The following is a 108416-nucleotide window of genomic DNA, read 5'->3' as shown; positions in this document are numbered from 1 at the left end:
TAATTCGGGATAAGTCCTCTTCTAATCCTTTTGGTTGGTCATGGATACCTGAGTAACTCCTTACCCCGGAATTTTGAGGGGATACGACAAAACTGCCCAGCCTTACCCAAAGTTACCCTGTATTTCCACTAATTTTGGCTTGCTGCGCGGGGGATTTTATACAAATAACCCATTTTTGCAACGCGTTAAACCCCCGCGCAGCATTAGCGTAGCGTCTCCGTAAGGAGATAGGCTGGGCAGTTTTGTCCAAGTTTTCGTTAGGGGTAGCACCGAGGCTGCAGGCTCTGCAACGTCTCTACAGGAGTCACCCGTTTATAAATCAAATACGATTACTATATACGCTTTTAACTATTATCAGTTTTGGTATCAATTATTTTTATTAGTATTTTATTTTCTTGAGATTATATTCTCGTAATCTTAATATTGATAATAATTTTTGTATTGACAAATATGCCATTAGTTTCTTTTGATTTACTTGTTTCTGGTATTCGCTCTGGTCAGTTAGCTAGTTTCCCTACGGACACCGTGCCGGCATTGGCAACAATCCCAAGCTCTTCATCACTAATATTTAATGCTAAACAGCGCAGTCTAAAGAAACCTTTGATTCTGATGGCTGCAAATATTTCTCAGCTTTGGGATTACGTAAGCGCCGATTTCGAGCGAGACAATTGGCATCAGATCGCACAAAATTACTGGCCTGGAGCATTAACTTTAGTTGTTCCGGCATCACAAAAAATACCTGCATCTCTCAACCCTACCGATCCCACTACAATTGGCGTTCGAGTTCCAGATAGTGAAATTGCTCGCAAAATTCTTGTACAAACCGGACCCTTAGCAACCACTAGTGCAAATTTATCGGGGCAACCGCCTTTGCGAAGGATGGCTGAAATAGCAGCAACATTTCCTAATGTACTTACTTTATCTCCCCAGGAAGTGCCACTTGAATTAGAAATGGGTACGGGTCAACCCTCTACAGTCGCAAAATGGGACGGGAATAATTGGAAAATATTACGCGAAGGCTCGGTAATTTTAGATACGTAAGTATTTTGTATTTTGAATATTATTTATTCGACTTTATTCTTTCACCTGATTAGAATTAACCTATTAATCTGAAATTAAAATTTTGGTCGCAACTGATTATAATTAGATAGCCCTGACGGGAAAAGATAGACTAAAGGCTGCCAGCATTTTTAAAATTTACAGTTTTTAAAATTTACAGTTTTTAAAATTTACAGTTTTTAATATTTATGCTTCCTACTTCAAGATTTAAAAGAATAATCATTTAATGGATTAATAGTTATTGAATTATGTGTTGGGATAACTGGATATATTTACTTATAGGATTAATTTTTGGTTTGGGTATTAGTAAACTCATTCAAAATCTAAGTAAGCAAAAAAAAACTTGGGATAACAATTCATCTGTTCCAAAAGATTTATTGGCTAAATCAACAATAAATAATACGGACGAATATAATGAACTTGCTTATCAAATGGCTCAAGAAATGAGCGACTTTAAGGGTGGATTTTTAGCTCGAGTTACCCACGAGTTGCGATCGCCCCTTAATGGATTAATAGGCTTACATCAACTTATTTTAGAAGACTTGTGTGAAAGCCCATCGGAAGAGCGGGAGTTTATTTCTCAGGCTCACGAACGGGCTCTAATATTATTGAAATTACTTGATGAGATTTTGAAGGTAGCCAGAGCTGATTATGGTGCAAATAAACTAGATACGCAACCAGTTCCCATTAGTAAACTATTCCAAGAAGTTTATGAATTAAATTACATGCTGGCGGCAAATCGCAATTTTCCCTTCACAGTTAAGTCACCACAACCAGAAATTTATGCTTTTGCTGATAAGGGCTGGTTACGTCAAGTTTTGAATAACTTAGTTTCAACTACGATCGCCCATATGGAGGAAGGTAAGATTTGTCTTTCTGCTATAAACTCCATCAACAATGACATGATACACATATGGTTAGATGTGCCAAATCATGCATTACTCGATCAAGAGCCAGTAGGATTAATTTCATCTGTTAAACAACAGCCTCAAGTGAGTAATATTTCAGAGCGCAAGGCAATAACCATAAATGAAAATGATGGGAGAACTTCTTCAGGAATGAAATTGCTTCTGAATCAAACTTTATTGGACACTATGAAGGGCAAATTGGAAGTTATATCTTTGCCTGAAAATCATCACGAAGTAGATACTTTAACAAGAATTCAGGTATCTATCCCCCGAGCGAATTCTGAAGTTGAGTCTCTAGCAACTGAGTCGGAAAATTAGTTTCCTCTGCATCTTGATAAAGTAGCATTGTAGTTGTGGAATTTTGCTGAAAACCAATTTTTTCATAGAAGCTTTGCTGATGAGTAGTCATTAAATATACTCTTTCTACTTTTCTGATGTGAGGATGACTCAGAATAGTCTCCACTAATTTACTTCCTAAACCAATACCACGATACTCTGGGTGAACAACAACATCCCAGATTGTAGCCCGGTAAATTCCGTCGCTAGTTGCTCTAGCAGTACCGATCATTTTTGCTCGATCCCATACGCTAACCACTGGTTGGCTATTAGCAATTGCAGTACTCAGGTCGCTAACCTTTCGATTTTCTGCCCAGAAAGCTGCAAGATTAAATAGTTTTTGCAGTTGCACGAGGTCAATGTCAGATTTGCGATCGCTAAAGCGAATCTGAGTAGATTTCATATCAAATACCTTTTAAGAGCACTTCCAGCAAGCACTATATAGTACTTATCTAAATATATCTTTAAAAAAATTAAAACTAAAAAAATTAAAACTAAAGAAAATCTGTATTTAGTTACAAATCCATTTCCATAAAGGATGGTTGGAGCCTTGTTTGCGAATCCGCCAAACCCGATCTTCCAAAAGCTTTTTTTCTTCAGATGACAGACCGAACAAGATATTGCGACTTTGCCAGATCAAAACTGCGAGTATCATTCCGACGCTAAAAGCTAATCCTAAGGCTGCAAGTGGATGGGATATAAGTCCGTATCTAACTGCTGCAAATGTAAAATATTCTTTCCACAGTGCAATTTCCATACGTAAATTCCACAAGCAGATAGGTACTATTGTTAGCCAGACAAATACAATTAGTAGCCATCTACTGTAGACAGTTAGTTCGTATAACCTTTGAACTTGTCGCTCGAACTCAGGATCGGAATTGTCCTCATGATTAATTGAGTTTTGTTTGGGTTGTTGTTCCATATTTATAAAGGAGAGGAGAAGATTATGCTTGGGTTAGGGTTTAAAACTCAAAATTTGAGTAATCAATTCGCAGTAGGTTTGCTTTACCAGTGTTAATTCTCGCAAATTTCAATTTACCAACCCTTTCTCCGTTTGCTGAACTTCTCTTCTGCTCCATAAAATTTATACAAGATTGCACGTTTTTGTACAAAATTGACGTTTAACTTGCTGCTTTCTTCCTTATAGGATTTTCCCAAGGTCTCAGGATCCTTTTGTTCACAGATTTTATTCTGGATGAGCAATAATCTGCATGGAAGACTTCTCCTCTAAGGTTAAAGTTAAAGTTAAGCATCAACAGACTGATTACTTTCCAGAATTGCTTCCTGTTGATAACGTTCGCGCCACCAGGCTAAAAGAGTACTAGCAATGAAAATACTAGAATAAGCTCCCATAGCAAAACCAATAATCAATGCCAAAGAAAAATTTCTCAGAGTTTCGCCACCAAATAGAAAAATGGCAAACAATGGCAATAATGTTGTTAGTGTAGTATTTACAGATCTAGGTAAGGTCTGGTTGACAGCATCATCCACTACCTCCGCAATTGGACGCCCAGAATCATTTTTCAGTGTTTCGCGGATTCGGTCATAAATCACTACGGTATCGTTGACCGAGAAGCCCGTAATCGTTAACAATGCAACAATAAATAAGCTATCTAATTCTATACCTCCAACCAAACCTAAAATTGAAAAAATTCCAACAGTGATTAAGATATCGTGAAATATTGCGACAATAGCAAACACAGCATAATCCAACTGGAATCGAAAGGCTAAGTAAATAATAATACCAATAAATGCTGCGGTTAGAGCTTTAATTCCAGAAGAAAATAATTGCCGCCCTAAAGTTGGACCCACAGTATCTATTTGTGTTTTCTTGGGGTCAAATTCACCAATCTTTTCACTCAAAGCAGTTTGTAGTTTGCTCCGTTCTTCAACATTCAGAGTTTTACTCCGAATCAAGACGCCATTTTTACCACTAATTTGAATACTGCTATTCCCAAGTCCTTGTTCTTTTGCAACTTCCCTGACTGTAGCGATATCAACTGCTTGTTTGCAATTCTCAGGTTTGCTGCAGTCTCGTTCTACCTGTAATCTGGTACCACCAACAAAATCTAAGCCGGGACGCAAGGGGTAACCAATTTGCTGCCAAGAAATTACCATTGACATCACACCGGCAATAATAATGACAGCAGAAATAACCCACCAAAGTGGTCGTGATTTATTTATACTAATTTTCATCAAGCTACCTCTGCCTTTTTCGAACTAGGAAGATTGGGACAAAATATTTCCGGTTTCCGCAATGAAGGTATAGTAATAGCCAAGAACATCAATGTCCGAGAACAAGTAACTGCTGTAAACATACTCACCAATACCCCAATCGCCAGGGTAAGAGCAAAACCTTTAACAAAACCTGCACCCAAAACAAACAGGGCCAAACAAGCAATTAGTGTAGTAACATTACTATCTAAAATACTGGAGAATGCTCGATAAAAACCAGATTCAACAGAACGATACAGACTCTTTCCTGCGCGTAGTTCTTCCCGGGTACGTTCAAAAATCAAAACATTAGCATCTACTGCCATTCCTATACTAAGGATAAAACCAGCAATTCCTGGTAGTGTAAGAGTTACACCTAATAAAGCAAAACAAGCCCAAGTAAGTAAAGCATAAATAATTAAAGCAATATTAGCAATCAGCCCCGGTAGTCTATAGTAGAAAACCATAAATACCAAAACTAAAGCCAAACCACTTAAACCAGCAAATATACTACTTTTAATGCTATCTTGCCCTAAAGTAGCGCCAACAGTACGATTTTCGACTATTTCAATCGGTAAAGGTAATGAACCCCCACGCAATTGCAATGCCAATTCTTTTGCCGATTTAGAATCGAAGCTCCCAGAAATTTGAGCGCTACCTCCAGTGATTCCAGTATCTTTATATTCGGGACCAACACTGGGTGCACTAATTAATTGATCGTCAAGGAAAATGCCCAGTCTAGTAGAGTTTTGGGCTGCTTCCCGACTGAGGTCAGCAAATAATTGACCTCCCTTATTATTAAATCTGATTGCAACAGCCCAAGCACCACCAGCACGAAGTGGTTCTTCTATTGCATCTGTTAAATATTCACCGGTCAATTCGGTTTTTTCAAATAGTTGTTGTTGTCCTTCAAGAATTTGCTTCTGTTTCTCAGCAATTTTGGCTTGGTTTGCTTCAATTGCGGCTTTATCCTCTTTTTTTTGCAAATCTTGTTGTTTAGTCAGCAGTTCTCTCAGTTCTTCCTGTCTGACTGTTAAAAGTTTTATTTTTTCAGGGTTTTCACGTCGGAATTCTAGTTGTGCAGTTGTACCTAAAACTCTTTCTGCTGATTGGGGGTCATCCACTCCGGGTAATTGAATCAAGATTTGATTATTTCCCACCGACTGAATGACTGGTTCGGAAACACCAAGACCATTGACTCGATTTCCCAGAACTGTTTGAACAGCTTCCAAATCCTGTTCGCTAACCTGTTTGATTTTCTCGGTAGTCTTTACCTGAATCGTTAACTGCGAACCACCTCGTAAGTCTAGTCCAAGGGGTACATTAAAATTTACGAGTACCGCAATAGCGGCAAAGACCAATACAAAAATTAAAATTAATAGCGGTTTTTGTCTTTGCATACCTTCAATTGTGTAACAAAGGTTATCATAACTTTTTCTCAAGTAGAACCGGGATTGGTATAACAATACGTCCTGACAGACGTAAGCATAGCAATCGTTTCAGGAACCGGGTGTAGGTTCTCCGTGGGAACTCGGGGATAAGGGATTGGTGCTAGCACCTAGATGGCTCCCACTCTCTTAACTGGTAGTGTATCTTAGACATACGTAGCATGTTAGCGTCCCAATACACCCAAGTGTGCATAACACAATATGAAAATTAGGAATGAGGGGTCAGGAATTAGAAATGAAACCAGTAATTTTCTCAACTTAATATTTCTTACTAGTGCAGGTCGGCGGAATAAAGCAACTATTCATAAAAGTTAAAAGCTAGATAAGACAATACTTTTGACTTTTGCTGTGCTTACCTTACGCCCCATGCTTACGCCCCACCACTGCGTTAACGCCCTACGGGCGCAGTCTGTTTTGTTCGCAAAGCGTGTCCGGAGGACGTCTTTTGACTTCCGCGCAGCGGTACTATTCACCAATCCCCAGTCGCTAGTCCCCGATTTTAAACGCGCAAAGCTACCATTTTTTCTACTGCTTCTACGATTTGTTCTGGTTGCACAATTGTCAATCTTTCCAAAGTCCCATTGTAAGGAGTAGGAATATCTTGGGAAGAAAGTCTTACCACTGGTGCGTCTAATTCATCAAAAAAGCGTTCGTTGATGGAGGCGATTAATTCAGCACCAATACCGCCAGTCCGCATACACTCTTCAACGATAATAACTCGATGGGTTTTGCGGATAGAATTGCCAATAGTTTCTAAATCTAGCGGTTTAAGAGATATCAAATCAATGATTTCTGGATCGTAACCTTGTTTCTCTAAGGTTTTCAATGCTTGTAGAGTATGATGCCTCATGCGGGAGTAGGTTAAAATGGTGACATCTTTCCCTGGCCTAACTATTTCTGCTTTATCCAACGGCAGCCAATATTCTTCTGTTGGTAATTCTTCTTTAAGATTATAAAGTAATACGTGTTCGAAAAATAACACTGGATTATTGTCGCGGATCGCAGACTTTAACAAACCCTTAGCATTATAGGGCGTAGAACAAGCAACAATTTTCAGCCCAGGTACTGCTTGGAAGTAAGCCTCAAGACGTTGAGAATGTTCTGCTCCTAGTTGTCTTCCTACACCACCAGGACCACGAATTACCATTGGAATTTTAAAGTTTCCTCCAGATGTATAACGTAGCATTCCGGCATTATTGGCAATTTGGTTAAATGCTAGAAGCAAGAAACCCATATTCATACCTTCAATTATTGGTCGCAGACCATTGATGGCTGCTCCAACAGCTAAGCCAGTAAAGCTATTTTCAGCAATGGGTGTGTCTAAAACTCTCAATTCTCCATACTTTTTATAAAGATCTTTGGTTACTTTATAAGAACCACCATAGTGACCAACATCTTCACCAAGAACGAATACTGTTGGATCGTGAGCCATTTCCTCATCAATTGCTTCTCGCAGAGCATTAAAGAATATAGTTTGAGCCATGAGACCTTTTATTTACCCTATAGTTTTAGAATCTTATCGTGCATCTGCTGAAAATATCGTCAGCGATATGTCTTTATACAGACAACTAAGGTTGAAAATACCAGTATTAACCTGCTGTTATTAGTACATCAAACAAGCTTTAATGATGTTAGCTTAGTTAAAGAAACTCCAATTGCACGAACGCTATGTTTTAGAAAGAGAATGCAGGATAAATTACATTTTGGTGTTTCAAGGTTGTCGTAGGACTTACTGAACGAAAAATTTATCACAAAATTTGCACTGCTGTTAAGTACGTAAGTAGTTATATTTGTCACGCCCTTGTAATTCTGAGCAATGTATCTAAAATTTCCCATACTCAGACTTCAAACAAATTTGGTAAAAATTCTCTACTTTACACTTTCTGAAGCTTTAATCATACAGTTAAGTTAAGAGTTACTGTTAAAATTTCCAACTCAAAAAAATTACTTCATCAAAAGTACTTCATACGAAACAAATCTTTTCACTAGTTATTTATCTTATCAATTACACCTGCCCCATTAATTAATTTTTGATTTTTATCCTTTACAGTGCTTTGGCAACATCACTAATAACAGTTACTTGCATTCTAATATCAAAAAAAAATAGACGCTAAAAAACGTCTACCTTACTTATCAAGCAGATAAATAAGTAACCTTTAAGATCACATTTATACTGCTCAACCTATTTTTTTACTTTTCTCAATACTTAAAATTGTTCAGACATGCTTGATGGGAAGCAAACATTACAAACTGAAATTATATATAGATAAAATCAGCTCGAAGCACTAAAAAATTAAGACTAAATATTTGGAGTATAAATGGGTGAATCACTCATCTGACTAATAGCCGGAGACTGACTTACACCGTTTTCTGGGTATCTCCTGGGTCTACCAGGTTTACGCTTATGTCTTTGATTTATAGACTTTTCACTTGCCGTTGCCAACTCTTCTGGCGTGCATTTAAACAGGCGTATAGCTTCCAAATATTTCTTAGGTGTCATGGTTGGTTCAGTACGTCCTGCTTCCCAATTGCGAACACTAGTTTCGCTTATTGCAAGCCTGAAGGCTACTTCAGTCCGGCTAAGACCCGCCCGTTCTCTCAGGACTTGCATATCCATACCTAATTGCTCCCTCTTTATTACAACAGAATTGGCTTATTAAATCGGTCATTCAATCGACAAAAATAGTCAATCGACAATTTTTTTTTAACTATATTATTTTATAAGCCATCAGTGTACTTCCTGGCAAATTTATTGCGGATTATACCGAAAACTTCATAGTAATTTTAAAAATCATCTTTGTAGATAATAGTATTTTCACAGTGGCAATAAAAAAATAGACATTTCTCATTTATTATTACTCATCAGTAATTTATAAAAGATATGGATAAAAGACATGGAGAAAATAACATCCTATAGTCCGGTGAATATGAATTTATCGATCCCCTATCTACATAAATAAGTTCAATCTCTCGATTCACCACTACACAAGTTATGATTGGCGGCTTCTAACCCAAATTGCTTGGATCGCCCGTCAAATTAAACCTGTTATAGCTGCGTTCGAGAGATTGATAATTTGGAATTATTACTTATTGGTTGTATTCGCCCTGGATTTAACTTAACCAACGAGCAGCATCTTTAGCATGGTAAGTCAAAATTAAATCGGCTCCGGCACGTTTAAAACTAGTTAGAGTTTCTAACACTACCCTTTCTTCATCAATCCAGCCATTGAGGGCTGCAGCTTTAATCATGGAGTATTCTCCGGAAACGTTATATGCTGCAACTGGTAAATTACAAGCCTGCTTAACTCGCCAGATGATATCCATATATGATAAAGCCGGTTTGACCATAAGCATATCCGCACCTTCAGCAATGTCTAATTCGATTTCTTTAATTGCCTCGCGGGCGTTAGCTGGATCCATTTGGTAAGTTCTGCGATCGCCAAACTGGGGTGCCGATTCAGCCGCGTCTCGGAATGGACCATAATAAGATGATGCATACTTCGCTGCATAGGACATGATAGGGGTATCCTGAAAACCAGCTTCATCTAAACCTGCACGGATAGCTTGCACAAAACCATCCATCATTCCTGAAGGAGCGATAATATCAGCTCCAGCCTGAGCTTGAGATACCGCAGTTTTTTTCAATAATTCTAAGGTTGGGTCATTTAAAACCCGTCCGCTTAGATCTCCAACTTGCAAATAACCACAATGACCGTGACTGGTGTATTCGCACAAACAAGTGTCAGCAACAACTATTAATTCGGGTACTGCTTCTTTAACAGCAGTAGATGCTTTCTGTACGATTCCACAATCATGCCATGCGCCAGTGGCATCATCATCTTTTTCATCTGGGATCCCAAACAAAATAATTGCCGGAATTCCTAAGTCATAAACTTCTTTGGCATCTTCAACTATCTTATCTACAGATAGCTGATATACCCCAGGCATAGATTTCACTTCTTTGGCAATTCCCTCTCCTGGAACTGCAAATAAGGGATATATTAAATCGTTTGTTGTAAGTATTGTTTCTCGTACCATCTGGCGTAGTAGAGAACTGGTACGCAAACGACGAGGTCGATGAGTTGGAAACATAAAATTTTATCAACTAAAAGCTAGAGCGGACAATAAATAAAGCGTCACATGATAAAGCAAGAAATTCGCTTTACTCGGACAGACTGGAATCAGCGCTTAACTTGCCTCTGCCCTACTGCTCAATTTTTTAGATCGAGAGTTGTAGGGCAATTTTGTATTTTACAGTCAGAGTGTTAAGCTGAAATGTTAAAAAATCGATCAAAGCAGAATACAAAGCATCAATCTATCAGCCATCAGGTAAATTTATCGCTACGAGAACTGTTGATTGGAGCTGTGTTTCCCGGAAATAACGTAAGTCACTAGTTACAAGTCTGTCAGATTTAGATTTCCCTGAACCCCCTAATAGGGGAGAAAATTAATTCAAACTCGCCTTTTTTAAGGGCAGTTTAGGGAGAATATGAGATAATCTCAAAAATTTTGCCTATAACTAGCAATTTGGGTGAATAGTTTTTGGGTGAATAGTTAATTATGATCAGTCAAAATAAACCTAAGTAATAACCCCAGGAAATTAGCCTCAGGAAATTAACCTAGAAAATTAGCCTCAGGAAACTAACCTAGAAAATTAGCTCCAGGAAACTAATCTTAGAGAAGTAAATAAATTTCCACTATCGGCTAAATTCTATATCTTAGGTATCAGTGTGACCTAAGGGATTAGTTTTCCAAACCTATCTTTATATTCCTTTACACTTATGTGGGAAATGCATTCAATTACTTTAAGGACTGGAAAAGTATTTACTATAACTATCGCTCGGAGAGAATATAACAGAAAAATTTTCTGCTAACACTAAATAATCTCTATCCCAATTCAAAACTTAATATATCTGGAAATATTATTTACTGACACCAGAATACTTGCCACTTAATTTGCTGTCCACCTGCAATAAATACAGAATTTACTTTTTGAATTGGAAATTTTAATTTACTGTTTGAATTGATGCCTTGAGTTTCATAAGTTAAACTCCTTTGCCAAGGATGCAAACAGAAAAATATTGATTATCGATTCGTGGTGAATTTACTTTTTCGGTTAAAATTTTGAGTTCAATACTAGCTGACTTCCGCTCGAACCTGTAGCTTTTGGGTTATATAAGACGGAAAATAAAAGGGTAGCGAAAAGGTTTATCTGGATTCGTTAGAACGTTAAACAACGCCCAAATAGTAAGCCCCCAATGGAGAAGTAACCAGACCCCATATAGTATCCCTAACAAACCAAGGGTGACCCAAACCAAAGGTGTAATAATCAGGAAATAGAGCCATACATTAAAGTGGAAGTTGATAGCTTCTTTCGCATTATTCTTAACCATTGGGTCGTTACTAATAAACAGGATGAAAAAAGGTACGCCGATTGATAATACCAAACAACTAAAGAAAATAGCGCCATGACACAGTGCTGATAAAAATCTTCGGCTCTCCGTGTCGTACATTCGATTCTCCGATTTTTAGCTGATTTTTGACAATATTAAGACACTAGCACGAGCTTTGTTGTCTTAAGATAAAAACTCCAGCTTTAGGTAGGAAAATTTAATTTAATTAAAGTAACGCATCTCATAAACATTTAACTCAAATTATGTCAACTAATATGTCAACTGAACTTGAGTCAGAACTTACTCAACAGGTAGACAGGCGTCGTAATTTCGCGATTATTTCCCACCCTGATGCGGGAAAAACAACCCTGACAGAAAAGTTGCTGTTATACGGAGGAGCAATTCACGAAGCTGGTTCTGTGAAGGCGAGAAGAGCGCAGCGCAAAGCAACTTCTGATTGGATGGCAATGGAGCAACAAAGAGGAATTTCTATTACTTCCACTGTGCTCCAGTTTGAGTACCAAAATTCCCATATCAATTTACTCGATACTCCCGGACACCAAGATTTTAGTGAAGACACTTACCGGACTTTGGCTGCTGCAGATAATGCTGTGATGCTAATTGACGCAGCAAAAGGTTTGGAACCACAAACCAGAAAGCTGTTCGAAGTCTGTAAGATGCGGGGTATACCCATCTTTACTTTTGTTAATAAACTTGATCGCCCCGGAAGGGAACCTTTAGAACTACTTGACGAAATCGAGCAAGAATTAGGTTTAATGACCTATGCTGTAAATTGGCCGATCGGTATGGGCGATCGCTTCAAGGGAGTATTTGATCGCAACGGGAGGCAAATACATTTATTTGAAAGGAGCGCCCACGGTAGCCGTGAAGCTTTAGAAAATGTATTAGAATTGGGCGATTCAAGAGTAGAAGAACTGATAGAAGAAGAACTTTACTATCAACTTAAAGATGAATTAGAACTTATTGAAGGTGTTGGACCAGAACTAGATTTGGATTTGGTGCACCAAGGAAAAATGACACCTGTTTTCTTTGGAAGTGCGATGACTAATTTTGGGGTGGAGTTATTTTTAAAGTATTTTCTTGAATATGCTCTCAAGCCCACCGCACGTCAAAGTACCTTGGGTGAAATTTCACCAACATACCCAGATTTTTCCGGTTTTGTGTTTAAGTTGCAGGCGAACATGGATCCAAAACACCGGGATAGGGTAGCATTCATTCGGGTGTGCACGGGAAAATTTGAGAAAGATATGACGGTAAATCACGCCCGTACTGGTAAAAATGTGCGTCTTTCCCGACCACAGAAATTATTTGCCCAAGAAAGAGAATCGATTGAGTACGCTTATGCTGGAGATGTAATTGGTTTAAATAATCCTGGGGTTTTTGCAATTGGTGACACAATATATACCGGTAAAAAGCTTGAATATGAGGGAATACCTTATTTTTCGCCTGAGTTATTTGCTGTACTTCGTAACCCCAATCCTTCAAAATTCAAGCAATTTCAGAAAGGTGTTTCAGAATTGCGAGAAGAAGGAGCAGTACAGATTATGTACTCCGTAGATGAAGCTAAGCGTGACCCAATCTTAGCAGCAGTCGGTCAGTTACAACTTGAGGTAGTACAATTTCGCTTACTTCAAGAATATGGAATCGAAACAAGATTAGAACCATTACCCTACAGTGTCGCCCGTTGGGTTGAAGGTGGTTGGGAAGCCTTGGAGAAAGTGGGACGTTTATTCAATACAACTACTGTCAAAGATAGTATGGGACGTCCGGTATTACTGTTCCGTAACGAATGGAATTGTCAGCAATTACAGCAAGATCATTCAGAATTAAAATTAAATAATATTGCTCCAGTTGTTTCTGGGAAACAGCCCACCAAAGCATAAGTATTAAAGGCAAATTATTAAGGGCGAACGACTAAAGGCGAATTATCAAGGGCGACCTTCGCCCACTTTTGCCAAACTATGAATTGATTCCCAAATAATAAAAATGAATTCCGGCTAACAGTCTATTTACTGCATAACCTACTTGACTACTCTGCATTTCAAGTTATTGACGATTTCCAATAAATGTAAATAGAATATTGAGTTTTTAGTATTGGGTTTTTAGCCTGTTTAAGGTGGAGTGCGATCGCATCCTGCAAGTAAAGCTATGATTATGAGAATATTTTGGGAATATTTATTTTTGGTTTTCCCGCTGAGTAATATTTCCTTAAGTAATTAGATCGTGTGATTCTGGGCAAAAAAGTTATCAGCATTTAGATTGAAAACTCAATTTAAATCCATGTGGCTGATGGTTATATTTTGGGCTTTTGCTAGAAATTACCAGTTTTTTACCCTCCTATTGTTAGTAGACTAAGAGTTACCCAAAAGGTCAAAATAATGGGTGGCTGTGTCCAATAATTGAGTTACAGTTCCAATGCCATCACATTCCGAACTATCACTTCAGTCTGGTTTAAATGCTCTCAAACAGGGAGATTACCAAGCCGCAATAACTATATTAGATGGCTTCATCAGTCAGTCAACTAATTATTCCGATGTTTTACAAGCAACAATCGGGCTAGCTGTGGCTTATTCCCGGACCGGTGAAGTTAGCACAGCCATTTCTCTGTGTGAAGATCTGCGTGAAAGTGATAATCAAGAAGTGAGAGAATGGGCGAATCTTTCCTTAAAAAAACTGCGGGCTAAGCGTTCTAAAGAACAATTAACATCAAAGAATCAAGCAGAAAATATACCTGAAGCCACGGGTTTTATTCCTTTTGATAATTCAGCTTCTGCTTCTAACCTGCTTGAGGAGAATTTATCTTCATCACGGCTTGTAACTCAGGATACTTCTAATGTGGTTGAAGTACCAGACAGTGAAAGTAGTCAAGATATATTTCACACAGATAAATCCCTGAGGCAGCAACATAAGATAAATCATCAAACCAGGGAAAATAAACCTGAAGATAATCAAACCAACAATGAACAAGAATCTACCGTCGCATTTGAAGAAACTAAATCTAGTAACGAACTATCAGTTAGGGGAGTAACTGTCCACTGGCGAAAAGCACCAAAAGCAAAAATGTGGCAACCTTTACCGAAACCTAAACTGCTTCTCCTGAGGGTAGTGATGGTTCTAACATCGGTTGCATTGTTCTGGACAATGAGATTTTTACTGGTTTTATTGATGGAATCAGTCAATTATCTTTTAAACTGGTTGCCGTTTGTGGAATCATTACAGTTTCTTTATTACGATCCAATTTACTTCTTACTAGCAGTTGTTATTGTTCTTGCTATAGCTTCTCCTTGGTTATTGGATATCTTATTGAGTAAGTTTTATCCCCAGCAAACTTTACAAAAAGAGCAACTAAACAGGTATAGCCCTGCAGCTAATCGACTATTAATACGTTACTGTCAGCAAAGAGGGTGGAAATTACCCCCGTTATTTGTCTTACAAGAATCTGCTCCATTTGCCTATTCCTATGGACATTTGCCCCGCACCGCTAGGATTGTAGTTACTCAAGGACTCTTAGACCAACTAGAAAATGATGAGATAGCTGCAGTTTATGGAATGGAATTGGGACATATTACCTATGGTGATGTTGGATTAACCTCCCTTTACCTGTTGGTGACTCTACCGATTTATGGTTTGTACCAAATTATTTCCGGTTGGGGGGACTGGTTACCAAACAAAATTGGACGTTCCTTTTTAGGGGTTTTCGCCAATTTCTTTTACTGTATTTGGTATGTGTTGACTGGTACCAGTTTATGGTTTTCCCAGTTACGTCATTACTATAGCGATCGCCGCGCCGCAGAAATTACAGGTCACCCCAACGCTGCAATTCGTGCTTTACTTAAAATGGCAATTGGAATTGCTGGAGACATTGAAAAACAAGAAAAAACTAGTTATTTGCTAGAAAGCTTGAATTTACTTTTACCACTGGGACACAAACAAAGTTTATCTTTGGGGAGTACCGCACCCCACATTGCTCTCGAGTCCTATTTAATGTGGGAATATCTTAATCCCTATCGTTGGTGGTTTGCTGCTAATAGCAGTCATCCTCTCACAGGACATCGCATTCAACGCCTATGTCAAATTGCTCGTCAGTGGCGTTTGGAAACAGAGCTAAGTATAGAAAAACAACAACCATTGCAAATTCGACATCAGTCTTTTTTTATTGGTATGGCACCATGGTGGGGAATTCCTTTAGGCTTGGTATTAGGTTTTGGCATTTGGTTAGTGTGGCAAATTGCTTATACTGTTGAGGTTTTGAATCTAAAGTGGATATATGATGATTGGAATTTCCTCTTAGGCTGTATTTTAATTGGTTTTAGCATTGGAACTTTAGTTAGAATCAACCAGTTCTTCCCTGAAATTAAACCCAATTCAGCCCAAACTAACGAAAATTTTATCGACGTTTTAAACAACCCAGCTTCGCTTCCAATCGATAGTAATGCTGTTTTACTTGCTGGGAAATTGCTTGGTCGTTGTGGTACCAGTAATTATTTAGGACAAGATTTGATTTTACAAACTAATAGAGGTTTGCTCCGATTACACCATATTTCCTGGTTGGGACAAGGAGTTAATCCTCAGGACTTTATCGGTCGACAAGTCATAGTTCGCGGTTGGTTGCGACGGGGTGCGACACCTTGGGTTGATATTCAAATATTAAAAACTCAAAGTGGTAAAAAGATTAATGGACTTCATCCGATATGGTCCATGATTTTTGCTTTCATCTTTACTGCTTTAGGTGCTTATATCTTTCTCAAAGGATAGCTTCGGGTTATTTCAATAACCCTAATTTACTTACAGTAGTCCATTCTCATTTAATCTCTCACGACTTTGCAGTTCTGGATTTTTAAAATTGCTTGGGACTATATATAAATAAAAGTTGCACATTATGCCTTGAAGTGTTAAGTTTATTAACAATAGTTTTAGATATATATATAATTTAGCTATCTCTGAGACTGTATACGCCAATAGTTGCTTTTAAATTCCCCAAACACAGCAGTGAATTTACCAGCCGATGGCTGGTTTTTGTTTCTGAAATATTAGATTTTGGACAAAATGTATTTTATAGTACAATATTTAAATTTCAAGCAACAAAATGTGTGAGTTGAACTAGCTGCAATTGGGATAGCGTGATATTGTAGGGAATGGTGTTTGATTCCCTGAATTAAGGTAGTTAAGTATTTTTTGGTAGTGAATGGAAGGCTTTTAAACTAAAAATTCATAGAATAAAGGTATTATGAGCGTTGTGCGCGCTTCTGCCTAAAACAAGCTCAATCCCATTAAAAAACTGTGTTGAAAAAGTTGGCAGTTGGGAGTAAAAGATATTGGTTTATGGCAATATTTATCAAAAGGCACGTAGCAACAGTCAAAGCCAATTTTGTTTTTACCTGTTTGTGTTTATTCAACCGTGGAGGTCTAGTAAATGTCTGTTCGCCTTTACATAGGCAATTTGCCGAAAGAAGTAATAGATAAGTCAGAGCTACAAGCAATTTTTGCCGAAGAAGGTAATGCAGTTACAACTAAACTGATTAAAGATCGTAAGACTGGAAAATGCCGTGGTTTTGGCTTTATTACAGTCAATAATGATGAGAAAGCTGACCAAATTATTGAAAAATATAATGGTCAGATGTTTAAAGAAACTGCGATTAAAGTCGAAAAGGCACTACCTCGTAGCAAAGGAGAGGAAAACAACGAGGAACAAGCTGCAAAAGCATCGAGTGGTGCTGGTAGCCCTCAAAAAGAAGGTAAGAAAGGGAAGAAATCTCGTCGTAATTCACCAAAAGAGACTTCTTCATCTAGTCATGATTCCGATGCAGTTCGTCCAGACCCTCGCTGGGCTGCAGAACTAGAAAAACTCAAGGAGATGTTAGCTGCACAAGCAACAAATTAATTTGTTTTCTTGGGGTATTAAAAATTAAAAATCAAAGTATTTTCTGTCTTTGATTTTTAATTTTTAATTTAATAGTTAAAAACGAATGAAAAATTTAAATATTTACCTACTTCTGATTATTTACTTCTGATTATTTAATAGATGTCTAGTCTCAGTTCATAAATTACTGATGCATAGATATATCTATTGTCTAAAATGTTACTTTTATATTTCCAAATAAGAGAATTTTTCGTCAAAGGCGATCTAAAAATATCTATCTTATATAAGGTTTACAGGTATATATCATTTTTTCTTGATATAAAAATCCAATAATTTGTTTTTTAAAGTATATGTGATGCTTGAGTGCTGCCTTTAAAGTTAACGGGAGTGCTGTAAAGCTGATAGAGTCAGAACTTATGAACCCCAAATATATCATTTTGGTTCAAACTGGAATTTTCTGAATAGACATTTTTCGGAGATTGGTGTGTGGGCTTTTTTCGTTCAATGCCACACCACCATATAATTTCTTCTTACAAGCTTGATATTTAAAATTTATAATTTGGCTAACATCTCTTCTTGGGTGGTGCGATAAATGCCTAAGAGGCGTTCCGCGTTCGCTGAAAGCGTCTCGAAGTGATCGAGAAGAGGTTTTGGCATATGTTTTCATATGCTACTTCGTTAAGGAACCGTATTCACATATCATCTTTAGCTTCTGAAAAGCGGAAAAATTTAAGACATTTCAGTTGTCATGATAATTATAAATGAGAAACCTGCTGTTGAGAATTTAAGCTAATGTATGATTTGTTGCTAATTAAAACACGATAAATAGAGCGTAAATTTTATACACTAGGGCCAAGAGGTAATTAATCATATTATTTATCAAAACTATTAAGGTATTATGTTAAAAAAATATAAATTTTTATAAAGACATCAAGTAATCATTTTATGAGTACAAATCAAGTAAGTGATAACACTATTTTAAAAGTTGCTTTTTAGACTTTAAATATTTTTTGTTTAAATGTATAAAAAAACAATAAAAGTATCAATTAGATATATAGTTCGATATCCCCACAAGTAATAATGATTAGACTTTACAAGTATTTTTGAGATTAAGATGGAAATAAAAGTTGAGCAAAATTATTGGATTAGAAGTATAATTTGCATCTTTTAATATAGTTAACACATAAGTTATTAAAGTAACGAAAATGTAAATTTATTAGACGTTTTAAATTAAAATAAATATTACTTAGAACAAATAGACAACTGAGGTTGAACGGCAAAGGTGAAACTTTGGCGCTAGTTTAAACCTCTTTAAATCGAGGATCGGAAGGCTATGAACTCCAGAACGGAAGAACGTATCGTCTTGATTTCAGTTCACGGAGATCCTGCAATTGAGGTAGGAAAAGAAGAAGCAGGAGGACAAAATGTTTACGTCCGTCACGTGGGTGAAGCACTGGCGAAACTAGGGTGGAAAGTTGATATGTTTACCCGTAAAGTAAATGCACAACAAGATGATATTGTTGAGCATACAGAGAATTGCCGAACTATTCGTTTGAAGGCTGGTCCGACAGATTTTGTTCCACGAGATGATATTTTTGATTACCTACCTGAATTTGTGGATAATTTGCTGAAATTTCAGCAAGAAAATGATTTTACATATCCCCTAATTCATACCAATTACTGGTTATCTGCTTGGGTTGGGATGCAATTGAAACAAATTCAGGGAAGTCAGCAAATTCATACATATCATTCTTTAGGGGCAGTAAAGTACAATACTGTTAATAAAGTCCCCCTAATTGCCAATACTCGCTTGGAAGTAGAAAAAAATGTATTAGAGACAGCTGAGAGAATAGTGGCTACTTCTCCTCAAGAAGAAGAACACATGCGTTCTTGGGTCTCAAGTGAAGGTCAAATTGATATTATTCCTTGCGGTACAGATATTGAACGTTTTGGTGGTGTTGATAAAGCAGCAGCAAGAGCTAAATTGAGAAGTAAAGCTCAAACTGTAGGTAATGAACTGAAATTTAGCCTCGATGAAGAAATAGTTATGTATGTAGGACGTTTCGACCGCCGAAAAGGTATAGAAACTTTAGTACGGGCGATACGAAAATCTAATTTATTTAACTCACCCAATCTCAAATTAATTATTGCTGGTGGTAGTCGTCCCGGTCAAAGTGATGGTAGAGAACGGGAACGAATAGAAAATATTGTTGATGAGTTGGGGATGAGACAGGTGACATGTTTCCCCGGTCGTTTGAGCCAGGAAGATTTACCATTGTATTACGCTGCAGCTGATGTATGCGTTGTTCCGAGTCATTACGAACCTTTTGGTCTAGTTGCAATTGAAGCAATGGCGAGTGGGACACCTGTTGTCGCAAGTGATGTGGGAGGATTACAGTTTACTGTTGTTCCCGAAGAAACAGGTTTATTAGCTCCACCCAAAGATGTGGAAGCTTTTTGTAGCGCAATTGATCGTATTATTTCTGATTCGCAATGGCGAGATAAGTTGGGTCAAGCAGGAAGAAAGCGAGTTGAGACTAAGTTTAGTTGGAATGGTGTAGCGCATCAGTTGAGTGACCTTTACACAGAAATCTCAAACATAACACCGGCAGATGCTCCAAGTTTAATTGAGAAGTAAAATAAAAAACTGAATAATCCAAAAATCGGTAATGGCTAAAAGGCAAAGCTAAGAACTGCTTTTTACCTTTTACCGTTTACTTTTGATATTTTAGATTTTTGATGTTTTAGATCTTATTACAGGATAAAAATTGTAGAGTGTGAATAAAAGAAGCCATTTTTTCATCAATATTTAGAAGAATGGAAGGAAGATAGTCAAAACCATAACAAAAAATGCTTTTGGCTCTATGATCGTGCTTTTTGATCGTTAGAGGTTTATGTTAGTGCAACCATTTACCAATTAGGACAGCCCAATATAATGTAATAGTAAGGACGGCAAGTAGTTTACTCAAACGCTTTGAATCCTGAAAGTGAGTAGATTCCAGGCAAAACCTCCTGATTTTAAAAATGCCGAATAATATTTCGATTAGATATAAATTATATTAAAAAAGATGAATTTATCTGGTCAACAATATAGGAAATTAATGGATGCTTTAATGGATGCTTTTCCTGATAAGGCATCACTGGAAAAAATGTTATATTTTGAATTAGATAAAAGTCTAGATATAATTGTAGGTGGTAGTAATTTACAAGATATTGTCTTTAATTTAATCAAAGTATCAAAAGCTGAGAATTGGATTGAAGATTTAATTAATACCGCACGTAAGTCAAATCCTGGAAATCCAAGTTTAAAAGCTATTGGTGAAGAATTGTTAGCAAATCATCATCAAGAAATACTATCTGTCCCTTCTCCTAAGACTCCAATTCAACAAAGTACTCAGCAACAAAAAATCCTAATTTTAGCAGCAATTCCCCACGGACTCCGCTTGGATAAAGAAATTAGAGAAATTGAGGATGCTATCCGCAGAGCAAATAAACGGGATTTATTTGACATTAGGACAAGAACTGCTGTCCGTCCTCAAGATATTCGTAGAGCTATTGCAGAAGAACAGCCTCAAATTGTTCATTTTTGTGGACATTGCTTGGAAGATGGCATATTACTGTTAGAAGATGAAGTGGGAAATAATAAGCCTGTTTCACCAAAAGCTTTGACATCTCTGTTTAAATTGCATCTTGATTATGTGAAATGTGTTTTGCTTAATGCTTGTTATTCAGAAAAACCTGCTGAAGCAATTAGCAAGTATATCGATTATGTAATTGGTATGAATAATTCAATCAAAGAAAGAGTAGCGATTGAGTTCGCTAGAGGATTTTATGATGGGTTGAGTTACAAAAATTCAGGTAATAAAGATGTGTTTCAAAGAGCCTTTGATGAAGCCATAGTTGCGATTGAAATGGAAAATATTTCACAAGGAGTGATACCAGTTTTAAAAAAAAAGTCTTAAATGAGTTCACTATAGAGAAGCTACTAATTACTGAAACTCAAAATACCTGGAAAAATGAACTTAGTAGCGAACACAATATCGACTATACATATCTTCAAGATTTACTGAAAGCTGAACAATGGAAAGAAGCGGATCGGGAAACTCTTGCTGTTATGCTGAAAGCAGCCGATAGAGAGAAGCAAGGGTGGTTTAATAATGAATCCATCGATAATTTCCCCTGTAACGATCTCCGTACTATAAATCAACTTTGGATACAAAATAGTAATAGGCGCTTCGGGTTTAGCGTGCAAAAGCGCATTTGGGAAAGTGTTGGGAGAGACTATGAAAAGTTTGGTGAGCAGGTTGGCTGGCGAAAAGGAATGTTGACTAAACAGTGGTTGTATTATCGAGAAATTACTTTTAATATTAATGCCCCTTTAGGGCACCTTCCAACTTTTATGGCTCCTAATATCTCAAGTTGCTGGGGACCTTTTGCCAGACTCGTGTTGAGACCACTAGGTTTCTTCTCACGCGAAGACTTATAAGCTACATTCTGTACTATAACCCAAATTCTGTACCCGAACTTTCACAAAAGGGTTTTTAGTGATTATTTTTTCGATAATAAAGAGTTAAAAAATACCTTGATTACCTACAATATCCTATTATTTATGGTCTGCTGAAAAAGTAATAAAAAATCAGATAATTACCTTTTCTACATGTCGTGAAAAGTCAGTAATTAAAGGGGTCTACTGTGGTTGGAATGTCTAATGGAACATGCGTCTGATTTGTAACAGTTTTAGAAGATTCTGGTTTATTCTGCTCAAATATATCTGAGATTACTCGTGTAACAACATGATTACCATTAGGTAAAGTGGCAGCAAAAATTTTACTTTTCAATTGAAACTTAATTCGGTTTCTGAGTGGATAACTACTTAAAAGTTTTTCTAAAGTAGACAGAAACTTGCTCATATCTAATCGTTCATTAGGATCGAAACGCAGACAACTCTGAAGAAATTGTTTCCATTCTATGGTTCCTTCTTTATTTAAAGTGTGTCTTCGTAAAGGTATATGCACAATGGGATTGTAAAATACATCAATTTCAGTATTATAACTTCCATAAAATCCAGGTATCATAAGTTTACGCACCTCACCAAGTAAATAACCACCTGTAATATCAGTCATTATCCTAGCCAATGAGTAAACATCAGATTTGAATGAAATAGGATCGCCCATAATTACTTCTGGAGCAGACCAATTTGGTGTCCAACCTGGAGCAATTTCACCTTCAGCTATATCAAACCCATCTATAATTATTGGTCCATCACTAGACAGTAATATATTAGAGGGCTTAATATCCGCATGTACTAATACTTTCTGTTTATGATAATCCTCAATAGATTGAGCTATCTTGAGAAATAAATTGCCTACCGATTGCCGAGCTAAGTAAAAATCTATCTCTTTTACGAATTCGCCATAATCGGAAAAATATTCCATAGCATTGTATGTGAGATACTCTTCAAGAAAGCTAATTGGTTTAATCGTAATATTCTTATCTTCTATACTTAATGCGGATTTGAAGTGAGACTTTGGAAGGTTTATTTCTAATGGGTCGGCAATAGAATTTATACTGGGTTTGAAGAAAACATCCGGAAGGTTTACTTCAAGTGACTCTAAAATAAAAGGATGCCATTCTACCCATTTACCATTTTGTTTACCTACAGAATATAACTTATTGTCATTGAGAGATATTCCGAGAAATCGATTTAAGCCTCCCACAGATTCCAAATTTCCATATTCTTCAACTTTTTCCGCTTTATTTACTTTATCAATAACTTCTGGGTTAGTAATAATATCTCTGTCGTATAGTTCTTCTTCTTGATATAGGGTTGAATCTGATTCAGAAATCAGACTGCTTCTCGTTTTTATTCTTTTATTTGATAAAGAACAGCTATCAACTATGCGAAAAAACAAAGATTCAAAAAGATTAGATAAATTATTTTGACTAACAAACAATTCTTCCGATTGACCATTTTTCATATGTACAGTATATATTCGTTTTTGCTTGCTAAGTGATACAAGCAGTTCATTAAAAATAGCATCCGGAAATTCTACTGTTAAATCTGGTTTACTAATATGAAGTTTGTCATAAAAATTATTTAATCCATTGGAACGATTAATCTCAAGGAGAAAAAGTAATTTATCTTCTGCTCTTCCAAGTAAAATGTTTATATCAGGAAGTTGAGTAATTTCAGTATGTAGAGATATCTCTTTAAGAGAAACATAATCCGGAAATTTTATCAGCTTAATGCCAGTATGTTTATTTACAAAATCAACTATGGCTTCAGTTACAAGCCCTGCTAAATTATCAGGGCTTGAAAAAATCTTAACCGATTGAGCTTCCTTGATTCTAGCTTTGAATTTTTTCAGCTTCTCCCTGTGCTCAAAATCGAATAGTGCCGGAGGCCAGGCATAAGAATCATCAATAATGAAAGGAAGAATGGGGATATTATTTTTTACTGCTGTATTGTATACAACTTCAATGGCACTATACTCCATATCCTTTGGAATATACCCGTATTTATGTGCAATAATTATTATGAGTAAGTCTGCTTTTTTTACTCTATCTGTGAAGTTTCCATGAGAATAATATTCGTCTTTTGGCCAGTAGAATTCATCATCACTGAAGGAAACTAATGAGTTTATAGAATTCAATATAGCCGTCTTATGTTTATGTAAATCTTGAAAAGTTGATGAAACGAAAATACGTAAATTTTTAAACGTACCTATTTGATCTTGAAACATTAAAAAACCTTTCTAAGCTATTGAATTTTCATTTGTTAATATCTTATGTAAGGCGATGTGAAAATTTTCAAAAACAAAAGTATCACCCTATGTTTACTTGAGATATTACGATCATTGTAGGACTCCTATTTCGATACCCCCTGAGATATCCCTCTTCTATCATTTTTCAGGTATTCTGAATAAATAAAAAAAATGAATAAAAAAAATTCTACAAGGTAAGTCGAGCAATGGATATAGAGCTATAAATCCTTAAACATTTGCCAAGAGATTCTCACTCGACAGTCTCGGTGATAGACGAATATTAGTGATTAAGAGTTATTTCTATGAAATCCTTTTCCTGTTTACTTTTGTAAGTTTTTGTCCTGTACTGAGATTTTAGATATTGACTTCAGTTGCAGCAAAAAAATTATATATGTCAACTAAAAAGCCGTGGGTTAGCTTACTTCAAAGTTATACTAAACATTAAAACTTGTAATTATATGAGCGATCGTCGTGCAGACTTTTGACTATACAACTCTCAAAGCTGTTTGCAGCGATATTCGCGATCGCTGGCTTCCATCACGTTTAGAACAGGTTCACCAACGTGATAAATATACTATTGCAATTGCGTTGCGTACTCTCAAAGGGCGAAGTTGGCTAGATATTTCTCGCCATCCTCAAGCTGCGAGAATTTGTATTGGCGAACCACCACCACGAAAACCAGACACTTTTACTTTTAGTCAACAATTGGTACATCAACTAGGTGGTTTGGCATTAATAGAAATAGAAACTATTGCTCCTTGGGAGCGGGCGATTGATTTAAGATTTGCTCGTCGTCCCGATGAGAGTCCACTGTATCACCTATATGTGGAAATTATGGGTAAGTACAGTAACATGGTTCTTACCGATGCAAACAATCAAATTATTACTGTTGCCCATCAAATCAGTCAACAAAAATCTAGCGTCCGTTCCGTACTCACAGGACAATTATATGAAGCTCCACCTGCTTTAACTAACAGTATTCCCAGTTTAAGTGAGCCTTTTGAGCGTTGGTGGGAACGAGTAAGTTTAGTACCAGGAAGTATTAAACGTCAATTACTTAAGACTTATCGCGGGATATCGCCATCACTACTTGAGTCAATGTTGCAAGTATCGGAGATTAATCCTCAAACTCATACTGATAAGTTAACATCCCAGGAATGGCAAAAGCTTTTTCAAACTTGGCGAGTTTGGTTGCAATCTTTGGAGCAAGAAAGCTTTAATCCGGCTTTGACAAAAACTGGATATACAGTTCTTGGTTGGGGTGGAGTTGAACCCGTTCAAGATATCCAAGTATTGATCGACAAATACTATACGGAAAAACTCAATCAACAAGCTTTTTCCCAACTGCAACATCAATTAAATCAGAAAATCAACAATTTTTTGACCAAACTGCGTGTGAAGGCGCAAAACTTTGAGGAACGTTTGCAGCAATCCGATCGAGCAGATGAATATCGTCAAAAAGCTGATTTATTAATGGCTCATCTGCATGAGTGGAAACCGGGAATTCAAAAGATGGTTCTACCTAACTTTGAAAACGGGGAACCAGTGAAGATAAAGCTTGAACCCGATAAAAATGCTGTTCAAAATGCCCAAGGTCTTTATAAAAAACACCAAAAACTTAAACGTGCTCGCTTTGCAGTTGAACCTTTACTTTTAGAAGTCAAGGATGAAATTAATTATTTAGAGCAAGTTGAAGCATCTATTTCTCAAATAAATAATTACCAAAGTACGGAAGATTTACAAGCTTTGGAAGAGATTCGTGAAGAGTTAGTGGGACAAAAATATTTAGAAGATACAGAATATCGTCGTCGCAGTTCTACTCAAACAGCTAGTACCAATTTTCATCAATACCACACTCCAGGCGGTTTTGAAGTTTTAATTGGTCGTAACAACCGCCAAAACGATCAACTTTCATTCAAGATAGCAGGTGATTACGATCTGTGGTTCCACGCTCAGGAAATTCCTGGAAGTCATGTACTACTTAGATTGGAGGCTGGAACTACACCAAAGTCAGAAGATTTACAATTTGTTGCAAATCTCGCAGCTTATCACAGTCGCAGTCGTCAAAGTAAACAAGTTCCAGTGGTTTACACCCAGCCAAAATATGTTTATAAGCCTAAAGGTGCGAAACCGGGAATTGCGATTTATAAACAAGAGCAGGTTATTTGGGGTAAACCGTATTTAGTTGAGGGAGATTAGGGTGAGCCCGCGCCTTACGGCGTTAGCATAGCGTGGCGTTAGCCATATGGGTATTAGGGATTGGGGATAGCACTGCGTGCCGCCGCAAGCGGCATATGGGGATTGGGGATTGGGGTGAGTCCGCGCCTTACAGCGAGTGGAGATTGATACCAAATCCGATTTTTAAAACCCCTTTATATTTTTTGGGATTTCCCCCCACACTTCCCACACCTCCCACACTTCCCTCTCTCATTCTGAAAAGGGGTAATTAATCCGGATTTAGTATGAGATACCAATTACCAGCGCTCGCAATTGCTGCAACTAAATTCTGCTCGGCGCAAACTCACCCAATCACCAGTCGCCAGTACCCAATTGCCAATCTAAAACCCCCTATCCTAAGTAAATTCTTCTTAAAGATAGAGGTTGATTTAGTTTCTCTTATCTTTTTTTGATAAATTTTCACTAAAAATCTGTGTTGCCTGTTACAATATTGTTAAGAAACATTACCCGATGCGTTTTGGGAACGCGCCGGATAAGGTTTAACTCTTTTGAGAAGACAACGTTAAGAAAAGGTTATTTTACGGACCAGCTGTGGTAGGCTGGTCTTTCTTTATTCCTCTGAGGACAAAGTATTTATTTCTTGACTTGAGACTGAAAATTACTTTCTCTTCTCCAATCAAGAGTCAAGGAAGTAAAATTCTAGATCTTGATAAATTAATGTCAGAAATAAAATGCCAAAAATAATTTCAGATTGTGTAATTTCAGATTTTGTAATTTCAGATTTTGAGTTGCTGATTAGAAAGTAAAGGTTGTTCTGAAAGTTCCAATTACAATATCGTCGTTGTTGCTGTTGTGGTCAGGGGCTGTGAGCCAGATGACTCCTGGTGTTACACTAATGTTGTCATTAACTTTGTACTGATAGAATGCCTCAATGTGATAAGAGGTATCGCGATCCTCATTTAAACCATCAATACTTGAATCGGTAACTTTTGGTTCCATACCGAATATTATACCACCTAAGTTGCCTTTTTTGCCTAAATCTGGTAAGCCAAGGGTTACAGCCCAATTCCAGACATCCGCTTGACCGCGATCGGGGAAGGCTGCAGATGTTGAAAGATTGCGTACATTTGAATAACCAGCCCAACCGCCTAATACTAGGTTTTTACTCAGACCTAAAGAAGCTTGAACGCCATAAGAATTACTCGAGTATGGAGTATCTGCAAGATTAGTTGCATTGTCTATAGGTGATGTAACGTTTAAAGTCGCTGCATTACTTCCTGCACCTCCAAATTGGTTGTAGGAATTAATGTAGGTTAAACCAACTTTGAAGCGGTCGCTAGGCTCTAGGGTAAGTTGCGCCAATGCTCCATAAGACCCTTGAAATAAACCATTATCAGTACTTGGATCGCTAGCAGAACCCGCTAAGTAAGCCAAACTTAAAGATAAGCCCTTACCAAATTCCTGAGTAACGCCAACACCAGAACCATCCATTGCTCCATAAATTGGGTTACGAGTACCGAAGGTAGATAAAGCACCTTCTGTACCGTCACCGTCAAATAGGTTAACTGTATCGACTACATCATCTGCTGCACCAGCATTGGCGATGGCAATAACGTTAGTTTTTTTAGTCAGCGGAAAACTGTACCATAAAGCATCTAAAGCTGCATCATTGTCTCCTGTATCGCCAGCAAAGGCTAACCCACCTTCTGGAGTACCCAGATCGGGGGCAACAATATTATTAGTTTGGATTCGAGTGTAAAGGGTATCTTTACCAGTGAAACTGCTAACGAAGTTAATTCGCGCTCTAGCTCCTAGGGCTGTATTATCATCATTTGTGTTTCCTTCAAACACATCAGTTATACCCACAACCAATTCTCCTTCGAGTTTGGATGTAGTTGAAAACTGATTTGCTTCTAGTTCTGCTGTACGTGCTTCAACCGCATCTACACGACCGCGTAATGTTGCTAACTCTGCTGAAAATTCTTCTTGTAATCTTTCCAGAGCAACAATATCTTCCTTACTAACTGCATCAGCAGTAGCAGTTGCAATTAATTCATTTACTCGGTCGAGACAAGCATTTAATCCTGCGGCAAATTCGTATCTTGTCAATGCTCTATTTCCGCGATAAGTGCTGTTGGGATATCCTGCGATACAGCCATAACGTTCTACCAAGGATTGTAGTGATTGAAATGCCCAATCCGTTGGTTGTACGTCTGATAGTTGAGATACGGAGGTAACTTGTGCCATGAGTCGATCTTGTTTGGCACTTTCAATGTGAACTTCTGGATTGACGATCACAGAATTTGACTCTGTTTGAGATTCTGTTGCAGCAGATATTTCATTTGCTGATGCTATAGTCCCAAAATTCGCGATCGCTGCAAAAATTGCTGAACTAGTAAGCAAAGATTGCCAAACTTTTTTCATATTTTTATTCCTCACACTGAATATTAGCTGTATGACAAAATACTCTCTACAGCCATGATTTTATTGAGAAATATTATTAATCCAATCAGTGTAAAAAGCAATGTTTTTAACGACAATCTTATAAAAATAGTAGTTATTTGTTAATCTAAGCTGTAAATTTATTTACGCGTATTTAAAGTAATATTTCTATTGAATAATGCTTAAATTAATTATGCAAATGTATTTTTGCTTGAAATTTGAGCAATACTTATTTTTGTATGATAAAACAGTTACAGAACAAAAACAAAATATTTAAAGTAACAAGCTACTTTTATTAAGCTTAACTGTATTGATATTAGCTTGCATTAATTTGGTTAGATATAATTTTTTTATTACATATATTTTGGGTTGGATAAAGTAATTTATTTGATGTAATGAATTGTGCTCCAAAATAATTCTCGTCTCAAAATCTTGAATCTAAAAAAAAATTTCGCTAAAGCTTGCAAAATTCTGTGACCTTTGCTATTGTTAATAATCGTAAATTCAAATACGTCCGCCGGGATAGCTCAGTTGGTAGAGCAGAGGACTGAAAATCCTCGTGTCACGAGTTCAAGTCTCGTTCCTGGCATACATAAATCCTTGAAACTGGTTTTAGTTTCAAGGATTTTTATTACAGTAATAATATCGAAACAAAAATATAGCCTTCGTTGCGTAGAATTGCGAAATCACACCTCAAGCCTGACACCCTAATAGTCGCTGACTTGTTCTTGCAAAAACTTATCGAAGATGAATCGATCAGGGAGAGAAGGTTGTGCTCCCGGCTTGGTAGTAGCTAAAGCACCTGCTGCAGCGCCCCAAACCACTGCTTTTTTTAAAGATTTTCCCTCGGCTAATGCTGTGGCAAAACCAGCATTGAAAGCATCACCAGCAGCAGTTGTATCAACAGCTGAAACGGGAAATGCAGGAAGAAAAAATCTTTGGTCGGGGGTCGCACAATAAACTCCTCGCTCGCCAAGTTTTATCAGTAGGCATTTCAAATTAACATTGTTGAACTTATTGGTACCCCTGGTCATCTTTTGTAATAACAGATCTGCTGCTCTGTGGGCTGACTCTTCCCCATCAACAGTAAAACCTACTAACTGTCCGGCTTCTACTTCATTCGGAGTCATAATATTCACCAGGGATAAGAGTTCTTCAGGAATATCAGATCGTGCTGGTGCTGGGTCAAGAATGACAGTTACACCCCTGTCTCGAGCTGCTTTTGCTGCTGCTAAAACTGCAGGAATAGGAATTTCCAATTGCAGTAAAAGCGCTTGTGCTGTTGGTAATAAACGGGATAATCGTTCGACATCATCCAGATCTACCCTTCCATTTGCACCTGGTATGACAATGATTTGATTTTCACCCGCATCGTCAACAGTAATAATTGCAACGCCAGAATTAACGGTTTCATCGACAAAGACATTTTCAGTTTCCACACCAGCAGCTTGTAAATTCGCAATCAGCTCGTTACCAAAACTTTGAGCGCCAACACGTCCCACCATGTGGGTTGGAATTCCCAAACGCGCGATCGCAACAGCCTGATTTGCTCCTTTACCTCCGGATACACTAAAAAAATCTCGTCCTAGCAACGTTTCTCCTGCTAGTGGTAACCGAGGTGCTGTCGCCACTAAGTCTTTATTTATGCTGCCAAAGACGATAATGCTCATAAACTTATTAAAAATAGCGAACCAGCGAAATAATATGCCATCAGATAAGTCCGATGCAAAGCGATAGTAAAGATTTACTTGTTTTTAAACACATCTACTTTCGATTGCTCAAAATTTCACAAGCTCCTGTTGTTTTGAAAACAGGTATAGAGTGTATTGCAAAGTTTTAAGGTAAATATTCACAAATAAATTTTATAGTCGATGTTATCTTTGACTACAAAATTTACAACTATATATCGCATATGGTGAGGTCTATGAAGAAGAGTTTATTTGCTGGTGGAATAATTTGCTTGCTACTAGGGACTGGAATCAAGTATGTACAAACCCCCGCACACGCACAACCAAGAGCAGAACAAAAATCACCAAACGTATCTACAGATACAGAAAATTCTGAACAACCCCAACTAAAAAGTCCCCAAGCATCTAAAGTTAAATTACTCAATCGTGGTGCAGAACCCAGACAAAAATTGCGCTTTCAACCTGTCGCTGGTAGCAAACAGCAGTCAGTGATGATGACAAAAACCAATATGAAAATGTCACTTGATGGAAAGCCAGTACCAGCTTTTAATATTCCTGCTACTGAAGTAACCGTTAATACTGTTGTTAATAAGGTGGAACCGAATGGAGATATTAGCTACGATTTCTCCTATTCAGACATAGATGTCATTAAAGACCCCAATGTCCAACCACAAATACTTGAAGCAATGCGAAAACAGTTTGCACAACTTAAGGGAATGAAGGGTTCTGGAGTGATGGATAATCGTGGTAATCCCAAAAAATTTAACTTGGTTGCATCTGATATTAAAGATCCAATGCTCAAACAGATGATGCAACAAGTCAGTAATTCCCTCAGTAAAGTATCTTCTCCTGTTCCTCAAGAAGCTGTGGGTAAAGGAGCTGAATGGGTCGTAACCAATAAGGTTGGTTTTAGCGGTATAAATATCATCCAAACACAAACATACAAACTATTGGATATTAAAGATGGTGTTGCAACTCTCCAGGCTAAAGTTGACCAACAAGCCCAAGCAATGCAAAAAGTGACTTTACCAGGACTACCACCCAGCGCCGCACTAACTCTTCAATCTTATAAAGGTAATGGAGAGGGAAAATACCAAATAATGCTCGATAAATTAATGCCGATTACTTCTAATATCTCTGTTGCTTCTAATGTGAATTGGAAAGGTAAATTTACCTCTAAACAAGAAGATACAAATATGAATCAAGAAGTTTTGGTAAATGTAAATATGAAGTCAAAATAAAAATTCTTCTTCTTTACATACCTAGAAAATATCACCAATAAGAGATAAGAACAGCCAAGAATGCAAATAATTCTTGGCTAAATTTCTATTTGTTTGTTTTTCCATTGAACTGAATAGTTGTAATTTTACTGGTATTAATACAAATCTCAAATAGGTAGATTTTATCTACTATAATTGATATTATTTTTATCTTGAAATTAACTCTTCAAGAGTAGAGAATAATTAATTTTATTATGTAGTAATTATGGCATTTATATCATCGTCATGAATTGTATTTTATTAACCTTGCTGTAATACTAAATACTATGAATAATATTTCTTCAGGCATACTATATAATAGAAATTTATTATATGTTACAAGTATCTATAGTTATGTGTAAAATTAGTGTATTTTGTCTTTGCAAAAGATATTTATTTTGGTTTATATAATCTCTAATTATACTCTAAAAAATGGGTTTTTATTTTACCTAAAACCAATACAAAATAAAAGTATCTTTCCAAAACACGTTTAGTAGAAATCACACTTTTGTATACTAAACTTTTGTATACTAAGCTGAATAAGAATATATCATTCAACTTTAATTCAACTTTAAAACTAGAAGGTAATTATTAACCATGCCTTTTCGGATTTTGAGCTTAGATGGCGGTGGTATTAGAGGGGTCGTAACAGCACAAATACTCTCATTAATTGAAAGGCAAATTGAGCAACCATTAAATGAGTATTTTGATTTAATTGCAGGAACTTCTACAGGTTCTATTTTAGCTGCAGCTATAGCTACAGGGATTAGAAGCGAAAAAATAGTAGAATTCTACAAAGAGAACAGTTCACTAATATTTCCTTACCAGAGTCGCTTTTCACTTAAAAGAATAAAATTAATTTTTAAGCATGGAGTATCAGCACCCAAGTACTCAGATCGAGGTTTAACTCAAGTATTAAAAAGTGTTTTTGGCGATAAAACTATTTTTGATATCCCTTCACCATTATTATTAATAGTTGCTTACGATACGATTGAAAGAAAGCCAATTGTTTTTAAAAGTTGGCGTCAAGATAAAGGTTATGGGAATATTCCCTTATGGGAGACTTGTGTTTCTTCTGCCTCTGCACCAACATATTTTCCCGCACATAAATTAGAAAAAATAATAAATGGTCAAGTTTACAAAGCATCGATAGATAACATCTATTTAGATGAAGATGCTTCATGTACAAATAATATATATAACAATACATTACTGAAAATTATTAGTGGTCCTGGAAGTGGTCAAACTCGTAAAATCAAGAAATATATAGGGCGTCCCAGAAAAGCTATTTTAGATAAAGCCTGGAAGCAAATACCCACTCAAAATTCTATATATTCAATTAAAACGATTTATTCAGCAATTGATGGTGGTGTAACAGCAAACAATCCATCTGCATGTGCTGTAGCAGAAGCTTTGAGATTGGGTCATTCCTTAGAAAACATTACTGTACTTTCTTTAGGTACTGGGGATAGAACGCGAATCATCCCTTTTGAAAAAGCTCATCATTGGGGTTTAATACAATGGGCACAACCATTAATAGGTGTAGCATTAGATGGATCGGCAGATGTATGCGAATATATAACCGATCAAATGGTTCGCTCCAGACTATTACGTTTACAATTTAAATTAGATCGAGAGTTAACTGGTAAACGATTGAGTGATGATATTGATGATGTTAGTAAAGAAAATATAAATAATTTGATCGAAGCTGCAGAAGTATACCTCCGACAACCAAATGTAGAGAAGTCGTTAAAAGAATTCTTAGAAAAAAATAAATAGCTAATTATATATCAATGATCGATTAGTAATTACTAATTCCCAATTCCTAATCAAAAATCACCTTAAAATATCACCAGACTCCACATCAAACCAATGAATATTTTGGGGAGGTAATACTAGTTTTATTTCCTTACTATCCCAACTTTGATCTGTTGGTAATAACGCACGAATTGTTAATGCTGGAGAATGAGAACTTTTTACATGGATGCTTACTAAGTTGTGCATTCCCAAGTTTTCCACTAGAAAAACCTTTCCTTGAATTATCTGTTTGTCATCATCGGAAGTTACTAAACGAACATTTTCTGGACGAATACCCAGAACAATTTCTGATGGTACGGTAGGGATATCTGGTAATTGAATCTGAAAATCACCCAGCATTGCACTGCGACCTTTACAGGGTAGATTTAGTAAATTCATTTGCGGACTACCGACAAAACCAGCAACAAATAAATTAGCTGGATGATTGTAAATTCGTTCAGGTGGATCCAATTGTTGGATATAACCATTATTCAGAATTGCGACCTTAGAAGACAAAGTCATTGCTTCTGTTTGGTCGTGGGTTACATAAACCACTGGTGCTTTTTCCCTTGCAAATATTTGTTTGAGATCTGCACGAACTCTTTCTCTAAGTAGTGCATCTAAGTTACTCAATGGTTCATCCAGCAAATATACTTCAGCACGCCGTACTAATGCTCGACCAACTGCGACTCGTTGTCTTTGTCCTCCTGATAATTGACCTGGTTTGCGATGTAGTAATTCTTTTAAACCAAGAAGTTCCACAACATTTGCTACGCGTTGTTGAATTTCAGCCCGAGGAACTTTTTTTAGCTTCAGTCCAGATGATAGATTTTCATGTACCGTCATATGAGGATAAAGAGCATAACTTTGAAAAACCATCGCCATGTTGCGATCGCCAGGTCTTTTAAAAGTAATATCTTCACCTCCCAGAATGACTTTACCGCGAGTTGGTTCTTCTAAACCCGCAATCATTCGTAGAGTGGTAGATTTTCCACAACCACTTGGACCCAATAAAGTAAGGAATTCATTATCATCAACCATCAAACTAACGTCTTTTACTGGGATAATTTTTGATGTGTAAGTCTTATTTAAGTTTCTCAATTCAAGTTTAGACATTTTGAAATTGGTAATCGTTAATGGGTAACAGGTAATTGGTAATTGGTAATTGGTAATTGGTAACAGGTAATTGATAATTGGTAATTGGTAATTGGTAATTGGTAACAGGTAATTGATAATTGGTAATTGGTAATTGGTAATTGGTAATTGGTAACTGTAGCCCGTAAGGGCGTGGCGTTAGCCATAAACTGATAAATTAACCCTTAACAGCTCCAGCGGTAAGACCTTGAACAATTTTTCGTTGGAAAAATAATACCAATACAACTAAAGGAAAAGTTCCCACAACTGTTGCTGCGGCGATAGAACCATAAGGTATTTCATAACTGGATGCACCACCCAATTGTGCTGCAGCGATGGGAATAGTTTTCATGCTTTCCCGAGTAATAAATGTTAGAGCAAAAATAAACTCATTCCAAGCAAAAATAAATGTCAAAATTCCTGTTGTTACTAACGCTGGAACAGTCATTGGTAGCAAAATATAAACTAACATTTGCACCGTGTTGTAACCATCAATTCGTGCTGAATCTTCTAAGTCTTTAGGAAGTTGTTCAAAAAAGCTACGTAAAACTAAAATTGTGAGTGGCAAATTAATTGCTGTATAGGGAATAATTAATGCCAAATAATTATTACCCAAATGTAGCCATTGAATGATTTCTAATAAGCCTAAGAATAATAAAATGCCAGGGAACAAAGTTACAATTAAAATAGCAGCCAAAATAACTTTGCCACCCCATGGACGTAAACGAGCTAATGCATAAGCCGCAGGTGCTCCTACAGCTAATGCAAAGGCTGTTGAAACAAAAGAAATAAGGGCACTATTTAGTATATAAAGCCAAAAAGGACGCCTACTAAATAAATCAATATAATGTTTCCAAGTTAAACTCAGAGTAAAATAAGCCGTAGGAACTTCTTCTATAGCTTCTTTAGTTTTAAATGAAGTCAATAATTGCCACATTACAGGAGCAAGGCAAAAAATAGTAATTAGAACCACGGCAAGCCATAATAATATTTTTCTGCCTACATTTTTTGTAGTATTATTTTCTTCAGAATTAATTTTATATTTAGGAGAAACTGAAGTCATTTGTTTGGGATAATTGAAAATTTACTAACTGATAATTGGTAATTGGTAATTGTTAATTGGTAACTGTAGCCCGTAAGGGCGTGGCGTTAGCCATAAGTATGTTAGTAAGAAAAATCATAACTTGTTTGTAGTAGTGCTTTAGCGCTAAAGCGCTACTACGAGCCAAATACAGATATTTTATATTTATTCACATAGTTTACTTTTTTCTCGCCTACTTACTTAAACTATTAGCAAAGCGTGCGCGGTCTAGCGTAAGCGTACTGTAAGTATTGCGCATTAACTGATAATTAAAATTGCGAACTTCGAGAACGTAAATTTTTAAGCAGTAAGCTTGCTAGTACAACTGCAAAAATCAATAATAAAAATGTTACGACTACTAGCGCTGCACCATAACCAAAGTCCAAATAGCGCATAACGGTAGAGTAAATATACATCGACACAACCTCTGTTGCTCCACCAGGACCACCCTCAGTCATAACTTTAATTAAGTCAAAAATTCCAAAAGCTTGAGCAAAACGAAACAACATTGCAATCAAGATTTGTGGCATCAATAATGGTAAAGTTATTTGGCGGAAACTTTGCCAAGAAGATGCTCCATCTATAGAATGAGCTTCGTATAAATCTGGTGAAATCGATTGTAAACCAGCTAAAAGTAAAATACTAATAAATGGGGTGGTTTTCCAAACATCTGCAAATATTACTGCTACCATTGCTAATGTTGGTTCTCCCAACCAATTAATACCAGTATCTATAAAACCTAAGCGTAATAAAATATCATTAGCAACGCCAAATTGATCGTTAAATATCCACGCCCAAGCTAAACCAATTAATGCTGTTGGTAAAGCCCAGGGTAAAATTGCGACGGTGCGCATCACACCTCTTCCAACAAACTTTTGATTTAGGACTAAGGCGATACCTAATCCCAAGAGTAATTCAATAATTACTGATGCTGTGGTGAAAATGGTAGTTGTCCACAAACTATTCCAAAAACGACCATCTCCTACCATTCGTATGTAATTATCAAAGCCTGCAAAGATTGGCTGTAGTTCGGTACCCAAATTTTTTGTAAATAAACTTAACCAAAAAGCACGAATTATTGGATAACCAAATACGAGCAAAAGTAAGATTAAAGCAGGTAGTAAAAATATTAAGGCAGTTCGCTGTTCTCGACTTCGGATGGTTTGCATTTTTCTTATTTATTACCGAACTTAGGTAATTTATATGCGAGCTTTAGTTGTTTAGACTTAGTTTGCGATCGTTAGTGTGTAATTTTTAGATTAGAGTTGCAATTGTTAGTTAGTGGTTAATAGTAATGCTCCATATTTTTGTGTGCTTAAACTCTGTTGTATGTTTAAATTTTTCTCTTGAGGTTGTGTGACAGGTATTTCTTCCTGGAATAAATCGATGCTTTTTATATCTTGAATTTGTGCGTCATCTTGTGTGAATGATTTTTCTTCCAGTAGTGTGGGTATGACTTCCTCTAATGGAGATAAATCTGTATTTTCTAATACTGGCCTTTCTAATACCGGTTTTTCTAATATTGGTCTTTCTGATATTAATCTTTGAGGTAAGTTTGCGGATTTCTCTTCACTTATTTCTTGTACATTTAATTCGCCATCTGCAATTGATATTCTTTGATTAACTTTTTCACCTAATAATTGCCGAGTTTCATTTGCTGCGGCATTCATAGCTGCTTCTGGTGACATTCTATTAGTTAATGCAGCACTCAAATAGCGTTGTAAAATATCTGATGCTTGGGCATATTGAGGAATTGGGGGACGTAAAACAGCTTGTTCTACAACCTTTAAAAGTGTTGGGTAGTGGGGATATTTTTTAACAATTTCTGGGTCTGTAAATAAAGAACGCCTACTTGGTACAAAACCAGCTTCTAAAATAAACTTACGTTGCGCTGCTTCAGAAGTGAAATACTTAATTGCTTTCCAAGCTTCTTCAGGATGTTTGGAAGATTTAGAAATTCCTAGTGCCCATCCTCCCAAACAAGCTCCACCCGTATTATTAGGAGTTGCAAGCATTGGTTTGATTGCTATTTTACCTTTAAGTGGAGAATCATCTGTATTCGCAAGGGGCCAAACATAAGGCCAATTCCGTAAAAAAACCGCCTGTCCACTTTGAAATAATCTTCTAGTTTCTTCTTCTTGATATGTGGTTACACCACTTGGAGAAACTTTATCTGCGATCGTTTGCTTGAGAAACTTAATTGCTTCAATAGTTGCTGGTCGGTCTAATCCCACTTCCAAATTTTCTGGATTAACCCAAAATCCTCCATGACCTTGTAGAACTTCTGCAAACATTGCAACTAGTCCTTCATATTGTTTGCCTTGCCAAATGTAACCCCATTTCGCCTTATTTCCCTTTTGTAATGTTTGGGAAATTTTCATTAGATCTGAAAAAGTTTGTGGTGCTGCAAACCCTGCTTTTTCAAGTAAATCTTTGCGATAATAAAGCATTCCTACATCGGAACGCATGGGAATTCCATATAATTTTTCTTGGTAACGCCTTCCCTCTACATCTTTTTCAGAGAAAGCTGTTAATTCATCTGAAGAAATTTTATCTGTTAAATCTAATAACCATCCAGCTGCTGCAAATTTTGGAGTCCAAACTACATCCATATTCACCAAATCATAAGGCGAATCACCTAAAATAAAAGCAGAAGTGTAAAGATCCTCTAATAGATTAGTTGAATTTGGACCTTCAACTATATTGATACGAATACCTGGATTTTTTGCTTCAAAGTCTTTGATTATTCCTGTTTTCCAAGGTTGAGCATCCGGGGCTGTCATCAGCATATTTAAGGTAACTGGCTGCTCTGTCAATGCATGTGGCATCGAAGTAAATAGAAGAACTAATATAACGGCAAATATTACCGTTGGCAATTTTAGTTTATGTGGTATTTTCGACAGTATTTTAGGCAATTGGAAGTGAAACATTATCTCCGAAATATCTAGTTCGATTTACGAAGCAATTATGATATTTTTAAATATACAGTATCAGTATTTAGGTAACTTGCTATTTACTCTTGAGTCGGTTAGTTGTTAATATTGAATGCTTAATTAAACTTATAGATAATATATACCAAATAGTTATTCATATGACATTTGAGTATAGATAAGTTTAACTATCAATCTCAATTAATATTAGTTATTTACATTAATAGAATTTTTATAAATTTAGTTATCTTTTCGTGAAGCTATCGCTACAAGTAAAATATCCAAATTATTTTCTATTTCAAGCCTAAAATTTAAAATTGAAAATATCACTATTGAATCATAACAAGATACCTAAAATATATAGGGATACAGCAATGCTGTAACCCCCGTTTTTTATTTGATTTTTTTTACTAGGCTTTTATTTTAATTATTCATCAATACGTTTAGTGTTACCACCTTTTACCCAAGCTTCCTCATCTGTATCTACTACTCGAACTTTTTGCCAAGCTTTATCTCGGCTGGATTGTAAAACAATAACTTTTTTGTTGAAACCCACCCCACCAACAGATTCGGCATCTGTGTTGGGTTCAGAACGCAAAATTAAACCTTGTGGCCATGTTACCCGAGCGTTGTAAGCCCCTGGTGGCAAAGGTTGTGAAGATTTTTCTTCTTCTGCTGACTGTTTATCTTTTTGTGATGGTGTATTTTGGGATTTTGTATTTTTTTTCTCCTTCGCTTTAGAAGTAGTGGTAAATGCTGATTCTCCTGGTTTTACCCCTGCAGTTATGGCTGGAGGTCGATCATTATCGAACGTTGGTTTGTTGGGGGTTACGGCATTTCGGTTAATAAAGTAAAGCGCAGCAACCACACTACCACCAGCTAAAATAGCAATGGCTAAAGCAAAACCAAACAGAAACTTTAGTATGTTGACAAAAATCATATCTTCAACACCATCAAGTTATTAATGAGTTAAAGGCTTAGCCATTAACTGCTGTGTTATCCACTTTAATTTCTCACCTATTATTGCATTTGCACTCGAATCCGTCCCCCCAATAAAAGTACATAAAATCAATTTTCAGTATATGTCCTGGGATAAGGGTTTAAGATTTCAGCCTAGGAAGTAGAAATTGGGAATTATAAATTTAGAAGAGTTATTTTCTGTATCTGTTCCACATTCAACCAAACGGTAAAGGTAACACCCTACATTTTTGCAGCATGCTACGTATATAAGCATCTATTTTTTTGGTTGAAATTTCAGAATTTTCTCTCGATATATAGAAATTAGAACATACTCACAAAGACCTTGCGGGAGTTAGGAAGCCCAGTCCATTTATAACTGGGAGGAAAAACGACGGGGTAATTTATTGCCCCTGAAAAGCTTTTAAAACGAGTAAGAATAAACATCTTTCTTGTGAACTGAAATACAAAATTTATAGTTAATCCCGGCGACTCTTCCTGTTTTAGTCGCAATATCAAAACTTCCACTTTTACGGCACAATACTCGACCGAAGTAAGTTCCTACTTTCTTCCCTTTTGTGACAACAGCTTTGACAATATACCTGCCATGTACCTTTGCTGACAACACCGTCTGGATATAGTTCTTTTGCTTGCTGAAAGCGTCTTACAGCTTTTAATCCCCTAGATTTTGAAGGATTAACTAATAATTAGCCCTCCTGTAAATTGGAGGGTTAATTATTACTAATTTTTTAGCGAGTTCCCCTAAGTAATTCTTACTGTAACTGTTGCTGTATTCTGTCACTCAAAGGATTATGTTTTGAAGCTAGACGCGCCCTACCTGCAGCAGCCCACTCCCGTAATTTTTCAATTTGTTCTTGGGCTGTTCTTGCTAAGGGAATAATTTGAGAAGCAGCTTCTAAAATGTCATCGGTGGTAAAGTCTCGATTCTGACTAAAGCCAATATGCATTGCTTCAATTAAAGTTTGCTCGATTTCGGCTCCAGAAAAATCAGGAGTTTCATAGGCTAATCTTTCAATGTCATAATTTTTGATGTTATGAGGACGTAAGCGAGTTAAATGTACTTCATAAATTGCTTTGCGTTCTTCCTGAATTGGTAAACCGACAAAAAATATCTCATCAAATCTTCCCTTACGCAATATTTCCGGTGGTAAAGCTTGGATATCGTTAGCGGTGGCAACAACAAATACAGGTGAGGTTTTTTCTGCTAACCAAGTAATAAATGTTCCAAATACTCGGCTAGTAGTTCCCGCATCTCCTTTACTACCAAGTCCAGAAAATGCTTTATCTATTTCATCTATCCACAAAATACAAGGAGCAAGGGCTTCAGCTACCTGGATCATCTGTCGCGTCCGGGATTCCGATTCACCGACTAATCCAGCAAACAAACGTCCGACATCCAAGCGTAAAAGTGGTAAATGCCAATGGTGGGCGATCGCCTTTGCAGTTAAAGATTTACCAGTTCCTTGAATTCCGATTAATAGCAAACCACGGGGATGGGGTAAACCATATTGTCGGGCTTTTTCACTAAATGCTCCACCCCGGCGCAATAACCAATCTTTAAGGTTATCTAAACCACCAATATCAGAAATTTGTTCTGTGGCAGGAATGAAATCCAAAATTTGGGTTTGGCGAATGGTTTGGCGCTTTTCAGCTAATACTAATTCCACATCTTCTGGTTGTAATTCTCCGTGGGATGCGATCGCCCGTGCTAAAACTCTACGAATACGCTCCATAGATAAACCCTGACAAGAGCTTACCAAGTCATCCAAAAACTTCGCAGACAGAGAAGTACCAGTTGAAGCTAACAGACGTTCGATCTCAGTTTTTATTTCTGTCTTGGCTGGTAATGGAAAATCCACCACTGTCAAAACTTCCATCAAATCATCAGGAATATTAATGCGCGGCGACAACAGCACAATATTTTTCGGTTGTGACTTAAGAAGGCGGGCAAAATTACGTAGTTTGCGCGCAATCGCTACATCTTCTAAAAATCGGTGATAGTCCCGCAAAATAAACACCGCTGGTGCATTTGGAGATAACTTTTCTACTAATTCCAAAGCTTGTAATGGGTTACGCCGCCCAAAACCTTGGTCATTGGGATTACCCTGGTAACCATCAACAAAATCCCAGATATAAATCGGGCGATTACCTTGATTGGTCGCTTCTTCCCGAATAGCAGCTTCCACCCGTTCCTCTTCATAGGTAGCAATGTAAAGCAAAGGATAACGGGCGCGTAGCAGAAGTTTAAACTCGTCACGGAAGCTCATACTTTAGATCTTAAAAGATTGGTTATTTCTTTTATTGTTAAGGTTTATATTGCGTCTTACAACTCACATTTAATAGATACTTTGATTTTTTTCGGCACTGCTAGAAACCGTAATAGCAGTATCATAAATATTTGAAGCGTATAAAAAGCGCAGCGTAAATTACTTATGTGGAAAGAAAATATTCTCAAGACCACCGACGGTCAAATATTGTGGTGCGATCATGGTACTGGAAAATCCCTTATTTTCTTCCATTTACCGAAAGTTTTACTTCCCGTTTTCACTGTATTTTATACGACCAACGGGGCTCAGGTGGTTCTGCATTGCAGGGTAATATCGAACTCTGCTTTATTAATGAGTGCGGTCACATACCGTAGTTAGAAAAACCTAACAAGGTAAAACAACTGTCGTTGCTCAATAGAGAATGCTAATCAAGAAATTAAGTTATTAAAACATTAATTTTTCCTAGATATTTGCACCAAAAGCATTACACACTGACCAACGCCAAACAACTTATATATTACACCAATAAAAGTTTATGCAATTGTATTACTCAGTAAAAAGCTAAAACCCTTGGTCTATCAATAAAAACTCATCATAATTAGGTAGCGTTATCACGCATATTTTGAATTTACCTGGGTTTGTACTGAGAGGTGCAAAATATGAGACAAGCAATAATGAAATTTCTTGACCCTGAAAGCTAACTAAATTTAAATAATGTCATCACATAGGTGTTGATCGTCCCGTTCCAACTCTGCATCAGTTTTCAAATAATCTTAGATCCAATTGCAAAGATGCTGTATGTAATAGTCACTGGTACACTTTTGGCTTCCCTTGCATCCGCCATCAAGAAGCGACCATTCACTCAACAGGATATGGTCCCTCATCAAATATGACCGAGTGATAGCCCTTCGAATCTATAACTCTAGCAAGCGGGCTTCGCGGATCGGTTCCCTTTCTCAGATGGCTCAACACATGAGTGAAATTGTATTTTGGTTCCCACTTTAGGTCTTTTCGCGCCTTGGAGTTGATATAGACTCGATCAATCCCTTGGAACATCTTCCATCCATAGCGTTGGTAAATTTGCTCGTACTCAGGAACTCGTTTTCGCAACACGCGCGGTGCATTGGTTCGCAGTTCAGTAAGGTCTTCGGTCAAGAAGGGCGTAGTTGCACTGATAATGTATTTCCCAAAACCGATTGATGAGGCGTTTTCGCTGGCCAAAAGGTGCGCACTAACGACATCTTCCAAATCGACACGTCGAAAAAGAAACTCATTAGCTTTCGCATTTTGGTCGTCATAAGATTGGCGCTGAACCCTGTCATCATCTTCTTCTGGGAAGAATCGAGACGTGCGAAGAACAACGCAATTAAGACCCCGTTTCCTATAGAAAAGGTGACAAAGGTCTTCTGCCGCCGTCTTCGTAACACCATATATGTTCCTGGGAATCGGGGTTACTTCCTCTGTAACCCAAACAGCTGGTGTTCCCAGTGGGAGTCTGAGGGCGTTACCAAATACGCTCGTTGTGCTGGTAAACACAAATGATGCCACTCCACAGGCGGCAGCTTCCTCCAGCAAAACCAAAGTTCCATGAATATTCGTCTCGACAAACTCTTGCATGCTGTGAGTGGCAACATGAGGCTTGTGCAACGTTGCGGCATGATAGACAGTACCCACACCTTTCATACAAATTCTGACGCATTCGCGATCGAAGATCGATCCAACCACCGTCGTAAACGGTGATGGCTTAATATCCAGACTGACGACCTCATGATTAGCGTCGTGCAATGTACGAACTAGCGCCTCGCCTAGATGCCCAGAACTGCCAGTGACAAGGATTTTCATACCCATAAGTTTAATTGAACAATGCAGATGAGAACTAATATATTCAATGTCATATGAGATTCTTTTAGCTTCTAGCAATGCCGTAACGCGCTGAACAAATTAGTTAAAATATAGCTAAATCAGTCAATAAGCTTAGACTATTGCAACTAAATATTTTTTTGCAACACAACCAACTTTATATAGTTTGCTTGACAATATTTAGTAAAAATGTATTGTTTTTATTTAATAATGTCATCGCATAAGTGTCTATCTTTCTGTTCCAATTCTGCATTAGTTTTCAAATAATCTTCGATCCAATTGCAGACGTGCTGTAATACAGGTTCAATTTGAAGAAATTTGTCTAAATCCCATAAAATTACTTTATTATCGTTACCTGCAGAAGCAAGTCTTTTTCCATCTGGGCTAAAAGAAATTCCATTAATTCCATCATTATGTCCTTTAAGAGTTCTTACCAAAGAACCATCTAATTTCCACAGTTTAATAGTGGCATCTCCACTTGCAGAAGCAATCATATCTTTTGTGGGATGAAAAGCAACTGCTCTAACTCGACCCGTATGACCCCTAAAAGTTTTGATTACTTTCCCATGAAGATTCCATAGCTTGAGGGTTTTGTCCTCACTTGCAGATACAATTAATTTACCATCAGGACTAAAGGCAACATCATCTATACCCCTGGTATGACCTTCAAGGGTACGGAGTAATTGACCGTCAATGCTCCAAATTTTGACAGTATGATCGCCACTTGCTGAAGCTAGTAATTTGCCATCAGGACTAAAAGTTACTTCTTCTACCCTAGCCCTATGTGCTAACAAAGTTTTTAGCAAAGTACCATCAGGTTTCCAAAGTTTTATAGTCTGATCGTCGGAAGCGCTAGCAATAATTTCCCCATCGGGGCTAAAAGCTACACCTTCAACTTCATTCCTATGATCTTTTAGGCTTAATAAGAAGTAATATCTATTATCTTCACGATCAAATTTCCATAGCCCAACAGTATTGTCTTCAGATGCAGAAGCAATTAATTTGCCATCAGGGCTAAAAGCAACATCCTCAACTTTATCACTGTGGCCTCCAAGTTTATTTTTATCTTCTTCTAAAACCATAATCAGTTTTCCTTGGGAAGTCCAAAGTTTTATGGTTTTGTCATCAGAAGCTGAGGCAATAATCCGATCTATTCCTTCTGGAGATCTGATCTTAACAGGACTGAATTCTACGCTTTCGATTTCATCGTTATGTCCAGCCAATATTGTTAGTAAAGTCTCGTTTGGTCGCCAAATTTCTATTCTACTGTCTTCAGAAGCTGAAGCAATAGCTTTTCCGTCAGGACTAAAAGCAACAGATCTCACCTCTTCATTATGCACTTCTAGGCTGCGGAGCAAACTTCCATTAAGTTTCCAGAGTTTAACAGTGTGATCGTCGGATGCTGAAGCAATAGTTTTACCATCCGAACTAAAGGCGAGACCGTCAACTCCTGCTTCATGCTTGTTAAAGGTATATATCTCTTTGCCATCGGTTTGCCATAGTTTAACAGTATTATCATCGGAAGATGAGGCAATAATATTACCATTGGGGCTGAAAACAACTCTATTAACACCAGAGTTATGACCTTTAAGGGTTTTTAATAAAGTACCGTCAATTTTCCAGACTTTGATCGTACCATCTCCACTAGCCGAAGCAATAAGCTGACAATTAGGACTAAAATTTACTCCCCTAACTTGATCGGTATGTCCTTCTAAAGTTCTCAATAAAGTACCATCAGTTTCCCAGATCTTCGCAGTATTGTCATCTGAACCTGAAACAATGAGTTCACATTTTTTACCAAAAGCAACACTGTTAACTCCAGCGTTATGACCTTTGAAAGTGTTCAGTAAAGTCCCATTTGTCTGCCAAAGTTTGACCGTTCCGTCCTGACTTGCAGAAACAATGTATTTCCCGTTGGGACTAAAAGCAATTCCTCTAACCCAATCACCATGACCTTCAAAGGTTTTAATTAGGGTACCATCCATTTGCCAGAGCTTGATGGTTTGATCTCGACTCGCCGATGCAAGGAATTTACCATCAGGACTAAAAGCAACGTCATAAACTGCACCTGTATGTCCAGACAAGATATTTTTCTCTTTTACCTGGTATGCTGCCTGTAAAAGTACTTCTTCTACCTGATTCTGAAGTTTTTTATCTTTCCAATATAAACCTTTCAATTTTTGCCTTGCTCTTAAGGCTTCGATCGCAGCATCTAAACTTCGATTCAAAGCAAAGGATTCCTCTGAAGAAGCAATTATTGCTTTAATTTCGTTAACTAGTGCTCTATGGAACTGAAAGAAAGCTACCATTCCCAACGTAGCAGAGACAGCTAATGCAGTGCTTACTGAAGTTAATAAAATTCTCTGTAATTTAGAAACTTCTCGCTGCTTTGCCAATCGCGCCTCAGCTTCTTGAGTGCGAGCCATTTCAATTTTTTGAACTTCCCGATTGTTTACTACATGGCTAGCAGCTAAATACTGATAATCTAAATAATTCAAACTATGTTCGTTTGACCAAGCTTGGGCTTCTTCTAGAGATAAACCTCGTAATAATTGTGACTCATCTTTGCGTTCGGAATTTAACCAAGCTTTCAATGATTCGGAATAAGGTCTGAGTTTTGCTAATTGTTTTTCTACCCAGTTTCTATCAAATACTTCTTCGTAGATGCGGTTATAAATTTTTATTCGCCCGTTGTGTCTTTTAACTAATCCACTAAGTAATAATTCGACTTGTTCGTCAATTGCTTCATTTGCTGATATCGAATCTAGGTCTATGATTTGCTGATAAAGTCCTAATAGGCGTCCAGTTTTTTTAGTATTGACTTGGAAGCGATCGCTAATAGTACGTAAATGAGGTGGCTCATCTTTAGATGCCCACTGATCGGTAATATAATTTTTAACCAGTTCAGAAATTGAAATGATATTGGGAGTACCTATTTTTTGGGCATAGTACTTAACAGTTAGGCGGCATAGTTTCTGAGTTAGAAATGGCTGTCCGCCAGTCCAAGCTAATATGTTTTTGAGCACTTCTTGAGGATTTTTTACTTTCCCCACCAAACCCCTAATTAATGGTTGGGCTTCTTCAAAAGTAAATCCACCTAGTTCAATCGCCCGACCAATATTGAAAGGAGCTCTACTTTTGTTGGCAATTAAATCTGAAGGTGTTGCAACTCCCAACAAGGTGAAAGTGATAATTTTATTTTGAACACAAGCACGGATCAGTGCAAAAAAATCGTCGGTGTTGAAAGGTAGGCTTAAAGTACTATCAATCTCATCGATAAAAATTACTATTGGTTGTGGAATTAGAGTAGGTAGAACATCTTCCAAAAACTCACCCAAAGAACTGACTGGCGAAATATATTGACGTTTTTCCAACCATTTACGCAAATTGAACTTTTGACTCAGTCCTAAGCTACGAACTAAAGATAGGGTTATATCGGCATACCATTGTTTCTCGGTTGTATTATGACTACCAAGACCAGACAAATCAACAACACCACAAGCAACACCATCATTCATTAACCTCTGGGTTACTCGCACTTGCAAACTGGATTTACCTATTTGACGACAATTGAGTACATAGCAAAACTCTTTAGCTTTTAAAGCTTGGTAAAGTTCTTTATCAGCTTTTCGTATTACATAGCTCGGAGCATCAATTGGTAAACGCCCACCTACTTGATATTGGTAATTTGTTAACTTTTCGGTCGCCATTAGTTCAAGGTGAGTTCAATTAAATAGCACTACAAAGTCGAGCCAAAATAGACCGCGACTTGGTATCAGCAAAAAATTTAAATAAACCCCCTTATAAGGGAAGATTATCATTATTTGGTTTGTCCAGTAATCTTTTTGTGAAGCGTTGTGCTTATGAGTCGCAAATTAAATTTCAATGGTTTAGCTCGATTTCTAAGTTCTAATATGCTGACGGAAATACTGCCGATACAGTTCGCACCTAGATATTACAGCATTACCTAGAAGAGATACTAAGCCTATACTATTTAATTTGAAAGCTAGCATTTGTTCCAATTCTACAGGTCCCGTACATTTTAGAACCTGTTCGTAGGCTGAAATTAATTCCATATCCTCTTGGAGGTATCCTAAAAGTTGACGTAGATGACTGCGATAAATGCCTGATTCTGTCGCTGCAGATTTTACAAGATAATCCCAGGTTATATGTCTTAATGCCAAGTTGTACAAGGTTAGGCGAACTAAAAAAGGGTGACCGCCCAACAATTGCATAAACTGCTTTAGCCTTTGTGGTGATAATTCTAAATTATGTAACCGAGCAAGCTTATAGACTTGTTCGGATTTGAATGTCTGTAATTCAATTGCAACTCCTACATTAAAAGGAGATTTATTGGTGTCTAAAGGAATGTAAACTTCTGTAGAATGGATAATAATTAATCGTAAGTTGCGCCACACCTCACTCCCTTGGGTTCCGTAGGAAGCTTCCTCATACCAAGAACGCAGCATGCTGAAAAAATCATCAGCAACTTCCAAGTGACGAAATACTTCATCAACTCGATCCAGGGCTAACACAAGAGGTCTTTTTAGGGCTGGTAATAAAAATTCTTGAAAGTAATGGGTACAGTTGCTTTTACTCCCATAAATTGAACTCCAATGATGCTCGAGTTGATATTGCTCTCCTTCCAAACCCAATTGGTGAGCGATCGCGCTACAAAACCACTTCAATAAGCGATCCAAATCAGTAAAAACTTTGGCGTCAGCTTTTTGGAAACTTAATGCAACCGTGTAGTACCCAAATTGTCTAGATTTTTCCAGAATCCTCACCATCAATGAGGTTTTACCCATTTCTAATGGTGCTTTTATTCGCAGCAAAGCCCCCGGTTGTAAAATTGTTTCGTAGCACAGCGATTCACCAGGAACGCGTTCTATATAAAATGGGGAGTTTAAAGGTACTATACCTTTAGGAAATTCTAGTTCTCTTTTTTCATGTGTCGGTACTAGTCTATTTTGAAACTGTTGCCTGAGAACTGAACGAAAGTTATTTTTGGTGATTTTCTCCCCAAAAGCATTAGATAACTTTTGCCATAATTGAGAACCAACACTCCGAATGTAATCAGCATCATAACCACAAGTGTTAGCAATTTCTTGGTAAGTATTTCCTTCCCAACATTTACGGAATACTTGTTCCTGAACAACGCTTAAACGGTCGGGGTGAAAAACTTCGTCTAGAATAGATAACGTATCTTCTATAGTCATTATAATTTAACGCTATTTTATAAAAAGCGGAAAAATTCGACAGTTACTTTTAGCTGCAATCAATGAGAAAAGTCGTATTCTGATTTGCAACTATAAAAGTGAAATACTATGTACTTAAGAACCCTTGATTTCTTAATCGAACTGCTATATTTGAGTCAAGTAAAGGCTTATAAAATCAGTATTTTGACTTGTTATTATACAAATATATACATATTAGACAAAAAGAAATAGCCGAAAGCGACAATTTATGTCTTACCAAAGGGTAGCTGTTTCTCTGGGAGGTCGAAATTACCATTCATGTGAGTTATTTTTCACTTAGCAAACAACATGTAATACTAGCAAAAAATTACAGACATTGAACTAATTTATGTAGTATTAAACCCGAATAAGTAAATACTTCAATAAATGTCAAGCATTTTGCATAAAATAGACAAATTTTAATTGAAGATAGTTGAGGTATCTTTATATTTCCTCGCTTTCGGGGATAACGAATCAAAGGTATTTAGCTCTTAAATCTTTATTGAAAATAAATAACAATAAAAATTAATAAATTCCCTTCAATATCTATTGTTGATATTGAAAGGATCTTATAGCAGATAGCAGGTAAGTAAGGTATAGATAAATAGCTAAAATTTAGGCGTAAAGCTTATTCCATTCTTAACTCCTGTATTCTGCTCTTTATCTGGTCCAAGGAATTTGTCGCATCTTAGTCAAAGCTTTTACTAATGCCTGCTGTTTTTGCATCGTATTCTGCAAGTTATCAGTTTGCTTATCGAATTCTTGTTGTAGTTGATATTCTTGAACTGCAAAGGCAAATTGTTTACTAATTTCGCGGGCTAAGTCAATTTCTTTTGCACTCCATTCACAAGATAGAGTCTTAGTGGTATCTCGCCAAGCATTAAGAGATTGGCGAGGGTATAATTGTCTTTGATCTGATTCAAACTCTCCCGCCCAAAAAGTTTCTCGCTCTAATTTGTTGCGAAAAATACTTAAATATCCCAATAAGTGCTGACGATACTGGAGTGGAATCATTAAGAGACTACAGACTTGAGAACCTTGAAAAGCAACCTGCAAAAAGCGTAATTCGTGAACTTGATATATATCTGAAATTGCCCAAATATCATAATCACCAGATTTATAATATTCTTGCCAAACACTATACTGTTCCATCAATTGGTATTTTGCTAGTTTTGGCATTACAGGCTGTTTACCATGGGTATAAAGCTTGAGACTGTCGCTGGAATTTTCCAGACAGTCTATAAAGCTGTCAATTTTGTTTCCCTCACTTTTTTTAGCAATACAAAGCCTACCTCCAGAACCACCAAATGCAACAATAGCTTGCGCCAAAGCAGCTTGTAATTCTACCGTAGATAATGAATGCAATAGAGTAACGACATGCTTGATACTATTTTCTCTAAGATTTCTCTCTGGTACTTGGGAGAGAAGAGTATTTTGAGCAATTGCTACTGAAATTTGCTCAACAACCATTTGAACCAATTCCAGATCTGCTTCTGAAATCAAACGTGGTTTACTGTGGTGACATGCTAATAAACCCCAGAGTTTTCCATCATATAAAATAGGTAAGACAACAGATGATTTGACACCGATGGCTGTCAAATACTCCAAATGACATGGGTCTACTGCACGATAGCAAATTTCTTCAGAAAGGATCTCTGCCGTTTCCAAATCATATAGTGCGCTTTGAGCAATTTCTTTAGTGTCAACATTCACAATTGACCGCACTCGTACCTTAAGATATAACTCACGAGTTTCAGCAGGAATTTCATCACCAGGAAAATGTAATCCCAGCATAGATGGTAAACCATCATCATTTACAGATTCAGCAATTACCTCACCGCTTCCATCCAGGTTAAACTTACAGACTTTTACCCTATCAATTCCCAGGAATAAACGCAGATCTGCAGCAGCAGCGGTCAAAATGACTTTTAATTCTAACTTTTGACGGATATATTTTGTTATCTGACGTAATACAGTTGTCTCATTGATATTACTATGCATTTCCTAAATTCAGTTTAAGTTGATTTAATGTTTAAATTTGCATTTAAAGAGTATTTTTTTAAATTTTTTAACGTTAGAGTTTTTGGTTCTTAATTCGTAAAATAATCAGAATATTCAACCAAATACTTCATAAGTTATAACTGGATAACTTATAATTTCAAAACTTAAAACTATTTCCAAGAAATTATTCCATATTGAGCAAGCGATATTAATAGAAGAATATCTAAGTAGTGATTATTTGACAAATTTAGGGAGAAATAATTTATAGAAATATAGTTTTTCAGTATATATTATGCTTGATTCTATATTTTTTTCTCCGATAGCACAATCATAGTTATAAACGCATTAAAATCTACCATGAATCGATTCAATGACAAACAATGACAAAGTTTTTGCCTCTATCCATTACATGCTTGTAAGTATTTAAAATCATGTAAATTCAAACAATATAACTTCTAACCACATACATTAAGCATGTGGTAATTTATCTATGTTTAACCATTGCAAAATATTTTCGGGGACTTCTTCGAAATGTTCTAGCAAGAAATCCATTAAAGCAAGGTGAAGTAAATCATTTTTTGTTGGGTAGTGCTTATCAGAATTACTTCTAAACCAATTTCTTACAGTAGAATCAGAGCGATCGCAAATTTGAGCAATATCTTTATAAGTAACACCCCATTTTGTGTAGAACTGCTTTGGTGTCATGCCAAAATCCCAGTTTTTATAAAGTGAAATTAGACGCTGTTCTCTCGTGGTGATCTTACGTATCATAGATGTTGCTTTTACTTCAGAATTTTTTTTGTTTCCCAGAGGATATATTCTCATATCTATCTCGTATTTTTGGAACACTCAATCAGTAAACTAAATATTTAAAGTTAAATCTGTGATAAAAAGTATGTCTTTGAAGTAAGGAAATATGGGAAATTGTGAGGAATTGATATTACATAATCACACAGCTACTCAGAATTTTGTCGCAACTGGTTTTAAAATAAGACCTCATTTAAATACAAGAATTTTTGATACTTTTAAAGACCCCACTATAGAAATTAAATATCAGCTGGTTTGATTGCCGTGTTCTTCAGCGTGAAATATCCACAATACTTGCAAAATAGAAGATAAATCTTAAGCAATACCCACATAATTTATTTAAATTAAAACAAGTTAATCACAAAAATGCCGAAAATTTACGGAGTATTTTAAGTAGCATTATAGGCTATGTTTTGAACAAGATTATAAATGATTACATATTTGTGATGTTGTTAGTAGTGATGTCGAGTAATTACTAATCGGTATTAAATTTATCTACTATTCATAACCTATTAGTAACTACTTATAAGAAGAAATGAAAAACCGAAATAATGAATTCAGTCACCTTACAGCAATAGAAAGGACTAAATTATCATTTCCTGCAAACTTTTTATTAAGAAAACAACTACTAAAAGGTAGAATTTTGGACTTTGGCTGTGGCTTTGGAAATGATGTAAAGCTCTTAAAAGCAAAAGGATTGGATATAATTGGGTACGATCCATACTATTTTTCTCAATACCCCTATGGTAAATTTGACACAATAATTTGTTGTTATGTTTTGAATGTTTTATTCCCTGAAGAACAAGCGAATGTTTTAATGGAAGTATCACATTTATTAAAACCTGGAGGTAAAGCTTACTACGCGGTGAGGAGAGATATTATCAAAGAAGGTTTTCGAGAACATTATGTCCATAAAAAACCAACCTACCAATGTATCGTTAAGCTTCCCTTTAAGACTGTATATTTAAATGATAATTGTGAGTTTTATGAATATACTCACTACAATCAACAAATTAATTCATCAGAACGCTGTATATTTTGTAATCCGCATAAAAATCTCAAACTATTGACCGAATCTGCCACAGCTTATGCAATGTATGATGGTTATCCTGCAAGTAAAGGTCACGTTTTAGTTATTCCTAAACGACATATAAGTAACTATTTTGACTTAGCCTTTAAAGAGCAAGCTGCTTGTTGGTTGATGGTAAATAAAGTGCAAGCATTGATCGCTAAAGAATTTGCACCTGATGGATTTAATGTGGGAATGAATATCAATCGGGATGCGGGACAAAATGTTATGCATGCCGGGATTCATATTATTCCGCGTTATAAGAGTGATGTTACCGGTGCTAAAGGTGGAATTAGAAGTGTGATTCCAAGACGTAGCATGGCATTAAAATAAGCACTAACATACAAGTACTAACATACATGTAGCAATACTTGTATGATGCTGCAACAACTTCTGTTGCCATTTTTCAAGTTATTGAAAATAATATTCTCCAATAGAATCAAAAAATTCGAAATTAGCATTTCCCATAGAGTATTTATACATTACAGATTTTCAGCTGGTGCATTTTACTCCAGCTTGAATAGTAACTAATGTACTTGGAAGTGCCATATGCTGCTAACAGCCTTACCACGATTAAACTTGAGATCTTTGATGGTAATAAGGGGATTTATTTCCCTTTGGATGAATCTTAATCAAGTCGAATCTGTATTCGATATTGTGGAGGGAATGCGATATAACAATGCGACTAAATTAGCCGCAAATTACCTCAAGACAAAACCAGAAGTTGAGGAAATAATCAACGAACGTTATGTCGGAGCAACACCAAATCTAGATGTTTTGCTGGAATATCCGGAAGAATCTTTAGGTTATATATATGCTTCTCATATGAAGAAATTAGGTTTTACACCGGGTTCCTATCGTAAGATAAAAATTGAAGATGACATCAGCTATATTCTTTTTCGCATGAGGCAAACTCATGATATCTGGCATGTAGTAACAGGATTTGATACAAGTCAGATGGGAGAATTAGGAATTCAATCATTTAGTCTTGCTCAAACCCGTTTACCTATGCCAGTGATATTATTAGCTGGAGGATTGTTTAGAACTATTTTTCAAAGTCCAGAATTACTTGGAACTTTGTTAGAACAGCTTACTTCTGGGTATACGATGGGCTCTAAAGTGAAACCATTATTTGCTCAAAAGTGGGAAGCAAATTGGGAGAAGCCTTTGTCTCAGTGGAGAGAAGAACTAGGTATTAATTTATTACATACTTGCGTTTCTGACTAAATAACTTGTTAGTGAATAATCCCTATTAGTATTAACTAGACTCGGCTTTTATTGAATTTTGAGAAAGTCTTAACAATAAATTAGATAGTGTCAGCAATAAAGATTTAAATTTTATAAACTTAAATCTTGTAGTCATAAATTTATCAGATGAAATTATAAATTTATACAAATAATTCTCACTATATCCTTGAATATGCTCAAAAATATTCAAAGTGATTTAACCGAGCTTATTTTTCTATGCCCTACCGAATGTCACGGCGTGCTTACGCTGAAACCTATGGTCCCACAGTCGGCGACCGCGTCCGACTTGCTGATACAGAATTATTTATCGAAGTCGAACGAGATTTCACTCAATACGGTGAAGAAGTAAAATTTGGTGGCGGTAAAGTAATTCGCGATGGAATGGGACAATCTCCCATCTCTAACAGTGATGGTGCTGTTGATATGGTAATAACTAATGCTTTAATTCTCGATTGGTGGGGTATCGTTAAAGCAGATATTGGCATTAAAGACGGCAAAATATTTAAAATTGGTAAAGCTGGAAATCCTTATATTCAAGATAATGTAGATATTATTATTGGTCCCGGAACCGAAGCTGTAGCTGGTGAAGGAATGATTCTGACAGCTGGTGGTATTGATTCCCACATTCACTTTATTTGTCCCCAACAAATCGAAGTTGCGATCGCATCTGGAATTACTACAATGTTGGGTGGCGGTACAGGTCCTGCGACTGGCACAAATGCTACTACTTGTACCCCAGGTCCTAATAATATTTACCGAATGCTGCAAGCTGCTGATGCTTTTCCAGTTAACTTAGGGTTTTTGGGTAAAGGTAATAGCAGTCAACCTCAGGGATTAGTCGAACAATTGCAAGCCGGAGCGATGGGCTTAAAACTGCATGAGGACTGGGGAACTACTCCTGCTGCGATCGATACTTGTTTGAGTGTTGCTGATAAATATGATGTTCAAGTTGCAATTCACACTGATACTCTCAACGAAGCAGGTTTTGTAGAAAATACCATCGCTGCTTTCAAAAACCGGGTCATTCACACTTATCATACTGAAGGTGCAGGGGGCGGACACGCACCAGATATCATTAAGGTTTGTGGGGAAGCTAATGTTTTGCCATCTTCTACTAATCCTACCCGTCCTTATACTTTAAATACTTTAGACGAACATCTGGATATGTTGATGGTGTGTCATCACCTCGACCCTGCAATTCCAGAAGATGTTGCTTTTGCTGAATCCCGCATTCGTAGAGAAACCATAGCTGCAGAAGATATTTTGCACGATCTCGGAGCCTTTAGCATGATTGCTTCTGATTCTCAGGCAATGGGACGTGTTGGTGAAGTCATAATTCGTACTTGGCAGACAGCCCATAAAATGAAAGTTCAGAGGGGTAATTTATCTAAAATTCCTCAAGGAGAAGAACAAAGAGCAGATAATTTTCGGGCAAAAAGATATGTAGCTAAGTATACAATTAATCCGGCGATCGCTCACGGCATTTCTGAGTATGTGGGCTCGGTGGAAGAAGGGAAATTAGCTGATTTATGTTTGTGGCGTCCGGCTTTTTTCGGGGTGAAACCGGAGATAGTTATTAAGGGTGGATTTATCGCATGGTCGCAGATGGGGGATGCAAATGCAAGTATTCCCACACCACAACCCGTTCACATGCAACCAATGTTTGGTAGTTTTGCAGGAGCGCGTCACGCGACTTCATTGACTTTCATTTCCCAAATTTCCCTGGAAAGGGGAATTCCTAGTCAACTTGGTCTACAAAAGAAAGCGATCGCAGTTTCTGGAACTCGTAACTTGAGCAAGAGGGATATGAAGTTAAATGATGCCTTACCTAATATCGAAGTCGATCCAGAAACCTATGAAGTAAAAGCAGATGGTGAATTATTAACCTGCGAACCCGCTACAGTTGTCCCCATGGCACAGAGGTATTTTTTGTTTTGAAGTATTTTATATTTGCAAGTGTGACTAATAGAACTCCTAAAATCCTCAGATAAAATCAAGATCGGGATTTTGAGCCATAATCTCAGAAATTTCGTCACTTTCAGACACTTCTCGATCAAAAATCTCTTTAAGAAATTTATGATATGCCTTGTAAACGCGCGTAGAACCATCATCATCAGTGACGATAAAAAAGGGTGCAGCTTCTACGTTATATTTTGACGCTAAAGCAAATCCTTCACTTGATGGTTCGCGCTCGTCAGCAACTATAATTTCATTAATTTGGTCAATTAATCCCAAATCTTTTAGTTCTTTGAGGACTTTGGCAGACTTAGGACAATCGTTACCATTCAATGTTATCTTTTTGACGATTGTAATATGCATAGTATGTAGTAAGTAGTTATTTGGGATTTTGTTAATGTAGCTATTTTAATTTTGAATAAGTTTTAAGTAATATCTACTTAGTTACTTTTCGAGCTAGAGTATTCAAAGCATTCTCAATTCTTTGAACAGCTTCTTCACCACAATTCTTAAACTTATGGCGGAAAGATAGATATTTTGGACTGTTATAGCCAAGCCATACTTGCCCTTTTTCATCTTCCCAAATAAGTGCTTTTTGTGGTAGATCTATTGCTGCGCTTTGATTGCACTGCATTAAAGGCGTACCGGCTTTAGGATTACCAAATATGATTAACCGAGTTGGGCGTAGCTTTTGCTTTACAGATTCTGCTCCTGCTTGGTGGTCAACTTTTGCAACAATGTTTAAACCTTGCTCTTTGGCAAAAGATTCAAAGCGCTGGGCTGTTTCTGGAACACTGTAGATACTTTTGAATCTTAGTATCCCATCTTTTTTATTATTACTGATTATAGGACTTGCGTAAGCAGGAGTAATAAATATGCCGCATGCCAAAATAGTTAAGAAAAGTTTTTTCATAATTTTTTGAAATCAATTATAAATTTTGAAATCAATTATAAATTTTTGAAATAAAATGCAAATAGAATTGTTGATTCCAGTTAAACAATCTACCTATTTGGGTAATATACTACTTTTCCATGAGGTTTTATCGTGTTAGAAATGGCTAATTTAAACTAGGTTAATACAAACACGTGAAACCCGAAAATAATACTCAAATAGTACTACTAATTTTGGTAGCTCTTAACATAATTTCTACAACGCTGCACTACACGGATAATGCTATCTTTGTCGAGCAATACCCCGAACCCGAATGGTTTACGACAGTAGGAGTTTTTGCCACTCTGATTCTTATGACACCTTTTGGATTATTGGGTTATTGGCTATATCGGAAAGGACTTTTTTGGTGGTCTTACCTGTGTCTGGGTTTTTATTCCATTACTAGCGTTTCCAGTCCGGGACACTACCTGTATCCAATGGTAATTCCAATGTCGGTCAAGATGCATTTGTTGATTTGGTGTGATGCGATCGCTGGATTATCTCTAATTGGTTTTATTATCTGGTCTGGATTATTTCTACAAGAATGGCAAAAAGGCAAAAAATTGAAATTTAATCAACAAAATAAGTAGTGGTAATTGGTAAATGGTAATTGGTAATTGGTAATTACTTTTCCGATTACCTATTACCCATTACCAATCTTGAAAGATTAATTATTCTGTGCTGTATTCATCGAGTGGAAACCACATTCTTTCATTGTTGCTTCTTCCCACCACCAACGACCTTGACGTTCGTGTTGATGTGGTAAAACAGTTCTCGTACAGGGTTCGCAACCAATACTAACAAAACCTTTGTCATGTAGCTGGTTGTAAGGAACATTGTTAGCTTCAATATATTGCCAAACTTGCTTTGAAGTCCAATTAGCTAACGGATTGAATTTAATTAGAGTACGTTCTGCAGTCGAAAAAGCTGAGTCAATCTGAATTACAGGAACGCTTGCACGAGTGGCAGGGTTTTGATCTCTGCGTTGACCTGTAATCCAAGCATCGAGATGGGCTAGTTTGCGGCGTAGTGGACGCACTTTACGAATACCGCAGCATTCTTTGTGACCATCCTCATAAAAACTAAATAATCCTTTCTCTCTGACTAGATTTTCGACTTCTGTTGAATCGGGGAAAATTACATCTATTTTAATGCGATATTGCTTTCTTACCCTGTCGATAAATTTGTAGGTTTCCGAATGCAGACGACCTGTGTCGATGGAAAATACTTGAATATCTTTTTTGATTTTAGATGCCATATCAACCAGAACAACATCTTCCGCACCGCTGAAAGATATGGAAATATTGTCAAACTGCTCTAGAGCGAAGGCGAGAATTTCTTGCGGACTTTTTGTCGCATATTCTGCTTCAAGTTTGCTAATATCGGCTGATTTAATTAAACTCTCTTTAAGATCGGTCAAAATCCCCTCCTTATTATACCGAGTCATGCACAACTGCATTTAAAGATATAAGTTACTCTTTAAGTGATTGACATTTGAATTCAAACTTTGCGATCGCAAATTGTCTGAGCCCCAACTTTTGGCATTCAAAAACTTTTGAGTCGTATCCTCTATCCTAAACTGTTACGAGCACTACAAAAATATATAAGTGGCAAATGACTTGAAATCCTAATAAAATTTGGGCTTTAAGATGTAGGTCGAAAAGCAAAAATGAAGCTAGTATCAAATCCTATGGCGTTGATGGTGTTTTAGGGAGCTTTTCGGATTCGGAAGATGTCTTAGAGATCCATTCCGGTTCTGATTTGTCCGGGTTAAAAGTATCAGTATTCGAGCTTAATTTTTAACTTATTGAAGTTTAAAACACAACTCAGCCTGTGAAAATTTGAGTGTTTCCAGAAACTAACTCTAATAAATTGCCTGCTAAGAAATAACTCAACTAGAATAGTGATCGTTAAACTAAGGGGAAACAACATGGAAGCGACAAAGGTTGTTCGCTCAAAAACCTACAAAAAATTAGAGGAACGCCTGCGTAGTTTAGTCGGAAAAGCTATCCGCGATTACAATATGATCGAAGATGGTGACAAAGTTATGGTATGCCTTTCTGGCGGCAAAGATTCCTACACAATGCTCGACATATTGCTGAGTCTTCAACGTCGCGCTCCCATAAATTTTGATATTCTGGCGGTAAATTTAGATCAAAAGCAACCAGGATTTCCCCAACATGTTTTACCAGAGTATTTGCAATCTTTGGGTGTAGAGTACCGAATAATTGAAGAAGATACTTACAGCATCGTTACAGAAGTGATTCCTCCAGGAAAAACCATGTGTGGTTTATGTTCGCGCTTGCGCAGAGGAATTCTTTACCGAGTTGCTAATCAAGAAGGTGCAACAAAAATTGCTTTGGGACATCATCGAGATGATATTGTCGAAACTTTATTTTTAAATATGTTTCATGCAGGTAAGCTTAAAGCTATGCCTCCCAAACTCCTAAGTGATGACAAACAAAATGTGATTATTCGACCTTTAGCATATTGTCCGGAGCATGATATCCAGAAATATGCAGAGATTAAGGAGTTTCCGATTATTCCATGTAACCTTTGTGGTTCTCAAGAGAATTTACAAAGAGCGCAAATAAAGCAAATGCTTCAGGCTTGGGAACAAGCATATCCTGGAAGAATTGACAGTTTATTCCGCAGCACACAAAATGTCACGCCTTCCCATCTTGCAGATACTCAGTTATTTGATTTTTCAGGCTTAAGCCAAGAATAAAGATGAGAATTTAATAACCTGTAATTCTGAAATTTGGAATGGTGCGTTACGCGATGCTAACAGCACCCTACTTTTGTACTTTATTTAATCCACATTCCTAACTCAAAACTACAGTTTAATTTTTACTGACTGACAATGTCTTTGATTGTTCTTAAAGCTGAGATTATCGCCCCTTGAATCCAGCCCTGATCCAGAGAGCAATGTTCGCCAGCAAAAAACAATTTTCCTTCTGGAGCAATAGTGTCTTCATAATATCGGACAAAATCTCCAGGATTCATAAAACAAAATGCTCCTCCAGCCCAGTCATATTCATCCCAAAACATTGAAGCGCTATCATCGACCATACCCTCTTCCATTATTTCTGGATGAAAATTAGCGATTGTATTCTTCACAACTTCTTCTCTTTTTTTATGGGGTAAAGTACCTAATCTTCTTGCATCTGCACCCCAAGAATAACTTCCAAGTAAGACTCCAGGACCTTTACTAACATCCTTATCAATGACTTCTCGGTCGTATCGGACAAATGACGTATGTAATCCTTTAGTTTTACTCATTTTACGAACCGCCATAGGTCTAAAATTATCTGACGGATAATAGATGGAACGATTAATTAAATCTGTTTGCGAACCTCCACCAATAATTTTGTACTTACTTTCCCAAAATCTTTCCCTGCAGTGAAGTAATACTTTGATGGAAGAAGCATAACTCAAATTTCTGATGGCTCTATTTTTAGCTTCACTCAATCCAATTAGTTTAATTCTTCTTAAAACAGCAAAAGGAATAGTGCAGATTACATAATCACAATCAATTGATTGTATGTCACTTTTATCTTTAGTGTTCCTGAGAACAACTTGAATTTTTTCCTGCTGTTTCTCGAGAGAAATTACTTCACGACCATAGTTAATGTTTACATTGTCCTGTAGCTTAGAAGCTAAAGTAGTGGGTAATAAGTCCAGACCTCCAACTATTTCGTCCAACAGTCCAGTTTGATTTGACTCTCGAGGCTCCTGAGAAATTTCATCGCGAAGAAACATCGTTACAGCTTTGTCCCACCAAACTTCTAACGCAGTAATAGCACCAATTAAATCTAAAGCATCTTGACTATTAACAAATCTTCTGAGGAAATCACCTAGTGATAACTGGTCGAGTTCTTGTATTCTGCTGGTTATTGGACCCTTAGCAAACAATGCTTCTAAGTCTTCTGATTTAGACTTTATTTCCTCAAGCAAAGAGGCAAATGGAGTACCAAGTAGTACCAGTAGATTTTCATCGTTGGCGATCGCTCTCTTGACTATTTCTTTCTCTCCAAGAGTTAAATTCAACTTCGGAATTAACTCCTCTAAAGCTTTCTTATGTTGGCTCTTGATTCCTTTGATGTAATAGAAAGCGTCATCTTCGTCGTGATCGTTAACAAATCTACGGAAGTCTAACTTACATACATCCTTTGCATAATATCTAGTATGGTCATGAGCTTCGGGAATTCTCATCGCACCGAATTCGTGATATTGACCATCAGCAAATCTTTTTGTCCAAACCCTACCACCGACTCTATTACTAGCTTCATAGATCGTTACTTCGTGACCTAGTTTAGACAATTCATAAGCAGAAACTAAACCAGCCATTCCTGCACCAAGTATGACTATTTTTTTGCGTGGTTTTCCATAGTCAATACTGTCAATCTCGTGCAGTTTACTTTTAATTGGTTCAAAGATGGTGTCCATGGTTAAAGATACTTAATGAATAAATAATGCTGAGTTAGAAATTTCAACGAAAAATCAGATATTGAGTAATTACAAAATGATTTCCTCTACTTTGTAAATAAAGGTACTGAAGCAGAAACAAGAGTATTATTTGATGAATAGTGTGACGGTCTTTATATTTGTTATGAAGTTAATATATTTTCCGAATACTCCAGTTCCAACACTAAAGCTAGATAATTATTTTCACTCGGCTATTGACAAATGAACTAATTTCTGAAATTTACTAAGTGCAAATCAAATAAACTTATGCACTTTCTCTTACATGTATCAGGATTTACGCAACTTTCGCAGTACGCCCCTTAGCAAATAGTGCTTATGTACTATATTAAAAGTGTGTTTCATTGGATTCACCCAAATTAATAACAATAATTCAGGACTTACGCGCAGACAACCTAAATACAGTCATTGCAACGGTAGGTTAGCAAAGCATTTCCGCAAGGAAATAGCATTCACTGTAGGTGTGGTTCATCTCAAACCAATGACCTTGCGGTCACGCTATAGCTATAGCTGCGCTACCTGCGGAGCCGCTACCTTACGGATCCGCTAATGAAAATTCGTAAATGATGCGTAACTTCTAGATATTTTGAAACTAGCGAAAATGATAATCTTACAATCATTCGTTGGATATATCCCAGATCCTAAGATTTATAAAGAAGTTACTACAACTGATAATCTACGGTGTACGTTAAATTTTAAAGCAATAAAAGGTATTAACACTCTTATTGACTATAAATAAGCAGCAATCAAGTATATAAGTTATATCGGAGGACGGTGGAAATAACCCCATGTACGCATTGGCTGTCGATTTATGAGAGTGAGTGCTTTTTCTGTATTTGGATTTAGCACCTAAGCTATTTGACGACCTGATAAGAATTCTTAGTAGTGAAATCAATAAAATAATTTAAAAGCTGTATTTGAAAAATTAATTAATGCATACAGTAATGATGGTAACTATTTTGTAAATAAAATTAGAGGTCGTTTACCTCCTGATATTTCCAAATTTCATGGCCGTGCGATTGAAGTATCTCACCTCAAGAATTCGAGCTATAGTAATCGGTTTGTATCAATTTTAAGGTTCGCAGGAAGAAGCAATGGGTTTTACAATTCAACCAATAATCAAAAAATATATCAAAACAAATTATTTATATTTGCTAACTGGATAAATACTTTAGTTTGATGTAATTGTAATATTTAAGGATTAGTTTTGAACCTAGGGCTAGCAGTAATACTAAATATTTAAATATTTAGCCAAAATAAATATTCTGTGAGAGCAAGAATAATCATAAATCACTGAGCAAATCTTCTATTCGTATTCATTCGCATTTACCACAGAGAAATCGCATACTTATTGTAAACCTTATAATGAGAGGCTAACATTCCATTTATTACTGATATTTTTTATACCAATTTATTTTAAGGTTACTACACTTAGAACGCGGTAAGCCGAACATTTATCAAATGAAGGAAACAGCCTAGACCCCGCGCCGCCGAAAGGCTCCATCCGTCGCAGCCACCCCGCAGGATGGTAAATAGTCGCAAGACAGGAAACTAATGCGTAGCATTATTTTTTGCAATTGGTATTAGAAATAAAACTTCTTAGTAATAAATGGTACCCTGTTAGAAAAAATGATGGGAAATGAGCAAATAAATGAACTGCTTTGTAATATCCAGATAATCAAAGATAAGGCGACAGAAACAATAAACTTTTTGCTCGATAAACAAAAATTAGATTTTGAGCAGGTTAAAGACGTTTACGGAAAATTGGAGATTGTTTGCGGTAAAACAATCAGTAGTCAAGTTTTTATTGAGATGAGTGTAACTGATACTTGTTCGGAGTGTGGAGAAAAGAAGATTTCAATTAATTGGGATACTGGAATGCTTGAATGTCAAAACTCAAAATGTGGACATCAGTGGTTAATCAAACCCCATCGCAAACTGACTTAGTTTTAATGTGCTTCTAGAAGCCCACCGGCTTTTAGCCGTGGGTTGTTGACTGCATAAGTCCTGGTACTATTTATCCATTCCCGGTAATTGCGTGTTCTTGCAAAATTTCTAAGGGTAAATACTTTAATGTAGCCTCATGGGTTGCTGATAAATCAATTGGTGGTGCAAAACCTGCTTCCATGGCTTCTTTCCAGCGAGAAGCGCACAAACACCATTTATCTCCAGGTTTTAAACCAGGGAAGTTATAGCCTGGAACAGGTGTACTCAAATCGTTACCTTTCGATCTGGTGTAATCAAGAAATTCTGCGGTAACTTGAGCGCAAACGACATGACTACCAAAATCTTGGGGACCAGTTTCGCAGCTACCATTACGATAAAATCCCGTCATTGGAGATGTACAACATACTTGGAGTTTTTCCCCTAGCACATTTTTGCTTTGTGTCATTGCTTGTAAAATTTTCCTGTTTTCAAGACTTCGAACTGGAATTGAGATTCCAAGATAATTTTAAGCTGTTAATTCGTGCTTTAGCTTAAATGTGGAGTTATGGGAAAATTCATGTAATTTATTTTACCGTTAATTAACCTTTCTATTCTGTTAGACGTATCGCACAACTATTTGAAATCAATAATCGGTAAATACTGTAGCGACAAGAAAACTTTTTACTCTTTATAGAAAGATAATTAATGCTTTGTATACTATTAATGGTGTAATCAATACAAAACTTAACGAAAAACAAGTATAGTATTTAATTTTATATTTACGGCTGTTATCGCCGCAACGCATTACTGCTACCATACATGCTTCTTTTAAGCTCTCGGATTACTTGTTACTGAGTCTAGTGAAGAAGGCAGAGGGCAGAGGGCAGAAGGCAGAAGTGAGCAATATGGTAGGGGCTTCCAACCCACTACCAATTGCAAGCCACCAAATTTAAATTTTGGTGGGGGTCTTAAACCCTTGCTCCCTCCGGTCGCCAGAAGCTCTACGGCATATACCTTCTGCCTTCTGCCTACGTTCACGCAGTGCGTACAAACTTCTGCCTTTCCTGATAAATACAGATATATGGAATATGTGTATATCCAAATAAAGGCTAATTTTATATTTTTTGCTTATGTGTAGCAAATATATCTGTACTTTAATAAAACAAAGATTAACTCATTTATGAAAAGGAATTTGAAAGAATTTGGTGCTAGCCTAGTTAACCCAAACTATGCTCCCATTGGAGTTAAAGTTGCAATTGTAGTTGGTTCTATTTTATTTATAATCAACCACGGCACAACATTAATAAAAGGCAAAATGAATCAAGAGCGTTGGATTTCTGCGACTATCAGTTATTTAGTTCCATATATGGTGTGCGTATATGGTCAACACACAAGTAGTGCTAAGCATAAGTCAGATGAGTCGTGACTAGCAATACTTACTCCCGTGGGGTTTTGAGCAGTCCAACGCTTGAATGCATGGTGGAATGCACTCGGTTCCGAAAACACTAGTAAAAATGCTACATCATGAAGCTACATCATGAATTGAATTGTTGGGCTGTTTGAGATAGCGCATTGCCAATTCTTTACGCCGTTTCAGCTAAAAGTTGCTAATATAGTCTCCCCAAGCCTTGCTCGCGTCTAACGCAAAGGTTCCGTATTCCCTACAGTACTCAATCCTCGACGAAAGATATTTCTAGCTGCATTCTCGTCTCTAACTTTTTATTCTCATTATTAACTCCTCATAATTAGTGTGACACAGTACTAGTGGTCTGTCCCATTAGTTGTCAGTTTTACCACAAAACTCGGTAGAGACGTTGCATGCAACGTCTCTACAACCCATCATATTTAATGGGACAAAGCACTAGAGCATTCTTGGTTTGTATATTGCAAAAGTAGCGCAACTGTTACCCGTCCAAAGACTTTTCCAAAGTATTCAACCCAGACGCGGAATTGAAATAACAGATCGGAAAAGCAACAAAGAGTGAGGAGTTTTAGCCAACTAATTGTCATTAAACTTACAAGGAAACAGTTGACATTAATTATAGTGAAAACTACCATAAATGGATAACCCGTTAAAAATGAGGGGTAAGGGTTAAATGAAAGATGTCGCAAAGTTTGACCGTGTGTATGAATACGAGCGGCAAAAAATAAATAATGATAATCAAGATTGTGAGAATCAAAGCTATGAGAATCGAGAACTAACTATAAATAGTAACGACTATAGTTTGCTGACCGACCTTTACCAATTGACAATGGCTGCTTGCTACCACGCAGAAGGTGTGGAACAAAAAAGTGCAAGTTTTGAGTTATTTGTCAGGCGCTTACCTGAAGGTTTTGGTTATTTGATTGCTATGGGGCTAGCGCAAGTATTAGAGTATTTAGAAAAATTGCGCTTCAGCGAAGGACAGATTAAAGCTTTGCAAGCTACGGGAATTTTTGCTAAAGCTCCCGAGGAATTTTGGCAGTTGTTAGCATCCGGTGGTTTCAGCGGTGATGTTTGGGCTGTACCTGAAGGAACGGTTATATTTGCAAACGAGCCGATATTGCGAGTAGAAGCGCCTTTATGGCAAGCACAATTAGTTGAAACTTATATATTAAATGCAATCAATTACCAGACATTAATTGCAACGCGAGCCGCAAGATTGCGCGATATCGCGGGTAAATCAGCTAAATTATTAGAATTTGGTACCAGGCGAGCATTTAGTCCCCAAGGCTCATTATGGGCTGCACGGGCTGCACTTGCTGGTGGTTTAGATGCTACATCCAATGTATTAGCAGCCTTACTATTGGGAACTCAACCCAGTGGAACGATGGCTCATGCTTTGGTAATGGCGCTATCAGCAATAGAAGGTGGTGAAGATAAGGCATTTACAGCTTTCCATCGTTACTTTCCCGGCGCACCTTTATTGATTGATACTTATGATACTGTTGCTGCAGCTGAACGCTTAGCTTCTAAAGTAAACTCAGGAGAAATTGAATTAAACGGGGTAAGGTTAGATTCTGGAGATCTAGTGGAATTATCTCAAAAAGTGCGATCGCTACTTGGAGATGTACCAATTTTAGCTAGTGGCGACATCGATGAATGGGAAATTGCTAGATTAAAAGCAGCAGGTGCTCAAATAGATGGTTATGGAATAGGAACCAAACTAGTAACTGGGGAACCTGTGAATGGAGTTTATAAATTAGTTGAAATTGATGGTATTCCAGTAATGAAAGAATCTAGTGGTAAGTTAACTTATCCAGGACGCAAACAGATTTTTCGTTGTTTATCAGCAGGAAAAATACAAGCCGACTGTTTGAGTTTAGCGACCGAAGATACTTCTGGAGAATCTAAAATCCTTTCTCAAGGCTTAATACAACAACCATTATTAAAATTAATAATGAAATCAGGTCAGAGAGTAGCAAAGTCGGAAACGATCGCCCAAATTAGTGAAAGAACCACTTTATCTGTTGCAACTTTGCCAGAATCAGCAAAAAAATTGAACGAACCAGGAACTGCAAATGTAGAAATTTCTCCAGCATTAATTCAGTTAAGTGAGAAAACCAGAAGAAATAAGTAATGAGTAAGAAGTAATGAGTAATGAGTAATGAGTAATGAGTAATTGGTAATTTGGTCTTCCCCATCCTCCCACACTCCCCACACTTTCCCCAGTCGCCAATCCCCAATCCCCAATCCCCAGTCGCCAATCCCCAATCCCCAATCATGAAAATTGCTTTATTTGGTACAAGCGCAGATCCGCCAACTGCTGGACATCAGGCAATTCTAAGTTGGTTGTGTTCTAAGTACGATCGTGTTGCGGTTTGGGCTGCAGATAATCCTTTTAAGTCCCATCAAGCAAGTTTGTCCCATCGTGCAGCGATGTTGGAATCATTAATTAACGATCTCAAAACAGATCTCAAAACACCAGGAAACATTGCTTTAGAACAAGATTTAAGTAGCTTGAGGACTATTGAAACATTGGCAAAAGCTAGAGAACTTTGGGGAGACGAAACCGAATTTACTTTAGTTGTTGGTTCTGATTTAGTTGCTCAATTACCGCGCTGGTATCAGGCGAGGAAGTTATTACAGCAAGTAAAATTATTAGTAGTGCCGCGACCTGGATATGCGATTAATCAAAGCAGTTTGCAAGCAATACAAAGTATTGGTGGAGAAATTGCGATCGCTAATCTAACTGGCCCAGATGTATCCTCCACAGATTACCGTAAAAATGGTAATTTAGAAAACCTGACGCCATCTGTCGCTGCATATATTCTTATTGAGCATTTATACGAATGCCAGGACAACAGCAACGAAAACCTACAAGTGCAATAAATCAACAACCTTTGGCTGATTTCAAGGTTGGTGTTGATAATGTCATCTTTTCTGTGGATATTACTGAGAATCGATTATTGGTTCTGTTAGTAATGCGGCAACAAGAACCATTTGCAAATTATTGGAGCCTTCCAGGGACTTTAGTACGTCAAGGCGAGTCTCTTGAGGATGCTGCCTATCGGATTATGGCAGAAAAAATACGAGTTAATAATCTTTATTTGGAACAGTTATATACTTTTGGTGGTCCGAAGCGCGATCCAAGGGAAGCTTGTGATAGTTATGGCGTGCGTTATCTTTCGGTGAGTTATTTTGCTTTGGTGAGATTTGAAGACGCACAATTAATTACTGATGGTGTCACAGGTGTGGCGTGGTATCCAGTTAAAGATGTACCACAACTCGCTTTTGACCATAATGAAGTTTTGAATTATGGAAATTGTCGTTTGCGAAATAAGTTGGAATATTCTCCGGTAGCTTTTGATGTTTTACCGAAAATGTTTACTTTAAATGATTTATATCAGTTGTATACCACTGTTTTGGGGGAAAATTTCTCTGACTATTCTAATTTCCGCGCCCGTTTACTAAAGTTAGGTTTTTTATATGATACCGGGGTTAAAGTATCCCGAGGTGCTGGACGTCCAGCTAGTTTATATCAATTTGATGCAGATGCTTTTGCACCTTTTAAAGATAAGCCTTTGGTGTTTATTTGAGGGATTGGGGACTGGCGACTGGGGACTGGCGATTGGGGTAATTTAATTATGCGGTGAGCGCTCGCGGTGCGTTACGGCTGACGCCTAACACACCCTACAAAACTATAGCGTGCGCGTTCCTAGCGTAAGCGTACCGGATCCGCAGGTAGCGCAGCTATAGGTATTGCGCATTAACTGGTAACTGTTAACTGATAACTGATAACTGATAATGAAAATTGCGATCGCTCAAATTAATCCAATTATTGGAGATTTAAAGGGAAATGCTGATAAGATTCTCCATGCTGCACAGAAAGCGAATACTGCTGATGCGCGGTTGTTGCTAACGCCGGAGTTATCTTTATGTGGCTATCCACCGCGAGATTTATTATTAAATCCTAGTTTTGTTGATTCTACTAATCTAAGTTTGCAAAAGTTAGCTGCAGAAATTCCCCCAAATATTGCTGTGTTGGTAGGTACGATTACAGAAAATATCAATGCTGCAAGTAATGGTGGGAAAACTTTATTTAACAGTATTGCTTTATTGGAAGCAGGTAATATCCAAAAAATCTTTCATAAGCGACTGTTACCTACCTATGATGTATTCGACGAACACCGCTATTTTGAACCGGGTTTACAGGCAAATTATTTTACTTTAGATGGTCTGAATATTGGTGTCACCATCTGTGAAGACTTATGGAATGATGAAGAGTTTTGGGGTAAACGCACTTACAAAATAAATCCTTGGGCTGATTTATCAGTTCTTGGAGTGGATTTAGTGGTAAATTTATCGGCTTCTCCCTATACTCTTGGCAAACAGGGTTTTCGAGAAAATATGTTGAAGCATAGCGCTCAGCGGTTTGAGCTACCAATTATCTATGCAAATCAAGTTGGTAGTAATGATGATTTGATTTTTGATGGTAGAAGTTTTGCTTTAAACCGTCGGGGTGAAGTTACTTGTCGCGCTCGTGGTTTTGGTACTGATTTAGTCGTAGTTGAATTCGATGAAGCAGCAAAAGATTTGCAACCGACTAGAATCGAACCTGAGTATAGTTGCGAAGATGAAGAAATTTGGCAAGCTTTAGTTTTGGGAGTGCGGGATTACGCTCGTAAGTGTCGTTTTTCTAAGGCTGTGCTTGGTTTGAGTGGAGGGATAGACTCGGCGCTAGTTGCAGCAGTCGCAGCAGAAGCTTTGGGTCGTGAAAATGTTTTGGGTGTTTTAATGCCTTCACCTTACAGTTCTGACCATTCGGTTAATGATGCTTTAGCATTGGTAGAAAATCTTGGTATTAATAGTAGCACTTTACCGATTGGGGATTTAATGCAAGGTTACGATCGCACCTTTGCTGAACTATTTGCTGGTACAGAGTTTGGTTTGACAGAGGAAAATATTCAATCCCGGATTCGGGGAAATTTATTAATGGCGATCACCAATAAGTTTGGTTATTTGCTGTTGTCTACCGGTAATAAGTCGGAAATGGCGGTTGGTTACTGTACTCTTTACGGTGATATGAATGGTGGTTTGGCTGTAATTGCTGATGTTCCCAAAACTCGGGTTTATTCCCTTTGCAATTGGTTGAACACTCAAAAAATAAACACTCAAAATATAAATATTCAAAAAATAAACAATCAAAAAATAAACAATCAAAAAACTACCCACAAAAGACCGCCAAAGGAAGTTATCCCAACAAATATTATTACTAAAGCACCCAGCGCTGAGCTTAAACCGGATCAAGTAGACCAAGATTCTTTACCTGCTTATGAAATATTGGATGATATTTTGGAGCGATTGGTAAATAAACATCAGTCAACAGGGGAAATTATTGCTGCAGGTCACGAGCAGGTGGTTGTAGAACGAGTCGTGCAATTGGTTGCTCGAGCAGAATTTAAACGCCGACAAGCACCTCCAGGTTTGAAAATTACTGATCGCGCCTTTGGTACTGGTTGGCGAATGCCGATTGCTAGCAATTGGCTAGATGCGATAAAAAGTAAGAATAAATTAGCAATTGAAATGAGCAATGCTAATGAAGGACATACGGACAGTTCCCCAGGATAGACCCTTAAAAATTATTATCGGTGCTGGCGAGCAGTCATACCCCGGTTGGATTGCTACTCTTAACTAGCACATTTTCAAACCCTTACGAAAATCAACCAATTGCTAGCGATGATGACAGTGGTGAAGGAAGAAATGCCAGATTAGTTATTAAGTTACCCAAAACTGGTACTTACACAATCGGTGTTATGAACCGTAAACCAGGGGAAATAGGGAAATATCAACTAACTTGGCGAGAAGCACTACCCCGAGATATAGAACTAGCAGAAGCAGAAAAACTCAATCAACAAATAATTCAACTGGAGAAACAAGGGAAATATGCACAAGCCATTCCCCTAGCCCGACGTGCATTAGCTCTGCGTCAAAAAAATTTAGATGGCGACCATCCCAATGTGGCAACTAGCTTGAACAATTTAGCAGCACTGTACTCAAGCCAAGGAAGGTACCCCCAAGCCGAACCCCTTTATCAACAAGCCCTCCAGATGACAAAGCGGCTGTTTAAAGGCGACCATCCCAATGTGGCTACTAGCTTGAACAATTTAGCATTCCTGTACGATAGCCAAGGAAAGATCGATCAGGCTATTGAATTTTTAACCCAAGGATTGGAAATTCAAGAAAGGTACCTGGCTTACAACCTTACACCAGGATTTGAACGTCGAAAGCGGCAATATTTAGCTAAACTTTCTGGGACTACAGATGGTACTATTTCCCTACATCTCAATTCTGCGCCACAAAATCCCCAAGCTGCTCGTTTAGCCCTAAAAACAATATTACAACGCAAAGGAAGAATCTTAGATTTCCTCACTGATAGCCAAGGAATTCTCCGTCAGCGCCTCGACGATCCAGGAAGTAAGACATTATTAAAGCAACTATCCCAAGCCCACACTGAATTATCAAACCTAGTTTTTAATGAACCAGAAAAACTAAAACTATCTCCAGAAGCATATCGCATTGAGGTGGGAAAACTGGAAAAACGAGCAAAATCATTGCAAGCTCAGCTTAGCGATCGCAGTAAAGAATTTCGTATCCAATCCCAACCCGTAACAGTAGAAATAATTCAAAAACTTATCCCTGCGGATACAGCTTTGGTGGAAATATTTCGCTACAGACCCTTTAATCCCAAAGCAAAGCCTGACAAGCGATGGGGTAAAGCTCGTTATACTGCATATATTTTATCTGCCCAAGAGGAACCCCAAGGCATAGATTTAGGTGGAGCAGAAGAAATTGAACAGGTTTTAGGTCATTTTCGTTTGTCTCTGCGAGATAGTGGTACTAAGATTTCTCTAGTCAAAGAATATGGACGGGAACTAGATAAAATTCTCATGGAACCAGTGAGAAAACTATTAGGTAATACCCGCAAAATTTTAATTTCTCCCGACAGTAATCTCAATCTGATTCCCTTTGAAGCCTTGGTAGATGAAAAAAATCAATATCTCGTAGAAAACTATACTTTTACTTATCTTACCTCTGGCAGGGATTTAATTAGATTAAAGAATCAATCTCCCAATGGCGAATCTCCCAATGGCGAATCTGCTAACCAAAAATCCACCAATCAAACATCTATAATCATCGCCGATCCAAACTTCAGTCGTCCTGGAGAAACAGTTGCAATTAACCCAACAACCGAACCGAAACCCGAACTAAAACCCAATAACAATTCCCAAAACCCCGATCGCAAACCTTCCATTAAGGTATCCCAGAGTAATTTCCCACCTTTACCAGGAACCAGAAAAGAAGCTGAAGCGATAGCACCATTGTTAAATGTTGAACCTTTGCTCGGTCGAAAAGCAACAGAAGCAGCAGTCAAACAAGTTCAAGCACCAAAAGTTCTCCACATTGCAACCCACGGCTTTTTTGAAACCAACCCTCAAACCGAACTAGATCGCCAAACCCTCACTGATAACCCCCTGCTGCTTTCCGGTTTAGTTCTTGCAGGTTTGAGAGAACTAAAAAGTGGTGCTGAGGATGAAAATGGTATTCTTACTGCATTAGAAACATCAAGCTTAAACTTGTTGGGAACTGAACTGGTGGTTCTTTCCGCTTGCGACACCGGTCAAGGTCAAGTTACCAACGGCGAAGGAATTTATAGTTTGCGTCGCGCTTTAGTCATCGCTGGTTCGGAAAGTCAGGTTATTAGTTTGTGGAAAGTTGAAGACAATGCAACTAAAAACTTAATGACAAATTATTATCAGCAACTGTTAGATCCAAAAGCCAAAACCGGTCGCAGCGAAGCATTACGTCAAACCCAATTAAAAATGCTGCGGGGAGCAATATCACAGAAAGAAAACTTACCCAAAAAACAATATGAACATCCCTACTACTGGGCGGCGTTTATACCTTCCGGCGACTGGCGCGGCATGGGAGAATAAGGGATAAGCTGTCTGTCGTGCATTAAAAATGCACAACAGCAAGTAAAAAGTAAAAAGTCATTAGCGTCTAGCGTAAGTGTACCGGATCCGTAGGTAGGGCAGCTATAGGTTATGACGCTGTAGACACTTAAGTGTCTGTGCTTACGCCCCCCCCACCTTGCTAACACTTTATGTTTGCCCGCATCCTAGCGGATGTTAGCGTTGCTAGCGTAGCGTACCGGATCCGTAGGTAGCGCAGCTATAGGTATTGCGTGACGTAGTCATACAGCTTTGCTGTCTATAACGCGTCACACTACATTAATGCGTGTCCGTAGGACATTATTGAAGAAAGTTTGAGACTTCGCTATCGAATAAAATAATATACAAATTAGATGCGTAAGGAATGAGAATTTAATAACCTGTAATTCTGAAATTTGGAATGGTGCGTTACGCGACGCTAACAGCACCCTACTTTTGTACTTTATTTAATCCACATTCCTAACAACTTATCAAATTTCTGGAAACAAAAATACATCAACATAATTTGCCAAAACTATCTGACGAGTAATATAAATTTGCATCGCTAATAACTGAATTGGATTTCCATCAGAATATAAAATAAAATCTTCAAACCATTTTTTACTACCAGAAACTCTGTAAAAAAACCTGGGCTAGGTTTATCTTTGAGTTACTCTATTATTGTGAAAAAACATTTTGGTAAATTAAAGTTTAGAGAATGTTCCAAAAGTCATATTATTTACCTAAAATATCTTGGTTCCCCCTAAATCCTCCCCTGAGTTGGGGGACTTTTGCCCCCTTTTTTAGCGGGTTGGGGGATCTCAATAGTGACTTTTGGTAATAAACGAGACTCTTAAAACATCTTCTTAACTCTAAACCTAGCCAATAAACAGAAATACTGATTCGTTTACCTCTACAATCTGGAAACTGCTAGTGGTAGAAAAGTTCTATTGCAATGTCCTTATTAGGGTTTCTGTTATCATCAAAGGTGTGTATCATAAAAACAAATTAATATAAATTCAAAATGGTAGAACGCCCAATCAAAAAATCCGATCGTCAGCCAAAATTAAAGACTGACGATAATTCTGGGAATTCCAATCCCACTCCCACAGGTGAGCGTTCCAATCCAACTCGGGAACGACGAGGAAATCGTAAAAACTCCAAAGGTAAGGGCAGAAAATCTTCCTTCAAGGATGAAGAAAAGCAGTATGTGAATCCTGCTTTAGCTCGTCCTCCTAAGCCACCCAAACCTAAAGAAAAGGAGGAGATAGAAGCTTCTGCTGAGTCTGAGCCTGAAACTACTCCAGAAACTGAAGAAATTTCGTCAGAATCTCAAGAAGAGAAAGCAGAAGAATAGAACTTAAGCGCCATTGTGGATACGTGACTACAAAGTTCACTTGAACTGATATAGATAGTATCTAAATATAATTAATTTTAATGATAACTGATGTTCGCGACTCATAAGATACGCGAACAAATTTTTTCTGTCAAAAAATACAAAATTGCCAGAAAATCCAAAAACTTAATAAAAGCTAATCCGAAACAATATTTTAAACATTCGACCTTAATAAAAATTTATAGCCTAATCAAAAATACGGCTAAATACAAAAAATAAACTATATATTGTTCTGTAAGACATTGATATTACTTACTTTAATCTTGTTTTATAGAAACAAATAGCACTTCGCATGTACCAGTTGCTCAGGATTTTTGTTTGAAAGTTCTAGTTTTTAAAGCTTTGGTTTAAGTATTGATTTATCTCTTGCACCTATAACTAATTCTCGATTATCACTGGGACATAGGCAAAAAATTATCAACCTGAAGTTTAATAAAGACGTCGCGAACATGAAACTATTTCATAATTTAGCAGCAGTAGCAGCAACAACAGTCTTAGGGTTTGGAGTAATTTCAGCACCAGCTAGTGCAGCAGGTTTTAGATCTTGTACCACCGGTAGTTATGACATTTCAGATAATGTCACAGGCGCTTCTAATTGTGACATTAGCAACGATTTCAGCCAGGATTCCGTAAGTCCCAATAAACCCCTCACAGTTAATGAAGCAGGCTTTTTTGGCAATACTGATTGGATGTTTGGTGGCAAAATTGGTAGTAACAGTGGTTACAAAGGTACATCTGACGGACAATCAGGCAGTTGGGACATATCAAATGTAATTAAAAGTACTTGGGACGACGTCATGCTTGTGTTCAAATCTGGACAAGGAACACAGCTTGTAGGTTATCAACTTAATGATGCAGTAAGTTCTGGTACTTGGGAGTCACCTTTTGAAAAAGCTGCATTTAATTTCAAAGGTAAAAATACTAAAGATGTATCCCACATTAGCGTTTACTACAGGGAAGAACAAGAAACACCCAAAAAAAGGTCAATACCTGAGCCCACTTCAATGTTAGGTTTGTTAGGATTTGGTGTATTTGGAACTGTATCTACACTAAAACACAAGCAAAAGCAGGAAGCATAAAATAAAGTTGTGCTTTGCTTTACAAGTCTCAACTAAGTATTTTACAGGGCGATATATCTTAATTTTTACAAGATTTTGTCGCAATTAAATAATTAGAGGCGTAGACAGACTCGTATTTTATCTACCATTTAATAATCCCAAAAACATCATAGAGACGTAGCAATGCTACGTCTCTACAACTTGTGAAAAATTATTCGGTTGCCTACTCTTATGAAAAAAATATCAGCTCTAATGAGCGTCCTGCAATTCATAAAAATCAGGCGACACGTAATCTTTACGCAAAGGATAACCAATCCAATCTTCTGGCATTAAGATACGCTTCAGATTTGGATGTCCTTCGTAAACGATACCGTACATATCATAAGATTCGCGTTCTTGCCAATCTACGGTTTTCCAAATCCAGTAAACCGAGGGAACTCTAGGATTTTCCCTAGGCAAAAATACTTTAACGCGTACTTCTTCTGGACGATCTGCATTATCACTTACTTTAATCAAGTGATACATGCTTACAATTTCTTTACCTGGACCCAAGTCAATTCCAGACTGACACTGGAGATAATTAAATCCGTAGGCATATAAAGCCGTTGCAATTGGTAGCAATAAATCCGGCTCAACCTTAATTATCTCCACCCCTTCATGGTCAGCTTCTAAAGATTCATGGTTGTCAAAACCATTTTGCGTTAACCACTGAGATACTTTACCTGCTTCTACAATAGATGCTTCTGTTTCTGCTGCTGGTTTAGATTCTTCAGCCACCTGGATTTACCTCCTTCTGGGATTTAGAAGTCATCAAAGCAGGGGGTACGGGCATTCCCATCGCTTCTGTTAATTGTTGCGGTGGAGTTTCGCGAGTACCTGATTGCAAATACTTGCCAGTTAGAATTTGTTCTACAGGCTTCATGCTGTGAGTGGTGCTGTAGTAGCGGTGAGTTTGCTTGACTAAGCCCCGCTCCTGCATTGAATTATCTGCAATCTTCTTCCTTAATTTGATAATTGCGTCAACAATCGCTTCTGGGCGTGGAGGACAACCCGGTAAATAAACATCTACCGGAATTAATTTATCAACACCACGTACGGCAGTAGGAGAGTCGATGCTGAACATTCCACCAGTAATAGTACAAGCACCCATAGCAATCACATACTTGGGTTCTGGCATTTGTTCGTAAAGCCGCACCAACTGGGGTGCCATTTTCATGGTGATTGTTCCCGCCGTAATAATCAAATCTGCTTGACGTGGGCTAGAACGGGGAATCAGTCCAAAGCGGTCAAAATCAAATCGCGAACCAATCAAAGCTGCGAACTCAATAAAGCAGCAAGCAGTCCCAAATAACAGGGGCCACAAACTAGAAAGTCTTGCCCAGTTGTACAAATCGTCAACTGTAGTCAGAATAATGTTTTCTGACAATTGTTGGGTTACTTGAGGACGCTCAATCGGATTAATGATGTCTTGTTTCGAATTAGTTTCTAAGACCATTCCAAAGCTCCTTTACGCCATGCATAAACTAAGGCAACTACAAGAATTGCAATAAAAATTAATGCTTCAATAAATGCCAACAGTCCCAAACGGTGGAAGGCAACTGCCCAAGGATATAGAAATACAGTTTCTACATCAAAGACAACAAACACTAAGGCAAACATGTAATAGCGAATGTTGAACTGGATCCAGGCACCCCCAATGGGTTCCATCCCGGATTCATAAGTAGTACGCCGTTCTGGATTGCGACTGCTGGGTCGCAGGAGCTTGGAAGCTGATAAAGCTAAAGCTGGTACTAGGCTGCAGAGAATTAAAAAGCCTAGGAGGTACTCGTAACCGCTGAGGACAAACACAATAAGCTTCTAAAGAATAAGGATCGGAATAAATAGAATAACTTTGTTACGTTCTTTCACATTATATATGCTCCATCTTTATTGAATGCTGGAAAAGCTGCTGGACGGATATTTGATTAGTTTTATAAGTGATATATAGAACTAATATTTATGTCATAATTTGTAACGTATATTTAATATTTTTTTTGCAAGTTGTAAATTTTACATGGAACCATGAGCGAACAAGCTGTTGAAAACGCCTTAGACCGGTATGAATGTCGTGCTTGCGGTTACATTTACGAACCTCTCAAGGGAGACGACAAAAATGATATTTCACCAGAGACTTCTTTTGAGGATCTACCCTTCAAGTGGCGTTGTCCGGTGTGTGCTGCTCCAAAAAAAGCTTTTACCAATGTTGGACCAGAAGGTCAAGCCTCAGGTTTTAAAGAAAATCTTGGCTATGGCTTTGGCGTCAATCAATTAACACCAGGGCAAAAAAATATCTTGATTTTTGGTGCTTTAGCAGTTGGTTTCTTATTCTTTCTCAGTTTATATGGTTTAAATTAATAATCGCTGTCATCAAAAATCGATTAGCAGCAGTTTAATCAAAACTTATGAGATAGCAAAGAAAATAATAAGACAGAAGAATTGATATTTAGTGGCAATTGTTCGGCTACACCTTACAACAATACTGTCTTTAAGTAAAGTTCTATGTCATTACCGAAATGACAAAGGCTAAGTACTGTCTGCCTTTGATGAACTTGTTACTAGATTTTGAGATTTTAATCCTGCGAATTTAATCCTACGAATTTAATCCTGCGAATTCAATCCTGCGAATTCAATCCTGCGAATTCAATCCTGCGAATTCAATCCTGCGAAAAATATGGAAACTGCATAGCATTCCAGGATATTACTTTTCAGTTGTCGAAAAGTCCCTATCTCTTAAGAGAATTTTAGAAAAACTAATCAATACAAAAGTACTTGTACAATGAAAATTTGGCAGCAGAAAATTTGGCAACAGAAAATTTGGCAACAATTATTCGGATTCTTCTTGGTTATTCTTTTATGTGTGGGTTGTTCTAAAGTAGAATCTATCGCCTATAATCCATGGGATGTAGTTGCCCTACCCACAGAAGAGAAAATACTAGATATTGCTTTTACTCAAAATTTAGAGCATGGCTACTTGGTAGGAGCAAATTCAACTATTTTAGAAACTCAAGATGGCGGTAATAGCTGGAAAGAAATTAATTTGGAATTAGGCGATGAGAACTATCGTTTCAATTCCATTAGTTTTAATGGTCAAGAAGGTTGGATTGTCGGCGAACCTGCTTTGATGCTACACACCACTGATGAAGGTCGCTCTTGGTCGCAAGTTATTCTAAGTGAAAAATTACCTGGTACTCCAGTTAATATCGTGGCTTTAGCTGAAAACACTGCTGAAATGGCTACCGATGTAGGTGCAATTTATCAAACTGATAATGGTGGTAAAAATTGGAAAGCACAGGTAGAAGGTGCTGTAGGTATTGTAAGAAATATGGAACGTTCCCCAGATGGTAGATACGTTGCAGTTTCAGCGAAAGGAAACTTCTATTCTACTTGGGAACCCGGACAGCAGACTTGGCAGCCCCATAATCGAAACAGTTCCCGGAAAGTAGAAAATATGGGCTTTACAGGAGATAATCAAATATGGATGCTTGCCCGTGGCGGTCAAATTCAGTTTAGCGAACCAAATAATCCCGAAGAATGGCAAGAACCAATATATCCAGAATTTTCCACTAGTTGGGGATTATTAGACGTAGCTTACAGAACTCCTGATGAAGTTTGGCTCAGTGGTGGTAGTGCTAATTTACTCCGCAGTACTGATGGCGGACAAACCTGGGAAAAAGATAGATTTGTAGAAGAAGTACCCACTAATTTTTTCAAAGTGGTTTTCTTATCTGAGAAACAAGGCTTTGTAATTGGCGATCGCGGTGGTTACTTACTCAAATACAACCCAGACATATCAGAAGTGGCTCCATCTGAGGGAGATGAGGCTTAATTCTGCAGAATTAACTCTGGAGTTTCATTAATTTTGGGGTTTCGATTCTGAGAGAAAGAACAGAATGGATTAGTTACAGATTCCACAATTCAGTCAAAAATAGCACAGCTGTTTGCAATTCAAATCTGCTAACTCCTGATTTTTACATTAGGGTGTCTGTTAGCGGCTAGGATAAGAGTAGCGTAGATATTACATAACCTCAGTCACATTCTGATTTCTGAATTCTGTACAGACGTAGCGTGCTACGTCTCTACGACTTCTAAATTCTGATTCCTGACTTCTGATTCCTGACTTCTGACTCCTGATTCCTGACTCCTGACTCCTGACTCCTGACTCCTGACTCCTGACTCCTGACTCCTGACTCCTGACTCCTGACTCCTGACCTCTGACTCCTGAATTCAAATTTATCCCCTAATTTTCTGAGAAAATCGTTGCGACTTGTAACACTTTCTAAACTTTGTAGGATAATAAACACATCATCAATAATAAATAAAGGTAGAAATCCTCATGTCAGGTACTACTGGCGAGCGCCCATTTTCCGACATTATCACCAGTGTTCGTTACTGGGTAATTCATAGCATCACCATACCAGCATTATTTATTGCAGGTTGGTTATTTGTAAGCACCGGCTTGGCTTATGATGCATTTGGTACACCTCGTCCAGATGAATACTTTACCCAAGCACGTCAAGAACAGGTGCCTATTGTTGATAATCGCTTTGATGCGAAAAAACGAGTTGACGAATTTATTAAGTAATAAGCAGCTTTTACTATGACTAGCGGAAATAACATTAATCAACCAGTACAATATCCAATTTTTACGGTTAGATGGCTTGCTGTTCATACCCTAGGCGTGCCAACCGTATTCTTTTTAGGTGCAATTGCAGCAATGCAGTTTATTCAACGCTAGGAGAATTCAATGGATAGAAATAGCAATCCTAATAATGTGCCAGTAGAACTAAACCGGACCTCTCTTTTCTTAGGTCTTTTACTAGTGTTTGTTCTAGGTATTCTGTTTTCCAGTTACTTCTTTAACTAATTGAAATAACTGTTGATATTCAATATTTATTTAACAGAACAAAGCTGGTAATTATTCAACCAAATTTGCCACTTTGTCATGTTTATCTGTGTAATTTATCAGATAACAAAACCAAGGCAAGGTACAATAGGTGTACTAAACGACGCGTTCTTCCCTCAAGGAATTCGCGACGAAAATAACTGTCTTCAATAATTAATACTGCCCCTGTATTGCAGGGCAACAATCCTGGGTTCGGCTTTAAAGCTGATAAAGGTTGCAAAACCAGAAAAGGAAAATGAGTCACTTACCACCTGACTAGTGGCACATTTTGGTAATGTGTATAATTTGGCTTTTCCTGAGACAGGAAACTCCAGCCACTGATTCAATCTTGGTTGTGAGTAATTTACTCAGTGTTGACTTTTTAATATAGGGAGGAGAAAAAAGTGTCTGGAGGTGGCAGAATACCCCTTTGGATCGTAGCTACGGTCGCAGGGTTAGGCGTAATTACTGTTTTAGGCATTTTCTTTTACGGAGCTTATGCTGGAGTTGGTTCTTCGGTATAAGTTAAAGCCTATATATATTTAGACTGATTTTTAAGCACGACTGTTTAAAAACTGTTATTAGAAACCGTCTGTCTCTTTTGGATAGGCGGTGTTGAAGCTCCCCCACTTCCTTGGGGGATTTTCAGTTTGTCAAAAATGTTTGTATAACTTCTAATTTTTTAAGTCTAATTTTTAAAGCCCAATTTTTTAAAGCTTAATTTTTTAAGTCTAATTTTTTAAAGAAAATATAAACATAGATAAGTTAGAGACGCTGGAGTCCAACGTCTCTAGAAACGTTATGTTATATCAACTTCTATGACAAAAGCAATAATCTCACAGTGAGTTACTGTAAGTTATTACGATTGCAGTAATAAAATTGGAAGTTGAAACCTAACATAATTCAAAATTTCTAACTGCTTGCCTATTAGCTTATGAAATATCGTCACTTTCCATGTAAAGTAACATATAAGCCATACCAGCGGCAGAGAATACTAGACCAACGAGGGGAACTAAAACAGAAGGCAAAAAAGATGCTGCCATAGTAAGTTTTCCTGTTAAATTAGACTGTGATACCTAAAAGGAGCTTACTCCAAATTTTGCGAAGTTTTGGAAATTATTTCAGATTTTTAACATATGATAAACTTTTGCATACATCGGCTCGATTTCATAACACTTCAATATTGATGTTGCGCATATGTACGCAGGGTTTTTAACAGTTATTTAAATACACCGAATTAGCACTTTGTATTCAAGCTCTATTTACCCACCAATAAGTCCGTAAACTAGGTTAGAAGCAAATAGACCTTGCAATGCTTGATTCATTTGGTTAGATTAAATACAACATGCTATTTGAGGTTTGATTGCTAAATGTCAAACAACACCAAAAAAAATTTGGTTGTGAATGTAAGATTCTAGTGACCTTGTGGCAATTCAATATTAGAAAGAATATTTGGAGGATATTGAATGTGCAAAGTGCGGAATTTTTTTTCGTTGCGACTGTAAGAACTGATCGCCTTGTTGGCAATTATATGTCAGGGGTGATGTTTGGGAGGTCGCATTGAAACGACAATTAAGACAATCTGTTGAACCATCATACGACCCTGAACTTCTCCAGAAGCAGCAGTTGCTATGTCAGACCGTTCAGGAAGAATCGCAATTTATTCAAAATACCATTCAACTTTACGTAAGTCGAGTGATAAAAGAATTCGGCTACAAGTTGGGTAAAAGTTGCGATCGCAATTCTATAGAGACAATAGCAAAAGAAGTTTTACACGAAACGGTTGAGACTGCTCTCAAAAAAGCTGACAAATTTGATCCTAGTCGTTCGGCTCGTCCTTGGTTATTAGGTATTGCAGCGAAAAAAATACAACGCTGGAAACGTCAACAAACCCAACATAATAAGCGAATTACACCGATAGCAGAACTTCCTCAAGTTCGTAAAATCAGACAGCAAAATTCAGGTTCTATCCCAGAAGAAGAAATTTTAGGGATATTGTACCACTCATCAAATTCATCCGATCCTGAAATGTTGGAGTATTTGCTGTCTTTGGTAAATGACAGTTATCGAAAAGTACTTAAATTAGCTTTTGTTGAAGGTTTGGATGGAGAATCTTTAGCAGCGGCATTAGGGACAACCGTAGGAGCAGCTTACACTAAAAAGCATCGTGCGATCGCGCAATTGCGTCAAGCTTATGCCCAAAGCAATAATTCGCTAGAGGAGGGCAAATAAGATGGGAAAACGAAATAAAATTCAGCACCCCTACTCCCGTGAGAAAGCTATTCATTTATATGTGCAAGCTTTAGATCGAGGTGAGATGGAAGTAGTAGCCCAAATACTTGATGCTGCTTGTGATGACCCTGAATTAGAACGAATTATTACGGAAATTAACTCAGCTTACCAAGAAGAAGAAGAATTAACGCCAATCGCTGTTGATGCACAAATTATTAGAGGTTTGCTTCATAAGCATCTGCATAGTGCATTTGAAGTTATTCAAGAAGATGACAAACCTTTAGTTTTTGAAGATATTGACGAAGAAGAAAAAGCAATAACAGTTGGTGATGTTGTTCAACGTTTACATGATATCAACCGCGTACCATCTGCAGATAGAGATGTTATTACTAAATTAATTGACAGTTCTGTTCCACTACCAGTCAAACTAAGTATTCAAGCAGTTAGAAAATTAGCACTTGAGTTAGGAATAACTGCTAGCGAACGCTTTTTGGATATGTTTCGAGATACTGCTATTACTTTATCTATGGGACGCAGCCACAGTAGGGGTCAATTAGCAGCAGCCCGCGAACAAAAAGGTCGATACAAAACCTTATCGAATAATCGTCAACCAATCAATAAAAAAACTAAAAATGATACTGGAATAGATCGAACATAAATGATACTTGAACATCGCCGTGCTGCCATTTCCCAGTCTGTAGAAATGGTATATCAAGAAGCTGGGCTGGAATTAGAAAATCTTAAACCGGGTATTATCCCATTGTACGACCTGATTAGAAGTTACCCAATTCGGGTCGCAGAAATCAAAGATATGACAATAAAAAATGTTGCCGAGTTTCTAGAAACGGAAACAGGACACAAACCACCTTTTAGCGATCGCGAAAATCCAAATTTAAGGTTAGCTGGTTATTTGTATTTACTGGAATATCAAGGTTGTTTTTATGGCTGTATTTTAGTCGAAAAAAAGCCCTATCTAGCTCCTGTATCGCGCCGCAGATTTTCAGCAGCCCATGAATTGGGACATTACTTGTTACATTTTCTTCCTTTACTGGAAAGTCACCAAGAAAATATTTCTAAAGAGCCTCTGATTTTAACAGAAGGTTTATACGTTGAAAAGGAAAATGATGACGAAATTCAGGACAGTAAAGACGAATCAACGGCAGAATTTACTTTTACGAATGGGATACAAGTGGTACTCGATCGTCTTGGGATAGATGAGAAACAAATGGAAGAAGAAGCAGATCGATTTGCTGCTGAACTTCTAATTCCAGCAACAGCTTGTTTGACTTTAGCTAAAAAATTTTGCGGTCGATTTGCTAGAAAAAGAGATGCTTTGGCTAAACGATTGGCTACCGAGTTTTTAGTCAGTGAGGAAGCAATGAAACGACGCTTAGAAGATTTGCAATTACCGGAAATACTCTTAAATGCTAATTCAGAAATAACTGAAAAATAAGATAGATATATCTAAAAAAATGGGATTAGATTTTATTAAAAACTATGGCGGTTGTCGTGTCGAGCAATATGATGCACAGTTTCCTTTTGTGGAAGAAGAAACTGATGAAGACTTAGAGCAAATTCCAGAAAACGTGAATTTAAATTATGAAGTAAGACCCCGTGCAGTTGATTGGGAGCCAATTAATTTAAATACTTCACCCAAATGGCGACCTAGTAAATGGAGCGAACGACCAACTCACTTTATAGATGGTAAAGATGTGGGGGAAACCATCGCTTCAGTGCGTTCTCCCAGCGGTCAATTAGTTCCAATCCGCCTTTCCCAAATTGGTAGTATCGCCATGCGGGTAGAAAATGGGGAATGTCGGCGCGAATTTGAGGTTGTTGATCGTGTAGTCTCAATGGCTGTAGACCTTTTCCCTTGGACGGAAGTAGAAAGTTTTGCTGCTGCTTTACAAGATAATGGATTTCGTTTACTAACAGTTCGCCCTCCTGGTGGGATAGCTTCCTACGATTTTGAAACTATGCGAAAGCGAACCAACGAGAAATCTAACACGGAAATGAAAGCGTTAGAAGGATATGCGTTTTCCCATGGTAGTGGCGAACCTACTGTGATAGATGGACTATTGCAATCAAGAACGAGAGATTTTGATATCGACAAATCACCAGTTTTTGGTGTGATTAAAACCCAGCGCCAAAACTACTTGCATATTAAAGGAATACAGGTTCTTTACGGGCTAGAAGTTGGTCAACGCACACCAGTTTTTAATATATCAAAAGGATGGTGTGATGTTATTTCTTGGTTTGTTCGTCTTTCTGGAAGTGGTGGGACAACTCCCACTACGGGAATTGTTCGCGTGGAAGCGTCAAAAGTTTGGTTTGAGAAACATCACAAGCATGATTGGGATTTTGTGGATAAGTTATCCCGAACTATATATGAGTACCGTTGTCGAGAGCGTAGTTACGGACGTGCTGCGATCTCTTTACATCCGATTGTGCGAGCGGAAGAGAGTTTAGGTTCTCTTTTTCAACCATTAAGTATCTTGTCAAATCGTTTTTATCGTTTAACACATTTATAAAGTATCAAAATAAATAACTAATATGAGTGATGAAGTATTAACTCCGGAATTTGATATCAATGGAAATGGTTCTCATGGGAATAGTTCTCATAGAAATATATCTCAGACCAATAACGCCGAAGAAATAAATTTATCTAGTAGTACTCCTGGTACTGGTGCCAAAATTATCGGTAAAGTAGCATCACCACCCCACAAAGAATCGACCTCAGAAGAGTTTCATTTTTGGGTACGACGAGACGAGTTGGTGGAAAAAACTCAAATAGTTCGTACTGAAAGTCATGTTGGCGGTAAGGTGATAAATTTTTACGCAATCGTAGAAGAGGTTTACCGACAAAGCCGTAAAAAAGATATCGGCGAAGAATTTGACGCTTTTGACGGCGATGTTGATTACAAACCAGAGTTTCGCAGTGAAGGTGTTACTTTTGCCACTGCAACAATTTTACGTACTGAACCTCCTGTTTTAGCTCCACCCTTAGAACAAAGTTCAGTTTTCTTAGGGGATGAGAATGATGCTCGACGTGCTTACAGAGCAGATGAAATTGATAATTCTCTAGCAGTTGGTTCGATCAAAAACGGTGGAAGCGCGATCGCAGGACCGGGAATGATAGACCTGGATTATCTACTGGGTATTAATGGCGGTCATATGAATGTTAACGGTGTCGCCGGTAGAGGAACAAAATCCAGTTTTCTGTTATTTGTTATTTACCAATTATTACGGAAAGCCCGTCGTCGTGCTGAAGAATATCCATCGGATCCAAATCCCTTAATAGTAGTCCCTATCATTCTCAACGTTAAAGGCTACGATTTATTTCATATTAATCGTTGGAGTAATAAGTATAAACCAGAAGAACATCGTACGGACTGGCAAATATTGGGTGTCGAAGAACCAAGACCTTTTGAAAATGCGAGCTTTTTTGCTCCACAAATTCCCAGTGGAGATACAGCAGTTACAACCGGATGTCGTAGTAAAGTGCAGTCTTACAGTTGGAGTCTGAGCAACATTATTGAAAAAGGTTTATTTAGTTACCTATTTGCTGATGATGACTCCGTTAATGATAACTTTAGAGCTTTAGTTTTAGATTTGGAAGCTCACCTGACAGATGAAAAGCTGGAAAAAGATGGTAGTGTCACGCGCAGTTTACGAAGTCAATCATCTAATCTACCTCGAACTTTTCAAGAACTTTTAGATTGGGTGTCAGATAAAGGAAATCGCGATCAATTATCCCCCGACCATCACAGAGCTACTTGGAGTAAGTTACGGCGCAAACTTTTCTTATTAGTAAATGAAGCAAATGGCATACTTCGACGTAACGACCAAAAAGGTAATCCCCTGGACTTAGGAAAACGACAAACAACAGACCCGATGGTTGTTGATTTAAACGCTCTGACACGGATTCCATCTTTACAAAGGTTTGTTGTCGCCACAATTCTCCAACAATTAATCAACGAGCGTACTGGAACCAATCGGGTTGAAGGTTTAGTTTACTTAATTGCTTTAGATGAACTTAACCGTTTTGCTCCCCGTGGTTCCAAAGATCCAATTACCCGACTGATAGAAACTGTTGCAGCCGAAATGCGATCGCAAGGAATCATTTTACTCGGCGCTCAACAACAAGCCTCAAAGGTTTCCGAAAAAGTAATTGAAAACGCAAGTATTCGTGTCATTGGTCGTAGCGGAAGTCTCGAACTTTCCCAATCAATCTGGCGTTTTTTGAGTAAAAGTAACCAGCGCAAAGCAGCAGAACTCACTGTTAGCGAAAAAATGGTGATTCAGGACAACGAACCGATGCACGTTCGAGTTCCACTTCCTCCTTGGGCTATGAATCCTCAAGAAGCAACAGGTAATCCCGCGATCGATGTGGAAGCAACAAGCGTAGAAGAAGACGACGATGATATTGCTACTTTTTAGCAGGGAGATAAGATGCGAATTTTACACACATCTGACTGGCATTTAAACGATAAGTTGGGGCGAATATCCCGCCAAGGCGACATCGTAAAACGTTTAGAAGAAATTGCCAAATACTTAGACGAATACAAAGTAGATGTAATGGTTGTTGCTGGCGATTTATTTAGTCAGTACAACCGTCTCGATGAATTAAAATCTGCTGTTGGGGATGTAAATAAGGTATTCAAGCCATTTTTGCTAGATGGTGGCACAATTGTCACCATCAGTGGTAATCACGATAATGAAGCTTTTTTTAATTTAATGAGTCTTGCTCTTGACCTCGCCGATCCAATAGACCCGAAAAAATCAGGTTCGAGACCAACCGGAAGACTTTATTTAGCAGCAAAACCGACTTACTTACTACTAGAAGATAAAGCTGGTCAAAAAGTCCAATTTGTTTTGACACCTTACCCAACTTCGTCACGTTATTTAAAAGATGAAAAGACAAACTACAAAAGTATGGGTGAGAAAAATATCTCACTTCATACGGCTATGCTTGAAAGAATTGACCGTATGAAGAATAAATACGTTAAGCCTCAATTACCAAGCGTACTAGTTGGTCACGCACATATTCGTGGAAGCGAGCTACATAATCTTTATCGCATCAGTGAAACTGAAGATGTAGTTTTTGAAGCAGGAGACATTCCTACAAATTGGGCTTATGCTGCTTACGGTCATATTCACAAACCACAAGCTTTAGCTGGTACTACCCATGTGCGTTATTCCGGTAGCATTGAGCGTCTGGACTATGGAGAAAGAGATGATGAAAAAAGTGTTGTTTTAGTTGAAATTGATGCTCGAGGTCGGACTGAAGAACCTGTATGTTTACCACTTAACGCTACACCAATATATCGCATCGAAATTAACAATCCAGAAGAAATTGCTAGCCTCAAAGATAAATATTCAGAATTAGACAGAGCTTTAGTTGATTACAAATTAACCTACAAACCAGGCGAGCATAACCGGGATGCAATTTGTCGCGAACTGGATAAAATCTTCCCCCGTTGGTGGGATCGGAAAATAGTTCCTGATGGTATATCAATATCTCCCAAACTTTCTACTTTAATTGCCGATAGACAAGATGTAGCAACAACTGTACGCACCTATTTACAGCAACAATTAGCAGGACATAAAGACAAAGATGCTGTATTGAAATTGGCAGAACAATTATTAGCTGATGAACAATTTGTAAATAATTCTGAGGTAGAAATATGATTCCAGTTCGAGTCTATGTTGAAAATTTTCTGAGCTATCGTGAAGGTCAAGTGTTAACTTTTGATGGCGCTCCCTTGTGGGTACTATCAGGAGCAAATGGTGTCGGTAAATCAACAATTTTTGATGCGATTAGATTTGCTTTATATGGAAGTCATCGCGGTGGAAGTTCAAAAACTCAAAAAGACTTAATTAATCATCAAGCTGATGCGTTAACTGTTGAATTTGATTTTCTTATTGATGGACAGGCGTATTGTATTCGTAGAATAGTTCCCAGACGTGGAAAAGCGACACGAGAAGTTTTTCGTATTGATTCGTCATCAAAAGGAAATTCTGGCAATAAACCAGTAGCAAATACAGACAGTGATTCAGGTTTTAAAGATTGGGTTAAACGCGCTATTGGTTTAGACGATAAAGCCTTTACATCATGCATACTACTCATTCAAGGTAAAAGTGACAAATTGATTGAAGCTGCGCCATCTGCACGTTACGAAATACTCAAACAATTAATAGATTTAACAGCATACGACAAGTTACATAAATTAGCAGATGCTCGTCGTAAAGATTGTGAAGGACACGTAAAAAGTCTTAAATCACAATTGGAATCATCAGATAAAGTAAGTGATGCAGAATTAAATGCGGCTCAAGAAGTCCGAAAGTTAACTGAGGAGAATTGGAAAAAATCGCAGAACAAAGTCGATAGTTTGGGAAGTTTACTTGAGCAATCTAGACGATGGGAAGAACTAAATTCCCAAATTTTAGAACAGCAAAGCGAACTACAAAAATATCAAGCATTGATAACCCGTACTGACGAGATAGAACAAAAATTCACGCGCTACAAAGAACTAGAAACTGTACTACCCCTACTGAGTTCTATTATTGAACAACGTCAACGCATTACTGATAACGAGAACGAGATTGAAAAACTTAACCGGAAATGTCAACAAGTAAAAGATGATTTAAATTTAAAATCTGCAGAGAAAGATGAAATTAATAAGCGAATAGAAGAAATAAACCAAAAAATTGAAAATCAACAAAAGGATAGTAATAATATTGCCGAACAGTTAGTTGAATTAACGCCTTTAGTTGAAAAGCTATCACAATTAGAGTCGATTCAAAAAAAATTACAAGATTTAAAACAAGATTTAACTGTTTTTCCTTCTGATTTAGAGGAATTATTGCAAAAAGCAGAGTCAGAAGAAAAAGGATTAGATGCGATCGCAAAAACATTACCTTGGTTAAGACAGCTAGCTCAGGGACGTATTAAATTAATAGACGCTGTACAAAAACAAGAAGAAACGCATAAAAATTTAGAGCATTTGCAAACTCAGTTAGAACAATATCAAATCCAACAAGAAGAACTAAATACTGATGTTGCAAATGCTCGTAAAACTGAGAAAAATTTATCTCACAATATAACTCGTATTGAAACTGAGTATAAAGCTGCTTCTAGTAAACGCGATAATTTTGAAGAAGTATCTCATCAACCCATATGTGAATTATGCGGACAAGAGATTACACCCGAACACGCTCAATTAGAAAAATCACGTCTAGATAATCAGTTAGCAGAGGCTAAAGCTAATTTAACTAGTCTGAATAACGAACATCACAAAGCGCAGGATAATCTTAATTTACTCTCAAGAAAATTGGATGATTTAAACAAACAAATTCAAGTCAATAATAAAGATTGTCACCAAAAGCAAAATCAGCTGAATCAAGCACAACGAGAAATTAAACAGTATACCGAACAAATAAAGAATGCATTTAGCAACTTACCAGTAACTTATCAGGTAAATGTGTCTCCATATCAAATAGATGATGATTTAGGTTGGCTTGATACTAGTTACCCAACAGAAGCAGATTTAGAAGAGTTAAATATACAGTTAATAAACCGAAAAGTTCATACCCAAAATTTAAAAAGTCTACGCAATCAATTTTCTGAATGGCAAATATTAAATACAGAATATCAAACCTATAATAAACAGTTCATCGAACTTGAAAAAAATTTATCACTATCTGATGCTCAAAAAGCACGTGGTGAAAAAAATAAATTACAAGAATCACAAAAAGAACTACAAACATTCCTGAAATCATTGAATAAAGAGCAAAAGCAAAATATTCAAAATTCTCAAAAAATTAATGAAAAATTTGATATACAGTCACGTCAATTACAAAATCACCAAATAAATTTAAGCGATAAAAAAGGTTCTCAAAATGAGACTCAACGCCGCTTACAGTCTGATTCAGAAAGCTTACCACCTCAGTGGCAAGAATCAGTAACAAACATAGATGAAGAAAAGCTAGAAGAGTTAGATAGTGAAAGAAAAGTACTAACGGAGTATGAGAATTTATCCAACCAATTAAATATTGCCAGCCAACAGGTAACTTTTCTCCAACAACAAATTAATAAAATAACTAACCAGATCGAACAATTACCTAGCGAAGCAAGACGCGCTATCCAAGAAATTGAGCAAGAACTTACAACTGCAAAATCCGAGCGAGATACCTTTGATGTCAATCGACAGAATGCTCAAAATAACTTAAATCAACTGAATAACAAATGCGAGCATTACCAGCAACTAGAAGAAAAAAAACTTGAGCTAGAACGCAACCAAAGCTTATACAAAATACTTTGCGATTTGCTAGGTAATGGGAAACAAGGTCTGCAATTGAAATTACTACGCGATGCAGAACAAACTATTGTGCAGCTTGCTAATGAGATTTTAGACGGTTTATCTCGGGGAAAAATGAGATTAGAATTACGTGCAGAAGCAGAGAAATCAGCTGGTGACTCTAACAAAGCACTAGATTTACAAGCATATAACGAAGAAGTAGGACCCTACCCCACACCAATAGCTCAAATTAGTGGTAGTCAGCGATTTAGAGTTGCTGTTAGTTTAGCACTAGCTATTGGTCAATATGCAGGACAAAGCACGCGTCAAATAGAATCAGTCATTATCGATGAAGGCTTTGGTAGTTTAGATAAAAATGGGCGCGATGATATGATTCAAGAACTTAACGAATTGCAACATCGACTAAAACGTATCATTTTAGTTTCGCACTTAGAAGATTTTTCATCTGCTTTTTCTAATGGTTATTCCATTGAATTAGTTGATAGAGCCTCAAAAGTAAGGCTTTTAGAACCTGTATAACACCAAAAATAATAAAATTAAGAACGTTACTTTAATCGTAATAACCATTACCAATTACCAATTACCAATTACTATATTTGCGTTAATTCATCCAATCGAATTTTGGGTAAATTTGGAGGAATCACCTCTCTCATAATCGAGAATTTATGACTTTCTTGCTGAGTCAGTAAATCTATTGCGATCGCCTCAATCCGAATTTTTAAACAACCAAATGGTATATGCAGTAAAGTCATAGCTTCCAATCCTTTTGTTGGATGGGGAAGTAAATTCGTTATTAGGTGAGGACCTGATAGTAAAGAACGTGTTTGACAGTCTTCTAACCATAGTTTGACTGCAACCTGCTCCTCAACTTTAGGAAGTTGTACCCTTACTCTAATTGAGGTACCAGATATTAGTTCTCCTTGGGGTATTTGTAGCTTTGGTGTAGGTAGTGTTTCAACAAATGAGATTTCTCCCAAAGAAGTTCCTGGTGTTATGGATGGTTGTAATAGGGGATGAGATTGGGTATTGAGTTGAGTTTCTACTTCAACCGGTTCAATGTCATCTACAACAATTTCTTTTGCAAGGAAGGTTGATTCAACTTTACTTTGAGCATATGATGCTGCTAATTGTAAGATGTGAGGGGACGACTCAGTTTGTAGGTCACGTGAATTAGAAAAGACAGACTGGGAAGAAACTGATTGGAAAGAAGTAGGTGCTGTTTCTTCACTCCTATTATCTGCTGCTTCAGGTGCTTCGATGAAATTATGTTCGCTAGTCTGAAAATCGATTTCAATGGTCGAAAATATTTCGGTGTTCTCCCGTTGATGTAAGTTATCAGTAAGTTGGGGTGGAATATGTCCGTGACTTTCCATCCATTGACGAATTAAAGGAGAAGAGTGTAAATTTTCTGCAGAAGTAGTTTCTGTAAGATTGGATAAAATCTCAGATAAATTTGTTTCTGAGGAAAGATTACTGGTTGTTTCTTGGTCTGAAGTGATCTCCAATTCTGACTTTTCAGCTAAATTATCAAAGTTTGATGCAGATAAAGGAAAATGTTTGTCATCAATTTCATTTTCCTGAACTTGTTTGGTTTCTTGAAGTCGATTGGTTTCTTGAACTACTTCAGTCTGTCCAATTTGTAAAGATGGATCGTTCAAAGGTTCATCAAAACTTTCGTACTTCAAATTATCTAAAGGTAAATCAGTAGAATCAAAATCGCGATCGCAATCTTGATTTACAAGTTCTTCTTCATTAACCAAAACTGGAAGACGTCTCAAAAAAGGAAAAGTCGTGCTTTTGGCTTCGGTACAATCTAAAGAATGTTCTGAATGGGTAGAGCTAATCAAATCCTGTTGTGAATTCGTCAACCTTGGTCTTTGAGAAATACGATAGGATATCGATTTCGGTGCAGATTTTACCTTAGATGGAGAACTTATAGAAACTGAACTTGTAGAGATAGAATTTGTAGAAACTGAATTAGATATTAATTCCGAATTCTCAAATTCTGAATTTGAGGGCTGAATCGATTTAACCAGATTTAAAAGTTCTAAATTGAGATTGGGGGAATCTGAATCAGAAGCTTTATTCTCATCACCAGCTGCTAGTTGTAAAACTGGTGCTTCAGGAGAAGCAAGTTCCTTACGTTGAGTTGAATTTGCAACTGCTAATAATTCTGTAATATTAGCTGTAATAGTAAAAGGTTGAGTAGCTAAAATTTCAGCTTCTCCAATAACTACTTCTTCAATTGCTCCCAACATCCCAGATAAACTAATGCTGGCTAAAATTAGTTTTGATTCGCACTCAGACGGGATTTTAATTGAACAAGCAATCTCAAATGGTAATATTTTTTTTGGTAAAGATTGCTTGACTTCGTGTAGTAATTCCCCATTCAATGGCGATCGCAGTTCAATTTTAATTTCTCCTGCAGTAACACTCTCTAAATCAGAGCCTTCACCAACATTTAAGTTTTCGTCACAAGAATTTTCACCACAACTTGGAGCGGTAATTTCTTTTAGCTGAACCTTTCCTTCAACAGTGAGATATTCTCCCCAATTAATTACGTAGTTTTCTTGGGCTAAAGTTAACTGTAAGGGTAATGTTGGAGCTAAATCAACAGAATTATCAATCTCCAGCTCAGGAGTAAGTAAATAATCCTCAGTTGGTAAAGCTAAATCTATTAAGTTTTGTAAAATATGTTCTACTGAATCACTCTTAAGCCAAACCGGGCTTACAGGTGCGTCAATAATCGTATAACCTTCTGTTTCTAATTCAAACTCAGTTACCGCAAAACTAGTTTGCGGTACAATCGCTAAGGCTGTAGAAGATAAATCGTCATCATCATTGGAAGTATTTTCTGCTATCTCATTGCGATCGGAGATATTTGGATCGTTTACCTCTTTACTATTTAGACAGTTTTGTTTTTCTGCTGTTTGTTCTTTTGTTTGTTCTTTGCTTACTAATACTGTCTCAGCATCACGAACAGCATCTGTCTGCTTATCTAATATAGTAATTTCTTTTATATTATTTTCTTTCGTAGAAATTTTATTCTTATCAGTTATAGACGAGTTTAAGTTCGTCTCATCCAAATCTCGATCTACTTGCTTAGATGAAGCATTGACTGAAGTAGAAGTAGGAACTAAAAGAGATTTTTTAGCGTGTTTTACAGCATTGAGTATTTTCCTGCTGTGGGTTTGTTCGTCAGAATTCTGGCTTATGGTTGCTGAATTATCGTTTGCAGATATTTCTGGGGCGGAGGAATTCTCAACTTTTGTATCTATATCTTGAGGTAAGACTTCTAACTCTATACGAAATTGCCAAGATTGACCGAGAATATCCGACATCAAATCGCCAGAACATTGTATCTCCCAAAGACCGGGTTTAAAGAAAGTGAAAGGAATCACCGCCATTAAACCATCTGCATTAGTACGACAAGTTCGTTTTTGTACGCGACGTTTTGGTGGAATCTCCAATGTAGATGAATGCGTAACTCGCACTTCTACATCCGTATTGGCAAGATTTGAGCGAGCCACCAGCCTGTACTTTCCCGCCGAAATCTCTAATTTTGTCGATTCCAAAGGATTCCAAGAGTGTTCGCCCTGTTTCTGTATGAGAAATTGCCAGTCTTTCATTGTCAGTGATGTTTAGACAGTTATGGCACAGATTGATATGTTAAATTAACTTGTCTGTCAGTTTAACTTCTTCACTTGTAAATTAGTCACTTTATATCAAAACTTCTAACTAGTAAGCAGTTTTAATTACTTTATATTAAAATCTTTAGTTAATAAGTAGTTTTAAATTATACTTACATCCATTTTTATTGATGTCAATTGCAATTTAAAACAGCTTTTGCATTATTTTCATTTGATTTAAAGTGTATGGTTAGCTTGACTGAATGTGAATGATTTTGTTTGTGACTGCAAAAACGCTGATTAAATGAAGGTAATTGGTAGCTTTTAGTACTTTTTGTCCGAGGTTAAGTCATTACGGATAAGGAGTTTGGAGGAAAAACTTTATTTACCATACAAGATGGGAATAGATTCATCAGTCAAAAAATAAGTATTTTCAACGACTTTTAAAGAAAAATCTTTCCTTAAACTTAAAGATTGTACAAAAAACGTCCCTGACCGATTTGCAAGAACGTTTGTAATGACTTGTGAATTAATGACTTATGAATTAATCAATTATGAATTTGAAATGAGGTGTGTTAAAAATTACATTTGACCCATCGTTACCTGCATTTACCTTTCAGATTTAACCAGTCGAGAAGGTGTTACATCAAAAACAACAGTGAAGGGTTGCTCAAGTTCTTGCTCTAACAAATCCTCTACCATTGCAACTTCTTTAGGTGTAATTGGTTCAATAGCTCTTGCATTTAGTTGTACTATAGGTGGCTTAGTGCGCCAGTTAATATCTAAATCGATTACTTCTACGTCTTGGCGATCTACGAGAGAACGAGCTACTAAAATCTTTTCCACCGATTCATTAACTCTAGCTTGACTAATTAGTTGCCAAAAACTAATTCCCAAGGGAATAGCGAGCATGACAATCAAAATAAAAGAAATCCCCCAAGAAAGACTTCTACCCAGTTCGTTACTCCTAGCGTATCCACCTAAAACGTAAACGCTTAAACAAGCTAAATTAATACCAATGAGGTTGGTAAGGTATAGTAACATTGCCCCCCAAGCTGAATCCCATTCTCCCTGGGAAAGCAATAAGCCAACAACGCAAAGAGGTGGCATTAGCGCTACTGCGATCGCAGTCCCTGGTATCGCATCCCCAATAGAGGGACGAATCTTAGAATAACCACTAATTCCACCTGCAACAATTGCAATTAACAAATCGATTAAAGTTGGTTGGGTTCTTGCTAAAATCTCAGAACCTAACTGGGGTAAGCCAAGGATTATACCTACTAAACAAGAGCAGAAGATCGCTAGAAGACTCCCTATAGCGATCGATAAGAAACTACTGCGTAAAAGCCTTATATCTCCTTCTAAAGTGCCGAATGACAATCCTCTCAACGGCGACATTAAAGGAGCAATAATCATTGCACCGATAATTACAGCAGTACTGTTAATTAACAATCCGAAAGTTGCAATTAGACAAGAACTGACTATAAGTACTAAGTAATTTTGGTTTAGCTCAGCATCTTGAAGTAAAGATTCTCTGAGTTTCAAAATCGGAATTGCACCCAATCCAAAGCTTCTAAACAATTGCCAAGTCTTACTCATGACAATTACTGTATCCACAATCTTTTTCTAAGATAATGACATAATTTATACTAAATAAATACTCCCTAAGAAAGGCTTACGTAAATCTTGCGGACTAAATATAGGTCTTTAAGTAATCCTTGTCGAGTCCTATTTTGGACAAAGGCTAAATCCCCCGTTTAGAAAACGGGGATATGCTTAACATAATTCTGTATTACGCTAAAAAACGTCCCTGAATATCTGACAAGGACGTTTAATTCTGTGACTAAGCTTAATATTTCTAGGCCGCTTCCTCAAAGAAAATTACTTATTCTCATAATTTCCTTACTAGTGTTAGGAATTTTTTTTCGTTTCGTCAATTTAGATCGCAAAGTCTACTGGCACGATGAAGTTTACACCTCAATGCGGAGTTCTGGTTACACAGGCAAAGAAGTGGGCGAACAAGTATTCAATGGTAATGTTATTAGCATAGCAGATTTACAGAAGTATCAACGCCTTAGTCCTGAGAAAAACTTAAATGACACGATTGATGCTTTGATAAAACATCCCGAACATCCACCACTTTATTACCTAATGGTGAGATTTTGGATGCAGTTCTTTGGTAGTTCTGTTACTGTGACTAGAAGCTTATCTGCTGCTCTAAGCCTACTAGTTTTTCCTAGCATCTATTGGCTTAGCCTGGAATTATTCGAGTCTTCACTGGTGGGGTGGGTTGCTGTTGCAATTTTCACTGTCTCTCCTTTTCATGTTCTCTACGCCCAAGAAGCACGTGAGTACAGTCTCTGGACAGTTACCATTTTGCTATCAAGTGCTGCACTACTGCGAGCTATACGTCAAACAAAAAATCAAGACACAAAATTGCCGATTTTGTCTTGGAGTATGTATGCAGTCAGTTTGGTGCTAAGCTTCTACACTTTTCTATTTTCTGCATTTGTTGCTATTGGACATGGTGTCTATGTATTTGCAACTGAAGGGTACAGGATTACTAGGACTTTTACAGCTTATCTGCTTGCATCTCTTGTAGGAGTTATAGCTTTCATCCCTTGGTTTTTAGTTATTATTGTTAACTTCACTAGAGTCAAGCAACAAACACATTGGACAACAATAAAAACACCGATATTATTTTTGTTCAAAATTTGGGGTCTGCACTTAAGTTGTATCTTCCTGGATTTTGGTCTGGATATTGAACATCCATTTACTTATTTAGTGCCACCACTTTTGTTGTTCTTGGTAGGATATAGCATTTATTTTCTGTATCGCAATACTACCCAACAGGTTTGGTTATTTATTTTGGCACTGATTGGAATTACGCCTTTGTTTCTAATTGCACCAGATTTAATTTTTGGGGGGATTCGTTCAGCTGAAAGTCGTTATTTTGTACCTGTTTACATAGGTATTCAATTAGCAGTAGCTTACTTATTTGCTACTAAAATTTCTGCTGTAAATATATTAAGACAGCAGGTATGGCGAGGAATAATGCTTGTCCTAATTTCTGGTGCAGTTATTTCTTGTACAGTAAGCTCTCAATCTGAAACTTGGTGGAATAAGAAAGTTAGCTATCACAACCATTACATAGCCAAAATAATCAATCAAGCAAATTCACCACTTTTAGTCAGCGAGACTTCTGACTTTAAAGCTGGTAATATAATATCTCTTAGCTATTTACTAGAACCAAAAGTTAAGTTCCAGTCGATAACCGATCCAAAAGTTCAAAAAATAGCTGATGGTTTTAGCGACATATTCTTACATTATCCGAGAGAAGATTTTCAACGAATCCTCGAACAACAACATAATGCCAAAGTAGAGATGGTAAAAAATCCTCATAATGCACCCTTATGGAAACTAATTAGGTAAGAGGGAAAGTCTTAGGGACTTTCCAAAAATGAATAATCTTGTTTACCTATTTTTTGGTTTTAACAACTATGGCGATTTCGATAATAAGCCAAAATTTTGTCTACTAATAGCCGACTTTGTGGATCGAGATTTTCGTCATGCTCGAGCCATAAACCAGCAATTTGACTTTGGTTGTAATCAAACTCGGTGGAAGTTTGAGGAATTAAATCGATTTTCACTCCATCTACTTGACGTAAATGTGCGGCGACTTCCCGATATACAGCTAAGGGTAAATCAGGAAATTCTATTTTCTCTTTAATTGTCGACATAATAGAAATTTTTAGGTAGAACCGGTAGCAATTTGGGATGGAGACGGGACATTTAGGGAAGCTTCGATACTTTGAGATGTACTCTTTTCTCCAACCATTTTGGCTACTTCAATACCATATTGTTCCAGAATAACCACTGGATCGGAACCCTCATTAACTTCGATGCGCTTCACAAATACTCCATTGGAAAGTCTAGCACCGGAACTCACATATCTACTAGTTGGCTCAGAAGGAACCTTGATAATAGCTTGTGCTCTACCACCAACTAAAACAACTCCTGTAACTTCCACCGCTCTTGCTAATTCGGGTTGAGGTGGGGGTGGTAACACAGAAGTAAGGTCGGGTTGAGGAAGAACTGCTGGTAAAGTTTTTGGTACTACGGAAACTGGTTTTGGTACCTTTGTGGTAGCTATCTTTGTTGCTTGTTTTGATTTTGAATTCCTGTTCGCAATCTTTGTGGATAATTTTTGTTTTAAATTCGGTCCGGTAGAAGCAGATATAACCCGACTTCTCTTTGGTCTAAGTGGTGGTAAGCTCGGTACCGGTTTTTGCTGTTTTTGTTGTCCTTGCGCAACAATTACTTCATCAGTCTCTTTTGGCGCAGTAGGAATTATGGGGGATATAATTCTTGCGAATGGGTCTTTTCGTCCCTTTGCAACAATATTTGCCCTTTCGGTGCTATCAGTAGAACTAATTAAATTTGGCGTTCTTGTAATTACAGTCGGTAAATCAGGAGTATTTTTTTTAGGAGCTACAACAGGATTATTAAACGGTTGTTGTTCCGTTTTTTGAGCTTGTTCCTCACCTTCATTTGAATTATTAGCTTCTTCACTTCCGGAAGAGCATCCAGCGATCGCCAAAGCCAGGATAGTTGCAACTAAGATTGTTAAATTTTTGCCCATTAGCTGTTCTCAAAAGCCTTATTGTTAATAGGTTTGTCAGTCAGATTTGTATTAAAAGCAAAACCTGTCACTGTTATAACCTAATTTTCTGGCAGTCAAAAGTTGCAAATAAGACTTTTACAATCAGTTAAAATACTGGCTGATTATTCCCTATCCCTTAATGATAATTTTGAGATGTTTGGGAAAGAATATCCATCCAAATCCAAATCAGGATATCTTTAATAAATTTCCTATCTTACCAATGATTGAGACCCCACCTCAAAGGTTATGAATGAGAGTAGAGTCTATCAAAATTCCTTTCTAAGTTTAGCCTGGATACTTTATTTCATAACTAATCATCGGTTCCAATCATTATTGTTTTCAGAGACTCCAATCCTTTTTTGACACGACGAGAAACAGTAACTACACTAATACCAAGATGCTCTGCGACTTGTTTTTGAGTTAAATCTTGAAAGAAAACAAACTCCAAGATTTCTCTAGTACGTTTTTCTAGTTGTACCAACGACTGTTGTAGACGAATTCGGTCCTCTTGCGCTAACTGGAAACTGTGGTATTGGCGATCAGGAACTAACTCTCCCAAGCAAGCAGAACTATCATCTCCATCTTGCACTGGTACATCTAAACTTAGAGGCGCGCGGTTAGCCCAAGCTAATTGAATTTCTTGCCATTCAGATATGGAAATTTCTAATGCTGCTGCGACTTCAGAGTCAGTTGGTTGGCGGTTATATTGTTCTCGTAATGAACGAGAAACTTTTATACCTTGTTGTTGTAGTGCTAACCAACGTCGAGGAATTCTAACAGTAACACCCTTGTCTCGCAGATAGTGTTGGATTTCACCGCGAATATAGGGAATTGCAAAAGAACTGAATGCATGACCCTTGGAAATCTCAAATTTTTCAATCGCCCGAATTAAACCCAAGGAGCCTACTTGAATTAAATCATCGTAGTTTTCTTGGCATTGATTTATCCAATAGTGAGCTTCTTTTCTCACTAATCCAAAGTTAAGTTGCACTAATTTGTTACGAATCTCGGCAGAAGGATTTCGCTGATATTCCCGCAAAAATTGCCAAATTTCGTGCTTAAGTTCGTTATTAACTATGGTGGTAGGCATGGGCACCTTATATCTTGCTCACACAATTATTTGAATGAATAATCACCATACATTCGGTTTCATTTCTATTGGCGAACGGGTTGTATATTAGTTGAGTGATGCTCATTCATTTTTTAAGGAATGAAAAAAGGTACACGAAACTTGCTCATATCACGTACATAAAGATACAAGCTTAAATTCGCCAACGTTATAGTGTGTCAGACTAAGACGCTACCTTTACCAATCAAAATATCTATGGCGACAAGTTACAAATTTTGTGCTAAAAGTTTTGTGCGGAAAATCTCATGACTTTGAAAATCTTATGCTGAAAACTTTACACGAAAAATCACTTGTCTATCATGACCCGTACTTTGAGAATAAACCCGGATTGAGATTGGCGATTGATTTATTAAAATTTTCTAGTTTATTTAATTAGTGATGGCTTAAAAGCCAAGGATTTCAAAAGACATAACGCCAAGATATTAAATTTCTTACCCAATCTCAAACCGAAATAGTACTTAATTTAAATCGGGCAGTTATTTGTTGAATATTTAGACATAATCCAAAAAAATGATAAATTTCGTCAAAATTTTTCAGAATCAATCAATTTTTTGGAGAATTTTTGTTGAAAATTAGTCTTTGTAGCTGATATAAACACTTAAAGCTTAGCGTAGTAAATATATAGCTTAGAAAAGCCCTTAGCTAAAGACAAATTAAAATAGAAAGCACCCAAAAAAATAAGAGTGCCATTGAATAACACTCTTACATGCTTTATATATATATTCGACACTCTATTTACTCGATGGTCTGGGGTGAAAATTTAGGTTAGTAACTGCAGCTCAAAAATTTACTCGAAATTTTATATTAACCATTACCCATTACCAGTAATTACAAGAAAGTGAGTCGCTCGAAAATGGCTGAATAATTTAAATTTCCGCAAATGCACGTTCGATTAAACGTCTGGCGAGGGTTTGAGTTCCCGTGTGCTCATAGTAATTGGTACTCAAATCTAAGAATGCAGCAAGATAGTCTAATTTACTGTCAGCCACATCAACAAAATTCTGGATCCTATTAGCAACTTTGTCAGTAGTTAAATCCTGAGACGATACTAAACCAGACATCCAACCTTTGACAGAATCAAAGCTTGAACCAATAAAATTAAGTTTACCCTCAGCGGTTTTACCTGGAATTGCTTCCCTAAGATTATCAAAGGTTTTATTTTCCTCTAATTCTTGGGGAGATGTACGACTGAGAAAAGATTGGGTTTGTTTAATGAAGTCTGGACCGAGAGGAATCAAACCATCCACACAAACTAGTGCGACCATCCGCATTAAAGACTCGCCACTATATTCACCCAAGGAACCAACAAAATCGCCGATGCTATCGCCGGGGATACCGTTAATCTGGCAAAAAGCTAATAATTCAGCCACCAGTTTCAAGGAAAGATCGATAGTTTGAGCCTTATCAGGTTTGGGTGTAATTCGATTTAAAAAACCTAGGAGTGGTATTTTTTCCCCAACTTTATTTGCTAAAGCTGCCGTACCCAACATTTTATCGGTGCTGTCAACGGTTTGGTAAAGCCACATAGCCCGCTGATAACCTTGAGAACGATCATTATAAAGATATATAGCCCGTTCGCCAATTGCTTGAATTAAACTTTCGTCTGTTTCTCCGGTAATATGCTTAATAGTGTTGACAAAGCCAACTACATTTTCCCACTTCCCCGGCATAGCGAAATCTAGGGAATTAAGCATGGAAACGGTCAAGCCGCCTGTTGGTAGTTCATCTACCAATTCAAAAATTGGTTTACTCACAGTAGTCTCCTGATTACTTTATGGTTGGCTTGATTAAAATATATCGGACAGCACTTAATTGAGTTGTGCTAGTCCCCTAAGATTAAATCTTTCGATCCAATCTTCACGATCGCTAGCCGTAAATGAGGGGTCTCTAGAAATTACTGCTACCTGATATCTGTTATCAACCAGTATTGATGTTCTAGTATTACCAGTTAGAACGGCGGGATATCCGATAATTGTTTTATCGCTATTGGAATACTTTGTTGCAGCTGCAGGATTGCTACTAGTATCGGAAATTGATAACAGCGCCACATCTTTACCGTCTCTCTTCAATTTAGCTTGAGCAAAACCTTTTTTCTCTTGGGTATATACCCGTTGATATCCATCTGCAGCTTTAGGAAAGAATTTATTAAACTCACTACCTTGAGTTGCATCTCTTGCAACTGCTTGACCACTTCTTTGACGACTGCTTTCCTGCTGTACTTGGTCAAAACGCCCTGGTGCTTTAGTCGCACAAGCTGTTGTTGTTGTCAGTAACAACAAGGAAATTAGTAATGCAGCTAGTATTTGTTTTCCACGCTTAACAAGCATATTTTTTACTTCCTATACCTTGAATAATTGTATTTTCAGCCAATAGCGAACACTTTACGAGGAAAAGAGACGTAAAATTTATATTTTATTAATTAATTGATTGATTAAGTGTTAAATACTGTAATTTTCTCGTTTAAGTAATGGGTAATTGGTAATTGGTAATGGGTAATGGGTAATGGGTAATGGGTAATGGGTAGTGATATGACTCACTCAAGTATTAACTTTTAATTACTGATCGCTTACAGAAGATTGCAAGTAACTAACTCACAAGCAATAAGCAGAAATTCAAGTATAAAATTCACTACTCACTACTCACTACTCACTACTCACTACTCATTACTTCTAAACTTCTGTCTCCCAAATTCTGTAATATTAAAAATCTCGCTGGGCTATTACAGCGTAGAACGGATCGCCACCACCTGTATTCAACCATTGGAATAAATTAGGTACACTCGCTCGGCGAATAATTACCTCTGGAGAACTAAATCCTTCTACAGATTTGAAGTAACGCTTAACTAACTCTACCCTTGTTGCTTCGGAATTTTCTCGCCACACTTGAATTGCTTTTTGAAAGAACATCCGATTAGAAAAACTGATGATTGCGGTTCCTCCTGGTTTAAGAATCCGATATATTTCCGAAAATACAGCTTCTGGGTATTGTAAATATTGCACGGATACACAGTTGAGGACAGCGTCAAATTCCTGGTCTTTTAAGGGTAATTTGGGATTTTCATTCAAATTTTGCACGAAGTAATTATCTAAGCATCGGTTCCGTGCTAATTCTTCAGCATTGAGTCCATGTCCTTCAATATGAGCAAATTCCATTTCTGGAGGAAGATGGGATACCCAACTGCTCATCATGTCAAATATTCGAGTATTTGATTTTAGGCGCTGAGAGTATAAGTCTGTTAATTGTTTGATGAAGCCTTCGTCTACATGGGTGACAAAGCGCGGATAGTCATAAAATAATTTATCGTCTGTATCGTCTAATTTGGTACGTTGATTTGGTCTTAGCAGCATATAATCTCAGTGTCCACAGTTCAAAATTCAAAGTTCACAACTCAAAGTTCACAACTCAAAGTTCAAAGCTTTTAAAAGTCAAATTACTAAAATTGTTAACATTTAACGCTCACTTGTTTAATAAATGCTCGAGAAAAGTACTCTGGTTTATCAACATCTTTGCTTTTTACATCAAAGCCCTTGTTATTTGCGAATAAGAAGTTGTAAAAAGCTATTAACGAAGCAAGCGACATTTTGTATGTAGTCGAATGCTTTATATATTTTAAATATACGTCATATAACTTTACAAATTATTCTCAAAAGTTTCAGGTGATTTGAAGTTAATGGTTTCGCTAATCAGTTCTATCCAAAATATTTACCAATTTCTCTGGAAATGGAGAGGATTTCCTTATTTAAGTTTATTGTTTTGGGTTCTCCCACTTTTACTATTCAACTCCGAGCAACAGAGTTTAATGGCTCATGATGAGGGACTTTATGCTGTGCGATCGCGCCGAATGGTAGACTCTGGGGACTGGATAAATCCCTGGGACAATCCTCACCATAAAACTCCTGGTTACTATTGGTTAGTTGCAAGTGCTTTTCGCTTGTTTGGTATAAGTGAAGTTAGTGCTCGTTTACCGAGTATTATTTTGGGAGTCATCAGCATTTTACTAATATATGAAATCGGTAAAATTCTGCTCAGCCCAAAAATTGCTTGGTTGGCAGGAGTAATTTTATCTGTAGAATTCCTATGGTTGCAATATTGTCGATTAGGAACGCCTGATATACCTTATATTTTCTTGGTTTTACTGGCGATTTTTGCCTTACTTCAAGCGGAAGAAAAATCAAAAATTAGTTATATTTGGGGTTCAGTTTTTGGTTTATGTTTAACTTTAGGCTTCTTACTCAGAAGCTTTATGATTTTGGTTCCCTTCAGTGCTTTATTTCCCTATTTAATTATTGAGAATCATCGCCACAAGCATTTAAAAAACCCCACAATATATCTAGGGGCTATTGTTGGATTGATTCCAACATTAATTTGGGTATATTTAAGCTGGTTACATTATGGCGAACAAAGTTGGCAGGAATTATTTAATTTTGCAGCACGTCTGAGTTCCACAGAACGTTATGGAAATGGAATTGGATATTATTTGTGGAACGTTCCAATTAAGTCTTTCCCCTGGAGTTTATTCGCTATTTTTGGTTCATTTTTAGTAATAAAATCGCCAGTCAAAGACTATAAATTGATATTGGTTGGAACTCCAATCGTCATACTTAGCGAACTAACTCTATTTTCTACAAGATTATCTCATTATAGTCTTTCAATTTATCCATTTATTGCCTTGCTTGCAGCAGTAGGATTAAGCAAATTAATTGAAATTTATAACTTAAAAATAAATGAAAAACTGAAAAATAATAAAAACAAAAATAATCAATTTAAGCCAAATAATATTAGTAGGAAAAATCAACAATCTCGTTTTCCATTAGCGCTTTTAGATATTCCAGCCTTAGATGCTCAAACTTTAAATACCAAAACTTTAGGTTCTAAAAAGTACTCTTCTAAAGGGTATCAGCTGATAAAAATTTTGCCTCAAGCTCTGAGTTATATTTTTGGTATTTTAGGAGGAATATTATTCTTAGCCAGTATTGTAGTTTTCATTTGGATTAATGGAGATATTCGTAAATATGCAACTCTGACATTAATATTGGGAACTGGTTGGTTAATTTTACCCTTGGTATGGATTGGTCGTTATTACTATGGTAAAAAGTTATTCTCGGCTAATTACTGGTTAGCTGCTTGGCTAGTTCCTGTTTGGTTAACATTAGCTGTTGCTGGTAGTATCGGTTTATTAGGAGACTACAACACCGATTTCAAAAATTTTATTCAGCAACCATCAATCGCTCAGGTTTTAGCAAATAATTCAGTTAACTTTTTACAGGTCGGGGGCAAAACTGGAGTACTAATAAACTTTTATACACCATTTCCAGGTCGTCAGGTTACAACTACTGCCGAATTAGAAGATTATAGCTACACATGGATCAAAGCAAAACAAATAAATAACTTCTCTCAGGATTTTCGTGTGATTGGCAGTATAAAAAAGTATAAATTAGTTCAAGTTTTGCCAAAAGACAAATAATTATCTTTAAGTGTATTAATTCACCTAATGGCTTCCCAATCAGATAAACTAGAACCCTTGGAATCTTGGCAGGAAATTCGAGCTCCATATAGTTTAAGTTACCGAGTTAAGCTGCTTTCTCAACTCCTTGCTCGTAGATTCTCCGAACGACTAGAACCATATGGTTTAACTCCTTTTCACTGGATTGTTTTATGTTGTTTGTGGGAAGAAGATGGTTTATCTACTTCTAGTATTGGTGAAAAACTTAAACAAGTAGGAGCAACTTTAACCGGCGTACTCGATAGAATGGAAGAACGCGATCTAATCTTTCGTAAAAGAGATTCTCGCGATCGCCGGGTATGGCGTATTTTTCTCACAGATGCAGGAAAAGAGTTACAGAGCGTACTGCCACAACTGGCTGTAGAATTGCGAGAAGAAGCTATGTATGGGATTTCCCACGAACAGCAGGAAGTATTTTCTCAATTTTTAAATTTGGCGATCGCTAATTTGTCTTAATATTTCCTTTGTGACTTGAATTTGTTCTGGCGTAAATGCTGCTTGTTTCAAGTAACTCAGAAATGTAGTTTTTTTGTATCTGGAATCCAATTTTATTGCTTGATGATAAGCTTTGTGTGCAAAAATGCGATCGCCACTATCCCAGTAAGAAATTGCACTCGCAACTAAGGGATGGGGATTATCTGGTTCCAGGATAGTAGCTCGATTGCCAGCAGCAATAGCTAAAGGATAAATTTTGAGTCTGTGTAACGCTAAACTTAAGTTGAAATACGCAATTTCATTATTTGGCTTGAGAATTGCAGCCCAAGTATGAACTGTAACTGATAAAGGTAAATTACCATCAACTAGGTATACAATTCCTAATGCATTGTAAGCGGGAACAAATAGTGGTTGCAGAAAAATTGCTTTCCACAGAGAAATTGCTGCATCTTGTTGTTTCCCCGCTAAATGTTGTGTCCAACCCAAATTAACTCGTCCCATGACATTTTCTGGTTCGAGTTCTACTGATTTTTGCATCGCTGCAATTGCTTGGGAATAGCGTCTTTGTTGTCGATATGACAATCCTAACTGTCGATACTCAACTGCAGAATTTGCTGCTGATACTGGTGTAATACTCCCAAGCAAAGCACTAACAATAATTGCACCAAGTAAAAATTTTCGCCCAATCAAAAACTTCATAAACTAGAGTTCTCTAGTAGATTTGTATTTATTTCATTTAAGGTTTGTCTACTTAAAGTTTGCTTTGAAGTTTGCTGGTCAATAACAAGCCTCAATTTATTTGATTCCCAAACATGACTTAATTATTGCTATGACTTCTCACTCGATTTGTCTAGTCTAATACTATACCTTATTGTTTTCTGTAACAGTTATTTAATCTTCTTAAAAATACCAAGGGAAGTTGCACGAAGTGATTAAATTTGTTACTGTAAGTGTCCTAGGCGACAAAATTTCAATTATTTGAAAATATCTCTTTATATTGTTCGTAAAGAGACTGGATTTCTCTGAGTGCATCTAGTAAGCTGGCAGCGTTAGATACTTTTTAGAGTTGTGTTTGAATTTTTGAGTAGACGTAAAGCATCAAATGATTAAAAACCAACTACGAATATTTAGCTGGTTAATCCAAATAATTAAAGCTAGATTCTTCGTCACACTTTTTGAATATGAAATTCTGAATCCCAGGTTATAAATCTAAATTTCCGAAGTAGAAAGAAATCCTTAGCTCTTTTTCAAAAATTATATTTTTGTATCTGTGCATTTACCAAGTTCAGTAATATATCCCTCAGGTGTATATCTTTATCAGGATTGTATTATGAGTTTCAATTGTAAGAATTGAAGAAAATAAATGCTGGCTGCTTAGGAATTTTCAATATTTTAATTGACTTGAAAATAACTTTGATAGGTACTAGCATCAGTACTTTGTGGGAACATCTGTCAGCAACACCAGCATCAAAACAACTGAATCTTTCTACAAAGATATAAACAATACATAAATGTTCCCATTTATGCCAGCTTGTTAAGCTTCAACCTTTACACCACGCCAAAATGCAACATAGTTTTCAAAATGTTTTGCTTTTTCCTTAGCGTTGGGATAAAACCAAGCAGCATCTCTATTTATTTGCTCGTTAACTTCTATATCGTAATAGTTAGCAGTACCTTTCCAAGGACAAATAGTATGTTTATTACTTTCTTTTAAATACTGCTTATTAACTGAATCAGGGGGAAAGTAATGATTACCATCGATAACTATAGTGTCATTACTTTGTGCTAGAACCGTGTCATTCCAAATTGCTTTTGCCATGAATTTGTTTATTTAGTAATTGGGTACATAAAACATTATCAATCTTAAGGTGACTATTTTCATAGCAAATAATTATCCGCACTCAGTAAATAATTTACCTATATGCGCCTAGAAATAATTTGAAATCAGTCAATAAGAAATCAATAAGTCAATAAATTAATAACTCAATAAATAAATTCCCAACAAATATATAAGCAATTACTAGATCAATCGATAAGTAAATTCAATGGTAGTTTTCAAACTTTTATGACTGCGGTTACAAATTAAACTGGTGAGGTAAATACATGAAAAGAGCTATTTTTTTCAATATCAATGAAACGCTGACAACAAATATTGCTAGTGATTCTTTGAAGGAACATCCTCAAGACGTAAAAGTTTTACCAGGTGTAGAAATTGCGCTTAATTATTACCAAAACCAAGAACCGTCCTGGTTAATGATAGGAATTAGTAATCAAGCAGATTGGGAATCAATGGATCTAGATACTGACGAACCTTTCAAGCATCTCGATCACATAATTGCAAAGATGCAGCATGTTTTATCTTTACTATCACAATTACGTGCAATTTATTTTTGCTCTCACTCCGAAGGAATTAACTGCTGGCGGGTAACTCGTCAAGG

86 protein-coding genes, 1 tRNA gene and 1 pseudogene (1 of these 88 only partly in view) are annotated in these 108416 nt (G+C 37.1%); 44 read left to right on the top strand and 44 right to left on the bottom strand.

What is annotated here, in order from left to right; translation table 11 throughout:
- The first annotated feature begins 450 nt into the window (after positions 1 to 450).
- Positions 451 to 1041 carry an L-threonylcarbamoyladenylate synthase gene (locus tag BC008_RS11430; protein WP_027843050.1) on the top strand — a complete coding sequence of 197 codons (591 nt, stop codon included), beginning with the start codon at positions 451 to 453 and terminating at the stop codon, positions 1039 to 1041.
- Positions 1042 to 1307: 266 nt separating this feature from the next.
- Positions 1308 to 2285: a sensor histidine kinase gene (locus BC008_RS11425; protein ID WP_027843051.1), complete on the top strand. Its 978-nt coding sequence runs from the start codon at positions 1308 to 1310 to the stop codon at positions 2283 to 2285.
- On the opposite strand, the gene BC008_RS11420 is transcribed toward BC008_RS11425, so the two are convergent.
- The 8 genes from BC008_RS11420 to BC008_RS11385 all read right to left on the bottom strand — a co-directional run bounded on the left by BC008_RS11420 (position 2230) and on the right by BC008_RS11385 (position 11478).
- Entirely contained in the window at positions 2230 to 2706 is a 477-nt protein-coding gene (locus BC008_RS11420) for a GNAT family N-acetyltransferase (protein ID WP_058183546.1), read from the bottom strand. The genes BC008_RS11425 and BC008_RS11420 overlap by 56 nt on opposite strands.
- 108 nt (positions 2707 to 2814) lie before the next feature.
- Entirely contained in the window at positions 2815 to 3225 is a 411-nt protein-coding gene (locus BC008_RS11415; RefSeq protein WP_027843052.1) for a hypothetical protein, read from the bottom strand.
- A gap of 323 nt (positions 3226 to 3548) precedes the next feature.
- The gene (secF, locus tag BC008_RS11410) at positions 3549 to 4499 is read right to left on the bottom strand and encodes a protein translocase subunit SecF (protein ID WP_027843053.1); all 951 of its coding nucleotides are present in this window, start codon (positions 4497 to 4499) and stop codon (positions 3549 to 3551) included.
- Complete coding sequence (gene secD / locus BC008_RS11405; protein WP_027843054.1) at positions 4499 to 5917, bottom strand: protein translocase subunit SecD; 1419 nt, start codon at positions 5915 to 5917, stop codon at positions 4499 to 4501. The genes secF and secD overlap by 1 nt, the downstream gene beginning before the upstream one ends.
- 547 nt (positions 5918 to 6464) lie before the next feature.
- A complete protein-coding gene (locus BC008_RS11400) occupies positions 6465 to 7448 on the bottom strand; it encodes an alpha-ketoacid dehydrogenase subunit beta (protein ID WP_027843055.1) in 984 nt (327 codons plus the stop codon).
- A gap of 816 nt (positions 7449 to 8264) precedes the next feature.
- On the bottom strand, positions 8265 to 8582 hold the full coding sequence (locus BC008_RS11395) for a helix-turn-helix domain-containing protein (protein ID WP_027843056.1): 318 nt from the start codon (positions 8580 to 8582) through the stop codon (positions 8265 to 8267).
- A gap of 494 nt (positions 8583 to 9076) precedes the next feature.
- Complete coding sequence (hemB, locus tag BC008_RS11390) at positions 9077 to 10057, bottom strand: porphobilinogen synthase (protein WP_027843057.1); 981 nt, start codon at positions 10055 to 10057, stop codon at positions 9077 to 9079.
- Positions 10058 to 11136: 1079 nt separating this feature from the next.
- Positions 11137 to 11478, bottom strand: coding sequence for a DUF4870 domain-containing protein (locus tag BC008_RS11385; protein ID WP_027843058.1), 342 nt, complete (start codon positions 11476 to 11478; stop codon positions 11137 to 11139).
- 155 nt (positions 11479 to 11633) lie between these two features.
- Here BC008_RS11385 and prfC point away from each other — a divergent pair, with 155 nt between their 5' ends.
- From prfC to BC008_RS11355, 6 genes are all read left to right on the top strand, one after another.
- Complete coding sequence (gene prfC / locus BC008_RS11380; RefSeq protein ID WP_027843059.1) at positions 11634 to 13262, top strand: peptide chain release factor 3; 1629 nt, start codon at positions 11634 to 11636, stop codon at positions 13260 to 13262.
- 532 nt (positions 13263 to 13794) lie between these two features.
- Positions 13795 to 16134 carry a M48 family metalloprotease gene (locus BC008_RS11375; RefSeq protein WP_027843060.1) on the top strand — a complete coding sequence of 780 codons (2340 nt, stop codon included), beginning with the start codon at positions 13795 to 13797 and terminating at the stop codon, positions 16132 to 16134.
- A gap of 658 nt (positions 16135 to 16792) precedes the next feature.
- Positions 16793 to 17260 carry an RNA recognition motif domain-containing protein gene (locus tag BC008_RS11370; protein WP_027843061.1) on the top strand — a complete coding sequence of 156 codons (468 nt, stop codon included), beginning with the start codon at positions 16793 to 16795 and terminating at the stop codon, positions 17258 to 17260.
- A 1312-nt stretch (positions 17261 to 18572) separates the two neighbouring features.
- Positions 18573 to 19877 carry a glycosyltransferase family 4 protein gene (locus BC008_RS11365; protein WP_027843062.1) on the top strand — a complete coding sequence of 435 codons (1305 nt, stop codon included), beginning with the start codon at positions 18573 to 18575 and terminating at the stop codon, positions 19875 to 19877.
- Positions 19878 to 20307: 430 nt separating this feature from the next.
- Positions 20308 to 21201 carry an effector-associated domain EAD1-containing protein gene (locus BC008_RS11360; RefSeq protein ID WP_027843063.1) on the top strand — a complete coding sequence of 298 codons (894 nt, stop codon included), beginning with the start codon at positions 20308 to 20310 and terminating at the stop codon, positions 21199 to 21201.
- Between the two features lie 11 nt (positions 21202 to 21212).
- Positions 21213 to 21725 carry a GUN4 domain-containing protein gene (locus BC008_RS11355; protein ID WP_082650540.1) on the top strand — a complete coding sequence of 171 codons (513 nt, stop codon included), beginning with the start codon at positions 21213 to 21215 and terminating at the stop codon, positions 21723 to 21725.
- 184 nt (positions 21726 to 21909) lie between these two features.
- Here the strand turns inward: BC008_RS11355 and BC008_RS11350 are convergent, their stop codons facing one another.
- A complete protein-coding gene (locus BC008_RS11350; protein WP_027843064.1) occupies positions 21910 to 23982 on the bottom strand; it encodes a protein kinase domain-containing protein in 2073 nt (690 codons plus the stop codon).
- Positions 23983 to 24474: 492 nt separating this feature from the next.
- On the opposite strand from BC008_RS11350, the gene BC008_RS11345 reads away from it, so the two are divergent.
- Positions 24475 to 26202 (top strand): Rqc2 family fibronectin-binding protein, encoded by a 1728-nt coding sequence (locus tag BC008_RS11345; protein WP_027843065.1) that lies wholly within the window; start codon positions 24475 to 24477, stop codon positions 26200 to 26202.
- 774 nt (positions 26203 to 26976) lie between these two features.
- Here the strand turns inward: BC008_RS11345 and BC008_RS11340 are convergent.
- On the bottom strand, positions 26977 to 28605 hold the full coding sequence (locus BC008_RS11340) for an iron uptake porin (RefSeq protein WP_027845835.1): 1629 nt from the start codon (positions 28603 to 28605) through the stop codon (positions 26977 to 26979).
- A 534-nt stretch (positions 28606 to 29139) separates the two neighbouring features.
- Between BC008_RS11340 and BC008_RS11335 the strand changes: the two genes are divergently transcribed.
- Positions 29140 to 29212, top strand: a tRNA-Phe gene (locus tag BC008_RS11335).
- Positions 29213 to 29330: 118 nt separating this feature from the next.
- Here the strand turns inward: BC008_RS11335 and rbsK are convergent.
- Positions 29331 to 30293, bottom strand: coding sequence for a ribokinase (gene rbsK / locus BC008_RS11330; protein ID WP_027845834.1), 963 nt, complete (start codon positions 30291 to 30293; stop codon positions 29331 to 29333).
- A gap of 254 nt (positions 30294 to 30547) precedes the next feature.
- Here rbsK and BC008_RS11325 point away from each other — a divergent pair, with 254 nt between their 5' ends.
- Positions 30548 to 31552, top strand: coding sequence for a hypothetical protein (locus tag BC008_RS11325; RefSeq protein WP_027845833.1), 1005 nt, complete (start codon positions 30548 to 30550; stop codon positions 31550 to 31552).
- Positions 31553 to 32167: 615 nt separating this feature from the next.
- Entirely contained in the window at positions 32168 to 33349 is a 1182-nt protein-coding gene (locus BC008_RS11320) for a patatin-like phospholipase family protein (protein WP_027845832.1), read from the top strand.
- A gap of 57 nt (positions 33350 to 33406) precedes the next feature.
- Here the strand turns inward: BC008_RS11320 and BC008_RS11315 are convergent, their stop codons facing one another.
- The 8 genes and pseudogenes from BC008_RS11315 to BC008_RS11285 all read right to left on the bottom strand — a co-directional run bounded on the left by BC008_RS11315 (position 33407) and on the right by BC008_RS11285 (position 41757).
- The gene (locus BC008_RS11315; RefSeq protein ID WP_027845831.1) at positions 33407 to 34483 is read right to left on the bottom strand and encodes an ABC transporter ATP-binding protein; all 1077 of its coding nucleotides are present in this window, start codon (positions 34481 to 34483) and stop codon (positions 33407 to 33409) included.
- Positions 34476 to 34610 carry an alpha/beta hydrolase gene (locus BC008_RS48225; RefSeq protein WP_407657050.1) on the bottom strand — a complete coding sequence of 45 codons (135 nt, stop codon included), beginning with the start codon at positions 34608 to 34610 and terminating at the stop codon, positions 34476 to 34478. Before BC008_RS48225 ends, BC008_RS11315 begins: the two co-directional genes overlap by 8 nt.
- A 69-nt stretch (positions 34611 to 34679) precedes the next feature.
- The gene (locus BC008_RS11305; RefSeq protein ID WP_027847096.1) at positions 34680 to 35564 is read right to left on the bottom strand and encodes a carbohydrate ABC transporter permease; all 885 of its coding nucleotides are present in this window, start codon (positions 35562 to 35564) and stop codon (positions 34680 to 34682) included.
- 287 nt (positions 35565 to 35851) lie between these two features.
- The gene (locus BC008_RS11300; protein ID WP_036265410.1) at positions 35852 to 36751 is read right to left on the bottom strand and encodes a carbohydrate ABC transporter permease; all 900 of its coding nucleotides are present in this window, start codon (positions 36749 to 36751) and stop codon (positions 35852 to 35854) included.
- A gap of 459 nt (positions 36752 to 37210) precedes the next feature.
- Positions 37211 to 38512, bottom strand: a pseudogene (locus BC008_RS11295) (ABC transporter substrate-binding protein); the annotation flags it as partial.
- A 427-nt stretch (positions 38513 to 38939) separates the two neighbouring features.
- Complete coding sequence (locus BC008_RS11290) at positions 38940 to 39452, bottom strand: SH3 domain-containing protein (protein ID WP_036265408.1); 513 nt, start codon at positions 39450 to 39452, stop codon at positions 38940 to 38942.
- Between the two features lie 441 nt (positions 39453 to 39893).
- Positions 39894 to 40097, bottom strand: a complete 204-nt coding sequence (locus BC008_RS46330; RefSeq protein WP_072207715.1) for a hypothetical protein — start codon at positions 40095 to 40097, stop codon at positions 39894 to 39896.
- A gap of 145 nt (positions 40098 to 40242) precedes the next feature.
- Positions 40243 to 41757, bottom strand: coding sequence for an AAA family ATPase (locus BC008_RS11285; protein ID WP_027843316.1), 1515 nt, complete (start codon positions 41755 to 41757; stop codon positions 40243 to 40245).
- Between the two features lie 167 nt (positions 41758 to 41924).
- On the opposite strand from BC008_RS11285, the gene BC008_RS48220 reads away from it, so the two are divergent.
- A complete protein-coding gene (locus tag BC008_RS48220; protein ID WP_153009567.1) occupies positions 41925 to 42131 on the top strand; it encodes a hypothetical protein in 207 nt (68 codons plus the stop codon).
- Between the two features lie 484 nt (positions 42132 to 42615).
- Here the strand turns inward: BC008_RS48220 and BC008_RS11280 are convergent, their stop codons facing one another.
- The 5 genes from BC008_RS11280 to BC008_RS11260 form a co-directional block, all read right to left on the bottom strand.
- Positions 42616 to 43599, bottom strand: coding sequence for an NAD-dependent epimerase/dehydratase family protein (locus tag BC008_RS11280; RefSeq protein WP_027843315.1), 984 nt, complete (start codon positions 43597 to 43599; stop codon positions 42616 to 42618).
- A gap of 218 nt (positions 43600 to 43817) precedes the next feature.
- Positions 43818 to 47327 carry a WD40 domain-containing protein gene (locus BC008_RS11275; RefSeq protein ID WP_027843314.1) on the bottom strand — a complete coding sequence of 1170 codons (3510 nt, stop codon included), beginning with the start codon at positions 47325 to 47327 and terminating at the stop codon, positions 43818 to 43820.
- Between the two features lie 192 nt (positions 47328 to 47519).
- A complete protein-coding gene (locus BC008_RS11270) occupies positions 47520 to 48836 on the bottom strand; it encodes an AAA-like domain-containing protein (RefSeq protein ID WP_027843313.1) in 1317 nt (438 codons plus the stop codon).
- Positions 48837 to 49514: 678 nt separating this feature from the next.
- Positions 49515 to 50855 carry a GAF domain-containing protein gene (locus BC008_RS11265; protein ID WP_058183545.1) on the bottom strand — a complete coding sequence of 447 codons (1341 nt, stop codon included), beginning with the start codon at positions 50853 to 50855 and terminating at the stop codon, positions 49515 to 49517.
- Between the two features lie 468 nt (positions 50856 to 51323).
- The gene (locus BC008_RS11260; protein ID WP_235595855.1) at positions 51324 to 51680 is read right to left on the bottom strand and encodes a helix-turn-helix domain-containing protein; all 357 of its coding nucleotides are present in this window, start codon (positions 51678 to 51680) and stop codon (positions 51324 to 51326) included.
- A 517-nt stretch (positions 51681 to 52197) separates the two neighbouring features.
- On the opposite strand from BC008_RS11260, the gene BC008_RS11255 reads away from it, so the two are divergent.
- From BC008_RS11255 to ureC, 3 genes are all read left to right on the top strand, one after another.
- A complete protein-coding gene (locus BC008_RS11255; RefSeq protein WP_027843311.1) occupies positions 52198 to 53064 on the top strand; it encodes an HIT family protein in 867 nt (288 codons plus the stop codon).
- A gap of 216 nt (positions 53065 to 53280) precedes the next feature.
- The gene (locus BC008_RS11250) at positions 53281 to 53958 is read left to right on the top strand and encodes a Coq4 family protein (protein WP_027843310.1); all 678 of its coding nucleotides are present in this window, start codon (positions 53281 to 53283) and stop codon (positions 53956 to 53958) included.
- A 237-nt stretch (positions 53959 to 54195) separates the two neighbouring features.
- Positions 54196 to 55917, top strand: coding sequence for an urease subunit alpha (gene ureC, locus BC008_RS11245; RefSeq protein ID WP_027843309.1), 1722 nt, complete (start codon positions 54196 to 54198; stop codon positions 55915 to 55917).
- A 45-nt stretch (positions 55918 to 55962) separates the two neighbouring features.
- On the opposite strand, the gene BC008_RS11240 is transcribed toward ureC, so the two are convergent.
- On the bottom strand, positions 55963 to 56298 hold the full coding sequence (locus BC008_RS11240) for a hypothetical protein (RefSeq protein WP_027843308.1): 336 nt from the start codon (positions 56296 to 56298) through the stop codon (positions 55963 to 55965).
- A gap of 73 nt (positions 56299 to 56371) precedes the next feature.
- The gene (locus tag BC008_RS11235) at positions 56372 to 56848 is read right to left on the bottom strand and encodes a DUF302 domain-containing protein (RefSeq protein ID WP_027843307.1); all 477 of its coding nucleotides are present in this window, start codon (positions 56846 to 56848) and stop codon (positions 56372 to 56374) included.
- A 173-nt stretch (positions 56849 to 57021) separates the two neighbouring features.
- On the opposite strand from BC008_RS11235, the gene BC008_RS11230 reads away from it, so the two are divergent.
- Entirely contained in the window at positions 57022 to 57456 is a 435-nt protein-coding gene (locus BC008_RS11230) for a hypothetical protein (protein ID WP_027843306.1), read from the top strand.
- A gap of 77 nt (positions 57457 to 57533) precedes the next feature.
- On the opposite strand, the gene BC008_RS11225 is transcribed toward BC008_RS11230, so the two are convergent.
- Entirely contained in the window at positions 57534 to 58286 is a 753-nt protein-coding gene (locus BC008_RS11225) for a phosphoadenylyl-sulfate reductase (protein ID WP_235595854.1), read from the bottom strand.
- 510 nt (positions 58287 to 58796) lie between these two features.
- Between BC008_RS11225 and ttcA the strand changes: the two genes are divergently transcribed.
- Positions 58797 to 59594: a tRNA 2-thiocytidine(32) synthetase TtcA gene (ttcA, locus tag BC008_RS11220; protein WP_027843304.1), complete on the top strand. Its 798-nt coding sequence runs from the start codon at positions 58797 to 58799 to the stop codon at positions 59592 to 59594.
- Positions 59595 to 59716: 122 nt separating this feature from the next.
- Here the strand turns inward: ttcA and BC008_RS11215 are convergent, their stop codons facing one another.
- Positions 59717 to 61315, bottom strand: a complete 1599-nt coding sequence (locus BC008_RS11215; RefSeq protein WP_027846050.1) for a flavin monoamine oxidase family protein — start codon at positions 61313 to 61315, stop codon at positions 59717 to 59719.
- Between the two features lie 1665 nt (positions 61316 to 62980).
- On the opposite strand from BC008_RS11215, the gene BC008_RS11210 reads away from it, so the two are divergent.
- Complete coding sequence (locus BC008_RS11210) at positions 62981 to 63298, top strand: hypothetical protein (RefSeq protein ID WP_036267955.1); 318 nt, start codon at positions 62981 to 62983, stop codon at positions 63296 to 63298.
- A 70-nt stretch (positions 63299 to 63368) separates the two neighbouring features.
- Here BC008_RS11210 and BC008_RS11205 read toward each other — a convergent pair whose 3' ends face one another.
- The gene (locus BC008_RS11205) at positions 63369 to 63743 is read right to left on the bottom strand and encodes a DUF2237 family protein (RefSeq protein ID WP_058183544.1); all 375 of its coding nucleotides are present in this window, start codon (positions 63741 to 63743) and stop codon (positions 63369 to 63371) included.
- Positions 63744 to 64457: 714 nt separating this feature from the next.
- Here BC008_RS11205 and nrtS point away from each other — a divergent pair.
- The 8 genes from nrtS to BC008_RS11165 all read left to right on the top strand — a co-directional run bounded on the left by nrtS (position 64458) and on the right by BC008_RS11165 (position 75166).
- Positions 64458 to 64703: a nitrate/nitrite transporter NrtS gene (gene nrtS / locus BC008_RS11200; protein ID WP_058183543.1), complete on the top strand. Its 246-nt coding sequence runs from the start codon at positions 64458 to 64460 to the stop codon at positions 64701 to 64703.
- 670 nt (positions 64704 to 65373) lie between these two features.
- On the top strand, positions 65374 to 66837 hold the full coding sequence (locus BC008_RS11195) for a nicotinate phosphoribosyltransferase (protein WP_082650538.1): 1464 nt from the start codon (positions 65374 to 65376) through the stop codon (positions 66835 to 66837).
- Between the two features lie 143 nt (positions 66838 to 66980).
- Positions 66981 to 67589 (top strand): nicotinate-nucleotide adenylyltransferase, encoded by a 609-nt coding sequence (locus BC008_RS11190; protein WP_027847042.1) that lies wholly within the window; start codon positions 66981 to 66983, stop codon positions 67587 to 67589.
- Positions 67550 to 68296 (top strand): NUDIX hydrolase, encoded by a 747-nt coding sequence (locus BC008_RS11185; RefSeq protein ID WP_027847043.1) that lies wholly within the window; start codon positions 67550 to 67552, stop codon positions 68294 to 68296. The genes BC008_RS11190 and BC008_RS11185 overlap by 40 nt, the downstream gene beginning before the upstream one ends.
- 208 nt (positions 68297 to 68504) lie before the next feature.
- On the top strand, positions 68505 to 70328 hold the full coding sequence (locus BC008_RS11180) for an NAD+ synthase (RefSeq protein WP_058183542.1): 1824 nt from the start codon (positions 68505 to 68507) through the stop codon (positions 70326 to 70328).
- 20 nt (positions 70329 to 70348) lie between these two features.
- Positions 70349 to 72694, top strand: a complete 2346-nt coding sequence (locus BC008_RS11175; RefSeq protein ID WP_058183541.1) for a CHAT domain-containing protein — start codon at positions 70349 to 70351, stop codon at positions 72692 to 72694.
- A gap of 1021 nt (positions 72695 to 73715) precedes the next feature.
- A complete protein-coding gene (locus tag BC008_RS11170) occupies positions 73716 to 74048 on the top strand; it encodes a hypothetical protein (RefSeq protein ID WP_027846565.1) in 333 nt (110 codons plus the stop codon).
- A gap of 488 nt (positions 74049 to 74536) precedes the next feature.
- Positions 74537 to 75166: a PEP-CTERM sorting domain-containing protein gene (locus BC008_RS11165; RefSeq protein ID WP_153009566.1), complete on the top strand. Its 630-nt coding sequence runs from the start codon at positions 74537 to 74539 to the stop codon at positions 75164 to 75166.
- Positions 75167 to 75394: 228 nt separating this feature from the next.
- Here BC008_RS11165 and BC008_RS11160 read toward each other — a convergent pair whose 3' ends face one another.
- Genes BC008_RS11160 through ndhC form a run of 3 tightly spaced genes read right to left on the bottom strand, consistent with a single transcriptional unit; the run spans position 75395 to position 76993 of the window.
- Positions 75395 to 75922 (bottom strand): NAD(P)H-quinone oxidoreductase subunit J, encoded by a 528-nt coding sequence (locus BC008_RS11160; RefSeq protein ID WP_027846564.1) that lies wholly within the window; start codon positions 75920 to 75922, stop codon positions 75395 to 75397.
- Positions 75915 to 76640: an NADH dehydrogenase subunit K gene (locus BC008_RS11155; RefSeq protein WP_027846563.1), complete on the bottom strand. Its 726-nt coding sequence runs from the start codon at positions 76638 to 76640 to the stop codon at positions 75915 to 75917. The genes BC008_RS11160 and BC008_RS11155 overlap by 8 nt, the downstream gene beginning before the upstream one ends.
- Positions 76631 to 76993, bottom strand: coding sequence for a photosynthetic/respiratory NAD(P)H-quinone oxidoreductase subunit C (gene ndhC / locus BC008_RS11150; RefSeq protein WP_027846562.1), 363 nt, complete (start codon positions 76991 to 76993; stop codon positions 76631 to 76633). The genes BC008_RS11155 and ndhC overlap by 10 nt, the downstream gene beginning before the upstream one ends.
- 213 nt (positions 76994 to 77206) lie before the next feature.
- Here ndhC and BC008_RS11145 point away from each other — a divergent pair, with 213 nt between their 5' ends.
- Positions 77207 to 77539: a rubredoxin gene (locus BC008_RS11145; RefSeq protein WP_027846561.1), complete on the top strand. Its 333-nt coding sequence runs from the start codon at positions 77207 to 77209 to the stop codon at positions 77537 to 77539.
- 421 nt (positions 77540 to 77960) lie between these two features.
- Complete coding sequence (locus BC008_RS11140; RefSeq protein WP_036269430.1) at positions 77961 to 79010, top strand: photosynthesis system II assembly factor Ycf48; 1050 nt, start codon at positions 77961 to 77963, stop codon at positions 79008 to 79010.
- A 259-nt stretch (positions 79011 to 79269) separates the two neighbouring features.
- Here the strand turns inward: BC008_RS11140 and BC008_RS46325 are convergent, their stop codons facing one another.
- Entirely contained in the window at positions 79270 to 79485 is a 216-nt protein-coding gene (locus BC008_RS46325) for a hypothetical protein (RefSeq protein WP_161938105.1), read from the bottom strand.
- Positions 79486 to 79517: 32 nt separating this feature from the next.
- Between BC008_RS46325 and psbE the strand changes: the two genes are divergently transcribed.
- The 4 genes from psbE (at position 79518) to BC008_RS46315 (ending at position 80590) form a co-directional block, all read left to right on the top strand.
- On the top strand, positions 79518 to 79766 hold the full coding sequence (gene psbE / locus BC008_RS11135) for a cytochrome b559 subunit alpha (protein ID WP_058183540.1): 249 nt from the start codon (positions 79518 to 79520) through the stop codon (positions 79764 to 79766).
- 15 nt (positions 79767 to 79781) lie between these two features.
- Complete coding sequence (gene psbF, locus BC008_RS11130) at positions 79782 to 79919, top strand: cytochrome b559 subunit beta (RefSeq protein ID WP_058183539.1); 138 nt, start codon at positions 79782 to 79784, stop codon at positions 79917 to 79919.
- A 9-nt stretch (positions 79920 to 79928) separates the two neighbouring features.
- On the top strand, positions 79929 to 80048 hold the full coding sequence (locus BC008_RS46320; RefSeq protein ID WP_072207713.1) for a photosystem II reaction center protein L: 120 nt from the start codon (positions 79929 to 79931) through the stop codon (positions 80046 to 80048).
- A 422-nt stretch (positions 80049 to 80470) separates the two neighbouring features.
- Positions 80471 to 80590, top strand: coding sequence for a photosystem II reaction center protein J (locus BC008_RS46315; protein WP_072207712.1), 120 nt, complete (start codon positions 80471 to 80473; stop codon positions 80588 to 80590).
- 408 nt (positions 80591 to 80998) lie between these two features.
- On the opposite strand, the gene psaI is transcribed toward BC008_RS46315, so the two are convergent.
- Positions 80999 to 81109, bottom strand: a complete 111-nt coding sequence (gene psaI / locus BC008_RS46310) for a photosystem I reaction center subunit VIII (protein WP_072207711.1) — start codon at positions 81107 to 81109, stop codon at positions 80999 to 81001.
- Between the two features lie 517 nt (positions 81110 to 81626).
- Between psaI and BC008_RS11115 the strand changes: the two genes are divergently transcribed.
- The 7 genes from BC008_RS11115 to BC008_RS11085 are packed head-to-tail and all read left to right on the top strand — an operon-like array spanning position 81627 to position 91138.
- Positions 81627 to 82298 carry an RNA polymerase sigma factor gene (locus BC008_RS11115; RefSeq protein ID WP_027843495.1) on the top strand — a complete coding sequence of 224 codons (672 nt, stop codon included), beginning with the start codon at positions 81627 to 81629 and terminating at the stop codon, positions 82296 to 82298.
- A gap of 1 nt (position 82299) precedes the next feature.
- Positions 82300 to 82956, top strand: a complete 657-nt coding sequence (locus tag BC008_RS11110) for a hypothetical protein (RefSeq protein WP_027843494.1) — start codon at positions 82300 to 82302, stop codon at positions 82954 to 82956.
- Entirely contained in the window at positions 82957 to 83751 is a 795-nt protein-coding gene (locus tag BC008_RS11105; protein ID WP_027843493.1) for an ImmA/IrrE family metallo-endopeptidase, read from the top strand. It begins immediately after the preceding gene.
- A gap of 19 nt (positions 83752 to 83770) precedes the next feature.
- Positions 83771 to 84829, top strand: a complete 1059-nt coding sequence (locus BC008_RS11100) for a hypothetical protein (protein ID WP_027843492.1) — start codon at positions 83771 to 83773, stop codon at positions 84827 to 84829.
- Positions 84830 to 84851: 22 nt separating this feature from the next.
- Complete coding sequence (locus BC008_RS11095; protein WP_027843491.1) at positions 84852 to 86738, top strand: ATP-binding protein; 1887 nt, start codon at positions 84852 to 84854, stop codon at positions 86736 to 86738.
- Positions 86739 to 86750: 12 nt separating this feature from the next.
- Complete coding sequence (locus tag BC008_RS11090) at positions 86751 to 87989, top strand: metallophosphoesterase family protein (RefSeq protein WP_027843490.1); 1239 nt, start codon at positions 86751 to 86753, stop codon at positions 87987 to 87989.
- On the top strand, positions 87986 to 91138 hold the full coding sequence (locus BC008_RS11085) for an AAA family ATPase (RefSeq protein WP_027843489.1): 3153 nt from the start codon (positions 87986 to 87988) through the stop codon (positions 91136 to 91138). The genes BC008_RS11090 and BC008_RS11085 overlap by 4 nt, the downstream gene beginning before the upstream one ends.
- A 71-nt stretch (positions 91139 to 91209) precedes the next feature.
- Here BC008_RS11085 and BC008_RS51265 read toward each other — a convergent pair whose 3' ends face one another.
- Together BC008_RS51265 and BC008_RS11075 are read right to left on the bottom strand one after the other, a co-directional pair.
- Positions 91210 to 94248 (bottom strand): hypothetical protein, encoded by a 3039-nt coding sequence (locus BC008_RS51265; protein WP_058183537.1) that lies wholly within the window; start codon positions 94246 to 94248, stop codon positions 91210 to 91212.
- 609 nt (positions 94249 to 94857) lie between these two features.
- Entirely contained in the window at positions 94858 to 95865 is a 1008-nt protein-coding gene (locus tag BC008_RS11075; RefSeq protein WP_201026115.1) for a TIGR00341 family protein, read from the bottom strand.
- 222 nt (positions 95866 to 96087) lie between these two features.
- Here BC008_RS11075 and BC008_RS11070 point away from each other — a divergent pair, with 222 nt between their 5' ends.
- Positions 96088 to 97680: a glycosyltransferase family 39 protein gene (locus BC008_RS11070; RefSeq protein ID WP_036265550.1), complete on the top strand. Its 1593-nt coding sequence runs from the start codon at positions 96088 to 96090 to the stop codon at positions 97678 to 97680.
- Between the two features lie 59 nt (positions 97681 to 97739).
- On the opposite strand, the gene BC008_RS11065 is transcribed toward BC008_RS11070, so the two are convergent.
- The 6 genes from BC008_RS11065 to BC008_RS11040 form a co-directional block, all read right to left on the bottom strand.
- The gene (locus BC008_RS11065; RefSeq protein WP_058183536.1) at positions 97740 to 97988 is read right to left on the bottom strand and encodes a hypothetical protein; all 249 of its coding nucleotides are present in this window, start codon (positions 97986 to 97988) and stop codon (positions 97740 to 97742) included.
- A gap of 11 nt (positions 97989 to 97999) precedes the next feature.
- Positions 98000 to 98890, bottom strand: coding sequence for a hypothetical protein (locus BC008_RS11060; RefSeq protein ID WP_027843484.1), 891 nt, complete (start codon positions 98888 to 98890; stop codon positions 98000 to 98002).
- A gap of 331 nt (positions 98891 to 99221) precedes the next feature.
- Positions 99222 to 100001, bottom strand: coding sequence for an RNA polymerase sigma factor SigF (locus BC008_RS11055; RefSeq protein WP_027843483.1), 780 nt, complete (start codon positions 99999 to 100001; stop codon positions 99222 to 99224).
- A gap of 905 nt (positions 100002 to 100906) precedes the next feature.
- The gene (locus BC008_RS11050) at positions 100907 to 101794 is read right to left on the bottom strand and encodes a hypothetical protein (protein ID WP_027843482.1); all 888 of its coding nucleotides are present in this window, start codon (positions 101792 to 101794) and stop codon (positions 100907 to 100909) included.
- A gap of 54 nt (positions 101795 to 101848) precedes the next feature.
- The gene (locus BC008_RS11045) at positions 101849 to 102367 is read right to left on the bottom strand and encodes a hypothetical protein (RefSeq protein WP_027843481.1); all 519 of its coding nucleotides are present in this window, start codon (positions 102365 to 102367) and stop codon (positions 101849 to 101851) included.
- Positions 102368 to 102739: 372 nt separating this feature from the next.
- Positions 102740 to 103387 (bottom strand): class I SAM-dependent methyltransferase, encoded by a 648-nt coding sequence (locus BC008_RS11040; protein ID WP_027846274.1) that lies wholly within the window; start codon positions 103385 to 103387, stop codon positions 102740 to 102742.
- Between the two features lie 323 nt (positions 103388 to 103710).
- Here BC008_RS11040 and BC008_RS11035 point away from each other — a divergent pair, with 323 nt between their 5' ends.
- Both BC008_RS11035 and BC008_RS11030 read left to right on the top strand, forming a co-directional pair.
- A complete protein-coding gene (locus tag BC008_RS11035) occupies positions 103711 to 105504 on the top strand; it encodes an ArnT family glycosyltransferase (protein ID WP_027846275.1) in 1794 nt (597 codons plus the stop codon).
- 27 nt (positions 105505 to 105531) lie between these two features.
- The gene (locus BC008_RS11030; RefSeq protein WP_058183535.1) at positions 105532 to 105999 is read left to right on the top strand and encodes a MarR family winged helix-turn-helix transcriptional regulator; all 468 of its coding nucleotides are present in this window, start codon (positions 105532 to 105534) and stop codon (positions 105997 to 105999) included.
- Here BC008_RS11030 and BC008_RS11025 read toward each other — a convergent pair.
- Positions 105970 to 106677: a tetratricopeptide repeat protein gene (locus BC008_RS11025; RefSeq protein ID WP_027846276.1), complete on the bottom strand. Its 708-nt coding sequence runs from the start codon at positions 106675 to 106677 to the stop codon at positions 105970 to 105972. The genes BC008_RS11030 and BC008_RS11025 overlap by 30 nt on opposite strands.
- A gap of 835 nt (positions 106678 to 107512) precedes the next feature.
- On the bottom strand, positions 107513 to 107797 hold the full coding sequence (locus tag BC008_RS11020; RefSeq protein ID WP_027846277.1) for a DUF427 domain-containing protein: 285 nt from the start codon (positions 107795 to 107797) through the stop codon (positions 107513 to 107515).
- 284 nt (positions 107798 to 108081) lie between these two features.
- Here BC008_RS11020 and BC008_RS48205 point away from each other — a divergent pair, with 284 nt between their 5' ends.
- A protein-coding gene (locus tag BC008_RS48205; RefSeq protein ID WP_058183534.1) for an HAD family hydrolase crosses the window boundary here: on the top strand, positions 108082 to 108416 show its 5' portion. 226 nt of this gene lie beyond the right edge of the window; the window shows 335 of its 561 coding nt (coding positions 1–335); its start codon is at positions 108082 to 108084; its stop codon lies off the right edge, out of view.

It is taken from the genome of Mastigocoleus testarum BC008 (assembly GCF_001456025.1).
GTDB classification, from domain to species: Bacteria; Cyanobacteriota; Cyanobacteriia; order Cyanobacteriales; family Nostocaceae; genus Mastigocoleus; species Mastigocoleus testarum.
The sequence above is the reverse complement of the archived record's forward strand: the minus strand, read 5'-3'. Positions and strand labels throughout refer to the sequence as shown.

Bases quoted from the DNA above. Each gene is read 5' to 3' on its own strand.
- BC008_RS11030 (WP_058183535.1), top strand. From the start codon at position 105,532: ATGGCTTCCCAATCAGATAAACTAGAACCCTTGGAATCTTGGCAGGAA.
- BC008_RS11275 (WP_027843314.1), bottom strand. From the start codon at position 47,327: ATGGCGACCGAAAAGTTAACAAATTACCAATATCAAGTAGGTGGGCGT.
- BC008_RS11165 (WP_153009566.1), top strand. From the start codon at position 74,537: ATGAAACTATTTCATAATTTAGCAGCAGTAGCAGCAACAACAGTCTTA.
- BC008_RS11210 (WP_036267955.1), top strand. From the start codon at position 62,981: ATGATGGGAAATGAGCAAATAAATGAACTGCTTTGTAATATCCAGATA.
- BC008_RS11085 (WP_027843489.1), top strand. From the start codon at position 87,986: ATGATTCCAGTTCGAGTCTATGTTGAAAATTTTCTGAGCTATCGTGAA.
- ttcA (WP_027843304.1), top strand. From the start codon at position 58,797: ATGGAAGCGACAAAGGTTGTTCGCTCAAAAACCTACAAAAAATTAGAG.
- BC008_RS11100 (WP_027843492.1), top strand. From the start codon at position 83,771: ATGGGATTAGATTTTATTAAAAACTATGGCGGTTGTCGTGTCGAGCAA.
- BC008_RS11395 (WP_027843056.1), bottom strand. From the start codon at position 8,582: ATGGATATGCAAGTCCTGAGAGAACGGGCGGGTCTTAGCCGGACTGAA.
- BC008_RS11365 (WP_027843062.1), top strand. From the start codon at position 18,573: ATGAACTCCAGAACGGAAGAACGTATCGTCTTGATTTCAGTTCACGGA.
- BC008_RS11090 (WP_027843490.1), top strand. From the start codon at position 86,751: ATGCGAATTTTACACACATCTGACTGGCATTTAAACGATAAGTTGGGG.
- BC008_RS11145 (WP_027846561.1), top strand. From the start codon at position 77,207: ATGAGCGAACAAGCTGTTGAAAACGCCTTAGACCGGTATGAATGTCGT.
- BC008_RS11265 (WP_058183545.1), bottom strand. From the start codon at position 50,855: ATGCATAGTAATATCAATGAGACAACTGTATTACGTCAGATAACAAAA.
- BC008_RS11025 (WP_027846276.1), bottom strand. From the start codon at position 106,677: ATGAAGTTTTTGATTGGGCGAAAATTTTTACTTGGTGCAATTATTGTT.
- BC008_RS11155 (WP_027846563.1), bottom strand. From the start codon at position 76,640: ATGGTCTTAGAAACTAATTCGAAACAAGACATCATTAATCCGATTGAG.
- BC008_RS51265 (WP_058183537.1), bottom strand. From the start codon at position 94,248: ATGAAAGACTGGCAATTTCTCATACAGAAACAGGGCGAACACTCTTGG.
- psbE (WP_058183540.1), top strand. From the start codon at position 79,518: ATGTCAGGTACTACTGGCGAGCGCCCATTTTCCGACATTATCACCAGT.
- nrtS (WP_058183543.1), top strand. From the start codon at position 64,458: ATGAAAAGGAATTTGAAAGAATTTGGTGCTAGCCTAGTTAACCCAAAC.
- BC008_RS11235 (WP_027843307.1), bottom strand. From the start codon at position 56,848: ATGAAAAAACTTTTCTTAACTATTTTGGCATGCGGCATATTTATTACT.
- BC008_RS11055 (WP_027843483.1), bottom strand. From the start codon at position 100,001: ATGCCTACCACCATAGTTAATAACGAACTTAAGCACGAAATTTGGCAA.
- BC008_RS11270 (WP_027843313.1), bottom strand. From the start codon at position 48,836: ATGACTATAGAAGATACGTTATCTATTCTAGACGAAGTTTTTCACCCC.
- BC008_RS11020 (WP_027846277.1), bottom strand. From the start codon at position 107,797: ATGGCAAAAGCAATTTGGAATGACACGGTTCTAGCACAAAGTAATGAC.
- BC008_RS11105 (WP_027843493.1), top strand. From the start codon at position 82,957: ATGATACTTGAACATCGCCGTGCTGCCATTTCCCAGTCTGTAGAAATG.
- BC008_RS11140 (WP_036269430.1), top strand. From the start codon at position 77,961: ATGAAAATTTGGCAGCAGAAAATTTGGCAACAGAAAATTTGGCAACAA.
- prfC (WP_027843059.1), top strand. From the start codon at position 11,634: ATGTCAACTGAACTTGAGTCAGAACTTACTCAACAGGTAGACAGGCGT.
- BC008_RS11240 (WP_027843308.1), bottom strand. From the start codon at position 56,298: ATGCATATTACAATCGTCAAAAAGATAACATTGAATGGTAACGATTGT.
- BC008_RS11320 (WP_027845832.1), top strand. From the start codon at position 32,168: ATGCCTTTTCGGATTTTGAGCTTAGATGGCGGTGGTATTAGAGGGGTC.
- BC008_RS11315 (WP_027845831.1), bottom strand. From the start codon at position 34,483: ATGTCTAAACTTGAATTGAGAAACTTAAATAAGACTTACACATCAAAA.
- BC008_RS11350 (WP_027843064.1), bottom strand. From the start codon at position 23,982: ATGTTTCAAGATCAAATAGGTACGTTTAAAAATTTACGTATTTTCGTT.
- BC008_RS11300 (WP_036265410.1), bottom strand. From the start codon at position 36,751: ATGCAAACCATCCGAAGTCGAGAACAGCGAACTGCCTTAATATTTTTA.
- BC008_RS11305 (WP_027847096.1), bottom strand. From the start codon at position 35,564: ATGACTTCAGTTTCTCCTAAATATAAAATTAATTCTGAAGAAAATAAT.
- BC008_RS11180 (WP_058183542.1), top strand. From the start codon at position 68,505: ATGAAAATTGCGATCGCTCAAATTAATCCAATTATTGGAGATTTAAAG.
- secF (WP_027843053.1), bottom strand. From the start codon at position 4,499: ATGAAAATTAGTATAAATAAATCACGACCACTTTGGTGGGTTATTTCT.
- BC008_RS11375 (WP_027843060.1), top strand. From the start codon at position 13,795: ATGCCATCACATTCCGAACTATCACTTCAGTCTGGTTTAAATGCTCTC.
- BC008_RS11415 (WP_027843052.1), bottom strand. From the start codon at position 3,225: ATGGAACAACAACCCAAACAAAACTCAATTAATCATGAGGACAATTCC.
- ureC (WP_027843309.1), top strand. From the start codon at position 54,196: ATGCCCTACCGAATGTCACGGCGTGCTTACGCTGAAACCTATGGTCCC.
- BC008_RS11170 (WP_027846565.1), top strand. From the start codon at position 73,716: ATGGTAGAACGCCCAATCAAAAAATCCGATCGTCAGCCAAAATTAAAG.
- BC008_RS46320 (WP_072207713.1), top strand. From the start codon at position 79,929: ATGGATAGAAATAGCAATCCTAATAATGTGCCAGTAGAACTAAACCGG.
- BC008_RS11340 (WP_027845835.1), bottom strand. From the start codon at position 28,605: ATGAAAAAAGTTTGGCAATCTTTGCTTACTAGTTCAGCAATTTTTGCA.
- BC008_RS11370 (WP_027843061.1), top strand. From the start codon at position 16,793: ATGTCTGTTCGCCTTTACATAGGCAATTTGCCGAAAGAAGTAATAGAT.
- BC008_RS11430 (WP_027843050.1), top strand. From the start codon at position 451: ATGCCATTAGTTTCTTTTGATTTACTTGTTTCTGGTATTCGCTCTGGT.
- BC008_RS11185 (WP_027847043.1), top strand. From the start codon at position 67,550: ATGCCAGGACAACAGCAACGAAAACCTACAAGTGCAATAAATCAACAA.
- BC008_RS11215 (WP_027846050.1), bottom strand. From the start codon at position 61,315: ATGGACACCATCTTTGAACCAATTAAAAGTAAACTGCACGAGATTGAC.
- BC008_RS11110 (WP_027843494.1), top strand. From the start codon at position 82,300: ATGGGAAAACGAAATAAAATTCAGCACCCCTACTCCCGTGAGAAAGCT.
- BC008_RS11255 (WP_027843311.1), top strand. From the start codon at position 52,198: ATGAAAAACCGAAATAATGAATTCAGTCACCTTACAGCAATAGAAAGG.
- BC008_RS11325 (WP_027845833.1), top strand. From the start codon at position 30,548: ATGAAGAAGAGTTTATTTGCTGGTGGAATAATTTGCTTGCTACTAGGG.
- BC008_RS11425 (WP_027843051.1), top strand. From the start codon at position 1,308: ATGTGTTGGGATAACTGGATATATTTACTTATAGGATTAATTTTTGGT.
- BC008_RS11195 (WP_082650538.1), top strand. From the start codon at position 65,374: ATGAAAGATGTCGCAAAGTTTGACCGTGTGTATGAATACGAGCGGCAA.
- BC008_RS11040 (WP_027846274.1), bottom strand. From the start codon at position 103,387: ATGCTGCTAAGACCAAATCAACGTACCAAATTAGACGATACAGACGAT.
- BC008_RS11045 (WP_027843481.1), bottom strand. From the start codon at position 102,367: ATGCTTGTTAAGCGTGGAAAACAAATACTAGCTGCATTACTAATTTCC.
- BC008_RS11205 (WP_058183544.1), bottom strand. From the start codon at position 63,743: ATGACACAAAGCAAAAATGTGCTAGGGGAAAAACTCCAAGTATGTTGT.
- BC008_RS11035 (WP_027846275.1), top strand. From the start codon at position 103,711: ATGGTTTCGCTAATCAGTTCTATCCAAAATATTTACCAATTTCTCTGG.
- BC008_RS11060 (WP_027843484.1), bottom strand. From the start codon at position 98,890: ATGGGCAAAAATTTAACAATCTTAGTTGCAACTATCCTGGCTTTGGCG.
- BC008_RS11400 (WP_027843055.1), bottom strand. From the start codon at position 7,448: ATGGCTCAAACTATATTCTTTAATGCTCTGCGAGAAGCAATTGATGAG.
- BC008_RS11285 (WP_027843316.1), bottom strand. From the start codon at position 41,757: ATGAGCTTCCGTGACGAGTTTAAACTTCTGCTACGCGCCCGTTATCCT.
- BC008_RS11260 (WP_235595855.1), bottom strand. From the start codon at position 51,680: ATGAGAATATATCCTCTGGGAAACAAAAAAAATTCTGAAGTAAAAGCA.
- BC008_RS11280 (WP_027843315.1), bottom strand. From the start codon at position 43,599: ATGAAAATCCTTGTCACTGGCAGTTCTGGGCATCTAGGCGAGGCGCTA.
- secD (WP_027843054.1), bottom strand. From the start codon at position 5,917: ATGCAAAGACAAAAACCGCTATTAATTTTAATTTTTGTATTGGTCTTT.
- BC008_RS11360 (WP_027843063.1), top strand. From the start codon at position 20,308: ATGAATTTATCTGGTCAACAATATAGGAAATTAATGGATGCTTTAATG.
- psbF (WP_058183539.1), top strand. From the start codon at position 79,782: ATGACTAGCGGAAATAACATTAATCAACCAGTACAATATCCAATTTTT.
- BC008_RS11095 (WP_027843491.1), top strand. From the start codon at position 84,852: ATGAGTGATGAAGTATTAACTCCGGAATTTGATATCAATGGAAATGGT.
- BC008_RS11190 (WP_027847042.1), top strand. From the start codon at position 66,981: ATGAAAATTGCTTTATTTGGTACAAGCGCAGATCCGCCAACTGCTGGA.
- BC008_RS11250 (WP_027843310.1), top strand. From the start codon at position 53,281: ATGCTGCTAACAGCCTTACCACGATTAAACTTGAGATCTTTGATGGTA.
- psaI (WP_072207711.1), bottom strand. From the start codon at position 81,109: ATGGCAGCATCTTTTTTGCCTTCTGTTTTAGTTCCCCTCGTTGGTCTA.
- BC008_RS11290 (WP_036265408.1), bottom strand. From the start codon at position 39,452: ATGATTTTTGTCAACATACTAAAGTTTCTGTTTGGTTTTGCTTTAGCC.
- BC008_RS11385 (WP_027843058.1), bottom strand. From the start codon at position 11,478: ATGTACGACACGGAGAGCCGAAGATTTTTATCAGCACTGTGTCATGGC.
- BC008_RS11065 (WP_058183536.1), bottom strand. From the start codon at position 97,988: ATGTCGACAATTAAAGAGAAAATAGAATTTCCTGATTTACCCTTAGCT.
- BC008_RS11420 (WP_058183546.1), bottom strand. From the start codon at position 2,706: ATGAAATCTACTCAGATTCGCTTTAGCGATCGCAAATCTGACATTGAC.
- hemB (WP_027843057.1), bottom strand. From the start codon at position 10,057: ATGTTTCCAACTCATCGACCTCGTCGTTTGCGTACCAGTTCTCTACTA.
- rbsK (WP_027845834.1), bottom strand. From the start codon at position 30,293: ATGAGCATTATCGTCTTTGGCAGCATAAATAAAGACTTAGTGGCGACA.